117 protein-coding genes, 4 tRNA genes and 1 other RNA gene (2 of these 122 cut by a window edge) are annotated in these 112,487 nt (G+C 68.0%); 78 read left to right on the forward strand and 44 right to left on the reverse strand.

Going from position 1 to position 112,487, the window contains the following annotated elements; genetic code table 11:
• From LTA6_RS11170 to LTA6_RS11195, 6 genes are all read left to right on the forward strand, one after another.
• Positions 1–162: the final stretch of a helix-turn-helix transcriptional regulator gene (locus tag LTA6_RS11170; protein ID WP_407359270.1), read on the forward strand. The gene continues 786 nt to the left of window position 1, outside the view; only the last 162 of its 948 coding nucleotides appear in the window; its start codon lies beyond the left edge, outside the window; the stop codon is at positions 160–162.
• A 121-nt stretch (positions 163–283) separates the two neighbouring features.
• A complete protein-coding gene (rplK, locus tag LTA6_RS11175) occupies positions 284–715 on the forward strand; it encodes a 50S ribosomal protein L11 (protein ID WP_102191716.1) in 432 nt (143 codons plus the stop codon).
• Positions 716–726: 11 nt separating this feature from the next.
• Complete coding sequence (rplA, locus tag LTA6_RS11180) at positions 727–1,416, forward strand: 50S ribosomal protein L1 (RefSeq protein WP_341973817.1); 690 nt, start codon at positions 727–729, stop codon at positions 1,414–1,416.
• A 182-nt stretch (positions 1,417–1,598) separates the two neighbouring features.
• Positions 1,599–2,420: an amino acid ABC transporter substrate-binding protein gene (locus LTA6_RS11185; RefSeq protein WP_407357849.1), complete on the forward strand. Its 822-nt coding sequence runs from the start codon at positions 1,599–1,601 to the stop codon at positions 2,418–2,420.
• Positions 2,421–2,423: 3 nt separating this feature from the next.
• Complete coding sequence (locus LTA6_RS11190) at positions 2,424–3,086, forward strand: amino acid ABC transporter permease (RefSeq protein WP_363548431.1); 663 nt, start codon at positions 2,424–2,426, stop codon at positions 3,084–3,086.
• The gene (locus LTA6_RS11195) at positions 3,073–3,855 is read left to right on the forward strand and encodes an amino acid ABC transporter ATP-binding protein (RefSeq protein ID WP_407357850.1); all 783 of its coding nucleotides are present in this window, start codon (positions 3,073–3,075) and stop codon (positions 3,853–3,855) included. The genes LTA6_RS11190 and LTA6_RS11195 overlap by 14 nt, the downstream gene beginning before the upstream one ends.
• Positions 3,856–3,876: 21 nt before the next feature.
• On the opposite strand, the gene LTA6_RS11200 is transcribed toward LTA6_RS11195, so the two are convergent.
• The gene (locus LTA6_RS11200) at positions 3,877–4,551 is read right to left on the reverse strand and encodes a LysE/ArgO family amino acid transporter (protein ID WP_407357851.1); all 675 of its coding nucleotides are present in this window, start codon (positions 4,549–4,551) and stop codon (positions 3,877–3,879) included.
• 70 nt (positions 4,552–4,621) lie between these two features.
• Here LTA6_RS11200 and LTA6_RS11205 point away from each other — a divergent pair, with 70 nt between their 5' ends.
• Positions 4,622–5,509 carry a LysR family transcriptional regulator ArgP gene (locus LTA6_RS11205; protein ID WP_407357852.1) on the forward strand — a complete coding sequence of 296 codons (888 nt, stop codon included), beginning with the start codon at positions 4,622–4,624 and terminating at the stop codon, positions 5,507–5,509.
• On the opposite strand, the gene LTA6_RS11210 is transcribed toward LTA6_RS11205, so the two are convergent.
• On the reverse strand, positions 5,506–5,994 hold the full coding sequence (locus LTA6_RS11210) for a MarR family transcriptional regulator (RefSeq protein WP_341973823.1): 489 nt from the start codon (positions 5,992–5,994) through the stop codon (positions 5,506–5,508). The genes LTA6_RS11205 and LTA6_RS11210 overlap by 4 nt on opposite strands.
• A complete protein-coding gene (locus LTA6_RS11215) occupies positions 5,981–7,711 on the reverse strand; it encodes an MDR family MFS transporter (protein ID WP_341973824.1) in 1,731 nt (576 codons plus the stop codon). Before LTA6_RS11215 ends, LTA6_RS11210 begins: the two co-directional genes overlap by 14 nt.
• 296 nt (positions 7,712–8,007) lie before the next feature.
• Here LTA6_RS11215 and LTA6_RS11220 point away from each other — a divergent pair, with 296 nt between their 5' ends.
• Genes LTA6_RS11220 through LTA6_RS11240 form a run of 5 tightly spaced genes read left to right on the forward strand, consistent with a single transcriptional unit; the run spans position 8,008 to position 11,074 of the window.
• Complete coding sequence (locus LTA6_RS11220) at positions 8,008–8,646, forward strand: SipW-dependent-type signal peptide-containing protein (RefSeq protein ID WP_407357853.1); 639 nt, start codon at positions 8,008–8,010, stop codon at positions 8,644–8,646.
• 4 nt (positions 8,647–8,650) lie between these two features.
• Positions 8,651–9,277 (forward strand): SipW-dependent-type signal peptide-containing protein, encoded by a 627-nt coding sequence (locus tag LTA6_RS11225; RefSeq protein WP_363548423.1) that lies wholly within the window; start codon positions 8,651–8,653, stop codon positions 9,275–9,277.
• Complete coding sequence (locus LTA6_RS11230; RefSeq protein ID WP_407357854.1) at positions 9,250–9,930, forward strand: signal peptidase I; 681 nt, start codon at positions 9,250–9,252, stop codon at positions 9,928–9,930. The genes LTA6_RS11225 and LTA6_RS11230 overlap by 28 nt, the downstream gene beginning before the upstream one ends.
• Positions 9,927–10,583, forward strand: a complete 657-nt coding sequence (locus LTA6_RS11235; protein ID WP_407357855.1) for an LPXTG cell wall anchor domain-containing protein — start codon at positions 9,927–9,929, stop codon at positions 10,581–10,583. The genes LTA6_RS11230 and LTA6_RS11235 overlap by 4 nt, the downstream gene beginning before the upstream one ends.
• Positions 10,580–11,074 carry a hypothetical protein gene (locus tag LTA6_RS11240; RefSeq protein ID WP_407357856.1) on the forward strand — a complete coding sequence of 165 codons (495 nt, stop codon included), beginning with the start codon at positions 10,580–10,582 and terminating at the stop codon, positions 11,072–11,074. Before LTA6_RS11235 ends, LTA6_RS11240 begins: the two co-directional genes overlap by 4 nt.
• Before the next feature lie 8 nt (positions 11,075–11,082).
• On the opposite strand, the gene LTA6_RS11245 is transcribed toward LTA6_RS11240, so the two are convergent.
• From LTA6_RS11245 to LTA6_RS11260, 4 genes are all read right to left on the reverse strand, one after another.
• Entirely contained in the window at positions 11,083–11,763 is a 681-nt protein-coding gene (locus LTA6_RS11245) for a YqaJ viral recombinase family protein (protein ID WP_341973830.1), read from the reverse strand.
• A 711-nt stretch (positions 11,764–12,474) separates the two neighbouring features.
• The gene (locus tag LTA6_RS11250) at positions 12,475–12,705 is read right to left on the reverse strand and encodes a hypothetical protein (RefSeq protein ID WP_407357857.1); all 231 of its coding nucleotides are present in this window, start codon (positions 12,703–12,705) and stop codon (positions 12,475–12,477) included.
• 65 nt (positions 12,706–12,770) lie between these two features.
• Positions 12,771–13,052 (reverse strand): hypothetical protein, encoded by a 282-nt coding sequence (locus LTA6_RS11255; protein WP_407357858.1) that lies wholly within the window; start codon positions 13,050–13,052, stop codon positions 12,771–12,773.
• Between the two features lie 84 nt (positions 13,053–13,136).
• Entirely contained in the window at positions 13,137–14,552 is a 1,416-nt protein-coding gene (locus LTA6_RS11260; RefSeq protein ID WP_341973832.1) for a glucose-6-phosphate dehydrogenase, read from the reverse strand.
• A gap of 295 nt (positions 14,553–14,847) precedes the next feature.
• Here LTA6_RS11260 and rplJ point away from each other — a divergent pair, with 295 nt between their 5' ends.
• Together rplJ and rplL are read left to right on the forward strand one after the other, a co-directional pair.
• Positions 14,848–15,336, forward strand: coding sequence for a 50S ribosomal protein L10 (rplJ, locus tag LTA6_RS11265; RefSeq protein ID WP_102191731.1), 489 nt, complete (start codon positions 14,848–14,850; stop codon positions 15,334–15,336).
• 47 nt (positions 15,337–15,383) lie between these two features.
• Positions 15,384–15,761 carry a 50S ribosomal protein L7/L12 gene (rplL, locus tag LTA6_RS11270; RefSeq protein WP_341973833.1) on the forward strand — a complete coding sequence of 126 codons (378 nt, stop codon included), beginning with the start codon at positions 15,384–15,386 and terminating at the stop codon, positions 15,759–15,761.
• A 103-nt stretch (positions 15,762–15,864) separates the two neighbouring features.
• Here the strand turns inward: rplL and LTA6_RS11275 are convergent, their stop codons facing one another.
• Complete coding sequence (locus LTA6_RS11275; protein WP_407357859.1) at positions 15,865–16,881, reverse strand: LacI family DNA-binding transcriptional regulator; 1,017 nt, start codon at positions 16,879–16,881, stop codon at positions 15,865–15,867.
• 264 nt (positions 16,882–17,145) lie between these two features.
• On the opposite strand from LTA6_RS11275, the gene LTA6_RS11280 reads away from it, so the two are divergent.
• The 8 genes from LTA6_RS11280 (at position 17,146) to LTA6_RS11315 (ending at position 26,177) form a co-directional block, all read left to right on the forward strand.
• Positions 17,146–18,459 (forward strand): extracellular solute-binding protein, encoded by a 1,314-nt coding sequence (locus tag LTA6_RS11280; protein WP_341973835.1) that lies wholly within the window; start codon positions 17,146–17,148, stop codon positions 18,457–18,459.
• A gap of 112 nt (positions 18,460–18,571) precedes the next feature.
• Positions 18,572–19,705, forward strand: a complete 1,134-nt coding sequence (locus LTA6_RS11285; protein ID WP_363548411.1) for a sugar ABC transporter permease — start codon at positions 18,572–18,574, stop codon at positions 19,703–19,705.
• On the forward strand, positions 19,702–20,664 hold the full coding sequence (locus tag LTA6_RS11290; protein WP_341973837.1) for a carbohydrate ABC transporter permease: 963 nt from the start codon (positions 19,702–19,704) through the stop codon (positions 20,662–20,664). Before LTA6_RS11285 ends, LTA6_RS11290 begins: the two co-directional genes overlap by 4 nt.
• A gap of 83 nt (positions 20,665–20,747) precedes the next feature.
• The gene (locus LTA6_RS11295) at positions 20,748–22,124 is read left to right on the forward strand and encodes a cystathionine beta-synthase (RefSeq protein ID WP_407357860.1); all 1,377 of its coding nucleotides are present in this window, start codon (positions 20,748–20,750) and stop codon (positions 22,122–22,124) included.
• Positions 22,125–22,190: 66 nt separating this feature from the next.
• Entirely contained in the window at positions 22,191–23,345 is a 1,155-nt protein-coding gene (locus LTA6_RS11300; protein ID WP_341973839.1) for a cystathionine gamma-synthase, read from the forward strand.
• A gap of 188 nt (positions 23,346–23,533) precedes the next feature.
• Entirely contained in the window at positions 23,534–24,886 is a 1,353-nt protein-coding gene (locus LTA6_RS11305; RefSeq protein WP_407357861.1) for a multidrug effflux MFS transporter, read from the forward strand.
• Between the two features lie 31 nt (positions 24,887–24,917).
• Complete coding sequence (locus tag LTA6_RS11310; protein WP_341973840.1) at positions 24,918–25,565, forward strand: phosphatase PAP2 family protein; 648 nt, start codon at positions 24,918–24,920, stop codon at positions 25,563–25,565.
• Positions 25,566–25,574: 9 nt separating this feature from the next.
• Positions 25,575–26,177: a GNAT family N-acetyltransferase gene (locus LTA6_RS11315; RefSeq protein WP_407357862.1), complete on the forward strand. Its 603-nt coding sequence runs from the start codon at positions 25,575–25,577 to the stop codon at positions 26,175–26,177.
• 14 nt (positions 26,178–26,191) lie between these two features.
• Here the strand turns inward: LTA6_RS11315 and LTA6_RS11320 are convergent, their stop codons facing one another.
• The 3 genes from LTA6_RS11320 to LTA6_RS11330 all read right to left on the reverse strand — a co-directional run bounded on the left by LTA6_RS11320 (position 26,192) and on the right by LTA6_RS11330 (position 27,233).
• Entirely contained in the window at positions 26,192–26,665 is a 474-nt protein-coding gene (locus tag LTA6_RS11320; protein WP_407357863.1) for a DUF1772 domain-containing protein, read from the reverse strand.
• Between the two features lie 72 nt (positions 26,666–26,737).
• Positions 26,738–26,825 (reverse strand) — tRNA-Ser (locus LTA6_RS11325).
• Positions 26,826–26,876: 51 nt separating this feature from the next.
• Positions 26,877–27,233, reverse strand: a complete 357-nt coding sequence (locus tag LTA6_RS11330) for a DUF4406 domain-containing protein (protein ID WP_407357864.1) — start codon at positions 27,231–27,233, stop codon at positions 26,877–26,879.
• A gap of 56 nt (positions 27,234–27,289) precedes the next feature.
• Between LTA6_RS11330 and LTA6_RS11335 the strand changes: the two genes are divergently transcribed.
• Both LTA6_RS11335 and LTA6_RS11340 read left to right on the forward strand, forming a co-directional pair.
• Positions 27,290–28,018, forward strand: a complete 729-nt coding sequence (locus LTA6_RS11335; RefSeq protein ID WP_341973844.1) for a DeoR/GlpR family DNA-binding transcription regulator — start codon at positions 27,290–27,292, stop codon at positions 28,016–28,018.
• Between the two features lie 9 nt (positions 28,019–28,027).
• The gene (locus LTA6_RS11340; protein ID WP_341973845.1) at positions 28,028–28,921 is read left to right on the forward strand and encodes a rhodanese-related sulfurtransferase; all 894 of its coding nucleotides are present in this window, start codon (positions 28,028–28,030) and stop codon (positions 28,919–28,921) included.
• 3 nt (positions 28,922–28,924) lie between these two features.
• Here LTA6_RS11340 and LTA6_RS11345 read toward each other — a convergent pair whose 3' ends face one another.
• From LTA6_RS11345 to LTA6_RS11355, 3 genes are read right to left on the reverse strand one after another with little or no spacing between them, the layout of a single operon-like run.
• Positions 28,925–31,174, reverse strand: a complete 2,250-nt coding sequence (locus LTA6_RS11345) for a DUF3488 and transglutaminase-like domain-containing protein (RefSeq protein ID WP_341973846.1) — start codon at positions 31,172–31,174, stop codon at positions 28,925–28,927.
• Entirely contained in the window at positions 31,161–32,351 is a 1,191-nt protein-coding gene (locus tag LTA6_RS11350) for a DUF58 domain-containing protein (RefSeq protein ID WP_341973847.1), read from the reverse strand. Before LTA6_RS11350 ends, LTA6_RS11345 begins: the two co-directional genes overlap by 14 nt.
• Positions 32,352–32,362: 11 nt before the next feature.
• Complete coding sequence (locus LTA6_RS11355; protein WP_341973848.1) at positions 32,363–33,352, reverse strand: MoxR family ATPase; 990 nt, start codon at positions 33,350–33,352, stop codon at positions 32,363–32,365.
• Positions 33,353–33,465: 113 nt separating this feature from the next.
• Here LTA6_RS11355 and ffs point away from each other — a divergent pair.
• From ffs to LTA6_RS11440, 17 genes are all read left to right on the forward strand, one after another.
• An RNA gene (ffs, locus tag LTA6_RS11360) (signal recognition particle sRNA small type) lies at positions 33,466–33,562 on the forward strand.
• Between the two features lie 41 nt (positions 33,563–33,603).
• The gene (locus LTA6_RS11365) at positions 33,604–34,200 is read left to right on the forward strand and encodes a rhomboid family intramembrane serine protease (RefSeq protein WP_341973849.1); all 597 of its coding nucleotides are present in this window, start codon (positions 33,604–33,606) and stop codon (positions 34,198–34,200) included.
• On the forward strand, positions 34,197–34,853 hold the full coding sequence (locus tag LTA6_RS11370; protein WP_341973850.1) for a hypothetical protein: 657 nt from the start codon (positions 34,197–34,199) through the stop codon (positions 34,851–34,853). The genes LTA6_RS11365 and LTA6_RS11370 overlap by 4 nt, the downstream gene beginning before the upstream one ends.
• 9 nt (positions 34,854–34,862) lie before the next feature.
• On the forward strand, positions 34,863–36,983 hold the full coding sequence (gene pta / locus LTA6_RS11375; protein ID WP_341973851.1) for a phosphate acetyltransferase: 2,121 nt from the start codon (positions 34,863–34,865) through the stop codon (positions 36,981–36,983).
• Entirely contained in the window at positions 36,980–38,203 is a 1,224-nt protein-coding gene (locus LTA6_RS11380) for an acetate kinase (RefSeq protein WP_341973852.1), read from the forward strand. The genes pta and LTA6_RS11380 overlap by 4 nt, the downstream gene beginning before the upstream one ends.
• Before the next feature lie 98 nt (positions 38,204–38,301).
• Positions 38,302–39,048, forward strand: a complete 747-nt coding sequence (locus LTA6_RS11385) for a beta-phosphoglucomutase family hydrolase (protein WP_341973853.1) — start codon at positions 38,302–38,304, stop codon at positions 39,046–39,048.
• Positions 39,045–41,525: a glycosyl hydrolase family 65 protein gene (locus tag LTA6_RS11390; RefSeq protein ID WP_341973854.1), complete on the forward strand. Its 2,481-nt coding sequence runs from the start codon at positions 39,045–39,047 to the stop codon at positions 41,523–41,525. The genes LTA6_RS11385 and LTA6_RS11390 overlap by 4 nt, the downstream gene beginning before the upstream one ends.
• A gap of 69 nt (positions 41,526–41,594) precedes the next feature.
• Entirely contained in the window at positions 41,595–43,934 is a 2,340-nt protein-coding gene (locus LTA6_RS11395; RefSeq protein WP_341973855.1) for a DNA polymerase III subunit gamma and tau, read from the forward strand.
• Complete coding sequence (gene recR, locus LTA6_RS11400) at positions 43,934–44,527, forward strand: recombination mediator RecR (protein ID WP_102191756.1); 594 nt, start codon at positions 43,934–43,936, stop codon at positions 44,525–44,527. The genes LTA6_RS11395 and recR overlap by 1 nt, the downstream gene beginning before the upstream one ends.
• Positions 44,528–44,573: 46 nt before the next feature.
• Positions 44,574–45,497, forward strand: coding sequence for an EamA family transporter (locus tag LTA6_RS11405; protein WP_341973856.1), 924 nt, complete (start codon positions 44,574–44,576; stop codon positions 45,495–45,497).
• A gap of 266 nt (positions 45,498–45,763) precedes the next feature.
• Entirely contained in the window at positions 45,764–47,053 is a 1,290-nt protein-coding gene (locus LTA6_RS11410) for an aspartate kinase (RefSeq protein WP_341973857.1), read from the forward strand.
• 157 nt (positions 47,054–47,210) lie between these two features.
• Positions 47,211–48,287 carry an aspartate-semialdehyde dehydrogenase gene (locus LTA6_RS11415; RefSeq protein WP_341973858.1) on the forward strand — a complete coding sequence of 359 codons (1,077 nt, stop codon included), beginning with the start codon at positions 47,211–47,213 and terminating at the stop codon, positions 48,285–48,287.
• A 104-nt stretch (positions 48,288–48,391) separates the two neighbouring features.
• The gene (gene mqo, locus LTA6_RS11420; protein ID WP_407359271.1) at positions 48,392–49,822 is read left to right on the forward strand and encodes a malate dehydrogenase (quinone); all 1,431 of its coding nucleotides are present in this window, start codon (positions 48,392–48,394) and stop codon (positions 49,820–49,822) included.
• 7 nt (positions 49,823–49,829) lie between these two features.
• Positions 49,830–50,471: a thymidine kinase gene (locus LTA6_RS11425; RefSeq protein WP_341973860.1), complete on the forward strand. Its 642-nt coding sequence runs from the start codon at positions 49,830–49,832 to the stop codon at positions 50,469–50,471.
• A gap of 186 nt (positions 50,472–50,657) precedes the next feature.
• On the forward strand, positions 50,658–51,410 hold the full coding sequence (locus LTA6_RS11430) for an FCD domain-containing protein (RefSeq protein ID WP_341973861.1): 753 nt from the start codon (positions 50,658–50,660) through the stop codon (positions 51,408–51,410).
• A gap of 10 nt (positions 51,411–51,420) precedes the next feature.
• The gene (locus LTA6_RS11435) at positions 51,421–52,695 is read left to right on the forward strand and encodes an alpha-hydroxy-acid oxidizing protein (protein ID WP_407357865.1); all 1,275 of its coding nucleotides are present in this window, start codon (positions 51,421–51,423) and stop codon (positions 52,693–52,695) included.
• Entirely contained in the window at positions 52,692–53,009 is a 318-nt protein-coding gene (locus tag LTA6_RS11440) for a hypothetical protein (RefSeq protein ID WP_341973863.1), read from the forward strand. The genes LTA6_RS11435 and LTA6_RS11440 overlap by 4 nt, the downstream gene beginning before the upstream one ends.
• Positions 53,010–53,015: 6 nt before the next feature.
• Here the strand turns inward: LTA6_RS11440 and LTA6_RS11445 are convergent, their stop codons facing one another.
• From LTA6_RS11445 to LTA6_RS11465, 5 genes are all read right to left on the reverse strand, one after another.
• On the reverse strand, positions 53,016–53,792 hold the full coding sequence (locus LTA6_RS11445; protein WP_341973864.1) for an HAD-IIB family hydrolase: 777 nt from the start codon (positions 53,790–53,792) through the stop codon (positions 53,016–53,018).
• Complete coding sequence (locus LTA6_RS11450; protein ID WP_341973865.1) at positions 53,789–54,265, reverse strand: VanZ family protein; 477 nt, start codon at positions 54,263–54,265, stop codon at positions 53,789–53,791. The genes LTA6_RS11445 and LTA6_RS11450 overlap by 4 nt, the downstream gene beginning before the upstream one ends.
• A 64-nt stretch (positions 54,266–54,329) precedes the next feature.
• Positions 54,330–54,406, reverse strand: a tRNA-Pro gene (locus LTA6_RS11455).
• Positions 54,407–54,424: 18 nt separating this feature from the next.
• Positions 54,425–55,384 (reverse strand): metallophosphoesterase, encoded by a 960-nt coding sequence (locus tag LTA6_RS11460; RefSeq protein ID WP_341973866.1) that lies wholly within the window; start codon positions 55,382–55,384, stop codon positions 54,425–54,427.
• On the reverse strand, positions 55,375–57,909 hold the full coding sequence (locus tag LTA6_RS11465; RefSeq protein ID WP_341973867.1) for a transglycosylase domain-containing protein: 2,535 nt from the start codon (positions 57,907–57,909) through the stop codon (positions 55,375–55,377). Before LTA6_RS11465 ends, LTA6_RS11460 begins: the two co-directional genes overlap by 10 nt.
• A 111-nt stretch (positions 57,910–58,020) precedes the next feature.
• Here LTA6_RS11465 and LTA6_RS11470 point away from each other — a divergent pair, with 111 nt between their 5' ends.
• Positions 58,021–58,245: a hypothetical protein gene (locus LTA6_RS11470; protein ID WP_341973868.1), complete on the forward strand. Its 225-nt coding sequence runs from the start codon at positions 58,021–58,023 to the stop codon at positions 58,243–58,245.
• Positions 58,242–58,700: a RidA family protein gene (locus tag LTA6_RS11475; RefSeq protein ID WP_341973869.1), complete on the forward strand. Its 459-nt coding sequence runs from the start codon at positions 58,242–58,244 to the stop codon at positions 58,698–58,700. Before LTA6_RS11470 ends, LTA6_RS11475 begins: the two co-directional genes overlap by 4 nt.
• A gap of 87 nt (positions 58,701–58,787) precedes the next feature.
• On the opposite strand, the gene acs is transcribed toward LTA6_RS11475, so the two are convergent.
• Positions 58,788–60,755 carry an acetate--CoA ligase gene (gene acs, locus LTA6_RS11480; protein ID WP_341973870.1) on the reverse strand — a complete coding sequence of 656 codons (1,968 nt, stop codon included), beginning with the start codon at positions 60,753–60,755 and terminating at the stop codon, positions 58,788–58,790.
• A gap of 401 nt (positions 60,756–61,156) precedes the next feature.
• Between acs and LTA6_RS11485 the strand changes: the two genes are divergently transcribed.
• From LTA6_RS11485 to LTA6_RS11540, 12 genes are all read left to right on the forward strand, one after another.
• The gene (locus LTA6_RS11485) at positions 61,157–62,173 is read left to right on the forward strand and encodes a TadA family conjugal transfer-associated ATPase (RefSeq protein ID WP_341973871.1); all 1,017 of its coding nucleotides are present in this window, start codon (positions 61,157–61,159) and stop codon (positions 62,171–62,173) included.
• Positions 62,167–63,066, forward strand: a complete 900-nt coding sequence (locus LTA6_RS11490; protein WP_341973872.1) for a type II secretion system F family protein — start codon at positions 62,167–62,169, stop codon at positions 63,064–63,066. The genes LTA6_RS11485 and LTA6_RS11490 overlap by 7 nt, the downstream gene beginning before the upstream one ends.
• 54 nt (positions 63,067–63,120) lie before the next feature.
• On the forward strand, positions 63,121–63,318 hold the full coding sequence (locus tag LTA6_RS11495) for a DUF4244 domain-containing protein (protein WP_341973873.1): 198 nt from the start codon (positions 63,121–63,123) through the stop codon (positions 63,316–63,318).
• A complete protein-coding gene (locus LTA6_RS11500; protein WP_341973874.1) occupies positions 63,318–63,695 on the forward strand; it encodes a TadE family type IV pilus minor pilin in 378 nt (125 codons plus the stop codon). Before LTA6_RS11495 ends, LTA6_RS11500 begins: the two co-directional genes overlap by 1 nt.
• On the forward strand, positions 63,695–64,024 hold the full coding sequence (locus LTA6_RS11505) for an Rv3654c family TadE-like protein (protein ID WP_341973875.1): 330 nt from the start codon (positions 63,695–63,697) through the stop codon (positions 64,022–64,024). The genes LTA6_RS11500 and LTA6_RS11505 overlap by 1 nt, the downstream gene beginning before the upstream one ends.
• A gap of 78 nt (positions 64,025–64,102) precedes the next feature.
• A complete protein-coding gene (gene topA, locus LTA6_RS11510; protein WP_407357866.1) occupies positions 64,103–66,961 on the forward strand; it encodes a type I DNA topoisomerase in 2,859 nt (952 codons plus the stop codon).
• Positions 66,958–67,587 (forward strand): dTMP kinase, encoded by a 630-nt coding sequence (gene tmk, locus LTA6_RS11515; RefSeq protein ID WP_341973877.1) that lies wholly within the window; start codon positions 66,958–66,960, stop codon positions 67,585–67,587. The genes topA and tmk overlap by 4 nt, the downstream gene beginning before the upstream one ends.
• Positions 67,588–67,641: 54 nt before the next feature.
• Positions 67,642–68,799, forward strand: coding sequence for a DNA polymerase III subunit delta' (locus LTA6_RS11520; RefSeq protein WP_341973878.1), 1,158 nt, complete (start codon positions 67,642–67,644; stop codon positions 68,797–68,799).
• Positions 68,796–70,352 carry an alpha/beta hydrolase gene (locus LTA6_RS11525; protein WP_341973879.1) on the forward strand — a complete coding sequence of 519 codons (1,557 nt, stop codon included), beginning with the start codon at positions 68,796–68,798 and terminating at the stop codon, positions 70,350–70,352. Before LTA6_RS11520 ends, LTA6_RS11525 begins: the two co-directional genes overlap by 4 nt.
• Positions 70,353–70,421: 69 nt before the next feature.
• Positions 70,422–70,494, forward strand: a tRNA-Thr gene (locus LTA6_RS11530).
• Between the two features lie 66 nt (positions 70,495–70,560).
• On the forward strand, positions 70,561–71,142 hold the full coding sequence (locus LTA6_RS11535; protein ID WP_341973880.1) for an isochorismatase family protein: 582 nt from the start codon (positions 70,561–70,563) through the stop codon (positions 71,140–71,142).
• A 56-nt stretch (positions 71,143–71,198) separates the two neighbouring features.
• Positions 71,199–71,672, forward strand: a complete 474-nt coding sequence (locus tag LTA6_RS11540) for a DUF1697 domain-containing protein (RefSeq protein ID WP_407357867.1) — start codon at positions 71,199–71,201, stop codon at positions 71,670–71,672.
• On the opposite strand, the gene LTA6_RS11545 is transcribed toward LTA6_RS11540, so the two are convergent.
• Positions 71,669–71,878, reverse strand: coding sequence for a hypothetical protein (locus tag LTA6_RS11545; protein ID WP_407357868.1), 210 nt, complete (start codon positions 71,876–71,878; stop codon positions 71,669–71,671). The genes LTA6_RS11540 and LTA6_RS11545 overlap by 4 nt on opposite strands.
• Positions 71,879–71,903: 25 nt before the next feature.
• On the opposite strand from LTA6_RS11545, the gene LTA6_RS11550 reads away from it, so the two are divergent.
• Positions 71,904–72,419: a CGNR zinc finger domain-containing protein gene (locus tag LTA6_RS11550; protein ID WP_341973883.1), complete on the forward strand. Its 516-nt coding sequence runs from the start codon at positions 71,904–71,906 to the stop codon at positions 72,417–72,419.
• Positions 72,420–72,482: 63 nt separating this feature from the next.
• On the opposite strand, the gene LTA6_RS11555 is transcribed toward LTA6_RS11550, so the two are convergent.
• Both LTA6_RS11555 and LTA6_RS11560 read right to left on the reverse strand, forming a co-directional pair.
• A complete protein-coding gene (locus LTA6_RS11555) occupies positions 72,483–73,034 on the reverse strand; it encodes a hypothetical protein (protein WP_407357869.1) in 552 nt (183 codons plus the stop codon).
• Between the two features lie 545 nt (positions 73,035–73,579).
• Positions 73,580–74,242: a fasciclin domain-containing protein gene (locus tag LTA6_RS11560; protein ID WP_341973885.1), complete on the reverse strand. Its 663-nt coding sequence runs from the start codon at positions 74,240–74,242 to the stop codon at positions 73,580–73,582.
• Positions 74,243–74,489: 247 nt separating this feature from the next.
• Between LTA6_RS11560 and sigK the strand changes: the two genes are divergently transcribed.
• The 4 genes from sigK to LTA6_RS11580 all read left to right on the forward strand — a co-directional run bounded on the left by sigK (position 74,490) and on the right by LTA6_RS11580 (position 77,555).
• Positions 74,490–75,089: an ECF RNA polymerase sigma factor SigK gene (gene sigK, locus LTA6_RS11565; protein ID WP_341973886.1), complete on the forward strand. Its 600-nt coding sequence runs from the start codon at positions 74,490–74,492 to the stop codon at positions 75,087–75,089.
• Positions 75,086–75,856: an anti-sigma factor domain-containing protein gene (locus tag LTA6_RS11570; RefSeq protein WP_407357870.1), complete on the forward strand. Its 771-nt coding sequence runs from the start codon at positions 75,086–75,088 to the stop codon at positions 75,854–75,856. The genes sigK and LTA6_RS11570 overlap by 4 nt, the downstream gene beginning before the upstream one ends.
• Before the next feature lie 27 nt (positions 75,857–75,883).
• Complete coding sequence (locus LTA6_RS11575; RefSeq protein WP_341973888.1) at positions 75,884–76,513, forward strand: DNA-directed RNA polymerase subunit beta; 630 nt, start codon at positions 75,884–75,886, stop codon at positions 76,511–76,513.
• 157 nt (positions 76,514–76,670) lie between these two features.
• Positions 76,671–77,555, forward strand: a complete 885-nt coding sequence (locus LTA6_RS11580; protein ID WP_407357871.1) for an aminodeoxychorismate lyase — start codon at positions 76,671–76,673, stop codon at positions 77,553–77,555.
• An 81-nt stretch (positions 77,556–77,636) separates the two neighbouring features.
• On the opposite strand, the gene pstB is transcribed toward LTA6_RS11580, so the two are convergent.
• From pstB to LTA6_RS11615, 7 genes are all read right to left on the reverse strand, one after another.
• Complete coding sequence (gene pstB, locus LTA6_RS11585) at positions 77,637–78,416, reverse strand: phosphate ABC transporter ATP-binding protein PstB (protein WP_363548317.1); 780 nt, start codon at positions 78,414–78,416, stop codon at positions 77,637–77,639.
• A 31-nt stretch (positions 78,417–78,447) separates the two neighbouring features.
• Positions 78,448–79,536 carry a phosphate ABC transporter permease PstA gene (pstA, locus tag LTA6_RS11590; RefSeq protein ID WP_363548315.1) on the reverse strand — a complete coding sequence of 363 codons (1,089 nt, stop codon included), beginning with the start codon at positions 79,534–79,536 and terminating at the stop codon, positions 78,448–78,450.
• 1 nt (position 79,537) lies between these two features.
• Entirely contained in the window at positions 79,538–80,515 is a 978-nt protein-coding gene (pstC, locus tag LTA6_RS11595; protein WP_363548314.1) for a phosphate ABC transporter permease subunit PstC, read from the reverse strand.
• Positions 80,516–80,627: 112 nt separating this feature from the next.
• Positions 80,628–81,728, reverse strand: coding sequence for a phosphate ABC transporter substrate-binding protein PstS (locus LTA6_RS11600; RefSeq protein WP_363548312.1), 1,101 nt, complete (start codon positions 81,726–81,728; stop codon positions 80,628–80,630).
• A 155-nt stretch (positions 81,729–81,883) separates the two neighbouring features.
• On the reverse strand, positions 81,884–82,879 hold the full coding sequence (locus LTA6_RS11605; RefSeq protein WP_363548310.1) for an NUDIX hydrolase: 996 nt from the start codon (positions 82,877–82,879) through the stop codon (positions 81,884–81,886).
• Entirely contained in the window at positions 82,876–85,041 is a 2,166-nt protein-coding gene (locus LTA6_RS11610; protein WP_407357872.1) for an RNA degradosome polyphosphate kinase, read from the reverse strand. Before LTA6_RS11610 ends, LTA6_RS11605 begins: the two co-directional genes overlap by 4 nt.
• Before the next feature lie 52 nt (positions 85,042–85,093).
• On the reverse strand, positions 85,094–85,777 hold the full coding sequence (locus LTA6_RS11615) for a response regulator transcription factor (protein WP_341973896.1): 684 nt from the start codon (positions 85,775–85,777) through the stop codon (positions 85,094–85,096).
• A 73-nt stretch (positions 85,778–85,850) separates the two neighbouring features.
• On the opposite strand from LTA6_RS11615, the gene LTA6_RS11620 reads away from it, so the two are divergent.
• The 3 genes from LTA6_RS11620 to LTA6_RS11630 all read left to right on the forward strand — a co-directional run bounded on the left by LTA6_RS11620 (position 85,851) and on the right by LTA6_RS11630 (position 88,009).
• Positions 85,851–86,141 carry a hypothetical protein gene (locus LTA6_RS11620; protein WP_341973897.1) on the forward strand — a complete coding sequence of 97 codons (291 nt, stop codon included), beginning with the start codon at positions 85,851–85,853 and terminating at the stop codon, positions 86,139–86,141.
• A gap of 145 nt (positions 86,142–86,286) precedes the next feature.
• On the forward strand, positions 86,287–86,889 hold the full coding sequence (locus LTA6_RS11625) for an FABP family protein (RefSeq protein ID WP_407357873.1): 603 nt from the start codon (positions 86,287–86,289) through the stop codon (positions 86,887–86,889).
• A 1-nt stretch (position 86,890) separates the two neighbouring features.
• Positions 86,891–88,009 carry a YgfZ/GcvT domain-containing protein gene (locus LTA6_RS11630; RefSeq protein ID WP_407357874.1) on the forward strand — a complete coding sequence of 373 codons (1,119 nt, stop codon included), beginning with the start codon at positions 86,891–86,893 and terminating at the stop codon, positions 88,007–88,009.
• Between the two features lie 5 nt (positions 88,010–88,014).
• Here the strand turns inward: LTA6_RS11630 and LTA6_RS11635 are convergent, their stop codons facing one another.
• Positions 88,015–88,836, reverse strand: coding sequence for a class I SAM-dependent methyltransferase (locus LTA6_RS11635; RefSeq protein WP_407357875.1), 822 nt, complete (start codon positions 88,834–88,836; stop codon positions 88,015–88,017).
• 57 nt (positions 88,837–88,893) lie between these two features.
• Here LTA6_RS11635 and LTA6_RS11640 point away from each other — a divergent pair, with 57 nt between their 5' ends.
• Positions 88,894–89,643: a phosphoglyceromutase gene (locus LTA6_RS11640; protein WP_341973901.1), complete on the forward strand. Its 750-nt coding sequence runs from the start codon at positions 88,894–88,896 to the stop codon at positions 89,641–89,643.
• A 3-nt stretch (positions 89,644–89,646) separates the two neighbouring features.
• Here LTA6_RS11640 and LTA6_RS11645 read toward each other — a convergent pair whose 3' ends face one another.
• Positions 89,647–90,516: an NAD(P)H-binding protein gene (locus tag LTA6_RS11645; RefSeq protein WP_407357876.1), complete on the reverse strand. Its 870-nt coding sequence runs from the start codon at positions 90,514–90,516 to the stop codon at positions 89,647–89,649.
• 83 nt (positions 90,517–90,599) lie between these two features.
• On the opposite strand from LTA6_RS11645, the gene LTA6_RS11650 reads away from it, so the two are divergent.
• Positions 90,600–91,358 carry a helix-turn-helix transcriptional regulator gene (locus tag LTA6_RS11650; RefSeq protein ID WP_407357877.1) on the forward strand — a complete coding sequence of 253 codons (759 nt, stop codon included), beginning with the start codon at positions 90,600–90,602 and terminating at the stop codon, positions 91,356–91,358.
• A gap of 28 nt (positions 91,359–91,386) precedes the next feature.
• Here the strand turns inward: LTA6_RS11650 and phoU are convergent, their stop codons facing one another.
• Entirely contained in the window at positions 91,387–92,082 is a 696-nt protein-coding gene (phoU, locus tag LTA6_RS11655) for a phosphate signaling complex protein PhoU (protein ID WP_341973904.1), read from the reverse strand.
• 198 nt (positions 92,083–92,280) lie between these two features.
• Between phoU and LTA6_RS11660 the strand changes: the two genes are divergently transcribed.
• Together LTA6_RS11660 and LTA6_RS11665 are read left to right on the forward strand one after the other, a co-directional pair.
• A complete protein-coding gene (locus LTA6_RS11660; RefSeq protein ID WP_363548293.1) occupies positions 92,281–93,522 on the forward strand; it encodes an ATP-binding protein in 1,242 nt (413 codons plus the stop codon).
• Entirely contained in the window at positions 93,519–94,202 is a 684-nt protein-coding gene (locus LTA6_RS11665; protein ID WP_341973906.1) for a response regulator transcription factor, read from the forward strand. The genes LTA6_RS11660 and LTA6_RS11665 overlap by 4 nt, the downstream gene beginning before the upstream one ends.
• Before the next feature lie 92 nt (positions 94,203–94,294).
• Here the strand turns inward: LTA6_RS11665 and LTA6_RS11670 are convergent, their stop codons facing one another.
• Positions 94,295–94,840 (reverse strand): DNA modification methylase, encoded by a 546-nt coding sequence (locus LTA6_RS11670; protein WP_341973907.1) that lies wholly within the window; start codon positions 94,838–94,840, stop codon positions 94,295–94,297.
• A 136-nt stretch (positions 94,841–94,976) separates the two neighbouring features.
• Between LTA6_RS11670 and LTA6_RS11675 the strand changes: the two genes are divergently transcribed.
• The 6 genes from LTA6_RS11675 (at position 94,977) to LTA6_RS11700 (ending at position 100,393) form a co-directional block, all read left to right on the forward strand.
• Entirely contained in the window at positions 94,977–95,459 is a 483-nt protein-coding gene (locus LTA6_RS11675) for a CarD family transcriptional regulator (RefSeq protein ID WP_341973908.1), read from the forward strand.
• Positions 95,460–95,543: 84 nt separating this feature from the next.
• Positions 95,544–96,743, forward strand: a complete 1,200-nt coding sequence (gene ispD / locus LTA6_RS11680; protein WP_407357878.1) for a 2-C-methyl-D-erythritol 4-phosphate cytidylyltransferase — start codon at positions 95,544–95,546, stop codon at positions 96,741–96,743.
• Positions 96,740–97,264, forward strand: a complete 525-nt coding sequence (locus LTA6_RS11685; protein ID WP_407357879.1) for a hypothetical protein — start codon at positions 96,740–96,742, stop codon at positions 97,262–97,264. The genes ispD and LTA6_RS11685 overlap by 4 nt, the downstream gene beginning before the upstream one ends.
• Before the next feature lie 53 nt (positions 97,265–97,317).
• Positions 97,318–98,727, forward strand: coding sequence for a cysteine--tRNA ligase (gene cysS, locus LTA6_RS11690; protein ID WP_407357880.1), 1,410 nt, complete (start codon positions 97,318–97,320; stop codon positions 98,725–98,727).
• The gene (gene rlmB / locus LTA6_RS11695; protein WP_407357881.1) at positions 98,720–99,724 is read left to right on the forward strand and encodes a 23S rRNA (guanosine(2251)-2'-O)-methyltransferase RlmB; all 1,005 of its coding nucleotides are present in this window, start codon (positions 98,720–98,722) and stop codon (positions 99,722–99,724) included. Before cysS ends, rlmB begins: the two co-directional genes overlap by 8 nt.
• Positions 99,725–99,751: 27 nt before the next feature.
• Positions 99,752–100,393, forward strand: a complete 642-nt coding sequence (locus LTA6_RS11700) for an NAD(P)H-binding protein (protein ID WP_363548286.1) — start codon at positions 99,752–99,754, stop codon at positions 100,391–100,393.
• Here LTA6_RS11700 and LTA6_RS11705 read toward each other — a convergent pair.
• Together LTA6_RS11705 and LTA6_RS11710 are read right to left on the reverse strand one after the other, a co-directional pair.
• Positions 100,390–101,697 (reverse strand): DUF4032 domain-containing protein, encoded by a 1,308-nt coding sequence (locus LTA6_RS11705; RefSeq protein WP_407357882.1) that lies wholly within the window; start codon positions 101,695–101,697, stop codon positions 100,390–100,392. The genes LTA6_RS11700 and LTA6_RS11705 overlap by 4 nt on opposite strands.
• Positions 101,698–101,767: 70 nt before the next feature.
• Entirely contained in the window at positions 101,768–102,883 is a 1,116-nt protein-coding gene (locus LTA6_RS11710) for a sn-glycerol-3-phosphate ABC transporter ATP-binding protein UgpC (RefSeq protein ID WP_341973915.1), read from the reverse strand.
• 228 nt (positions 102,884–103,111) lie between these two features.
• Between LTA6_RS11710 and LTA6_RS11715 the strand changes: the two genes are divergently transcribed.
• The 3 genes from LTA6_RS11715 (at position 103,112) to LTA6_RS11725 (ending at position 105,096) form a co-directional block, all read left to right on the forward strand.
• Positions 103,112–104,071: a thioredoxin domain-containing protein gene (locus LTA6_RS11715; RefSeq protein WP_341973916.1), complete on the forward strand. Its 960-nt coding sequence runs from the start codon at positions 103,112–103,114 to the stop codon at positions 104,069–104,071.
• A 73-nt stretch (positions 104,072–104,144) separates the two neighbouring features.
• Positions 104,145–104,217 (forward strand) — tRNA-Thr (locus LTA6_RS11720).
• Positions 104,218–104,244: 27 nt separating this feature from the next.
• The gene (locus LTA6_RS11725) at positions 104,245–105,096 is read left to right on the forward strand and encodes a transposase (protein ID WP_407357883.1); all 852 of its coding nucleotides are present in this window, start codon (positions 104,245–104,247) and stop codon (positions 105,094–105,096) included.
• Positions 105,097–105,119: 23 nt separating this feature from the next.
• On the opposite strand, the gene LTA6_RS11730 is transcribed toward LTA6_RS11725, so the two are convergent.
• The 6 genes from LTA6_RS11730 to LTA6_RS11755 form a co-directional block, all read right to left on the reverse strand.
• Positions 105,120–105,815, reverse strand: a complete 696-nt coding sequence (locus tag LTA6_RS11730) for a response regulator (protein ID WP_407357884.1) — start codon at positions 105,813–105,815, stop codon at positions 105,120–105,122.
• Complete coding sequence (locus LTA6_RS11735; protein ID WP_407357885.1) at positions 105,812–107,110, reverse strand: sensor histidine kinase; 1,299 nt, start codon at positions 107,108–107,110, stop codon at positions 105,812–105,814. Before LTA6_RS11735 ends, LTA6_RS11730 begins: the two co-directional genes overlap by 4 nt.
• A gap of 9 nt (positions 107,111–107,119) precedes the next feature.
• On the reverse strand, positions 107,120–107,935 hold the full coding sequence (locus tag LTA6_RS11740) for an ABC transporter permease (RefSeq protein ID WP_407357886.1): 816 nt from the start codon (positions 107,933–107,935) through the stop codon (positions 107,120–107,122).
• Positions 107,932–108,876 (reverse strand): ATP-binding cassette domain-containing protein, encoded by a 945-nt coding sequence (locus LTA6_RS11745; RefSeq protein WP_341973922.1) that lies wholly within the window; start codon positions 108,874–108,876, stop codon positions 107,932–107,934. Before LTA6_RS11745 ends, LTA6_RS11740 begins: the two co-directional genes overlap by 4 nt.
• Before the next feature lie 199 nt (positions 108,877–109,075).
• Positions 109,076–109,348, reverse strand: coding sequence for an MmcQ/YjbR family DNA-binding protein (locus tag LTA6_RS11750; protein WP_407357887.1), 273 nt, complete (start codon positions 109,346–109,348; stop codon positions 109,076–109,078).
• Between the two features lie 5 nt (positions 109,349–109,353).
• Entirely contained in the window at positions 109,354–110,007 is a 654-nt protein-coding gene (locus tag LTA6_RS11755) for an SOS response-associated peptidase family protein (protein WP_407357888.1), read from the reverse strand.
• Between the two features lie 80 nt (positions 110,008–110,087).
• On the opposite strand from LTA6_RS11755, the gene LTA6_RS11760 reads away from it, so the two are divergent.
• Entirely contained in the window at positions 110,088–111,002 is a 915-nt protein-coding gene (locus LTA6_RS11760) for a DMT family transporter (RefSeq protein WP_407359272.1), read from the forward strand.
• 25 nt (positions 111,003–111,027) lie between these two features.
• On the opposite strand, the gene LTA6_RS11765 is transcribed toward LTA6_RS11760, so the two are convergent.
• Together LTA6_RS11765 and msrB are read right to left on the reverse strand one after the other, a co-directional pair.
• On the reverse strand, positions 111,028–111,579 hold the full coding sequence (locus tag LTA6_RS11765; protein ID WP_341973926.1) for a nitroreductase family protein: 552 nt from the start codon (positions 111,577–111,579) through the stop codon (positions 111,028–111,030).
• Entirely contained in the window at positions 111,576–111,980 is a 405-nt protein-coding gene (gene msrB / locus LTA6_RS11770) for a peptide-methionine (R)-S-oxide reductase MsrB (protein WP_341973927.1), read from the reverse strand. Before msrB ends, LTA6_RS11765 begins: the two co-directional genes overlap by 4 nt.
• A 71-nt stretch (positions 111,981–112,051) precedes the next feature.
• Between msrB and LTA6_RS11775 the strand changes: the two genes are divergently transcribed.
• Positions 112,052–112,487, forward strand: partial view of a DUF2332 family protein gene (locus LTA6_RS11775; protein ID WP_407357889.1) — the 5' end (the start) only. The gene runs 557 nt beyond the window's last position; the window shows 436 of its 993 coding nt (coding positions 1–436); it begins with the start codon at positions 112,052–112,054; the stop codon falls past the right edge of the window.

The raw sequence follows: 112,487 nt of genomic DNA on the forward strand, positions 1-112,487 counted from the left end.
CAGGCGCACAGAGTGGATGCTCTGGCGGAGCAGCTCGCGGGGTGGACGAGCGCCGCGGAGGTCGTCGAGCCTGCCGAGGTGAGGACTGCGCTCCGCGAACTCGGCGAACGGATCGCCGCCCTGTACCGCGGGGAGGCCGCCGAATCGCGGGAGCGTCGTTGATCGGGTAGACTTACGTGGTTTGTGTGCCGCTTCGGCGTGCGCGCGGACGACCGCAGTCCGGAACCGCCGGATTCGCGGGAGAAACGGATGCTCCGCATCCGATTCGATGAAAGGAAAGAGAATGGCACCGAAGAAGAAGGTGACCGGCCTGATCAAGCTTCAGATCAACGCCGGTGCAGCCAACCCGGCGCCGCCGATCGGGCCCGCGCTCGGTCAGCATGGCGTCAACATCATGGAGTTCTGCAAGGCGTACAACGCCGCGACCGAGTCGCAGCGCGGCAACGTCATCCCCGTGGAGATCACCGTCTACGAGGACCGCAGCTTCACGTTCGTCCTGAAGACCCCGCCCGCTGCGGAGCTCATCAAGAAGGCCGCCGGCGTCCCCAAGGGATCGGCGACCCCGCACACCGTCAAGGTGGCGAAGATCACCAAGGAGCAGGTCCGTCAGATCGCCGAGACCAAGCAGGCTGACCTGAACGCGAACGACATCGAGGCCGCCTCGAAGATCATCGCCGGCACAGCTCGTTCCATGGGCATCACGGTCGAGGGCTGAGGAGAATAATCATGGCTACCAAGTCCAAGGCTTACAAGGCTGCCGCCGAGAAGATCGAGGCAGACCGTTTCTACACTCCCGCTGAGGCCGTCGCCCTGGCGAAGGAGACCGGCTCCGCGAAGTTCGACTCGACCGTCGAGGTCGCGCTGAAGCTCGCTGTCGACCCCCGCAAGGCAGACCAGATGGTGCGCGGCACCGTCATCCTGCCCCACGGAACCGGCAAGACCGCCCGCGTCATCGTTTTCGCCACCGGCCCCGCGGCCGAGGCGGCGATCGCCGCTGGTGCGGATGAGGTCGGCGGCGCCGAGCTCATCCAGCGCGTCGCCGATGGCTGGACCAACTTCGACGCAGCAGTCTCCACCCCGGAGCTCATGGGCCAGGTCGGTCGTCTCGGAAAGGTGCTGGGTCCGCGTGGCCTGATGCCGAACCCGAAGACCGGCACCGTGACCCCGAACCCGGCCAAGGCCGTCGAGGAGATCAAGGGCGGAAAGATCGAGTTCCGCGTCGACAAGCACGCCAACGTGCACTTCGTCGTGGGCAAGGCGTCCTTCACCACCGAGCAGCTGAACGAGAACATCGACGCAGCGCTCGAGGAGATCGTCCGCCTCAAGCCGTCGAGCTCCAAGGGCCGCTACATCCAGAAGGGTGCGGTGTCGACCACGTTCGGCCCCGGCATCCCGCTGGACGTCAACGCCATCTGAGTCTGACTCACAGAAATGCCCCCGCTTCGGCGGGGGCATTTCCGCGTCCGGGCACGTCTCGGCCGCAATCCGACGTCATCCGATATCGCGTGTCACCCGTGCGCGCGTACGCTGAGTGAGTTCCACCCGATCACCGCGCCCCACAGCATCAGCGCGAACCGCACCCCAGGAGGGTCCCGCCCATGTCCCGTCGTCTCATCGCCGTCACCGCCCTCGTCCTCACCGCCGCCGCGCTCACGGCCTGCAGCGGCGCGACCGCACCCGAGAAGACCGGCGCGTCCGATGACAGCGGCTCGGCGTCCGACTTCGGCCTCGTCGCCGACGGCACCCTCACGGTCGCGACCGAGGGCACCTACCGCCCGTTCAGCTTCCACGCAGACGGAGGCACGGGCGACCTGACCGGCTATGACGTCGAGATCATCGAGGCCGTCGCCGAAAAGCTCGACCTCGAGGTCACGTTCCAGGAGACGCAGTGGGATGCGATCTTCGCCGGCCTCGACGCCGGGCGCTTCGACGTCATCGCGAACCAGGTGACCATCAACGACGAGCGCGAGGCGGAGTACCTCTTCAGCACGCCGTACACCGTTTCGCCGGGCGTGATCGTCGTCGCCGAGGATGACGACTCGATCACGTCATTCGACGACCTCAAGGGCAAGAAGACCGCGCAGTCGCTCACGAGCAACTGGAACGAACTCGCCACCGAGTCCGGCGCCACCGTCGAGCCCGTCGAAGGGTGGGCTCAGGCTGTCACCCTCCTCAAGCAGGGGCGCGTCGACGCCACCATCAACGACAAGCTCACCTTCCTCGACTACGAGACGACCGACGGTCCCACCGGACTGAAGATCGCCGCCGAGACCGAGGAAGCCGGTCAGCAGGCGTTCGTGTTCACGAAGGACAAGCAGGCCCTCGTCGACGCCGTGGATGCCGCGCTCGAGGAGCTGCGCGCCGACGGCACTCTGGCCGAGATCAGCGACAAGTACTTCGGCGCCGACGTCACCGAGTAGCCTGTGGAGCCCTGGGAGCTGTTCCTCACGTCGATCGGGCCGATCGCCCTCGCAGGGCTGGTCGGGACCATCCCGCTGGCGTTGAGCTCGTTCGCGCTGGGCCTGGTGATCGCGCTCGGGATCGCGCTGATGCGCATCTCGACGCGCTCGGTCGTCTCGGGGTTCGCACGCGTCTACATCTCGATCATTCGCGGCACGCCGCTGCTCGTGCAGCTGTTCGTGATCTTCTACGGCTTGCCCTCGATCGGGGTCACCATCGACCCCTGGCCGTGCGCGATCATCGCCTTCTCGTTGAATGTGGGCGGCTACGCGGCCGAGGTGATCAGGGCATCGATCCTCTCGGTTCCCCAGGGGCAGTGGGAGGCGGCATACACGGTCGGGATGGGGCGCACTCGCACGCTGACGCGAGTCATCCTGCCGCAGGCGGCGCGGGTATCGGTGCCGCCGCTGTCGAACACGTTCATCTCTCTGGTGAAGGACACCTCGCTCGCATCGCTGATCCTGGTGACCGAGCTGTTCAAGGTGTCGCAGCAGATCGCGGCGTCGACCTACCAGTTCATGGTGATCTATCTGACGGCCGCGCTCGTGTACTGGGTGTTCTGCCTGGTGCTGTCGACGGGTCAGAGCGCTCTGGAGAAGAGATTGGACAGCCGTGTCGCGAATTGAACCAGCCGAGGCGCTGCTCACGGCCCGCGGCCTGCACAAGAGTTTCGGTGACAACGAGGTGCTGCGCGGCATCGACCTCACGCTGCATCGCGGAGAGGTCGTGGTCCTCATCGGACCCAGCGGCTCGGGAAAGACCACGGTGCTGCGTTCGCTGAACGGGCTCGAACGGCCGGATGCCGGCACCATCGCCGTGCACGACGGCCCCGATATCGACTTCGCCGCGCGCCCGGATGCGAAGCAGCGCTTCGCACTGCGAGACCGCTCCGCGATGGTGTTCCAGCACCACAACTTGTTCCCGCACCTCACCGTGCTGGAGAACGTGATCGAAGGCCCGTGGCGGGTGCACGGTCGCCCGAAGGACGAGGTCGTCGCCGAGGCGCAGGTACTGCTCGCTCGCGTCGGCCTGGCCGACAAGGAGAACGCGCGGCCGCATCAGCTCTCCGGCGGTCAGCAGCAGCGGGTCGGCATCGTCCGTGCGCTCGCGCTCAAGCCTGACCTGCTGCTCTTCGATGAGCCGACCAGTGCCCTCGACCCCGAACTCGTCGGCGAAGTGCTCCTCGTCATCAAGGAGCTCGCCGATGAGGGCTGGACGATGGCGGTCGTCACGCACGAACTGAGCTTCGCCAGGGAGGCGGCCGACCACGTGCTGTTCCTGGATGCCGGAGTCGTCGTCGAGGAGGGCCCGCCGGAGAAGCTCTTCAGTGCTCCGCAGCACGAACGCACCCAGCGGTTCCTCACCCGGATCATGCGTCCACTCGACGGCGCGTGACCTCGCCTCGCGCCGAGCGCGTCAGGGGTGCAGCACGGGCAGGACGAGACTGATCGCCAGGGCGATCATGATCACAGCGATGATCGCGTCGAGGATGCGCCACGAGCGCGGGGTACGCAGCCACCGGCCGAGATAACGGGCGCCGAAGCCCAGCGCGGTGAACCAGAGGATGCTGGCGGCGACGGCGCCGGCGGCGAACAGCCAGCGGTTCTCGCCGTGTGTGGCCGAGATCGAGCCCAGCATGAGTACCGTGTCGAGGTAGACGTGCGGGTTGAGCCAGGTCAGCGCGAGCACCGTGAGGATGACCGGGGCCAGGGCGGTGCGCGTGGCGGTACGTGTGGCGGTGGCCGTGCCGCCGGATGCCGCGGGCGCGGCATCGGAGGAGTCGCCGGCTTCCGCCCGCAGTGCATCGTCTCCACCTTTCCAGGCTCGTCGTGCAGCGAGCAGGCCGTAGCCGAGCAGGAACAGCGCCCCCGCCCAGCGGGCGACGACGACGAGCCAGGGTGCGGTCGCGATGACGAAGCCCAGGCCGGCGACGCCCGCGATGATGAGCACGGCATCCGACACCGCGCAGATCGCGACGACGGCCAGCACGTGCTCGCGGCGGATCCCCTGGCGCAGCACGAAGACGTTCTGCGCGCCGATGGCGACGATCAGGGAGAGGCCGAGGCCGAGGCCGGCGAGGAGGGAGAGCATGCTTCCACGGTAGGAGCTACGAGAGAACAGCACCAGCGAAGATTCCTACTGCAGCATTAGCATGGCTTATGTGAGGATCGATCCGGAGCTCGCTGCCACCGTGGCGGCCGTCGTGGACGAGGGAACGCTCGACGCGGCCGCTCGCCGACTGCAGATCACGCCGTCGGCGGTGAGTCAGCGGCTCAAGACGCTGGAGCAGCAGCTCGGACGCGTCCTCGTCGTGCGCTCGAAGCCGGCTCGGCTGACCGAGACGGGGGAGGCGGTCGTGCGCCTGGCCCGCCAGATCGCCCTGCTGGAGCGTGATGCGCTCGCCGGCATGGATGCCGAGGGCGGAACGCAGCGCATCAGCATTCCGCTCGCCGTCAACGCCGACTCGATGGCGACCTGGTTCCTGCCGCCGCTCGCACGCCTCGCCGACCGCCATGATCTCGACTTCGACCTGCATCGCGATGATCAGAACTTCACGGCCAGGCTGCTGGAATCCGGCACCGTGATGGCCGCCGTGACCAGTGAAGAGACGCCGGTGGCCGGATGCTCGGTGTCGCCGCTCGGCGTGCTCGAGTATCGGGCGATGGCGACGAAGACCTTCGCCGATCGGTGGTTCCGCGGCGGGATGACGCCGGACGCTCTCGCCGCTGCCCCTTTCGTCGATTTCGACCGCCGCGACACCCTGCAGCACGAATGGCTCCAGGCTCAGGGCGTTTCGCACCAGGGCGTTCCACGGCACTACGTGCCGGCATCGCACGATTACGCGCTCGCTGTGGCGCTGGGGCTCGGATGGGGAATGCTGCCGGTGCCCCAGCAGCCAGACGGGCTGATCGCCCTCGGCGGGCCGACACTGCGCGTGAAGTTGTTCTGGCAGCAGTGGAACCTGCGCTCGGAGCTCCTGGACACCGTTGCGGCCGAGGTCGCGGCAGAGGCGCGCCGGGTCCTCCCCGGGCCGCCGGCGGCGGTCTAGGCCGGGCGGTCCGGTGTCGCTCCGGTCGCGAGCGCGTGCAGCAGGCGGGTGAGACTGTCGATGTCGCGCAGACTCCATTCCTCGAGAGTCTTCATGAGCATCCCCTCCTGCGGCAGTCGGGCGGCGGCCAGTCGCTCGGTGCCGAGCGGTGTGGCGCGCAGGAGGAAGGAACGACCGTCACTGGGATCCGTGGAGCGCTCGATCAGCCCGAGTTCCTCGAGCTCGCGGACCATGCGGCTGGCCTGGCTCTTGTCCACCAGCATCCGCTCGGCAAGGGTTGATACCGTCACCTGCTCGCAGCGCGCGATCGTGGTGAGCGTCTTGTAGGCGCCGGGGAGCATGCCGGGGCTCACGCGATTGGCGTTCTCCATGAGGATCCGCCGGATGTGGGTGATCAGTTCGCTGAACTCCGCCTCGAGTGCGCGGACCGCGACGGCCCGCGCCTCGGAGGATTCGCCACCGACGGTGGACTCAGCCGCGGACATCGCCGACCCCGCCATCGCGCTTCTCGCCCGATCCATCGCCACGCCTCGCACCGGATGCTGCGACGACCGTGACGCTGCCGGTCGGCGCGCCGGACATCGCTGTCGCGTCGGCGAGTGCCACTTCGGCGGCATCCTCGACGACGTGCTCTGCGGCATCCGCCTCCGCCCGCTCGCTGGTGGTCATCTTCGTGAGCGGCACGTTCGGCAGGAACAGGATCGCGATGAGGCTCAGCAAGGCGAGTGGCACGCCGATGAGGAAGGCCTGCGAGATGCCCTGGGCGTAGAAGTCCTCGACGATGACGCGCACCGAATCGGGGAGCAGGCGCACCTCGGGAAGGGTGCCGCTGGCGAGTTCCGCAGCGACCGCCGCACCCTGTTCGCCGAGCCCGGCGATCGCCGTCGCGAGCCGTTCCTTGCCGTCGGCGAAGAGCGTGGTGATGGTGTTCGCCACCACAGCCCCCATCACCGAGACCCCGATCGTGCCGCCGAGGCTGCGGAAGAAGGTGACGCCGGAGCTGGCGACTCCCATCTCGGCGGGCTTGGCCGTGTTCTGCACGATGAGCACGAGGTTCTGCATCGTCATCCCGAGGCCGGCGCCGGTGAGGAACATGTACACGGAGACGAGCACGAAGTTCGTATCGTAGTGCAGCGTCGACAGCAGCGCGGTGCCCGCGAGCAGGAGTACGGCGCCGAGGATCAGGTAGCCCTTCCAGCGCCCGTAGCGGGTGACGAGCTGTCCGATCAGCATCGATGCGATGAGGAGTCCCGCCATCATCGGCAGCGTCATCAGGCCGGCCTCGGTGGGAGAGGCGCCGCGGGAGAGCTGCATGTACTGGGCGAGGTACACCGAGGTGCCGAACATCGAGATGCCGATGGAGATCGAGGCGAGCACGGACAGGGTGAACGTGCGGTTGCGGAAAAGGGAGAGCGGGATCAGCGGCTCGCGCACCTTCAACTCGACGATGATGAACGCGACGGTGGCGACGACGACCCCGCCGAGCATCAGGATCGTCTCGGTGCCCCACCAGTCGAAGTTCGATCCGGCGTTGGTGATCCAGATGAGCAGCAGCGACACCGCCGTGGACAGCAGCACGATGCCGGCGTAGTCGATCGAGACCTTGCGGGCCTGCTGCGCGGTGATGTGCAGCGTCTTCTGAAGCAGGATCAGGGCGGCGACCGCGAAAGGCAGCGCGACGAAGAAGTTCCAGCGCCAGCCTGCCGTGTCGGTGATCCAGCCGCCGAGCAGCGGACCGCCGACGGTCGCGACCGCCATCACGGCACCGAAGAGTCCCATGTAGCGACCGCGCTCGCGCGGGCTGATGATGTCGGCCATGATCACCTGGCTGAGCGCGGCCAGGCCACCCGCACCGAGACCCTGCACGGCGCGGAAGGCGATGAGCGTGCCGGTGTCCTGCGCGAAGCCGGCAGCAGCCGTCGCGACGACGAAGAGCACGAGGGCGATCTGGATGAGCAGCTTGCGGTTGAAGAGGTCGGCGAGCTTGCCCCAGATCGGGGTGGAGATCGCCGTGGTCAGCAGCGTCGCGGTGATCACCCAGGTGTAGGCGGCCTGGTCGCCGCCGAGGTCGTGAACGATGACCGGCATCGACGTGGAGACGACGGTGGCCGCGATCATCGATACGAACATGCCGAGCAGGAGGCCGGTGAGGGCCTCGAGCACCTGGCGGTGCGTCATCCGAACGGGGGAGTCGGTGGTCATGGGCGACCTTTCGCAGTGGAGTGTGGATGCTGCGACAGCACTGGCGCGCACGAGAAAGTTGACGAAGATCAACTATACGTCAACTGGTTGAGTCTCGTCAACTATCTCCGAGTGGTCGGGCGGCCGGGCCACGAGGTGTCGGCATCCGGAGCACGCAGTACCCGATCGTGACTTTGCCCCGTTGTGGTTGCGGCGGCGTTCAACGATGATGAGTGAAACGCAAGATGTCGGCCGCTGGGGAAGGTCGCGAAGGCATTCGCGCGCACAACCCAAATCCCTGAGGGGGGAAGACTGACATGGCAACGAAGGCAAATCAGCGCAAGGTTCTGGCGATTCTGGCGGGCGGGCTCGTGCTCGGCGTCGGTGCGGCAGTGACACTCGCGGCCTGGAACGACTCCGAATTCGCGACCGGCACGTTCACCGCCGGCGCATTCGATCTGGAAGGTTCGACGACGTCCGCAGCCGCGGGCTATGCGAGCCACAACACGGGGGCGACCCCGCCCGAAACCGCTGCGACGCTCGTCTTCCAGCTGCCTGCGGTGGCGAGCAACATGGCCCCTGGCCAGACGGTCTACGCGCCGTTCTGGGTGCGACTCGCCGCCGACACGACGACGGATGCCACGCTCGACGCGGCCGGTGTGACCGCGTCGCCGGATGCCTCCTCGAACGCGGAGAATCTGTCGTACACGGTGTACTCGATCGACGCGGCAGCGACCTGCGATGCGGCGGGCATCGCCGGAGCAGACGTCGTCGCATCGGGAGCGACACTGAGCGCCTTCACGGCGGGAGTCACCGAGAACCTCGCGAACGGCGCACCGGTGACCGACGCAGGCGCCCCCGTGCAGCTCTGCTTCGAGGTCACGGCCGGAGCCGGACTGACGCAGGGTGAAGCCGCCACGGCGACGTGGCAGTTCACGGCGACCTCGACGAGCTGATCACGTGTCGACCCGCAAAGGCATGCGGGAGGCGAGGCGGCTGCGCTCCCGCCGGATACGGGCCGTTCTCGCGAGCGGGCTCGTCTTCGGCGTGGGCGCCGCCATGACCCTCGCGGCCTGGAACGACTCAGAGCATACGACTGCGAACTTCACGGCCGGGCGCTTCGGGATCGTCGGTGCGACCGACGGGGTGGCGTTCAGCGAGCATCCGACCGCACCCGGAGCCACGCTGCCGTTCCAGCTGCCGGCGACCGCTGCGGCGATGACCCCGGGTGCGACGGTGTACGCGCTGTTCAGCGTGCGCACGATCAACCCCTCCGTGGCTGGATCGGTGCAGCTCAAAGCTGGGGCCGGCAACGGTGCGGGGCTCGGCGCACACCTCACCTACAGTGTGCGCACCATCACCCAGACCACGTGCAATGCGGCCAACTTCGGCACGGGCACGGCGGTCGCGGGTCTGCCCGTGAACGCCACGCTGGTGACGGGGGCGACGAGTTCCCAGGCTCTCACCGCGAATGCGGGGGCCCAGGTCAACTACTGCTTCGAGGTCACGCTGCCCGCGGCGGCCCCCAATACGGCTCAGGGGCTCACGCTCACCGCCACGTGGGAGTTCGCCGCGACGGCGTCGTGACGAGCGGAGGAGCGATGGAGGAGGAGATGACGACGCCGAGCAGCCGGCGCGAACTGCGTGAGCGCTCGCGCGATGCCGACGGCGGGTCGCCGCCTCTCCAGGTCGGTGGGACGCGCACGGCCGTCGGGCGGACGCTCGCCGACATCCTGCTGTGGGTCGCCGCGGCGGGTGGAGCGGTGTGCATCGTGCTGGTGATCCTCGCCTTCACCTCGAACATCACTCTGATGATGTTCCGTACCGGCTCGATGTCGCCGACCATTCCGGCCGGATCGGTCGCCGTCGTGCAGCGGATACCGGCATCCGAGATCGCCGTCGGCGACATCGTCACGGTCGATCGCGACCCCGAGCTGCCCGTCACCCACCGGGTGACGTCTGTGGCGCCGGGGGAGACGGATGCCGCTCGGATCATCACGATGCGAGGAGATGCCAACGCCCAGGACGACCCGTTCCCCTACGCGGTGGACGAGGTCCGCATCGTCCGCTTCGCCATACCCGGCATCGCTTCCTTCGTCGTCGCCCTGGGGAACCCCTTCGTGCTCGGCGGCATCACCGTCGCTGCCGCGTTGCTCGTGGGCTGGGCGTTCTGGCCCCGCGAATCGCACCGCCCCCGCCGGACCGTGGAGGAACCGCGAAGCGACAGGAGCGGACCGTGAGGAGGCGCTACGCCGCGGCCGTCGCCGCGCTCGCCGGGTGCGTCGCGTTCGCCGTGCTCGGCACGTTCTCGGCGCCGGCGTGGGCCGCATCCGCGACGGAGGTCGTGCAGGGGCAGTACCTGCGTCTCGTCTCGGTCGCCGATTGGGAGGCGGCCTCGCGCATGATGCCCGGTCAGGAGGTGCGGTGGGACGTCGAAGTGAGTGCGGATGCGCCCGATCCGGGAAAGATCGCGATCGGAGTGAGCGCCGCCGGCGCCGCACCGCTCACTGTCGATGTGTCGATCTGCGCGGTGGCGTGGGAAGAGACGGGGTGCCCCGTCGGTGCGACTGCGCTGGAGACGGCATGGGAGATTCCGCGGGACGGCAACACGACGGCGCTCCTCGACATCGCGGCCACCGACATCGCCTACCTCCGTCTGGAGATCTCGTTGGGCGCGGCGGCGGAGGGTGAGGGAGCGACGATGCGTGTGCACGCCGACGGTGCCGGTGAGTCGGTCGCCGTCGGACCCGGTGGTGAGCTGCCAGCCACCGGCATGTCTCCCGTCGTGCCGTGGATCCTGGGCGGGGGAGTGGTTCTGCTGCTGGTCGGCGGCGTCTTGCTGTTCGCACGGCGGCGACGTCGTGGTGACGGTGACGAGGGGGCGACCCGATGAATGCGTCGTCGCGTCACCGCATGCTCGCCGGGGTCATCGGAGCCATCCTGCTCGTCGGAATCAGCCTCGCCCCCTCGGCTCAGGTCACAGACGCGGCCTTCACCGATTCGGAACACACGACGGCGACGCTCACCGCGGCCACGCTGGAGACCCCGGTCGTCACCAGCTGCACGGTGACGAGTTTTCTCGGTACCTTCACCGGGTTCACGATCGTATGGACCTCTCCGTACGTCAAAGCGAACGAGCGACTGTCGATCAACAATGTGACGGTCGCTCCGGCCAACATCACCCAGAGCGGCGCTGGGCCCTACACGTACACGTCGACGATCTCCTCCGGACTGCTCAACACCCTTCTCGGGAGCCTGCTCGGTTCGACGAACACCGTGAGGGTGGAGGCGATCGCCGGAACCTCTTGGGCGTCTCAGGCTGCCACGAAGACACTCTCGGTCGGGGGGCTGCTCGGGCTCGGCGGCAACAACACCTGTACCTGAGGCGTGAGTCAGTCAGCGAGGGCGAGCGCGCGGAACGCGTCGCGCTCGCGGAGTTCGGCACGACGGCTGGCGGCGGCATCCACCGGCCGTGCAGGCGCCTGCTGCCCCGTGGTGCGGCGGTACAGCTCGTCGATGAGGTCGGTGGCGAGCCCGACGAGCTTCGCGATCTCACGGTCGTCGCGGTCGATCCAGACGCACTTCGGCTCTTCGTGGATCGGCGAGAAGTCGACGTGCTCCTCCCACACGAACAGGGTCCGTTCGGCGCCGAGCACGTGCTGCTGCCACCAGATCTGGCGCAGATAGGTGCGGGGGATGCCGCGCCACGCCTTGTTGGTGGTCTTGATCTCGGCGAGCTGCACACGGCCGGCGGCATCCACCGCGACGCCGTCGGGGGTGGCGAGGTGTCGGTGCTCGACCTCGGCGCGGAACAGGGCGGACGAGGGCAGGATGCCGTGGGTCGCGGCGACCCAGCTGGCGATCTCCGGTTCCCGACGACGGCCGTGGTCGGTATAGGCATTGCCGCCGAAGCGCGGACCGCCGCCGAGCTTGGCATCCGCTGCCCGGACGATCGACTTGTCTCCGGTGAGACCGGCCACGTCTGTCGCCGTGATGCCGCGCGATCGCGCGCGCATCCACGCCACCCGATCGCGCGAGTCCGCGACGATACGCGCAGCGAGTTCTGGGGTCACCTCTCGAGACTATCCCGGCCCGCCGACGTCATGTCTCCTCCCACGCCGCCGTCGCGGCCGCTCCGCCCTCATCCGGAACGGAACGGTCACCGAGACCCACACTTCTCGCCGAGACCCACGTCCATATGACGGGGTCTCGACGAGAAGGGTGGGTCTCGACGAGGGAGGCCACCAGGGCTTCAGTAATCCTGCACAGCACAGCGTCGGTGCCGGTCTTCCACACCTCGTGCGTTCGCACCCGGATCGCAAATCCTGAATGCCACAGGATGAGGGATGCCAAGAAACATCACCATCTCGGAGGGCCGCGAGTTGCTGCTCACGCGTGCGCAGCTGCGCGAAAGTGGTCGTTCTGAGCGTGAGATCCGGATGCTGGTCGCGACGAGCGGTCTCGTGCGTGTTCGGCGCGGCTGGTATGTCGACGGTGAAGCATGGCGTGACCTGTGGAACGAGGGGCGCCATCTGCTCCAGGTCATCGCGACCCATCTCAGCTCCGACCTCCCCGGGCCGGTGTTCATGCTTTCTTCAGCCGGCGTTCTCCGTAGGCTGCCGTTGTATCGGCTGGCGCCGAAGCATGTCCACGTCGCGCTCGGCGGAGCGAGCCATTCCAAGACCCGTTTCGGGGTCGTTCATCACGATGTTCAACTGGCTCGGCGAGATGTCGATGAGGTCGAGGGCATCCGCTGCACGTCTTTGGATCGCACCGTCCTCGATCTAGCGTGCACGATGTCCGAGGAGGCAGCCGTGTCCTGCGCGGATGCGGCGTTGCGCCGGCTGGCCGTCGTCGGCCATGTGCAGAACGAAGATCTCGCCGACGAGTGGCGTCTCGCACTCGGGGAACGGGCCGACCGGGTGAGCGTGCGCGGGATTCGACGGGCGCGAAGGGTGATCGAGTTCGCTGATGGGCGTGCACAGCTTCCCGGGGAGAGCGTGAGCCGATTGCAATTGCACAGGCTTGGGTTCAGGAGCGTGCCGTTGCAGACTCGGGTGGTCGGCCCGAACGGCGAGGACTACTGGCTGGACTTCGCCTTCCCAGCGCGCGTCGCTTCGGGGAGTTCGACGGGAAGCGGAAGTATCTCGACGCCGATTTGCGCGGCGGACGATCCGTGGGAGAAGCGGTCCTCGACGAGAAGTACAGGGAGGATGCCGTTCGCGGTGTCGCGGGCTGGGGCTTCGCCCGCTGGGGTTCCGAGCACATCGAGACGGCGGAGCAGCTGGGTCGGCGGCTCCGCGCCTTCGGCATCCGTCCGCCCGGATGACTTGTCGCCCCCTTGGCCGGCGCCGATACCCACGCTTCTCGCCGAAACCCACGTCTACATGACGGGGTCTCGGCGAGAGGTGTGGGTCTCGGCGAGATCCGACCGGAGTCCGGCGAATCAGCGCGGTGAGTCCGGATGCGGAGCATCCAACCCCGCCGGAGCATCCCACCCCGCAGGAGCATCCCACCCCGCAGGGCCCGGGGAGCCCGCGACGTACTTGTCGAGGGGCACGTCGCCGTTCTTCCAGGCCTGCAGGATCGGTTCGACGATCCGCCAGCTCTCCTCGGCGGCGTCTCCGCGCACCGCGAGCATCGGGTCGCCGTCGAGAACACCGGAGAGCACCTCGGCGTACGCCTTCAGCGCTCCTTCGCCGAGGTCGGCGGAGAGCGTGGCGCGCTCCAGCTCGAACGGATCATCGGCGCCGTTGACGTTCAACTCGAGGGAGATCCGATCGGGACCGAGCGAGAAGCGCAGCACCGCGCCCTCGGCCGAGCCGGTGAGACCGATCGGAACGTGCCGAACCGGACGGAAGCGCACGACGATCTCCCGCGCGGGGTCTCCGATCGCCTTGCCGGAACGAAGGGTGAAGGGCACGCCTGCCCAGCGCGCGTTGCGCACTTCGAACGTCACTTCGGCGAGCGTCTCCGTGCGGCGAGCTGGATCGACGCCGGGCTCGTCGACGTAAGACGGCTTGTCCGTGCCCGCGACGGTGCCGGCGGTGTACCTGGCGCGTCGCGATGAGGACGTGGGGTCATCGCCCCAGACCGATGTCGCTCGCAGCACGGCACTGGTCGCCGCACGGAAGTCCACCTCGTCGAGGGTGGCCGGCTCCTCCATGGCGAGCACCGCCAGCACCTGCAGGAGGTGGCTCTGGATCATGTCGACCATGGCGCCGGCCGAGTCGTAGTACCCGGCGCGCCCCTCCAGCCCCAGCTGCTCGTCGTAGACGATGTCGACCGACTCGATGCTCTCCGCAGACCAGAGCGGTTCGAGCACGCGATTGGCGAATCGGGCGCCGAGCAGATTCAGCGTCGTGGATCGGCCGAGGAAGTGGTCCACGCGGAACACCTGGCTCTCGGCGACCAGACCGGCGAGCGTCCGGTTCAGGAGCCGGGCGCTCTCCTCGTCGGTGCCGAACGGCTTCTCCAGAACGAGCACCGCACCCTCGGGGAGCATCTCCGCGGTGAGGGCCTCGAAGGCGGCCGTGGTGACGCTGGGCGGCACGGCGAAGTACAGTGCGACCTGGCCCGAGCACTCGCCCAGCAACGCGTTCAGATCGTCGGCGCGGGTAATGTCGGTGCGACGGTAGGACGCATCCACGCGGGATGCCGCCCCCTCCGCCTCCACGGTTGCGAACGCCGTGCGCACGAGCTCGTCGAGTTCACGATCGGTCCAGTCTTCGCGGTCGGCGCCGATCAGCCGCACCCGGCGCGACGGCTCGTGCACGAGCAGCTGGCCGAGTGCCGGAAGCAGGAGGCGGGAGGTGAGGTCACCGGAGGCCCCGAAGATCACCAGCGTGGTCGCATCGGTCATGCGACCACCGTAGCCCCGACGCCTCCGTCGCGGCAGGACGTGCCGCTCTCTCGATTTGGGGACGGCGGATGCCGTGGGGTACAGTTATCCCAACCGAAGACCGCTGGTCATCGTCGTGCGCGCAAGTGCATGAGGATTGAAGCTCTGTAATGCAGGGGCCCGCGCAGGTGTCACGAACTTTTCAAAGCTCCGTGCGCTTGCGCCGGAGCTTTTTTGTGTGCAGATCCTGTTCCATAGGCGGTCGAGGTCGGTGCCTCACCACCGTGAGGCGCCTCGTAGACACCAAGGAGTGACCATGGCGCAGAAGGATGCATCGGTCGCCGAGCTCACGAAGTCATTCGAGAACTCGAACGCCGTCCTGCTGACCGAGTACCGCGGTCTGACGGTTGCCCAGCTCAAGCAGCTGCGCAACAGCATCCGTCAGGACGCCGAGTACGCCGTGGTGAAGAACACGCTGACCAAGATCGCCGCGAACAACGCGGGGATCAGTGCGCTGGATGACGACCTCAAGGGTCCGTCCGCCGTCGCATTCGTGCACGGTGACTTCGTCGCCACCGCCAAGGCTCTGCGTGACTTCGCCAAGGCGAACCCGCTTCTCGTGATCAAGTCCGGCATCTTCGAGGGCAACGCCCTCACCGCCGACGAGGTCAACAAGTACGCCGCGCTCGAGAGCCGTGAGGTTCTGCTGGCGAAGGCTGCGGGCATGATGAAGGCGACGATGGGCAAGGCTGCGGCTACCATCGACGCGCTTCGCGAAAAGCTGGAGACCGCACAGGCCGCGTAAGCGACCGGCGATCTTTTTCACAAACCCCATCTATTAGGAGATACATCATGGCGAAGCTCACCACCGAGGAGCTGCTCGAGCAGTTCGCTGGCCTGACCCTTGTCGAGCTCAACGACTTCGTGAAGGCGTTCGAGGAGAAGTTCGAGGTCACCGCTGCTGCCCCCGTCGCCGTTGCCGGCGCTGGCGGCGCTGCTGCTGAAGAGGTCGAGGAGAAGGACTCCTTCGACGTCGTCCTCGAGGCTGCTGGCGACAAGAAGATCCAGGTCATCAAGACGGTCCGCGAGCTCACCTCGCTCGGCCTCGGCGAGGCCAAGGCTGTCGTCGACGGTGCACCGAAGGCCGTCCTCGAAGGCGCGACCAAGGAAGCTGCCGAGAAGGCCAAGGCTGCCCTCGAAGAGGCAGGCGCAACGGTTACCCTCAAGTAATCCTGTTCGGGTCGAGGCGTAGAGCGCCCCGTCCTGAATGCGTCTGAACGCTTGCGAAAGCCCCGGGGTTCGCCCCGGGGCTTTCGTGCGTCCCTGGTCCTGGTCAGCGCGCCGGAGCGGTGGAGTTGCGCACCACGAGAGCGGATGCCGCCACCACGTGCTCGACCGGAATGGCGGGGTCCTCGATCCGCTGCTGCAGAAGACGGACGGCCTGAGCGCCCTGCTCGCGCGGCCGCTGCCGGATCGTGGTCAGCGCGAACATCTCGGCGTGCTGATGATCGTCGATGCCGACGACGCTCAGTTCTGCCGGCACCGAGATTCCGAGCCGGCGCGAGGCGATGATCGCGCCGATCGCAGCCTCGTCGCAGATGCCGACGATCGCGGTCGGCCGGTCGCGCCGATCGCCGAGGAGCTCGGCGGCGGCCGCGTACCCGTCCGGCATGGTGCCGGCGCCGGCCTCCACGCCGTCGGCGACCCGCAGGTGCGACCCGAGACCGGCGGACGACATCGCGTCCCGATAGCCGTCGACGCGTCGGGAATCGACGAAACTGCGGGATGCGGCATCCGCTGAGGTGCCGACAAGGGCGATTCTGGTGTGGCCGAGCTCGATCAGATGCTCAGTCGCGATGCGCGCCGCCGCGGAGTCGTCGATCGACACGGAACTCGCCCGGTCGGCAGGCGGGCCGACCGTCACCAGTGGATGATCCGCGCGCTGCACGCGTTCGAGTTCGTGAGGGCCGGGCTGGATGCCCGCAACGATGAGCCCGTCGAACCGTTTGCGCGGCAGCACGCTCTCGAAGAGACGCGCGCGCTGGCCCGCGCCCTCCCTGAAGCTGTACAGCGCGAGGTCGTAGTCCAGCTCCAGGAGTGACTCCTGGATACCGGCCAGCAGTTCGGCGAAGAACCACCGCTCGATCGACGGCAGGACCACGCCGATGGTCTGGGTGCGTCCGGTGGCCAGGCTCGTCGCCGAGGAGTGTGCGACGTAGGAGAGCTCCCGCGCGGCCTCCGTGACGCGGGAACGAGTCGCGTCGGACACATAGCCCCGTCCGGTCAGGGCGCGGCTGGCGGTCGCCTTGGAGACGCCGGCACGTGCCGCGACGTCCGCGATCGTGCTCATCGGTCCTCCTCGACCTCGGCGTACGCGACGGCAGGGCAACTCTGCGCGCCCGTCGGTTCCTCAGGGTACGCGGAGAGGAACCGGTTCCACAATGACCGGCGGCCAGTCGTCCCTGAATACGTCGAATGGTTGTGCGCTTGTGATCGTTGCCTATTGTGCGGCGTCCTCGCGGGGAAGTAGGTTGGCCTGGAATCGGTTCCCTATCGGCGAGACACACAGCATCGCCATCCGCGAGGGGCCGGGTACTCGAAGAGGAGAATTCACATGGGTCTGTCACAGCGTCACCGGCGACTCGCGCCGCTCGCCCTGCTCGGTGCCACGGGCATCGCGCTCGCCGGATGTGGAGCGCCCGGTGCCCCAGACGGTGGTGGCGAGGGCGGTGGCGGCAACACGGTCACCATCTACGGCACGATCGTCGATGCCGAGGCGGAACTGCTGCAGGAGTCCTGGGCCGATTGGGCCAAGGAGAACGACATCGTGATCAAGTACGAGGGCAGCCAGGACTTCGAGACCCAGCTCGGCACGCGCGCGCAGGGTGGCAACCCGCCGGACATCGCGATCTTCCCGCAGCCCGGCCTGTTCGCCGACTTCGCCGAGCGCGACTTCTTGAAGCCCGCGCCGGAAGAGGTCAAGAAGAACGCGAACGAGTACTGGACCGAGGACTGGGTGAACTACGGCACGGTCGACGACACGTTCTACGGCGCGCCGCTGATGGCCAACGTCAAGGGCTGGATCTGGTACTCGCCGACGAAGTTCGCCGAATGGGGCGTCGAAGTCCCCAAGACCCTCGATGAGCTGGGGGCGCTGACCACCGCGATCCAGGCAGCGTCGGGAACTCCCGCCTGGTGCGCCGGCTTCGAATCCGGAACGGCGACGGGCTGGCCCGGCACCGACTGGGTCGAGGACTACGTGCTGCGTCAGGCCGGTCCCGAGGTGTATGACGAGTGGGTCACCGGCGAGGTCCCGTTCAGCGACCCGCAGATCAAGCAGGCGTTCGACTCCGTCGGCGAGGTGCTGCTGAACCCGGCGAACGTCAACGCCGGCTTCGGTGACGTCCGGTCGATCAACTCGACGGCCTTCGGCGACGTGGCTCCCGCGCTCGCTGCAGGAACCTGCGCGCTCACCCACCAGGCGTCGTTCCTCTCCGGCTTCTACCCGGAAGGCACCAACATCGCCGAGGACGGCGATGTCTGGGCCTTCATGCTTCCGGGCGAGAAGGCTGGCGAGAACGCGGTGACCGGTGCCGGCGAGATCGTCGGCGCGTTCAGCGACAGCGAGGCGACGCAGAAGGTGCTCGCATACCTGTCGAGCCCCGAGTGGGCGAACAGCCGCGTGAGCCTCGGCGGCGTCACCTCCGCGAACAACGGGCTCGACCCGGAGAACGCGAAGGACCCCATCCTCCAGGAGACCATCAAGATCCTGCAGGACCCGGAGACGACGTTCCGCTTCGATGCCTCCGACCTGATGCCCGGTGCTGTCGGCACCGGCACGTTCTGGAAGGGCATGGTCGCCTGGGTCAACGGAACTCCGACCGATGAGGTTCTCACGCAGATCGAGTCCGGCTGGCCGGCGAGCTGATCGGAACGGAGCGGGCCGTCCATCCGGGCGGCCCGCTCTCTCGAATCCGAACAGCTGGCCCGAGCGCTGAGGCTCGGGGCGGCTTCGCTCTGCACAAGGTGAAAGGACCGACGTGACCGCGTTCTTCCAGTGGATCGGCACGATGCATCCGATCCTGCAGGCTGTGATCGTCGTCATCGCATTCGCGGTGGTGGTGGCCGTCATCCTGCTTCTCGTCGACATCGCGCCTCGCAAGGGCGCGCTCTACACCGGCATCCGCCTGGCGATGTGCCTGCTCATCCCGCTGGCCGTGATGGTGACGTTCAACGCGTGGTACTGGGCGATGGGAGTCGCCGTCGCCGTCGGGGCGCTCTTCTTCCTGTTGGACTTCCGCTCCCGCGAGGGCACCGGGTATCTCATCCAGCTCGTGGCGTTCATGGCCCCGGCGATGCTGCTGCTGCTCGTCGGACTGATCCTGCCTTCGCTGCAGACGATGGTCACCTCGTTCATGAACTCCTCAGGCAAGGACTTCGTCGGCCTCGCCAACTACGCGTGGATCTTCACACAGCCCGACGGCATCCGCGTGGTGCTCAACACCGTCGTCTGGGTGCTGCTCACACCGACCGTCTCCACGATCGTCGGCCTCGCCTACGCCGTCTTCATCGACAAGACCCGCGGCGAGAAGATCTACAAGGTGCTGGTGTTCATGCCGATGGCGATCTCGTTCGTCGGTGCCGGCATCATCTGGCGCTTCATGTACGAGTACCGCGGCAAGGAGTTCGACCAGATCGGCCTGCTGAATCAGCTCGTCGTCTGGTTCGGGGGAGAGCCGCAGCAGTGGCTGCTGAACCCGCCGCTGAACACGCTGTTCCTGATCGTCGTGCTGATCTGGGTGCAGACCGGCTTCGCGATGGTCGTGCTGTCCGCATCGATCAAGGGAGTGCCGGCCGAGCTGCTGGAAGCGGCTGAACTCGATGGCGCGAACGCCTGGCAGCGGTTCAAATCGGTCACGATTCCGGCGATCCGCCCCGCGCTGATCGTCGTCTTGACGACGATCTCGATCGCCTCGCTGAAGGTCTTCGACATCGTGCGCACGATGACCGGCGGAAACTACGACACGTCGGTGCTCGCCAACGAGATGTACACGCAGTTCACGAAGTTCGAGGGAGGACGCAGCGCCGCGCTCGCGGTGATCCTGTTCATCCTGGTGCTGCCGATCGTCATCTACAACGCGCGCCAGATTCAGAAGCAGCGGGAGATCCGATGACCGACACCGTGAAGACCCAAGAAGCGTCCACTACCCGCGCCATCACCACCGGCGGACGGCTGGATGCCTCGGCTGGCCGTGCCCGCAAGGTGCTCTCTCGACCCTGGGCGTCGGTCGGCTCGATCGTGATCGCCGTGCTGTGGACGATCCCGACGCTCGGCCTGTTCATCTCGTCGTTCCGCCCGCGGGATCAGATCCGCAGCAGCGGTTGGTGGGAGTTCTTCGCGAACCCCCAGGTCACTTTCGAGAACTATGCCGAGGTGCTGCAGTCGGGTACGACGCAGCTCACGATGGTGGAGTCGTTCATCAACTCGATCGCGATCACAATCCCGGCGACCGTGGTGCCGTTGATGGTCGCCGCGATGGCCGCGTACGCGTTCGCGTGGATCGACTTCAAGGGCCGCAACGCGCTGTTCATCTTCGTGTTCGCGCTGCAGATCGTGCCGATCCAGATGGCCCTGGTGCCGCTGCTGAGTTCGTTCTCGCGAGGGATCAACCTGTTCGGCCTCCAGGTCACGCAGCCCCTCGGTGCATCCGGAGGGTTCGCGCAGGTCTGGTTCGCGCACTCGATGTTCGCCCTGCCGCTGGCGATCTACCTGCTGCACAACTTCATGTCCGAGATCCCCGGTGAGATCATCGAGGCCGCGCGCGTCGACGGCGCATCACGTGGGCAGATCTTCTTCCGCATCGTGCTGCCGCTGACGATGCCGGCCATCGCGTCGGTCGCGATCTTCCAGTTCCTCTGGGTGTGGAACGACCTGCTGGTCGCCCTCGTGTTCGCGGACGGCGCGGCCGCACCGATCACGAAACTCCTGGCGGAGATGGTCGGAACGCGCGGCAACGACTGGTTCCTGCTCACGGCCGGCGCCTTCGTGTCGATCATCGTTCCGCTGATCGTGTTCTTCTCGCTGCAGCGGTACTTCGTGCGCGGACTCCTGGCAGGGTCGACCAAGGGCTGACCGATTCCTGAATCGGTGGAACGGGCGGATGCCGCGGCGAAACATACCTGCTGCCGCGGCATCCACCCCCGTACGCTGAAATCATGAAGTACGCCGAGTCCATCGTCGACCTGGTCGGCGACACGCCCCTCGTGAAGCTGCAGCACGTCACTGACGGGCTCGCGTGCACGGTGCTCGTCAAGCTCGAGTACCTCAATCCCGGCGGCTCCGCGAAAGATCGGATCGCGACCCGGATCATCGACGCGGCAGAGGCATCCGGCGAATTGAAGCCGGGCGGAACCATCGTCGAACCCACCAGCGGCAACACCGGCGTCGGGCTGGCATTGGTCGCGCAGCAGCGCGGGTACAAATGCGTCTTCGTCCTGCCGGACAAGGTCGGCGAGGACAAGATCGATGTGCTGCGGGCGTACGGCGCCGAGGTCGTGGTGACCCCCACATCGGTCCCCGCGGACAGCCCGGAGTCGTACTACAGCGTGAGCGATCGCCTCGCCCGAGAGATCCCCGGGGCGTTCAAGCCGAACCAGTACGAGAACCCGAACGGGCCGCGCAGCCATTACGAGACCACGGGCCCCGAGATCTGGCGCGACACCGACGGCGAGGTCACGCATTTCGTCGCGGGCGTCGGGACCGGCGGCACGATCACCGGCACCGGTCGGTACCTGCGCGAGGTCTCCGATGAGCGCGTGCGCATCGTCGGCGTCGACCCGGAGGGCAGCGTCTACAGCGGTGGCACCGGCCGCCCGTATCTCGTCGAGGGTGTCGGTGAGGACATCTGGCCGGGCGCCTACGATCCGAGCGTGCCGCACGAGATCGTCGCGGTGGGCGATGCCGAGGCTTTCGCGATGACCCGCAGGCTGGCGCGGGAAGAGGGCATCCTCGTCGGCGGCTCCAGCGGGATGGCCGTGATCGGCGCCCTGCGCGTGGCCCGGGAGTTGCCGGCCGATGCCGTCGTCGTGGTGCTCCTGCCGGACGGCGGACGCGGCTATCTCGGCAAGATCTTCAACGACGGCTGGATGCGCTCGTACGGTTTCAGCGAGGTCGAGGAGGGCGAGACGGTCGCTCATGTGCTCGCCGAGCGCCCCTCGCGGAAGGGGCACGGCATCCCCGATCTGGTCCACGCGCACCCGAGCGACACTGTGCTGGAGGCGATCGGCATGATGACCGAGTTCGATGTGTCTCAGCTCGTCGTCCTCAGCGCCGAGCCGCCGGTGATGATGGGCGAGGTCGTCGGCACCGTCGACGAGAAAGGGCTGCTGGACCTGCTCTTCCGCGGCGAGGCTTCGCCAGCCGACGCGGTGGGCGAGCATGTGGGGGAGCGGTTGCCGCTGATCGGCATCCATGCTCCCGTCGCCCAGGCGCGGACCGCACTCGCCGATGTCGACGCGCTGCTGGTGACCGAAGACGGCAAGCCGCACACCGTCCTCACCAGGCAGGACCTCCTCGCGTATCTCTCCCGCTGATCGCGCGCCGTCCCCGGCCGTAACAGGATCGGCCCACGGGGCGGGGCCGGACGTAGGCTGATAGGCATGTCCGACCACGCTTTCGCCACCCGAGCCATCCACGCAGGGCAGGAGTTCGACCCGACCACGGGTGCGATCATCCCCCCGATCTATCAGACCTCCACTTTCGTGCAGGACGGCATCGGCGGCCTCCGCGGCGGATACGAATACAACAGAGCCGCGAACCCCACGCGCTCATCGCTCGAGACGCAGCTCGCCGCGCTCGAGGGCGGCTCCGCGGCGCTTTCGTTCGCCTCGGGCCTCGCCGCCGAGGACGCCCTGTTGCGCGGTGTGTTGAAGCCCGGCGACCACGTGCTGCTCGGCAACGACGCCTACGGCGGCACCTACCGCCTGCTCACGAAGGTGCTCGCGCCCTGGGGGATCGAGACGACGACGGTCGAGCTCTCCGACGTCGACGTCATTCGTGCGGCGATCCGGCCGGAGACGAAGATCGTCTGGCTGGAGACGCCGAGCAATCCGCTTCTCAAGATCATCGACATCGGTCGGATCGCCGAGATCGCGCACGCCGCGGGAGCGATCGTCGTGGTCGACAACACCTTCGCCTCGCCGGCGTTGCAGCAGCCCCTCGCGCTCGGCGCCGACCTCGTCGTGCACTCGACCACGAAGTACCTCGGAGGGCACTCCGACGTACTCGGCGGCGCCGTCGTCTTCGGTGATGACCGCTTCTTCGAGCAGGTGAAGTTCCAGCAGTTCGCCGTCGGCGCCGTCTCTGCTCCGCTCGACGCCTGGCTGACGACGCGCGGCATCAAGACGCTCGCCCTGCGGATGCGGCAGCACTCGGAGAACGCGCAAGCCATCGCCGAGTGGGCGCAATCGCGTCCGGAGTTCGAGACCGTATTCTTCCCCGGGCTCGCATCGCACCCCGGCCACGACATCGCAGCCCGCCAGATGAGCGGCTTCGGGGGGATGCTGTCGCTCGGCCTCGCCGGCGGGTCCGCCGCGGCGCGCGCGTTCGCGGAGTCGACCGAGCTGTTCCAACTCGCGGAATCGCTCGGTGGTGTGGAGTCGCTGATCGGCTACCCGTCGGAGATGACGCACGCCTCGGTCCGCGGCACCCCGCTCGCCGTTCCGGAGAACGTCGTGCGGCTGTCCGTCGGAATCGAAGACGTCGGGGACCTCATCGCCGACCTCGAGCAGGGGCTTGCTCGACTCTCCCGCTGACCGGTACGCCCGGCCCTTCGCCGTCGGGGGATGCTTTGGGACGCTCCCGCAGCCCGGGAACCGTCTGAAACCATTCCGGAGGGCGCCCCGGCGGGCATCGCCCGGTGGTCGCGGGCGGTAGCATGGATGCTTCGCCAATCGAATCGATTCGAACGATATCCCGCCACCTGAACTCCGGAAGGACCGTCGTGCCCGACGCTCCGCACACTGATCCCACGCCGACCGAACGCACCGCGACCGGCAGCATCCGCACCTCGACGCCGACCGGCGCGATCCGCACCCTCGGGTCGAACCCGGCCACGGCGCCGGTCATGCTGCACCCCGGGGATTCGATCCCGACGGCGCGCCGGGTCCTCTACATCATCCTGCTCGGCGCCCTCACCGCGCTCGGCCCTTTCACGATCGACCTGTATCTGCCCGCGTTCCCGGTGCTGGAAGAGGACTTCAACACCACGGCAGGTGCGATCCAACTGACCCTCACCGGCACGATGATCGGTTTCGCGATCGGTCAGCTCGTCGTCGGCCCGCTCAGCGACAAGGTCGGTCGCCGTGTCCCGTTGATCGCGGTCACGGCGCTGCACGTGCTCGCCAGCCTCGCGGCGGCGTTCGCCCCGGATCTCGGCCTGCTGAGCGCGACGCGCGTACTGATGGGCATCGGAGCCGCGGCGGGTGGTGTGGTGGCGATGGCCATCGTGCGAGACCTGTTCGGCGGACGCCGGCTCGTCGTGATGCTCTCGCGGCTCGCGCTCGTCTCGGGGGTCGCCCCCGTGGTCGCTCCGCTGATCGGATCGTGGCTGCTCACGCTGATGCCGTGGCGCGGGATCTTCGTCGTGCTCGCCGTCTACGGCATCGTGATGCTGCTCTCCGCGATCATCTTCATCCCAGAGACCCTCCCGGCAGCGCGCCGGCAGGAGCGTGGCGGCGCGACGGTGCTGCAGCGTTACCGTTCGGTGCTGTCCGACCGGGTCTTCATCGGCGTGCTGATCATCGGCGGGATGACGTTCTCGGGTCTGTTCTCCTACCTTTCGGCATCCCCCTTCCTCTTCCAGCAGACGCACCAGCTCGATCCGCAGCAGTACGGGCTCCTGTTCGCCGCGAATTCGCTCGGCCTGGTCATCGGCGTTCAGATCGCCTCCCGGCTTGCGACCCGCTTCGGACCGCAGTGGGTGCTGGCGGTGTCCACCGTCGTGCTTCTCCTCGCCGGATCCGCGATCATCGTGACCGATCAGATCGGCCTGGGGCTCTGGGGCACGGTCGTGCCGCTGTTCGTGTTCATGACGGCATGCGGTTTCACGTTCCCGAACGTGCAGGTGCTGGCGCTGGATCGACACGGCAAGGCGGCAGGCACGGCTGCCTCGATCCTGGGCGCGGCGAACTTCGGCGTCGCCGGACTCATCTCACCGGTCGTCGGCTGGATCTCGCACGATGCCGGCATCACCGCGACCACCATGGCCTCGGTGATGGTCGGGTGCGCAGTGATCGCGATCCTCGCGCTGTGGCTGATCGTGCGTCCGCGCACGGTGGGGATGCTCACGCCCTGACCTTCCAGGTGACGTCGGCCAGAATGGGACGATGAACAGGCGAATGCTGTGGTGGGGGGTCGGTTGTCTCGTAGCGGCGACGGTGCTGGGGGCGATCGTCGTACTGGGATTCGCGGATACTCCGGCGATCGATCGCTGGTGGAACTCGGTGGTCGCCGATCAGAGAGTGCCCTGGCTGCTGGGTTTCGCCCACCTGACGAACCGGATCGGCGGCGGTTGGATCGCGATCCTGCTGGTGCCGCTGCTGGTGATCGCGGTGCTGCTGCTGACGCGTCGCTGGCGATCGGCGGTTTTCGCGGCTCTCGCCTTCCTGCTCAGTGCCGGGGCGGTGCAGGGGCTCAAGCAGTTGTTCGGGCGGGCCCGACCCGATGACATGCTCGTGGCCTCCGATTACGGTTCATTCCCTTCGGGGCACGTCGCGAACGCGGCGACCATCGCTGTCGTGATCTGCGTGATCTTCCCTCGGGTCTGGACGATCGTCCTCGGCGCACTCTGGGTCCTCGGGATGGCGTACTCGCGCACCCTGCTCTCCGTGCACTGGGCGACGGACACGCTCGGCGGGGCGCTGGCCGGGGCCGGGGTCGTGCTGATGCTGGCCGCCCTGCTCGGCGACTGGGTGCAGGGCCGGAGGCCGCAGTCCGATCCGCCGATAGGCTGGAAGGCCGCCCGCTCTTCCTGAGGAGTCCTCTTGTCTCGCATCCGTCCGTATCGACCCGCAGATCGCGCCGCGATGTACGACATCTGCGTGCGGACGGCGGACGCCGGCGCGGATGCGACGGGCATCCTCTCGAACGATGAGCTGTGGGGCGACGTCTACGCTGTTCCCTACGTCGAGCGTCACCCTGATCTCGCCTGGGTCGTCGAGGCCGAAGACGGACGCGCGATCGGTTACATCGTCGCGACGGACGACACGGATGCCTTCTCGCAATGGTTCCGCGATGAGTGGTGGCCGCAGCGGGCGCAGCGGTATCCGCGGCCCGGGGAGGTCATCACCCGCGAGGACCGGATGGTCGAGTCCGCCTACAGTCGTGCTCCGGGCGACGACGTGCATGCCGTGGACTACCCGGCGCATCTGCATATCGACCTGCTCCCCGAGACCCAGGGTCAGGGACTGGGGCGCGTGCTCGTCGAAACACTCTTCGCCGAGCTGCGACGTCGGGGAGTGACGGGCCTGCACCTGGGCATGGATCCGAACAACACCGGCGCAGCCGCGTTCTACGAGCGCCTCGGGATGGAGCGTCTGCCCGAAGGGCCGGGCGCGCAGAGTTACGGCGTGCGTTTCGTCGGCTGAGTCATCCGGAGGGCTCAGCCCCGCCAGAGGAACAGCGCCACTCCCAGGAGAGCGACCACTGCCAGCGACGTCAGGGTCCGGAACGTGTTCCACGCTGTCCAGCGCGGCGCGTAGTCGCCCCACGAGAGCGTGCCCGCCTCGAGCGCGTTGTTCATGGGGACGTTGACCGCCGCGGTGACGAGGAACGAGCCGACGAAGCTGACACCGGCAGCGAGATAGAGCCAGAAGCCGTCCCGGCCCGCGATGGTCGTCATGATCCCGGCCGCAAGTGCGCTCAGAGGAGTGCCGAGAAACGCCAGGAACAGCCAGGGGTTCAGGATGCGGCGGTTGATGCTGCGCATCGCGGCGGATGCGGCATCCGCCCCCAGCTCGTTCAAGCCGCCGATCACCGACATGGAGAACGCGAAGAAGAGGCCGGCGAGCGATGCGGCGAGCGCGAGCGAGACGAACGTCAGGACGAGGGCGATGCTGATCACGGGAATCAGCATAGGGCGAGCATCGGGATGCGGCCATGCATGAGAAAACCCCCGGAAGCTCTCGCTTACCGGGGGTTCAGTCATTGGCGGTGACGGCGGGATTCGAACCCGCGGTTGCTTGCACAACACACGCTTTCCAAGCGTGCTCCTTCGGCCGCTCGGACACGTCACCAGGAACAACCTGTCCATCCTATCCGATCGGCCGGGTGCCGCGTGACAGGTGCTATCCGGCCGGAACCTCGGCGATCGAGAAATAGACGGGCAGGCCGCGCTCGCGGGCGATGGCGACGTCATTGTCGGCACCCGTCGAATCGCCGGGGAGGCGCAGCACCGCGTCGCAGTGCTGCAGCAGGCGCGCAGCCACGTCGTACATGACATCGCTGTTCGCGGCTTCGGCGGAGTCCAGCCCGCGGAGCACTGGGAGGGCGACCCATTCGCCGATCATCGGGACATGTCCCAGCCGGTGGAGGGGGGCTGCGGCGGCCTCGAGGCGCTCGAGGTTGCGTGCGATCGCTTCGGGATCGCCGTCGGTGCCGGAGCGGTAGGGTCCGGCGATGAGAATGAGGAGTGGTTTCGTCATACCGAAGACTGTAACGTTAACCGTGCAGAAACGTAAATAAACGTGAAGGAGTCGGAATGCTGAGTGTGCAGCGCAAGGAACATCTGCTCGGGCTGCTCGCTCGCGACGGTCGGGTCGTCGCGAAGGATGCGGCGACTGAGCTCGGCGTCTCGGAAGACTCCATCCGTCGCGACCTTCGCGAACTCGCGGCGATCGGGGCGTGCGTCCGCGTCTACGGCGGTGCCGTCCCGATTGCGGAGCGCCCGGTGGCGCAGCGCCAGGACATCGCGACGGAGAGCAAGGAGCGGGTGGCGAGGGCAGCGGTCGCTCATATCCGCCCCGCTTCCACGATCATCCTCGACGCCGGCACGACGACCCTCGCCATGGCGCGGATGCTCCCGAACGACGCGGCGCTGACGGTGATCACGCCGAGTCCCGCCGTGGCACTCGCGGTGGCGGAGCATTCGGACGCCAGGATCATCCTGGTCGGTGGGGAGCTCACCCGGCACTCGATGGCGTCGGGCGGAGCCCTTGCGCTCGAGGCGATCGCGCATCTCGGCGCCGACATCTTCTTCATGGGGGTGTCCGGGATCGACCCCCTCCACGGATTGACGACCGGCAGCATCGACGATGCCGCGACGAAGCGAGCTCTCGCCGCACGGAGCACAGAGGTGCTCGTCCTGGCCAGCGAGGAGAAGATCGGTGCGGCATCGCGGTTCCCGGTTCTCGGTTTCGGCGAGATCGCCGGGATCATCGTCGACCCGGAGGATGACGATCCGCTCATCGCGCAGCTGATCCCCGCGTAAAATCTCAGGGTGGCCACCCCGAAGATCGTGCTTTTCTATGCCTTCACGCCGCTCACCGACCCCGAGGCGATCCGTCTCTGGCAGCGCGATCTCGGCGAGGCGCTCGGGCTGCGCGGTCGCCTCATCATCTCGAAGGACGGCGTCAACGGCACCCTCGGCGGTGACCTGCTCGCGCTGAAGAAGTGGGTGCGGTCGTTCCGCGCCTACGCGCCGTTCAAGGACGCCGACATCAAATGGAGCGAGGGCACGGGACTCGACGCGGCCGGTCTCAGCCTCGACTTCCCGAAGCTCAGCGTGAAGGTCCGCGACGAGATCGTCTCCTTCGGGGCGCCCGGTGAGCTGCGGGTGGACGCACACGGCGTCGTCGGCGGCGGAACGCGGCTGACCCCCGACGCACTCCACGACCTCGTGGCGGAGCGCGGCGACGACGTCGTGTTCTTCGACGGCCGCAACGCGCTCGAGGCGCAGATCGGGCGCTTCAAGAACGCGATCGTCCCGGACACCGACACGACCCGCGACTTCGTCAGCCTGCTCGATTCCGGGGCGTACGACGATCTCAAGGGCAAGCCGGTCGTCACGTACTGCACCGGCGGCATCCGCTGCGAGGTGCTGTCCAGCTTGATGGCGTCCCGCGGCTTCGGCGAGATCTACCAGCTGGAGGGCGGCATCGTCCGCTACGGGGAGCGATTCGGAGACGACGGACTGTGGGAGGGCTCGCTCTACGTGTTCGACAAGCGCGGTTCGGTCGATTTCTCGGACCACGCCGCGGTCATCGGAGAGTGCGTCGGCTGCTCGACGCCCACCAAACGCACGGCGAACTGCCCTGACCTCTCGTGCCGCGTGCAGTTCGTCGTGTGCGAGACGTGCGCAGCGGTGCCCTGCCAGGAGCACGCCGCGGCGTGAGGGCTACGCGAGCAGGGGAGCATCCGCACTGCGCCCCGCGAACAATGACCGCGGGATCATCACGGCGGTCAGCCGGGTTCGATGATCCACGCTCCGCTGCAGGTCGCCGAGGATCGTGGTGAGCGGCACCGAGAGGTCACCGACCTCCGCTCCGCCGCGGGCATAGCTCGTCTGCTCGACGGCATCCGTGAGCCGCTTCACGGCGTCGGGGTCCGCGCCTCGCTCGCGCACGAGGGCCGCTCCGCGCACCCGTGGAGTGTCGGCATCCGACACCGCGACCCGCAGGTCCAGCAAGGTGTCTCGCAGTTCGGACCAAGCCGCCATCGCGTCGCCGTCGCGCGCGCGCCGTCGGCGGATGGCGCGACGTGTGCGCCGGATCAGCGCCGGGAGCAGCAGGATCAGCACGATCGTGACGATGCCGAGCATGATCGGCGTCGGGTCGAGCTGTCGCAGAGGCCCGGTCGTCCCCGCGCTGTCGCCGGCATCGTTGCGCTCGAGGTCCGGGCCGTTCGTCGCCGTCGCGCCCGGCGACGTCGTCGGCGCCGGCGAGGCAGGTCCTCCTGCCCCCGGTCCCGTGGTGGTCGCCGGCTCGAACCGGGTCGGCACGCCCAGGGATGCGGTCGGCTCGAACGGCACCCAGCCGATGCCCTCGAAATACACCTCCGGCCAGGAGTGCAGCTGGTCGCTCGTCACGGAGAACACCGACTCCTCGCCGCGCTCCTGATCCGTGAGCAGACCGGGAAGGTAGCCGACGACGATGCGCACCTGCATCCCCAGCTCTTCAGCCATCAGGGCGAAGGCGCCCGCGAAGTGGATGCAGTACCCGGAACGCACCTCCAGGAACCGCGCGACGGCGTCAGCGCCGGTTCCGTCGAACTCCTCCTCGACGGGCGTCTCCAGGGAGTAGCTGAAGGTGCTGCGGAACCACGTCTGCAGGGCGATGAGTCGGTCGTAGTCGGAGCCGGCGCCGGCCGTCACCTCTGCCGCCAGGTCGCCGATCGCCGCGGGCAGCTCCACCGGCGTCTCGTCCGTCTCAAGAGGCGGTGCCGCTGATGCCGCCTGGATCTGCTCGAGGGTCGGGGTGACGGAAACCGAGGTCACGGTGTAGTCGTTGCCGACGGCGTCGCCTCGATCGGAGACGACGGTGCGATTCCCGGGCATCACCATCCACGATGAGGGCGCGCCCTGGATTCTGGTCGCGGCGTACGGAACCGGAAGCCACGCACTCGACATCCGCAGAATCCGGATCGACGTGCGCCGGCTCTCGCTCTCGATCTCCTCGGTCCAGTCGGGGTCCCCGAAGCCGTCCGACTGCTCCTGCAGCTCGGATTCATCAGGGTTCCAGACGCGGCCGTCGAATTGCGAGAGGGTGGCGAGTCGCAGGTAGGGGGCGACCTCGCCTTCGGCTGCGACCGTCAGCACCTCGACCGGCGTCGGACGGCGCAGATCGTCGCCGAGATTCAATGATGCGTTGACGGTGATGCCGACGCCCGAGCCGGCCCAGCTCGCCGATACGGGCAGCCCCGGCGCGATCATGATGGTAGCGGTCAACGCGATGACGCCGATCCCGGCGGTGATCGCGGGTGCGGACCGGGCGGGCGCGTCCGGATCCTGCCGCGCGGTGTAGCCGAAAAGGACGAGCATCAGCACGCCGAGCATCACGAACCAGACGACGTTGGCGCCGCTGACGGTGACGATCATCGGCAGCGCGCCGACGACGGCCGCGAGGAGGCCGGCGAGCAGGGCGTTCCGATGCGCGACGAGCTGGTCGAGCAGGATCGCGAGCACCGCGAAGCCGCCGGCCAGCACCAGCTGCAACCCCGGCGTGGCGTTCAGCGGCGCCGATCCGTAGGCGATCTCCTCCCACGCGCCGGCCGCGAGTGAGCCGAACACCGACCAGGTGCTCGGGGTCGGAACGACGCCGAAGACTGCGGTGTCCCCGGCGACCAGCAGAGTGACGGTGCCGATCGCGGCGACGATCTGGGCGAAGAGCGGCACGAGCTCCCGCACCCATTCGGGTCGGCGCTGCAGCAGTGTCCGCATGCCGATTCCGGTGAGCGCCGTCACGAAGATCACCGCTGTGACGGCGAAAGACCACGCGCCCGGTTCGATCACCGAGGTGAACGGCCACAGCGCGACGAATCCGGCCGCAGCGGCGAGTGCACCGGGCGCCAGTCGCCGGGGCGGGGTCTCCTCGTCCCGACGCCACGTCGCCGCGCCGACGGCCGGGTCCACCCGCTCAGACCGGCGCATCGCCGACTCCGGGTCGCTGGGGCAGTGCGTCCTCCCAGGCGTCGGCGATGTCCTCGCCGAGTTCTGCCGTCGACCAGCCGTGTGCGGTGGCGGCCGCCATCGCACCGGGCTGGGCTTCCGTGGCGAACAGCATGGCCGCCGCCGCCCCTGAGGGCCGCAGCAGCGCGGCGTCCTCTTCATCGATCCGCCCGGTGATGTACACGAGCGGGCCGGGAGGGGTGCCGCCGATGAGCGTCGGGAGGTCGCGGGAATCCCCGCGCGGCGTGACCATCGCGAGCGCCACGAGGAGCCCGTCGCGATCGTCCTCGTGCCCGCGCAGCTCGCCCAGCACGTTCCCCGCGCTGTCGATCACGTCGACGCTGTAGCCCTCCTGAACCAGGTGGATCGCCGCGGAGGCGCAGAGCGAGACCGCGGTCTCGAATCGGGCGTCGGCGCTGTGTCCTGGCCGATCCCAGCGGGCGGCGCTGCGATCGAGCACGACGAGCGCGTCCGGACTGGACTCCTCCTCTTCCTGACGCACCATCAACTGGCCTCGGTGCGCGGTGGCACGCCAGTGGATGCGGCGCATCGAGTCGCCGGAGATGTAATGGCGCGGCGAGAGATTGTCGCTGCCCTGTCCGAGCCTGCTCGACGAGGTGTGCGCAGTGCCGCCGGCGGCGCCGACGCGGACTGTGAGCGGTGCCAATGTGAAGACCTCCGGCACCACGGTGACCGTCCGGGTCTCGCCGAACTCCTGCTCCCGCTGAGCGAGGCCGAAGGGATCGACGGTGCGCAGCATGAGGGGCCCGATCTGCCAGATACCGCGCCGCACTCCGGTGATGACGTAGCTCAGCTGGCCGCTGCGCGGCGGGTACTCGCCGCCGGACTCACCGGCGACGGCATCCGGCAGCACGTCACGCCAGAGGCCGTGCGGAATGCGGATGGCGCGCAGGTTGAAACGCACGGTCACCCGGGAAAGCTCGGAGACGGTGATCAGGTCGGTGGAGATCTGCCGTGCCACGGTGCCGGTACGCCGGGGAATCCGCACCACGAGGAAAGAGAGTGCGGGGAGCAGGAAGAGCAGGAGCCCGACGTAGAGGAGGATCGGAGCCGCGACGGCGTTCGCGAGGACCACGCAGGCGACGCCGGCGAGGAGAGCTCCCGCTCCTCGCCCGGTGAGAGTTCGCCGTCGTCGCATCTCTCCGTTCCTCAGGAGCGGGCCGCGATCGGGACTCGCACCCGATCGACGATCTGCGCGAGCGCCGCCTCGACCGGCTGGGCGCCGGCGCGGTGCGCGCCGCGGGCCGGCAGCAGGCGGTGCGCGAACACCGGGACGAGGAGTGCGGTGAGGTCGTCGGGGATCACGTATTCGCGTCCGTCCAGAGCAGCCCAGACCTTGGCAGCCCGCACGAGCTGCAGCGTCGCACGCGGGCTCGCCCCCAGATGCAGGCTCGGGTCGACCCTGGTGGCCTGGGCGAGAGCGACCGCGTACTCCTCGAGCGCCGGGGCGATGTGCACGGACCGTGCCCACGCGACGAGCAGGCTGATGGATGCCGCATCCGCCACCGGGGTCACGGCGGCGAGCGGGTTCACGACGTCGCGCTGGCGCAGCATCAGCGCCTCGGCAGCGGCATCCGGATACCCCATCGAGATCCGCATCATGAAGCGGTCCCGCTGCGCTTCCGGCAGGGCGTACGTTCCCTCCATCTCGAGCGGGTTCTGCGTGGCGACGACGAGGAACGGCCGCGGCAGCGGATGCGTATCCCCATCGACGGTGACCTGTCCCTCCTCCATCGCCTCGAGCAGGGCCGACTGAGTCTTGGGGGAGGAACGGTTGATCTCGTCGGCGATGACGATGTGCGCGAAGATCGCACCGCGCTTGAACTCGAACTCGCGGTCGACCGGGTTGTAGACGGAGACACCGGTGACATCGCCGGGGAGCAGGTCGGGGGTGAACTGGATGCGGCGCACCGTCGCATCCACGCTGGCGGCCAGCGCCCGCGCGAGCATGGTCTTGCCGACCCCCGGGACGTCCTCGATGAGGAGGTGCCCCTCGGCCAGCAGGCAGATGAGGGCGCTGCGCACGGCATCCGGTTTTCCATCGATCACCGCTCCGACGGAGCCGAGGATCGCGGAGGTCTGCGCGGCGAACTGCTCGGCGCTGATTTCAGCCGGGATCTGGGGGGCGGTGTCTGGCATGCGTTCCCTCTCGCGTGAGCGCTGCGATGCGCGTGAATCGATCGTAACCCGCGCGAGCGGTCGTCGTCCGGTCTCCTGGGCGCTCGCAGCGCAGAGGTTCCGGTAAGATGGTTGACGGCTCTCCGCGTGGCGGCATCCAGGCCAATTCCCCCAGGGCGGAAACGCAGCAAGGGTAACCGGGCTCTGCTGGGTGCGCGGAGGGTCACTTTCTTTTTCAGCGTCCTCCGGGGCGGCACTGCCAGGATCGTGACGTGACCAGCCCCGCCGTCTCCCCGCGCTCGAACCCGATCGGTCGGTTCGCATCGCCGGTCGTGCTCCTCGCCGCCATGTGGCTCATCCAGTTCGCTGATGCCGTGCTGCCCGGTTCGTTCACCGGGTTCGGCGTGCGCTCATGGGATGTCTCCGGTCTCGCCGGTATCGCGCTGGGTCCGCTGCTCCACGTCGATTGGGCGCACCTGATCGCCAACTCCGTGCCGCTGCTCGTGCTCGGCTGTCTGGTCGCGGTGGACGGCGCTGGACGCTTCTGGGCGGTGACCGCGACCGTAGCGATCGTCGGCGGTATCGGCACCTGGCTGCTCAACGCGCCCGGCGCGCTGACGGTCGGTGCGTCCGGACTCGTCTTCGGCTACTTCGGCTATGTCGTGATGAGGGTGTTCGCTCCCGGTCGCATTCCGCACCGGTTGCTGTACGCCGTGATCGCGTTGATCGTGATCGCGCTCTACGGCGGTTCGATGCTGGCCGGCGTCGTCGGCGTGCGCGATGGCGTCTCCTGGCAGGCGCACCTGTTCGGGGCAATCGGTGGCGGGCTGGCTGCGCTCGCTCGCAGACGCGGAGACCGATCCGGATGAGCACACGGCGTCCGAGATCGCGCAGCAGCGCGCGCACGCGCAAGCCCGGCGCCCGGCGGCGGGCCGCTCTTCGGATCCGGCGACGGCGGATGCTGCGGCGCATCCTCATCTCCGCGGCGATCGTCGTGGCGGTCGTCGGGTTCGCGGTGCTCGTGCCGTTCGGCCTCGCGCGGGATCCGGCACCCGTCTGCGCGGCGGACTCGGGGACGTTCCCGGAAGTCGGCATCGAGGGATGGCGGGGGGAGCAGCTCGAGAACGCCGCCACGATCATGCAGACGGCATCGGGTCTCGGATTCGGCCGCGACGGGCAGATCATCGGGGTGATGACCGCCATGGGTGAGAGCGGTCTGCGCAACATCGACTACGGCGACTGGGAGACCATCGGCTTCCGCAACCCGGACGGAACGCGAACCTCGAGCATCGGGCTCTTCCAGCAGCAGGACTGGTGGGGCAGCGTCGAGACCCGGATGGACCCGGCCGCATCCGCCACCCTCTTCTACACGCGCCTCGGCGGGTTGGAAGGGTGGCAGCAGATGGCGCCGTCGCACGCGATCCACCGTGTGCAGATCAACACCGACCCCGACTACTACGCCCAGTACGCGGCGGATGCGACGGCCGTCGTCGTCGCGTTGTCCGGCCCGTGCGCGGCATAAGCTGAAGTCGTGGCTCGGAGCATCTACATCACCTCGGCCGAAGGACACAGCGGCAAGTCGACCGTCGCGCTCGGCGTGCTCGACGCGGTGATGCGCGTGACCCCCAGAGTGGGGGTGTTCCGCCCGATCGCCCGGTCCGCCGAGGAACGCGACTATGTGCTGGAGCTCCTGCTCGCACACGACGGCGTGCAGCTCGACTACGACGAATGCGTCGGCGTCACCTACGACGATGTGCGCGAGGACCCGGATCGCGCCCTGTCCACGATCGTGTCGCGGTTCAAGGCGGTCGAGGCGCAGTGCGACGCCGTCGTCATCGTCGGCAGCGATTACACCGATGTCGCCAGTCCCGCGGAGCTCGGATACAACGCCAGGATCGCTGCGAACCTCGGTGCCCCGGTACTGCTCGTGCTCAGCGGTCGCGATCAGCAGCGCCAGGGAGAACAGCTCGGCACCACCACCGCGCGCACCCCGGAGGCGATCGGTCAGATCGCGGGGCTCGCGATCGCCGAACTCGGCGAGGAGCGTGCGGAACTGTTCGCACTCGTCGTCAACCGCGCCGACCCCGACGCGATGGACCGGACGATCGAGACCCTGCGATCCGCATCGACCGCAGCGACTCCCGTCTGGGCGATCCCGGAGGATCGCAGCCTCATCGCTCCGTCGATGAGCGGCATCCTCACGGCCGTCGGCGGCCGGCTCCTCAAGGGCGACCCCGAACTGCTCGGTCGCGAGGTGCTCAGTGTCGTCGTCGCCGGGATGTCGATGGTCAACGTGCTCCCTCGTCTCACCGAGGATGCCGTCGTGGTGATCCCGGCCGACCGCACCGAGGTGCTCCTCGCGACGCTGCTGGCGCACGCATCCGGCACCTTCCCGCGCGTGTCCGGAATCATCCTGAACGGGCCGTTCCCGCTGCCGGAGCCCATTGATCGGCTCATCGACGGCTTCGCCTCCGCGGTCGCGATCATCGCGACCGATCTCGGCACGTACGAGACGACCCTGCGGGTCATGGGCACGAGAGGGCGCGTCAGCGTCGACTCCCGCCGCCGCTACGACACAGCGCTGGGGCTCTTCCAGACGCACGTCGACATCACCGAGCTCACCACCCAGCTCGGCCTCGCGGAATCCCGCGTCGTCACTCCGCTGATGTTCGAGTACGGCCTCATCGAGCGCGCCCGCGCAGAGCGCAAGCGCATCGTCCTGCCCGAGGGCGACGACGATCGCATCCTCAAGGCGGCAGCCACCCTGCTGGCCAGGGAGGTCGCCGATCTCACGATCCTGGGCGACGAGTCCGAGATCCGCGCACGCGCCACCGCGCTGGGTCTCGACCTCACCGCCGCCCAGATCCTCAGCCCGTTCGACGCCGAACTCGTCGAGCGCTTCGCCACGGAGTATGCGCGGCTGCGGGCCCACAAGGGCATCACGCTCGCGCAGGCGGCGGACACGGTCACCGACGTCTCGTACTTCGGAACGATGATGGTGCATCTCGGCCTCGCCGACGGCATGGTCTCCGGAGCCGCGCACACCACGGCCCACACGATCCGCCCGTCGTTCGAGATCATCAAGACGAAGCCGGGGGTGAACGTCGTCTCCAGCGTGTTCCTGATGGCGCTCGCCGACCGGGTGCTCGTCTACGGCGACTGCGCCGTGATCCCGGACCCGACCAGCGCGCAACTCGCGGACATCGCGATCTCCTCGGCGGCGACCGCCCGCCAGTTCGGCATCGAGCCGCGCGTCGCCATGCTGTCCTACTCGACGGGGGAGTCGGGCTCCGGCGCGGACGTCGACAAGGTTCGCGAAGCGACGGCCCTGGTGCGGGAGCGGGATCCGGAGCTCCCAGTCGAAGGGCCGATCCAGTACGACGCGGCGGCGGATGCGGCGGTGGCCGCGGCCAAGCTGCCGGGGTCGGCCGTGGCCGGGCGAGCGACCGTGTTCGTGTTCCCCGATCTCAACACCGGCAACAACACCTACAAGGCGGTGCAGCGCTCCGCCGGCGCGGTGGCGATCGGTCCGGTCCTGCAGGGGCTGAACAAGCCGATCAACGACCTCTCACGCGGTGCCTTGGTCGACGACATCGTGAACACGGTCGCGATCACTGCGATCCAGGCTCAGGGAGTGGATGCCGGCGCATGAGTGCGATCCTCGTCATCAACAGCGGGTCCTCGTCGCTGAAATACAGTCTCATCGACGTCGCGCGCGAGCGTGAACTGGCCGGCGGTCTCATCGAGCGGATCGGCCAGGACATCAGCGCGGTGATGCACACGGTGCGGCAGTTCGCAGCACCCGGCGAGCCCGCTCCCACGATGCTCGACGCCACGTACAAGAGCGAGCTGCCGATCGCCGACCACGATCGCGCGTTCGCGGTGATGCTGGAGCAGTTCGCCGCACACGGGCCGTCGCTCGTCGAGCATCCGCCCGTCGCCGTCGGCCACCGCGTCGTGCACGGAGGATCGCGCTTCGTCGCGCCGACACTGATCACGCAGGACGTCGAGAACGAGATCGAGGAGCTGTCGGTCCTCGCACCGCTGCACAACCCGGCCAACCTCGCCGGGATCGTCGCCGCGCGCGCCGTGTTCGACACCGTGCCGCACGTGGCCGTGTTCGACACCGCGTTCCATCAGACGCTGGCGCCGGCGGCCTACACCTACGCGATCGATGCCGCGCTCGCCGCAGACCATCAGGTGCGCCGCTACGGCTTCCACGGCACGAGCCATCAGTACGTGAGCGAGGCGGCCGCGGCGTTCCTCGGCCGCGATCTCGGATCGTTGAAGCAGATCGTGTTCCACCTCGGCAACGGCGCCTCGGTCACGGCCGTCGATGGCGGGCGGTCGGTGGAGACATCGATGGGGCTGACGCCGCTGGAGGGTCTGGTCATGGGCACTCGCTCCGGCGATATCGATGCGGCCGCACTGATGCACATCGCCAGGACCGCCGGTTACACGATCGACGATCTCGACACCCTGCTCAACAAGCACAGCGGTCTGCTGGGGCTCGCCGGACACAGCGACATGCGTGACATCCTCGCCGGGGTGGACGCGGGTGAGGCGGCATCGACACTCGCGTTCGATGTCTACATCCACCGACTGCGCGCCTACGCCGGGGCGTACATCGCGCAACTCGGCGGCGTGGATGTCATCTCGTTCACGGCAGGGGTCGGGGAGAACGCCGCGCGTGTGCGCGCGGAATCGATGTCGACGCTGGGCTTCGCTGGTATCGAGATCGATGCCGCCCGGAACGAGGCCCGCGAGCGGGGCATCCGGCGCATCTCCACCGACGCCTCCTCCGTCGTCGTCCTCGTCGTGCCGACGAACGAAGAGCTGCAGATCGCCCGCCAGACCGCTGAACTGCTCTGAGCCCCGGCGCGGGGGTTACCTGGATGCCGAGCCCGCACTACGCTGGCACGGAGGCACGCCGAGGTGCCGTACCCCTCGCCCTTCTCCCGGAGGTTCTCGTGCCCGAAACCCTGCCTGACTTGCTGACCGCGGCCGGCGTGCTCTTCGATCTCGACGGCGTGCTGACGCCCACCGCCGAGGTCCACATGAGCGCGTGGAAGACGGTCTTCGACGAGGTCTTCGCACGCTGGAACATCGAGCCGCCGTACACCGATGCCGACTACTTCGACTTCGTTGACGGCAAGAAGCGCTATGACGGCGTCGCGAGCCTGCTGCACAGTCGCAACATCGAGGTGCCGTGGGGTGAGATCGAGGATCCGCCCGAAGCCGAGACCATCTGCGGCATCGGCAATCGCAAGAACGCCGCCTTCGCGGCATCCCTCCGCAGCACCGGTATCGCACCGTTCCCCGGCTCTCTCGCCCTGATCGAGTCTCTGCGCGCCGCCGGGCTGCCTCTCGGCGTCGTGTCGAGCTCGAAGAACGCCGAAGAGGTGCTCGCCGCCGCCGGCATCCGCGACTTCTTCACCGTCGTGGTGGACGGGGTCGTCGCCGAGCGGGACGGCCTGGCATCCAAGCCCGCCCCTGACATGTTTCGCGAGGGCGCGCGTGCTCTCGGTGTCGACCCGGCAACGAGCGTCGCCGTCGAGGATGCGACCTCGGGGGCGGCATCCGCTGCCGCCGCCGGATTCGCCACTGTCGTCGGCGTCGACAGGGGAGCGGGCGCTGACGCCCTGCGCGCCGCCGGCGCCACCTGTATCGTCGACGACCTCGCCCAGCTCATCACCGAACCCACGGAGACCGCATGATCGACCGCGACCACTTCCCCGTCGACCCGTGGCGTCTCATCGAGACGCGCTATTCCGAGGAGGGCGTCGGCGAGACGCTGTTCTCCGTAGGCAACGGCTATCTCGGCCTGCGCGGCAACCACATCGAGGGCCGTGGAGCGCACGAGCACGGCACGTTCATCAACGGGCTGCACGAGACCTGGCCGATCCGGCACGCCGAGCAGGCCTACGGGTTCGCCGAGGTCGGTCAGACGATCGTCAACGCGCCGGACGCCAAAATCATGCGGGTGTACGTCGATGACGAACCCATCTCGTTCGACGAGGCGGATGTGCGCGAGTACCGGCGCACCCTCGACATGCGCACCGGCGTGCTGGAGCGGCTCGTGGTCTGGGAGACGCCGTCCGGCAAGCGCGTGCGCATCAGGGATGAGCGCCTCGTCAGCTTCGAGGAGCGGCATCTGGCGATCCTGCGGCTCGAGGTCGTCGTGGAGAATTCCGACGCGCCGGTCACGATCAGCTGCCAGCTGCTGAACCGTCAGGACGGCGCCGGTGTCTACTCCGGCACTCCGGCTGCGGCGCAGAAGACCGGATTCGATCCGCGCAAGGCGGAGCGCATCGCCAACCGCGTGCTGGAGCCGGAGGAGTACTGGCAGGACGGACTGCGCTCCGTCCTCTCGTACGAGGTCGCCGACTCGGGGATGACCGTCGCGGTCGTCGCCGACCACGTCATCGAGACGGACAACGAGTACAGCGCCCGCCAGCTCAGTGAGGCGGACACCGCCAAGAACGTGTTCCGGGTGCAGGCCAAGGCAGGCATCCCGATTCGGCTCACGAAGCTCGTCAGCTATCACACATCCCGCGGCGTGCCGGCTCGTGAGCTCGTCGACCGTTGCCGTCGCACGCTCGACCGGGCGGCGGTGGAGGGCGTCGAGGCGCAGTTCCGCAAGCAGGCCGACTGGCTGGCGGCGTTCTGGGAGCGCAGCGATGTGCAGATCGGCGGTCACGACGACCTGCAGCAGGCCACCCGCTGGTGCCTCCTGCAGCTCGCCCAGGCGTCGGCGCGCGCCGACGGCAACGGCGTGCCGGCCAAGGGGCTGTCCGGCTCCGGCTACAGCGGCCACTACTTCTGGGACACCGAGATCTATGTGCTCCCGTTCCTCACCTACACCTCGCCGCAGTGGGCCAGGAACGCCCTGCGTGCCCGTGTCCTGATGCTTCCAGCCGCGCGCCGTCGCGCCGCGCAGCTGAACGAGGCCGGAGCGCTCTTCCCGTGGCGGACCATCAACGGCGAGGAGGCCTCCGCGTACTACGCGGCCGGCACCGCGCAGTACCACATCAACGCCGACGTGAGCTTCGCGCTCGGCAAGTACGTCCGTGCGACCGGTGATGAGGAGTTCCTCCGGCGGGAGGGCGCCGACATCGCGGTGGAGACCGCGCGGCTGTGGGCGACGCTCGGGTTCTGGCGCACCAACGAAGGCATCGAGACCTTCCACATCCACGGCGTCACCGGTCCTGACGAGTACACGACGGTCGTCAACGACAACCTCTTCACGAACGTCATGGCGCGGTACAACCTCCGCTATGCCGCACGGGTGGTGCGGGAGATCGCCGAGAACGACCCGGCCGCGTACGCCGCGCTGGTGGATCGCACCGATGTGGCGCCGGAGGAGCCGGATGCCTGGGACCGCGCCGCCGAGGCCATGTTCATCCCGTTCAGCGAGAGCCTCGGCATCCATCCGCAGGACTCGCTGTTCCTGGAACGCGAGCTCTGGGATCTGGAGCACACTCCGAAGGAGCAGCATCCGCTGCTGCTGCACTTCCACCCGCTGGTGATCTACCGGTTCCAGGTGCTCAAGCAGGCCGACGTGGTGCTCGCGCTGTTCCTACAGGGCAACCACTTCACCCCCGACGAGAAACTCGCCGACTTCGAGTACTACGATCCGCTGACCACCGGCGATTCCACGCTGTCCGCGGTGGTGCAGTCGATCCTGGCGGCGGAGGTCGGCTACCAGGATCTCGCCAAGGAGTACTTCGCGCAGTCGATCTTCGTCGACCTCGGAGATCTGCACCACAACGCGGCCGACGGCGTGCACGTGGCGTCGGCCGGCGGCGTGTGGACGGCGCTGGTGTCCGGCTTCGGCGGGATGCGGGATCACGCGGGCGAGCTCAGCTTCGACCCGCGCCTTCCGGCGGACTGGCCATCGCTGTCGTTCCCGATGCAATGGCAGGGGGCGGTGCTGCAGATCACGGTGACACGCGACGAACTGCGTGTCGAGGTGCGAGCGGGACAACCGGTCGAGTTCACGGTACGCGGTGTTGCGTACACGGCATCGGTCGGAGCCGATGCCCTCGTCGCTCTCGCGGATCAGGGACCGCTGATCCCCGGACGGCCGACGCTGCGCCGTTTCGCCGGCGCGCGACGGGACGACGGGACGCAGCTCTCGGCATCCGTTCCGGTGATCACGACGGCGATCCCGATCATCCAACAGATCGACTGACGGGCCGGACACTGCGGTGCGACGAACGGAGCCCACCGCAGTGTCCCCGGCACGCCGTAGGCTGTTGTGGTGACCACAGCCCTCTACCGCCGCTACCGGCCCGAATCCTTCGGCGAGATGATCGGGCAGTCGCAGGTGACCGAGCCGCTGATGACCGCACTCCGCGGCGACCGGGTCGGGCATGCCTACCTCTTCTCCGGTCCACGCGGATGCGGAAAGACGACGTCTGCGCGTATTCTCGCCCGCTGTCTGAACTGCGCCGAGGGCCCGACCGACGTGCCATGCGGAACCTGCCCGAGCTGTGTGGAGCTTTCCCGTGCCGGTGGGGGATCGCTCGACGTGGTCGAGATCGACGCCGCCAGCCACAATGGCGTCGATGACGCGAGAGACCTCCGCGAGCGTGCGACGTTCGCCCCCAGTCGCGATCGCTACAAGATCTTCATCCTCGACGAGGCGCACATGGTGACCCCGCAGGGGTTCAATGCGCTCCTCAAGCTGGTGGAAGAGCCGCCGGAGCACGTGAAGTTCATCTTCGCGACGACCGAGCCCGAGAAGGTGCTCGGCACCATCCGTTCGCGCACCCACCACTATCCGTTCCGGCTGGTGCCTCCGGCGGCCATGCTCGAGTACGTCGCGAAGCTCTGCGGCGAAGAGGGCGTGATCGTCGAACAGGGCGTGCTGCCGCTCGTCGTCCGCGCCGGTGGCGGATCGCCGCGAGACACGTTGTCGCTGCTCGATCAGCTCATCGCCGGCTCGGACGCGCCGGCCGGGTCGGCGACCGTCACGGTCGGCTACGAGCGCGCGGTGGCGCTGCTCGGCTATACGCACGCGGCACTGCTTGACGAGATCGTCGACGCTCTCGCGGCCGCAGACGCGGCTGCTGCCTTCCCGGCGATCGACCGAGTGGTGCAGACCGGGCAGGACCCGCGGCGCTTCGTCGACGACCTGCTCGAGCGGCTGCGCGACCTCATCGTCATCGCGGCCGTAGGCCCCGGCGCATCGGCGGTGCTCCGCGGCATCACCGAGGACGTGCTGGAGCGGATGCGGGCGCAGGCGTCCGCGTTCGGTGCGGCACGGCTGTCTCGAACCGCCGACCTCGTCAGCGCCGCCCTCGACGACATGTCCGGGGCGACCTCGCCGCGCCTCCACCTCGAACTCATGGTCGCTCGCGTGCTCGCCAGCGCAGGAACAGCGGATGCCGGCGCCACTGCCGATGCGGCGGTTCAGCAGGCTCCGGCTCCGGTGACGCAGCGGGCAGTCCCGGCCCCGGCTGTGTCGGCGGCGCCCGCATCCCCGGTCTCCTCGGCGCCGTCAGCCCCCGCGGTCAGCACGCCGACGACTGCAGCGAGCGAGACAGAACACAGCTATCCGGCGGATGCGCCGACCGAGGCCCCCGCTGCGGCGACCTCCGTCCCGACCGGGCCGGTCACGTACGAGCGGGTCACCGCCGTCTGGCCCGCGGTGCTCACCCGGCTGGAGAGCATCAGTCGCACATCGTGGCTGCTCGCCACCGCCGTGCAGCCGTTGGCGTACGGCACCGACTCCGAAGTGCTTACGCTGGGGTTCACCAGTCAGCATGACGTCGCGAAGTTCAAGGGTTCGGTCCCCGGATCCGGTCCGTCCGATCACCTGCGCACGGCGATCGAGCAGGAACTGGGCGTGCGCGTGAAGTATCTGCCGGCGCCGCTTCCGACCGGGGCCGCGGCTCGTCAGGGCTCTGCCGACACGCCGACGGCACGCCCTCAGGGCGATGCGGGTTCCGCTGATGCTTCGGAGCCTGCGAGAGTCGGTTCCACCGGGGCAGCCGGATCCACCGGTTCAACCGCTGCTGCGAATGCCGAGGCGGGGAATGCTCCCGAAGCGAGGGACTCCGACTCCGCGGGAAGGCCGTCTGCGGCATCCGCTTCGTCATCCCGACCGCAGTCCCGCGGCGCGTCGGCGCCGTCGGTGACGGAATGGGCGGTCGCCCCGATCCCGACCACCGTCGAAGCTCCGGTCACCGTGGCACCCCCGGCGCCGCAGCTGCCCGTCGACGAGGAGCCGGCCGAGGTCGAGGCCGCCGCATCCGCTGTCCCCTCGCCGGTCGACGGCGCGATCGACTCCGATGAGCCGCCGCTTCCGGGCGACGATGACGTGCCGTACTTCGACGACGAGCCGCCATACGACCCCTCCTACGAGCCGCCGGCGTCGACACAGGCCGCGCCTGCCCGACCAGCGGCAGCACAGGCGCCCACTCAGGACGCACCGCCCGCTCGGCAGGTGCAGCCGGCCAGGCCGGCGCCGGTCATCTCCGACCGCAGCCCGGTCGCCGGTGGCGTGCAGCGCTACGGCGAGGCCGTGATCCGCCAGGTGCTCGGCGCCACGTTCGTGCGCGAAGAGCCCTACGAGCCGCCGACGAGGTTCGCCTGATGTACGACGGCATCGTTCAGGAACTCATCGACGAGTTCGGGCGCCTCCCCGGCATCGGCCCGAAGTCCGCGCAGCGCATCGCGTTCCACATCCTGCAGACTCCGACGTTCGACGTCGCCCGGTTGTCCGAACTGCTCACCGAGGTGCGCATCCGGGTGCGCTTCTGCGAGATCTGCGGAAACGTCGCCGAGCAGGAGCGCTGCGCGATCTGCCGCGATCCGCGACGCAACCCGGCTCTGATCTGCGTGGTCGAAGACGCGAAAGACGTCGCGGCGATCGAACGCACCCGTGAGTTCCGGGGGCTGTACCACGTGCTCGGCGGCGTGATCAGTCCGATCGCCGGAATCGGCCCCGATGATCTGCGCATCGCCCAGCTGATGACGCGCCTCGCCGACGGCACGGTGCAGGAAGTCATCCTCGCCACCAACCCGAACCTCGAAGGCGAGGCGACGGCGAGCTATCTCAGCCGTCTGCTCACCACGATGCAGATCACCGTTTCTCGGTTGGCCTCCGGCCTCCCGGTCGGCGGCGATCTCGAGTACGCCGACGAAGTCACTCTCGGGCGAGCCTTCGAAGGGCGGCGCGTGCTGTGAACGTGGGTCTATTGCTGAGCCCGACGGGGCCCGCCGCGGTGGCGCAGTGACCGCGCACTCCGGTTTCACACGCCGCGGCTGGCTCCTCTTCGGGGCGATGGCCCTGCTCTGGGGCGTGCCCTACCTGTTCATCAGCATCGCCGTGGAGTCGATCTCGCCACCGGCGATCGTCGCCGGCCGAACTCTCATCGCCGCGCTGCTGCTGCTGCCGTTCGCGATCCGCAACGGCGCGCTGCGCGCCGCTCTGAAGCACTGGCCATGGGTGCTCGCCTTCGGCTTGATCGAGATGGCCGGTCCCTTCGTGCTGCTCGGCCATGCCGAGATGACGCTGCCGTCCGGCCTGACCGGGCTGCTCGTCGCTACCGTGCCGCTTTTCGCTGCACTCATCGCCCTCGGTGGCGGTGATCGCGGCGTGCTCCGCCCCGCTCGCGCGATCGGACTCGTCATCGGATTCGTCGGCGTCGCGATCGTGGTCGCCGGCCCTGGGCTGTTCGGCGGCGAGATGAGCCTGCTGGCCGCGGGCGAGGTGCTGCTGGTCGCGGTGCTCTACGCGATCGCGCCGTTCATCGTCGCGCGCAAACTCGCCGACGTGCCCTCGCTCGGCACGATCACCCTCTCACTGCTGATGATCGGCATCCTCTATCTGCCGCTCGGTCTCCTCACGCAGCACCGCCTGCCGACCGTGACCTCCGCTCTGGCGCTGCTGGCACTGGCCGTCATCTGCACGGCCGTCGCGTTCCTCGCATTCTTCGCGCTCATCCGTGAGGTCGGCCCGGTGCGCGCGCCGCTGTTCACCTACGTCAACCCGGTGGTCGCGATCATCCTCGGCGCGATCGTCCTCGCCGAGCCCCTGACGCTCGGCCTGGTCATCGGCTTCCCCCTGATCATCATCGGGTGCTGGTTCGCGGGCACCGGCGGGCGTCTCCGCCCCGCAGCGTCACCCGAGCCGGCGCCGATCCCCGCCCCCTGACGGGGTCCGGCTCGCGGGTAGCCTGTGGAACCGGGCCCCGGTCGAGGGGGCGCGGGAGGTCGCCTCTGGCCCGCGAATGCGACCGTCTTTGACCCCTGCCGAGGGGGAGGGGACGCGGGTGGTCGTCCCGGGCCCGTGGACGCGGCTTTCTTCGTCCCCCGCAGACGCCGAGGCTCTGGCATGCAGACGTCACATGCACAGCACGGCATATGCGTCGAACGTAGAATGTGCGTGGGCGGATCCGCCCGACACCCCCGGGAGTGAACGTGGCCCTCATCGTGCAGAAGTACGGCGGCTCCTCTGTCGCCGACGCAGAGAGCATCAAGCGCGTCGCCAAGCGCATCGTCGACACCCGCCGCGCCGGCCATGATGTGGTCGTCGCGGTCAGTGCGATGGGCGACACCACAGACGAGCTGCTCGACCTCGCGAACGAGGTGGCCCCGATTCCGGCGCCGCGCGAGCTCGACATGCTGCTCTCCAGTGGTGAGCGCATCTCGATGGCGCTGCTGGCCATGGCCATCCACTCGATGGGCTTCGAAGCGCGCTCGTTCACCGGCAGTCAGGCCGGCATGATCACGGACTCGAAGCACGGATCGGCCCGGATCGTCGATGTGACCCCGGTCCGTCTCCGCGAGGCGCTCGACGAGGGCGCGATCGTCATCGTCGCCGGGTTCCAGGGATTCAACCGCGACACCCGAGACATCACCACGCTCGGCCGGGGCGGCTCCGACACGACCGCCGTCGCGCTGGCCGCGGCGCTCGACGCCGACGTCTGCGAGATCTACAGCGACGTCGACGGCATCTTCACCGCCGATCCGCGCGTGATCCCGCGAGCGCAGAAGCTCGATCACGTCAGCAGCGAGGAGATGCTCGAGCTCGCCGCCAACGGAGCCAAGGTGCTCTACATCCGCGCCGTCGAGTACGCGCGCCGTCACGGCGTGCTCATCCACGCCCGGTCGACGTTCTCGTCGGCCGAGGGTACTTACGTTCTGGGCGAGGGTATGAAGAACCCTCGCGAAGCCGAGGGAGCAGCAGCCATGGAAGAACCGATCGTCGCCGGAGTCGCCACCGACTTCAGCCACGCGAAGATCACGGTCGCGGGCGTGCCGGATGTTCCGGGCAAGGCCGCAGAGATCTTCAAGATCGTCGCGAAGTCGGGCGCGAACGTCGACATGATCGTGCAGAACGTGTCGGCGGCATCCACGCGACGCACCGACATCTCCTTCACGGTCCCGAAGGCAGACGCCGCAGCCGCGCTCAAGGCGCTGGCCGCCGAGCAGACCGAGGTCGGTTTCCAGAACCTCGTGCACGACGACCAGATCGGCAAGCTCTCCGTCGTCGGTGCCGGCATGCGCACGCATTCCGGCGTCTCGGCGACGCTGTTCGAGGCGCTGTCCGCCGGCGGGATCAACATCGAGATGATCTCGACCTCCGAGATCCGCATCTCGGTGGTGCTCCGTGCCGACGACCTCGCCGAGGCCGCACGCACCGTGCACACCGCCTACGGCCTCGACGGAGACGACGAGGCGAAGGTGCACGCCGGCTCCGGTCGCTGATACAGACCTCGGATCGTGATGTCGGGGACCGACCCGGAGCATCCGGTCGACGCGGTAGACTCACCGCAACCCTGACATCGGCGCCAGGCGCGGCATCCGCATCCCGACGCCGTGCCTTCCGCCTCGTACGCATCACTGCACGACGCCAAGGAACCTCATGACCCGCATCTCCGACTCAGGACTCTCCGTCGCCATCGTGGGCGCCACCGGCCAGGTGGGCACCGTGATGCGCGAGATTCTCGCCGAGCGGTCGTTCCCGATCCGCGAACTGCGGCTCTTCTCCTCCTCGCGTTCTGCGGGCACCGCGATCGACTTCGGTGGCGTCTCGGTGATCGTCGAAGATGTCGAGACGGCGGATGCCGCAGGCATCGACGTGGCCCTGTTCTCGGCCGGCGCGACCGCCAGCCGCGCCTACGCGCCGCGCTTCGCAGAGGCCGGAGCCGTCGTCATCGACAACTCCAGCGCCTGGCGCAACGACCCCGAGGTCCCGCTCGTGGTGAGCGAGGTCAACCCGCACGCCATCGATGAGCGTCCCAAGGGCATCATCGCCAACCCGAACTGCACGACGATGGCCGCGATGCCGGTGCTGAAGGTGCTGCACGCCGAGGCCGGTCTCGAACGGCTCATCGTCTCGACGTACCAGGCGGTCTCCGGCTCCGGTCTCGCCGGCGCGCAGGAGCTGCTCGGCCAGGTCGAGGGCGTCCTCGCCCAGGGTGACACGCTGCGCCTCGTGCACGACGGCTCGGCCATCGACTTCCCCCAGCCGGAGAAGTACGTCGCGCCCATCGCCTTCGACGTCATCCCGCTCGCCGGCTCCATCGTCGACGACGGACAGAACGAAACCGACGAGGAGAAGAAGCTCCGTAACGAGAGCCGCAAGATCCTCGAACTCCCCGGCCTCCGCGTTGCGGGCACGTGCGTGCGCGTGCCGGTCTTCACCGGCCACTCCCTGTCGATCAACGTCGAGTTCGCGCGCGACATCACCCCGGAGCGGGCACGCGAGGTGCTGTCCGCAGCGCCCGGCGTCGTGCTCGAAGAAGTGCCGACGCCGCTGTACGCCGCCGGCAAGGACCCGAGTTTCGTCGGCCGGATCCGCGCCGATCAGTCGGCTGCCGAGAACAAGGGTCTGGTGCTGTTCATCAGCAACGACAACCTGCGCAAGGGTGCAGCACTGAACGCCGTGCAGATCGCCGAGCTCGTCGCCGCGCGCATCGGCGCAGCATCCGCCGTCTGACAACCCATGGTGGGTCCCTGGGCTGGCTCAGGGACCCATTCCCGGGGAACTAGACTGGTCTGGTGACTGAAACCGTCGATGTCGTCCTGATCGGTGGTGGCATCATGAGCGCCACCCTGGGTACTCTGCTGCACGAGCTGCAGCCGGAGTGGAAGATCGTCGCCTTCGAGCGACTCTCCGATCTCGCTCAAGAGAGCTCCAACCCGTGGAACAACGCCGGGACCGGACACGCCGCCCTCTGCGAGCTGAACTACATGCCGCAGAACGCGAACGGTCCGCTCGATCCCGCCAAGGCGGTGAACATCAACGAGCAGTTCCAGCAGAGCCGCCAGTTCTGGTCGTCGTTGGTCGAGAAGGGTGTGCTCGACGAGCCGTCGACGTTCATCAACGCCACCCCGCACATGACCTTCGTGCGCGGTGAGAAGGACGTCGCCTACCTCAAGGAACGCTACGAGGTGCTCAAGGAGCAGCCGCTGTTCGCCGGTATCGAGTACAGCGAGGACTCCCGCGTCATCAACAAGTGGGCGCCGCTGCTGATGCAGCAGCGCCGCAAGGGCGAGCCGTTCGCGGCGACTCGCGTGCCCGCCGGAACCGACGTCGACTTCGGAGCGCTCACGCACCAGCTCTTCGATCACCTCACTGCCGACGGTGTCGACCTGCGGGTCAACCACGAGGTGCGCAGTCTGAAGAAGCAGAAGGACGGCACCTGGCTCGTCAAGTACCGCAACACCATCGGGCATGCCCCGAACGAGGTGAAGGCTCGTTTCGTCTTCGTCGGCGCCGGCGGCTGGGCCCTCAAGCTGCTGCAGAACTCCGGCATCCCGGAGATCAAGGGCTACGGCGTCTTCCCGATCGGCGGGCAGTTCCTGAAGACGACGAACCCGAAGGTCGTCGCCCAGCACAAGGCGAAGGTGTACTCGCAGGCATCCGTCGGCGCACCCCCCATGTCGGTGCCGCACCTCGACACCCGGGTGGTCGACGGAGAGTCCTCGCTGATGTTCGGCCCGTTCGCGACGTTCAGCCCGAAGTTCCTCAAGAAGGGTTCGATGCTCGACATCGTGACCCAGGTGCGTCCGCACAACCTCGTGCCGATGCTCCAGGTCGCCGTCAAGAACCCCGACCTCATCACGTACCTCGTCGGCGAGCTCATGAAGAACCACCGCAAGAAGGTCGACAGCCTGCGCATCTTCATGCCCACGGCGAAAGACGAGGACTGGACCCTCATCGACGCGGGCCAGCGTGCCCAGGTGATGAAGAAGGACCCTGAGAAGGGTGGAATCCTGCAGTTCGGCACCGAGGTGATCTCCTCGGCAGACGGTACCATCGCCGGCCTCCTCGGTGCGTCTCCTGGTGCGTCGACCGCCGTGCCGATCATGCTCGGCCTGCTGAAGTCGTGCTTCCCCGAGCACTACCCGAGCTGGGAGCCGGCACTGCGCGAGTTGATCCCGACGTTCGGCGAACAGCTGAACAAGGACGCGGCTCTGACGGAGCGCTCCACCGCGGCGACCGCCGCGACGCTCGGCATCAACGTCTGAGCTCCCGGTGGGCAAGCTCTACTTCCGCTACGGCGCGATGAATTCGGGCAAGTCCACGTCTCTCCTCCAGGCTGCCTACAACTATGAGGAGCGTGGTCAGCACGTCCTCCTCGCCAAGCCGGCGATCGACACCAAAGGCGCAACGCAGATCGAGAGCCGACTGGGGATGACCCGCGAGGTCGACTTCCTGATCGCGCCGGAGGATGACGCACGGGCACTGTTCTCGGCGCACCGCGAGCGGATGCGGCGTTCCTCCGACGATGAGCTGCTCCCCGGCGGCCCTGTCGACGTCGCCTGCCTCCTGGTCGACGAGGCGCAGTTCCTCACCGCTGCGCAGATCGACGACCTCTTCCGGATCGCGGTCGACGACGGCATCCCGGTGATGGCCTACGGCATTCGCAACGACTTCCGCACGCAGGCCTTTCCGGGCTCGGCGCGACTGCTCGCGATCGCGCACTCGCTGGAGGAACTGAAGACCATCTGCCGCTGCGGTCGCAAGGCGGTGTTCAACGGCCGGGTGATCGACGGGCGTTTCGTCTTCGACGGCGATCAGGTCGCGATCGACGGGGGCGGCGACAAACTCGTCACGACGTACGAATCGCTGTGCGGCGCCTGCTACCTCGACGAGTCCGGCGGTCGTCTGAGCTGAGCGCGCCTGCGTAAACCCGGTCGTTGAGCGAGCGAAGCGAGACGAAACGCCTTGATCCGGCGTACGACGTCGGACGACACGTTTCGTCCCGGTCGCTGGCGCTCCCTTGCTCGACGACCGGAGCAGGCGCGTGCTTGCGTGGTCTGACCACACAGGCTACTCTGTGGTCAGACCACAGGAGGACGGATGTCGGAGCACAACGAGACCGAGTCGGCGCCCCGCGCCTGGCGACTCGTGCTGGAGAGCATCGAACGCGACCTCCTCGACGGGCGTCTCGGTCCTGGCGACCGCATCGCGTCGGAGCGCGACCTCGCCGCCGACCTGGGCGTCGGACGCTCCAGCGTCCGTGAGGCGCTGCGGGTGCTCGAGGTGATGGGGTTGATCCGCACCGCGACCGGCTCAGGCCCGCAGTCCGGCGCGATCGTCATCGCCACGCCCACCGGCGGCCTGTCGACGCTGCTGCGTCTTCAGGTGGCAGCGCACGGCTTTCCGCTCGAGGATGTCGTCCGCACCCGTCTCGTGCTCGAGGATGCCGTCGTCACCGCCCTCGCCGGCGCGCACAACCGAGACCTGTCTGCCGCGCACCAGACCCTGGACGCGATGGATGCGGCGGACCTCAGCCCTTCCGAGTTCCTGGCGCTCGACGCGCAGCTGCATCTCGCGCTGGCGGAGTCCAGCGGCAACACCGTCATCGCCGCGATGATGACGGGCCTGCGCACGTCCATCGAGTCGTACGTGCAGGAGGGGGCCGTCGCCATCGCCGACTGGGATGCGATGTCGGCCCTGCTGCGTTCCGAGCACCGCGCCCTCGTCGCCGCGATCGATGCCAGCGACGTGGATGCCGCCCGCAGCCTCGTCCATGCCCACATCACCGGCTACTACACGGCGACGGGCCTCACGCGCCGCGCCGATGCACGAAACCCCACATCCACCGACTGAGAGGAACACCATGGTCACGCGCCAGGTTCCCAACCCTGTTGAGCTCTTCGAGCTGATGAAGTTCAAGAAGCCCGAACTGAACGGCCGGAAGCGCCGCCTGGACTCGGCGCTCACGATCGACGATCTGCGCCTCATCGCCAAGCGCCGCACGCCGAAGGCGGCCTTCGACTACACCGACGGCGCCGCCGAGGGCGAACTCTCGTTGACCCGCGCGCGCCAGGCGTTCCAGGACATCGAGTTCCACCCCGGCATCCTGCGTCCTGCCCCCGACGTCGACACCTCTGTCGACATCCTCGGCGGTCCGAGCGCTCTCCCGTTCGGCATCGCTCCGACGGGGTTCACGCGTCTCATGCAGACCGAGGGGGAGGAGGCCGGGGCCGGAGCCGCGGCGGCCGCCGGCATCCCGTTCACGCTCTCCACCCTCGGCACCACGTCGATCGAAGGCGTGAAGGCCGTGAATCCGCACGGGCGCAACTGGTTCCAGCTCTACGTCATGCGCGATCGGGAGATCTCCTACGAACTCACCCGCCGCGCCGCCGGCGCCGGGTTCGACACGCTGCACTTCACGGTGGACACCCCAGTCGCCGGAGCGCGCCTGCGGGACAAGCGCAACGGTTTCTCGATCCCGCCGCAGCTGACGCTCGGAACCATCATCAACGCGATCCCTCGGCCGTGGTGGTGGTACGACTTCCTCACCACGCCGAAGCTCGAGTTCGCTTCGCTGAGCACCACCGGCGGCACCGTCGGTGAGCTTCTGGATGCCGCGATGGATCCCACCATCAGCTACGACGATCTCGCGGTGATCCGTGACATCTGGCCGGGGAAGATCGTCATCAAGGGCGTGCAGACGGTCGAGGACGCGCTGACGCTGCGTGACGCAGGTGTCGATGGCATCGTGCTGTCCAACCACGGCGGCCGTCAGCTCGATCGCGCACCGATTCCGTTCCACCTGCTGCCATCGGTGCGATCGGCGGTGGGAGACGACTTCACGGTGATGATCGACACGGGCATCATGAACGGTGCCGACATCGTGGCCTCGGTCGCACTCGGTGCCGACTTCACGCTGATCGGCCGCGCCTATCTTTACGGGCTGATGGCCGGCGGTCGTGCAGGCGTCGACCGCACGATCGACATCCTGCGCAGCGAGATCGTGCGCACGATGCGTCTGCTCGGTGTCTCTTCGCTGGCCGAGCTGGAGCCGGGGCACGTCACGCAGCTGCAGAGGCTGGTTCCGGTATCCCGCCGCGGGGTACCTCGTGTCCGTGCGGCGGACGTCTCGGCATGACGCGGCTGAAGATCGAGATATCCGTTCCCGCGAGTCACGCCGAAGCGGTGATCCACGCCCTGCACGCCGCCGGTGCGGGGCGGATCGGGGCGTACGAGCGGTGCACCAGCTCCTGGAAGGTGACGGGCCGCTGGCAGGCCCTCCCCGGCTCGCAGCCGTATGAGGGCGACGTGGGCGCGGTGCAGCGCAGCGAGGAGATCCGGATCGAGTCCGTCTGCGACGTCGAGCAGGCCGGTGCCGTCCAGGAAGCGATCCGCCAGGCCCACCCCTACGAGGAGGCGGTCATCCACTTCCTGCCGATCTACGAGCCGTAGCGCGGCTCAGCGGACCCGGGCCGCCGGGTTCAGTGTCTTCAGCAGCTCATCGAGCTTGTCTGCGGTGTCCTCCCAGCCGTCCACGGCCACGGAGGGCACGCCGATGGCGAGCACCGGGTAGTCGTTCCCGCCTTCGTCGAGGCGGTCGCCGTAGAAAAGCATGCTGGACAGCGGGATGCCGGTGCGCTCGGTGAGCTGCTGCATCCCGTAGGCCTTGTCGATGCCGGCGCGAGTGATGTCGATCGAAGTCGATCCACCGGAGCGCACCTCGAGACCTGGCAGGCGCGCGGCGACGGCGTCGCGCAGTGCTGCGCGCTTGGCCTCTGTCGGATCCCATGCGTGTTTCGCGTCGCGCGGGGCCTGCTGGCCGAGGGCGGAGAAGGTGATCTGCGAGCCGCGGTCCTCGAGGATGTCGCCCCAGGGCTCCGGCTCCCAGAAGCCGAGCCGCTCGGCTTCCTCGCGCAGTGCGGTGAGAGCCCCGGACTTCTCGTCATCGGAGAGATCGTGCGCGTAGACGAGCTCGAAGCCGGATCCGTCGTGGCGGAGATAGCGCGTGCCGCACGTCGGCAGCAGGTGCAGGCGCGCCAGCGTCGCGGCATCCGCGTCGCCGAGCTGGGCGACCACCTGCGTGCGGAACTGCTCCTCGTTGCCGCCGGAGATGATGGCGACGTCGACCGAGCGCAACAGGGCGCGAAGCAGGTTCGCGATGCGCGAGCTGATCGCTCCCTTGGACGGAGCGAGGGTGTCGTCGAGGTCGAAGGCGACAAGGGTGGGCGCAGTCATGATGCTTCCAGATTAGGGGAGCGCTCCTGCGAGGGGCGTGGGGCGAACAGCAGCGTGCAGGCGATCGCGAGGAGGACACCGGCGGTGGCGCCGACGGAGTTCGCGACGATGTCGTTCACGGTCGCTGCGCGATGGGGAAGCGCCACGCGCTGAACACCCTCGATCAGGACCGAGATCGCAGGTCCGGTGAGGAGCGAGAGCACCCAGATCCGCCGCGGCAGGAGCACGAAGGCCAGAGCGCCGACAGGCACGAAGACGAGGATATTGGCGAAGATCTCGAGCTCCGTGAATCCCCATCGGCTCCAACCCAGCTGGTGGACGATGTCGACGACCCGGTCGAGGAGATTCGGCATCCGCTCCTCGATACGAGGAGGAGTGAGAGTGAGCATGGCGAGAGCTGCCAGGAGGAGGATTCCGATGACGGTGGCCGCACCACGGGTGATCCGGCGCGGCGGCGGAAGCAGGCCTCTCATGCGGTCCCTTCTCACTGGTGCGGATACGAGGAAGGCCGCCTCGAGGGCGGCCTTCCGGTGTTACTGGTCGGGGTGACAGGATTTGAACCTGCGACCTCTTCGTCCCGAACGAAGCGCGCTACCAAGCTGCGCCACACCCCGTTTTGCAACCCTCCGAGTCTACAGTGAAATCCCCGTGGCACCGAATCGGTGGTCCCGCGCGGTCAATGTGAGCAGCGTCGCTTCGGGACGGCACGCGAAGCGCACGGGGGCATAGATCGAGTGCCCGCATCCGGCGCTGACGTTCAGGGGGACGCTCCGTCCCTCGTGCGTCCAGGTGCTGAGCCCCTTCGCCTGCTTCAAGGGGATGTCGCAGTTCGCGACCAGTGCGCCGTACCCGGGCAGGCAGACCTGACCACCATGGGTGTGCCCGCCGAGGATCGCATCGGCGCCCAGGTCGATGAAGCCGTTCAGCACCCGCTGGTACGGAGCGTGCGTGACGCCGACGACCGAGGTGTCCGCATCCCGTGGCCCGAGGTCCTTGATCGCTGAAGGCAGATCCTCGAGGCGGTCCCAGTTGCGGTGCGCATCGCTGACGCCGAAGAAGTCGACGGTGTCGCCCGCGACCGTGAGACGCGCCGCCGCGTTGTTGAGATCGGTCCAGCCGAGGTCCTCGGTGAAGTACGCGTCCATCGCATCGGTGTCGAGCATCTCCGGTGCACGGTGGCGCTGCGATGGCCCGGAGAAGTACCGCAGCGGGTTGCGCGCGGACGGTCCGTTGACGTCGTTCGAGCCGTGCACGAACACTCCGGGGATGCCTGCGAAGGGCGCGAAGGCGCGCCGGATGCCGTTCAACCCGTCCCGATGCCCCAGGTTGTCGCCGGTGTTGACGATGAGGTCGGGGTTCAGCTGGGCGAGCGAGGCCAGCCAGTCCTGCTTGCGGTGCTGCCACGGCGCCATGTGGGCGTCGGAGAGGTGCAGCACCCGGATCGGGGCCGAGCCTGGCGCGAGCGCCGGCGCGGTTACCTCGCGCACGGTGAAGAGGTAGCGCTCGATGCCGATGCCCCACACGGCAGCGGCCGCACCCGCGGCCCCCACCGCGCCGAGCGCGATGAGGGCCGGGCGCGCGCTTACTCGCATGCGACCGAGACCGGCGTGCTCTTCTTCGTCGCTGTCCCCGCCGCCGGACTGGTGGCCTTGACGACCGCTTCCGGCGGGTTGCAGGTCTTGTTGAACGAGATCGTCGTGAACCCGGCGCCGATGAGTGCGGACTGCGCCGCGCCCTTCGACTGGCCGGTCACGTCCGGCATCGTCACGCCCTGGGCGTTGCTCGGCGAGAGCGTCACGGTACCGCCGCTCGGGGCCTGCCCGGCGGGATCCTGCGCGGCGACGATGTTGGTCGGCTTGTCGCTGTCGACCGGAGCGCCGACGGAGACCGAGAATCCCTGGTCTTCGAGGATCGCCGTCGCCTCATCGATCGTCTTTCCCACAACGTTGGGCACATTCGTGAGCACCTGACGGAGCAGATTCTCGTCCGGGCCGGGGAAGTCGTTACCGCTGTAGACGGCGTTCGCCGCACTCTGCATGTCGCGGGCGAGCGCGTATCGCATCGAACTGAGCGCGTAGTCATCGGTCGACTGGTTGTCGATGCGGGCATCGCCCTTGGAGCGGCCGACCCAGATCGCGCTGGTGACGTTCGTGCTCGACTCGATCATCATCGTCGAGTAGGTCTCGTGCGTTCCGGTCTTGCCGAGCACGGGGGTGCCGTCGTAGGGGTTCGCTCCGGTACCGGTGCCGTTCGTCATCACGTTCTGCAACGCGTATGCGGCCGTCGCGGCGACCTCGGGGGAGATCACCTGGGTGCAGGACGAAGCGGGCAGCGGCAGCTCCTTGCCGTTCTGCACGACCCGGTCGATCGCCTTCGGCGTGCAGTAGATGCCGCCGTTCGCCACGGTCGCGTAGGCTCCCGCCATCGCCATGGGGGAGATGTACTTCGAGCCGAGGATGTCGTAGATGAAGTTCTCTTCGGTCACCTTGCCGCCGTTGCCGAGGGTCACGCCCATGCGGTCGGCGACCTTGTTGATCTCGCACAGGTCGAGCTTCTCCGCCATCGCGAGGTAGCCGCTGTTCAACGACTGCGCGGTGAACGACATCGGGGTGCCGTTGCCGCCGTTCCCGCCGCCGTAGTTGCCGATCTTCGACGTCATCGGGATCGGGGAATCACCGCAGTGCATCTTGGTGAACATGCGGTTGCTGCCGTTGATCGACTCCCGCAGGGAGTGACCCTTCTCGAGCCAATCGATGAGGGTGAACAGCTTGTATGTGGAACCCACCGGCACGCCACCGTGTCGCTTGTCGTTCGCGAAGACGAGCGAAGAATAGGCCTGGTCGTCGAGAATCGTCTCGCTGAACGTCGTGTTCTGCGTGATCGCGAGCACGCGGCCTGTGGTGGCTTCGACCGAAACTCCGGCGGCACCGAAGAACTGGTTGTCGAAGTTCGCGGGAGCGATGTTCGCCATCGACTCGGCTGCAGGGTCCTGAATGCGCAGATCCAGCGAGGTGTAGATCTCCAGGCCACCGCGGCGCAGCAGGTCGCTGCGTTCCTGCGGGGTGGCGCCGAAGGCCGGATCATCGAGGACGATCGACTTCACGTACTCGCAGAAATACGCGTTGCGCCCGGCTGCAACACAACCCTGCTGCGGCTCCAGGATCGCGGGCGCGATGTCTGAAGCATCCGCCTCTTCGTACTGCGCCTGGGTGATCTTGCCGTCGGTGAGCATGCGTTCGAGCACATAGTCGCGGCGCTCTTTCGTCTTCGCGTAGCCGTCCTCGGCGCTGTTGACAGCGACATCGTTCTCGGTCGCGGTGCCGCCGGGCAGGTCGATACGGTAGTAGTTGGGGTTCTGCACCATGCCGGCGAGCGTCGCGGCCTGCGCCAGAGTGAGGTTCGCGGCCGTCGTGGAGAAGTAGTAGCTCGCTGCGGCTTCGATGCCGTAGACGGTGCCGCCGAAGTTGGCGATGTTCAGGTAGCCGAGCAGGATGTCGTTCTTCGAGTAGTCCTTCTCGATCTGGATCGCGAAGCGCATCTCCTGCAGCTTGCGTTCGATGCCCTTGCTGCCGGTCGCGTTGGTCGCGTCGGTCCAGCACTGCTGCAGCTTCTCGGAGTAGTTGTCGTCATTGGTGTCGACGTCCTGCTCGCACTCCTGGATCAGCACGTTCTTCACGAACTGCTGGCTGATCGTGGAGGCACCGCGAGAGGAGGTGCCCTTGACGTTGTCGACGATGGCCTTCACCGTGGCACCGAGGTTGACGCCGCCGTGGCTGTAGAAGCTCTTGTCCTCACTGGAGAGCACGGCCTCGAACATCACCGGAGCCACCTGCTCGTACGTGACAGGCACGCGGTTCTGCTCGAAGACCGACGCCAGCTTGAAAGGGGCGCCGTCGAGACCCGTCGCGTAGAACGTCGACTGCTCCATCGGGGCAGACGGGTCCAGGTTCGAGGGGAGCTCGTCGAAGAGCGTCAGGGCCTGGCTGCCGGCGAGGCCGGTCATCGCGAGGACCGGGGTGACAGTGGCGGTGACCAGAAGGCCAGCGACGGCGCTGAGCCCGACGAGCCCGAGAAGGCCGCCGAGCACGCCTTTCACCGTGCGATTCTTTTGAGGCATACGCTTGATCGTAGGGGAGTTCCCTGAAAACAGCCTTTGACGGGCGCGCACCTCTTCGACAGGGTCTCTGGGCCCGCCGAAGGGCGGCACGCCCGAATCGATAGGAGTGCCATGACCACGTGGGAGTACCTCACCACGCCGCTGCTCATCCACAACACCGCCGCGATCCTGAACAACTGGGGCAAGCAGGGCTGGGAGCTCGTGCAGGTCGTCCAGGGGCCCGAGGGTGGGCTCGTCGCCTACCTCAAGCGCCCGGTGACGACGGATGCTGCCGCCAACGCCGGTCTCGCCGCCGCGGCCGAGGCCTCGCGACAGTTCGAGGGCGGTGCCGCATGAGCATCGCCGCTCGTCTGACCGAGCTCGGAATCGAGCTCCCCGCGGTCGCCGCGCCGGTCGCCGCCTACGTACCCGCCGTCGTGCACGGCGACCTCGTCTACACCTCGGGCCAGTTGCCCTTCACAGACGGAGCGCTGCCGGCGATCGGCAAGGTCGGCACGCAGGTCACCGCCGACGATGCGAAGGCCTACGCGCGCACCTGCGCTCTGAACGCGCTCGCTGCCGCCGCGGACGCCGCCGGGGGAGTCGACCGCATCGGTGGCGTGCTGCGTGTCGGCGGGTTCGTGGCATCCGCCGCCGCCTTCACCGGTCAGCCCGGTGTGATCAACGGCGCGAGTGAAGTGCTCGGCGAGATCTTCGGCGACGCAGGAAAGCATGCACGCGCGGCCGTCGGCGTCGCCGAGCTCCCGCTCGGCGCTCCGGTCGAGGTCGAGGTCACCTTCATCCTCGCCTGACGAAATTCGATCCCGGCATCCGGGACGGAAAAGGCTGGTTCCCGACATCCGGAACCAGCCTTTTCCATCTCTGGAGCGTCGAACGACCTACTTGACCTGCGCCGAGATGATGCTCATCACCGCGGTGTCGGCGAGGGTCGTCGTGTCGCCGACCTCGCGTCCTTCCGCGACGTCGCGCAGCAGACGGCGCATGATCTTGCCCGAGCGGGTCTTCGGCAGCTCGCCGACGATGTACACGTCGCGCGGACGGGCGATCGCCCCGATCTGCTCGCCGACCCAGAGCCTCAGCTGCTGGGCGAGACCGGCCGGGTCGTGCTCCGACAGGTAGCTCTCCTTGATGATCACGAAGGCGACGACGGCCTGCCCGGTCGTCTCGTCGGATGCACCGACGACCGCGGCCTCTGCCGTGGCCTCGTGCGCCACGAGCGAGGATTCGATCTCGGCGGTCGACAGGCGGTGGCCGGAGACGTTCATGACGTCGTCGACGCGCCCCAGCAGCCACAGGTCGCCGTCTTCGTCGAGGCGGGCGCCGTCGCCGGCGAAGTAGTAACCCTGATCCTCGAACTTCTCCCAGTACGTCTCCTTGTACCGCTCCGGGTCACCCCAGATGCCGCGCAGCATGCTCGGCCACGGCTCGGTGATGACGAGCAGTCCGCCGTTGCCGTTGCCGACATGCGCTCCCTGCTCATCGACGACGTCGAGGGTGATGCCCGGCAGCGGTACCTGCGCAGAGCCCGGCTTGGTGGCGATGACGCCGGGCAGCGCGGATACCATGATCGCGCCGGTCTCGGTCTGCCACCAGGTGTCGACGATCGGGGTCTTCCCGCCGCCGATCACGTCGCGGTACCACATCCATGCTTCGGGGTTGATCGGCTCACCCACGGAGCCGAGCAGTCGCAGCGACGACAGATCGAACTTCTTCGGGACGCTGCGTCCGATCTTCATGAACGAGCGGATCGCTGTCGGGGCCGTGTAGAAGATCGAGACCTTGTACTTCTCGATGATCTCCCACCAGCGGCCGGGGTGCGGAGCATCCGGTGTGCCCTCGTAGAGCACCTGGGTTGCGCCGTTGGCGAGCGGACCGTACGCGACATAGGAATGCCCGGTGACCCATCCGATGTCGGCGGTGCACCAGAACACGTCGGTTTCGGGATGCAGGTCGAAGACGTACTTGTGGGAGTACGCGGCCTGAGTGAGGTAGCCACCGGACGTGTGCAGGATGCCCTTCGGCTTGCCGGTGGTGCCGGACGTGTAAAGGATGAACAGCGGGTTCTCGGCGGGGAACGCCTGCGCTTCGTGGTCGGCCGATGCCGCGGGCACGGCCTCGTGCCACCAGACATCGCGGCCTTCCACCCAGTCGACGTCGTTGCCGCCGCGTCGGACGACGAGCACGTGCTCGACGGTCTGCTGCTCACCCTCGCCGCGGTCGCTCAGCGCCTGATCGACGGCGGGCTTGAGTGCCGACACCTTGCCCTTGCGGAAGCCGCCGTCGGCGGTGATGACGACCTTGGCGCCGGCATCGTCGATGCGCGAGCGGAGGCTGTCGGCGCTGAAGCCGCCGAACACGACGGAGTGGATCGCGCCGAGTCTGGCCACCGCGAGCATCGAGGCGATGGCCTCGGGGATCATCGGCAGGTAGATGGCGACGCGGTCACCGTGGCCGACGCCGAGCCCCTCGAGCACGTTGGCCGTGCGCTTGACCTCGTCGGTCAGCTCGGCGTACGTGATGCGGCGCTCGTCGCCGGGCTCGCCCTCCCAGTGCAGAGCGACGCGGTCGCCGTTGCCTGCTTCGACGTGCCGGTCGAGACAGTTGTAGGCGACGTTCAGCTCACCGTCGTCGAACCACTTGGCGAATGGCGGGTTCGACCAGTCCAGGACGTGGGTGAACGGCGTGTGCCAGTGCAGCAGCTCAGCGGCCTGCTCTCCCCAGAATCCCTCCCGGTCGGCGGCGGCGCTCTCGTAGAGCGCGGGGGACGAGATGGACTGTGCGACGAATTCCTCCGACGGCGGGAACCGGCGTGTCTCGTCGAGAAGGTGATCGATCTGGCTGCTCATCGGCAGGCGCTCCTTTGCGGCATTGCTGGTCCTGCTGGGCGCGGTCATGTGGGGTCGCGTGACCGGGTCATCGTGAATCTAATCGCGGGGCCCGACATCGCCTACCGCCGAAAGTCGGTATCGGGATGGGTTTTGTCAGGAGTGCCGCCTTGCGTACACTCGACGTCAGCCGAAATCTCATTCCGGCCTTGGCGTGCCCGTTTCCCCCGAACGGGCCCTGCCGTGGGCGGCATCTCATTCCCCCCGTGAGGTGCCGCCCTTCTCCGTTTGGGAGCGGTCCCGGAGTCGGTCGTGCGCTGGCGCGCGGAGTGCTTCTGCACGGATCCAACTGCGCGAGAAGTTCTGCACAGGACGCGCGAATCGCGCACCGCGGTCGGGAAGCGGGTGCCTAGCGTCGGGGGATGACCGATTCTTTCGTCATCCAGCCACGCGGTGTCGGCGTACCGGCACCGTCGACGACGATGCCGGTCGAGGCTGCTCCGTTGCAGGTCGATCCGGCGTTCGGCGCCCTTGCCGCGTGCTGCGCCGATGAAGCGGTGACGGACATCTTCGTCAACGGGGCGGCCGGGCTCTTCGTGGATCGCGGAAACGGCGCCGAGCGCGTGACGGAGTGGAGCGCGTCGGAGCGGGAGGTGCGCGATCTCGCCGTCGCTCTCGTCGGTCTGGGTGGCAGGCATCTCGACGACCAGGCGCCGTGCGTCGACGTACGGCTGGCTTCCGGCATCCGCGTGCATGCCGTGCTCGCCCCGGTCTCGACGTCCGGAACAGCCCTCTCGATCAGGGTGCCGCGGGTGCGCGCCGCCGATCTCGACGCCCTTGCTGGGCTCGGCGCGTTCGATGCGCGTCAGCAGGGCTGGCTGACGGCACTCGTCGCCGAGCGCGCGAACATCCTCATCACCGGCGGCACCGGTACAGGGAAGACGACATTGCTGTCGGCCCTTCTCAGCGCCGTGCCGCCCGGCGAGCGCATCGTCACGATCGAGGACGTGGCAGAACTGCAACCGCAGCACCCCCATCACGTCGCGCTGGAGGCGCGGCAGGCCAACCTCGAGGGAGCCGGCGGGATCAGCCTGGCCCGGCTCGTGCGCGAGTCCCTGCGGATGAGGCCCGACCGGCTGGTGGTCGGGGAGTGCCGTGGCGAGGAGGTGCGCGAGCTGCTGACCGCACTGAACACCGGCCACGACGGTGGCGCTGGCACACTCCATGCCAGCGGTCTGCGGGACGTGCCCGCTCGGCTGGAAGCATTGGGCGCGCTGGCAGGAATGGATGCCATAGCCCTCGCCCGGCAGGCGGTGAGCGCGTTCACGGTCGTGCTGCACCTGGCTCGCGCGCCGGATGGCACCCGGCGCATCGCACAGGCGGGCGTCTTCACGGTGAACGGCGAACGGCTCGGTATCGAGGAGGTGCAGCCATGGTGAGAGTCTCTCGTGCTGGCAGCGCCGCGGCCGCGGCCGAGGACGCGGCGACGGCCGTGCGCACGCTGGCGGTGCTGCTCCAGGCGGGTGCGGTACCGCTGGTCGCCTGGCGGCACCTCGCCGAGAGCGGCGACCCGCACGCAGCCAGGATCGTCGATCGGGTCGACAGAGGCATGCCACTGCTCGGCGCGGTCGAAGCCGAGGGCGGCGCATGGGTCGATCTCGCAGCGGCGTGGGACGTCGCGACGACAGTGGGGGCACCGCTCGCCGAGGTGCTGCGGATGCTCGCCGACACCCTGCAGGACGCGGCGTCTGCCGCCGACGATGTGCGGATCGCGCTCGCCGAACCGGCCGGCACTGCGCGGCTGCTGCTGTGGATGCCGTTGGCTGGACTCCTGCTGGGCTTCGCGCTCGGCTTCGACACGCTCACGGTCGTCGTCTCGAACCCGATCGGCGGCGCCTGCGTCGTCGCCGGGCTCGGCCTCGTGCTGGTGGCGCGGGCGTGGACCCGACGCCTGCTGCGCACGGCGCAGCCCGAACCGGGAACGCCGGGTATGCAGGCCGAGCTGGTCGCGGTGGCCCTTTCTGGAGGCGCCTCGATCGATCGCGCACTGCGACTGGTCAGCGAGAGCTCAGCGAGCGATCAGGGCGGGGAGGAACGCACCCGATCGGTGCTGGACCTCTCCCGGGCGGCCGGAGTCCCCGCCGGCGAGCTCCTGCGCGCCTCCGCCGCGCAGGACCGCCACACCGCCCGCGTGCGGGGCAGGCTCGCGGCAGCGCGGCTCTCGACCCGGCTGCTCATTCCGCTCGGCGTGTGCACCCTCCCGGCCTTCCTCCTCCTCGGTGTCGCACCGCTGCTGCTCAGCGTGCTCGCCTCGACCCCTCTACCGCTGTGACCGAACCCACGACCACGGACGCCGGACGGCGTCCAGAGAGAAAGAAGGAACACCATGAACACCATCCCCACACTTGACCGCCGTCGTGCGGCGGCGCTGTTCCTCGATGACAGCGGTGCCGCCACGGCCGAGTACGCCATCACGACGATGGCCGCTGTCGCCTTCGCCGGCCTGCTGGTCGTCATCATGCGCTCAGAGGAGGTTCGCGGCATCCTCACCGATCTCGTGCGGCGGGCGCTCACGGTGTCGTGATGCGCCTACCGGTTCGTGCCAGACGGAGCAGGCTCGGCCGAGACCCGGCGGGTGAACGCGGCTCGGTCGCCGCCGAGCTCGCGCTCGCGCTGCCCGCGGTCGTCCTGACGCTCCTGCTGGGTGCCGGAGCGCTCGGCGCGGCGTCGCGGCAGGTCGCGCTGCAGGATGCCGTGGCCGATGCGGCCCGCCTCCTCGGCCGCGGCGAGAGTGTTGCAGCCGCCGAGGCAGCCGTCGCGGCATCCGTCGCCGGAGCAGGCATCTCGACCGCATCACCGGGTGATCTCGTGTGCGTGACAGCGCGCCTCGAGGTGGCGGTCGGTGCTGTCATCCGGGTGCCGCTGCAGGCGTCCAGCTGCGCACTCGGCGGTGGTCGCTGATGGCCGGGTCGGCGCTCGGAGCAGGGCTCCTGGCCGTCACGGCCGTGCTGTCCCTGGGGCTTGCGGCCGTCGGCGGGGCCGCGGTCACCGCCCAACGTGCGGCGGGTGCGGCCGATGCTGCCGCGCTCGCCGCGGCCGATGCGGCGAGCGGTGCGATCGCCTCTCCGGAGTCGCCGTGCGACCTCGCCGGAAGGGTCGCGGCGGCTGCCGGAGCGACCCTCACCGCGTGCGCCGTGGAGGGCTTCGTTGCGACCGTACAGGTGGAGGCGGCGTACGCTGGACTCGCTGCCGTCTCCCGAGCCCGTGCCGGGCCACCCGAGGGAAACTGACGGCGGCGCATACTTCCGTCACTGTGAACGACCCCACGCAGTGGTGTGTATGGTGTGCTTCGAAGAAAGGACGCACCCTTGGCTGAAGGCAAGAAGCTCGTCATCGTCGAGTCCCCGACGAAGATGCGGTCTATTCAGGGATACCTCGGCGACGGTTACGAGGTGCTCAGCTCCGTCGGCCATATCCGTGATCTCGCCGACAAGAAGGACATCCCGGCCGAGGACAAGCAGGCCTACGGCAAGTACTCGATCGACATCGAGAACGGCTTCGACCCCTACTACGTCGTGTCCGACCGCAAGACCAAGACGGTCGCCGAACTCAAGCGTGCGCTGAAGACCGCCGACGAGCTCCTGCTCGCAACCGATGAGGACCGCGAGGGCGAGGCGATCGCCTGGCACCTGCTCGAGACCCTCAAGCCGAAGGTCCCCGTCAAGCGCATGGTCTTCCATGAGATCACCAAGGACGCGATCCAGGCGGCCGTCGGCAACACCCGCGAGCTCGACCACGACCTCGTCGACGCGCAGGAGACCCGCCGCATCCTCGACCGCCTCTACGGCTGGGACGTCTCGCCCGTGCTTTGGTACAAGGTGAAGACCGGCATCTCTGCGGGCCGCGTGCAGTCAGCGGCCACCCGCCTGGTCGTCGATCGGGAGCGCGAGCGGATGGCGTTCTCGTCCGCCGAGTACTGGGACGTCGACGCCGCAGCGGCAGCGACCGGCACCAGCTTCAAGATCCGCCTCGTCCGCGTCGACGGCGGTCAACTGGCTCGAGGCACCGACTTCGATGACAACGGCAAGCTCAAGAAGGCCGTCATCATCCTCGATGAGGCCGCGGCCACAGCCCTCGCCCAGGCGGTCGAAACCGTAGGCACCGGAACCGTCACCAAGGTCGAGGCGAAGCCCGGCACCCGCAGCCCGTATGCCCCCTTCACGACCTCGACCATGCAGCAGGAGGCAGGGCGCAAGCTCTCGATGGGTGCGAAGCAGGCGATGAGCGTCGCCCAGCGCCTGTACGAGAAGGGGTACATCACTTATATGCGTACCGACTCCGTCGCGCTGAGCACCCAGGCGGTGCAGGCTGCGCGGAGCCAGGCCGTGGCCCTGTACGGCGACGCCGCCGTGCCGCTGAAGCCGCGGGTCTACAAGTCGAAGAGCAAGAATGCGCAGGAGGCGCACGAGGCGATCCGCCCATCGGGTGAGAACTTCCGCACTCCGGCATCCCTCTCCGGTGAGCTCGACCGCGAGGAACAGCGTCTCTACGACCTCATCTGGAAGCGCACCGTCGCCAGCCAGATGGCCGACGCAAAGTACGAGACCACCACGGTCACCATCGCCGTGGATGCCGCTGGGCAGACCGTCGAGTTCACGGCATCCGGCACCGTCTACACCTTCAAGGGCTTCCTGGAGGCGTACGAGGAGGGCCGCGACGAGAAGCGCGGCGATGCCGATGCGGCCGAGAACCAGTCGCTGCCGGCGGTCGCCGTCGGCGACGCGCTCGCCGTGTCGGATGCCGAGGCGAAGGGCCACCGCACCACGCCCAAGCCCCGTTACACCGAGGCATCCCTCGTGAAGGTGCTCGAGGAGAAGGGCATCGGTCGTCCTTCGACGTTCGCATCGATCCCCGAGACGATCCTCGACCGCGGCTACGCGGTCAAGCGCGGCCAGGCTCTGGTGCCCACATGGCTCGCATTCAGCGTCGTGCGTCTGCTCGAGGAGCACTTCGCCGAGCTCGTCGACTACGACTTCACCGCAGCACTCGAGGATGACCTCGACACGATCGCGCGCGGCGAGCAGAACCGTGTCGAATGGCTCAAGTCGTTCTACTTCGGATCCGATTCGCATGTCGGCCTCCGTCAGGTCGTCGACAACCTCGGCGAGATCGATGCGCGGGCGCTGAACTCCACGCGCATCACCGATACGGCGACACTGCGCTTCGGCAAGTACGGTCCATATCTCGAGGTCGTGGATCCTGCGAACCCCGAGGCCAAGCCGCGTATCGTGAACGTGCCGGAAGACCTGGCACCCGACGAACTCACCGAGGCCAAGGCGCAGGAGCTCATCGACGCACCCGTCGCCGGAGACCGCGTACTCGGTGAGAATCCCGAGAACGGCAAGATCATCGTCGTCAAGGACGGGCGCTTCGGTCCCTACGTGCAGGAGAACGATCCGGTCGATCCGGACGCTGTCGACGAGGCCACCGGCGAGGTCGTCGAAGCACCGAAGCCGAAGCGCGGAGCCAAGAAGGAAACGGCGCCCAAGCCGCGGACCGGCTCGCTGTTCCGGTCGATGTCCGTCGAGACGATCGACCTGGACACCGCTCTGCAGTTGCTCAGCCTGCCGCGTGTCGTCGGCACCGATCCCGAGACAGGCGACGAGATCACCGCGCAGAACGGCCGATTCGGGCCGTATCTGAAGAAGGGCGCCGACTCGCGCTCGCTGGAGAGCGAAGCGCAGATCTTCGACGTGACGCTGGAGCAGGCTCTCGAGATCTATGCTCAGCCGAAGTACGGCGCCGGCTCCCGCCGCGCATCCAGCGCACTCGCCGAGTTCGATGCCGACCCCGTCAGCGGCAAGCCGATCCGCATCCGGGACGGACGGTTCGGCGCGTACGTCACCGACAGCGTGACGAACGTCACGATCCCGCGCGGTGAGAAGCCCGAGGACATCACCTTCGAGCGAGCTGTGGAGATGCTCGCTGACAAGCGTGCGAAGGGACCCGCTCCCAAGCGCGGTGCCAAGACGGCCGCGGCGAAGAAGGCTCCCGCGAAGAAGGCCCCGGCGAAGAAGGCACCTGCCAAGAAGGCTCCGGCCAAGATCGCTGCGAAGAAGGCTCCGGCGAAGACGGATGCGGCGAAGGCCGCTGCCCGCTCGGCGGCGGCCAAGAAGGCCGCGGCGACGCGGGCTGCCAACGCGGCCAAGAAGAAGGCGGACGCGTGACCGAAGGGTCCGGCATCTGGATCACTCTCGAGGGCGGCGACGGCTCCGGCAAGACCACGCAGGCGAATCTCCTCGAGTCGTGGCTGACCGGTGCGGGGCACGCCGTGCTGCGCACTCGCGAGCCGGGCGGTTCCGAGGTGGGGCACCTCATCCGCGACATCGTCCTGCATCATCGCGGTGACATCGCTCCGCGGGCCGAGGCGCTGCTGTACGCGGCCGATCGTGCGCACCATGTCGCGACCGTCGTACGACCAGCGCTGCAGCGCGGAGACGTGGTTCTGCAGGATCGCTACCTCGACTCCTCCGTCGCGTATCAGGGGGCCGGCCGCGTGCTCGATGCCACCGAGATCCGTGAGCTGTCGCTGTGGGCTGCTGAGGGGGCACTGCCCGATCTCACGGTGCTTCTCGACCTGGATCCCGCGACCGCTCGGACGCGGCTGGACTCGGCCGACAAGCCCTTCGATCGCCTGGAGGCGGAGAAGGCCGAGTTCCACGGACGGGTCAGGGACGCATACCTGGCGCTCGCTGCCGCCGAGCCCGATCGTTTCCTCGTGGTCGACGCCGCTGGTGATCCGGATGCCATCGCCGCCGGCATCCGCACCCGCGTCGCCGCGCTCTTCGCCTGAGTCCTGCTGGTCGTCGACCAATGGGCTGTCCCTGCTCCCGGTTAGGCTGAGTCCATGCCCCAGACTGTCGCCGCTCCGTTTCCCTGGGCCGACGTATGGGGGCAGGATGCTGCTGTCGAGACGCTGCGCGCCGCAGCATCCGATCCCGCAGCCCTCTCGCACGCCTGGCTGATCACCGGCCCACCCGGGTCCGGGCGGTCGACACTCGCCTATGCGTTCGCGGCCGCACTGGTCGCCGATGAACCAGGTGACGAGGCGGCGATGCGCCAAGTGCTCGCCGGTACCCATCCCGACGTCACGGCGCTGCGCACCGACAAGGTCATCATCACGATCGCCGAGGCTCGTGCTCTCGTCGAACGCTCGTACTTCGCGCCATCAGCGGGTCGCTATCGCGTGATCGTCGTCGAAGACGCCGATCGCATGGTCGAGCGCACCTCCAACGTGCTGCTGAAGGCGCTCGAAGAGCCGCCGGAGCAGACGGTGTGGATCCTGTGCGCGCCCAGCGAAGCCGATCTGCTGCCGACGATCCGCTCCCGCGTCCGCTCGCTGCGCCTGCGCGAGCCCGACGTCGCCGATGTCGCCCGGCTGATCGTGCTGCGCACCGGCGTCGATGAGGTCGTCGCCGAGCAGGCCGCACGTCATGCGCAGCGTCACATCGGCATGGCTCAGCGGCTGGCCGTCGACGAGAACGCCCGCCGTCGACGGGATGACACCCTTCGCTCCGTGCTCGCGGTGCGCGGCGTCGGTGATGCCGTGGAGGTCGCCGGGCGCATCATCCAGGCCGCGACCGAGGATGCGAAGGCGCTGACGGCCGAGCGCGACGCGACCGAGCGCGCATCACTGCTGCGTACCGTCGGCATCGCCGAGGGGCAGGCGGTGCCACCCGCGCTGCGCGCACAGCTGTCGGCGCTGGAGGACGATCAGAAGAAGCGCGCGACGCGAAGTCTGCGTGACGGCATCGACCGCGTGCTCACCGATATGCAATCGCTGTTCCGCGACGTCGTGATGCTCCAGTTCGGCCGGGACGACGAGCTCATCAACAGCGAATTGCGTGCCGAGCTGAGCGGGCTCGCGGCCGCATGGCCTGAGACACGTACGCTTGTCGTACTTGACCACCTTGCCGAGACGCGTCAGTCGCTGGAGCGCAACGTCGCACCGCTGCTCGCCCTGGAGAGCTTGCTCGTGACTGTCACGAGCGGGAGGACACCGTGACCCACCGTACGACTTCCCGCATCCGGCGCGCTTCCGCGCTCATCGCCGGCCTTGCCGCCGCATCCGTCGCACTCTCCGGATGCCTCTATGCGATGATCCCCGAGCAGGCGGCTCCGCGTCCGTCCCGCACGAATGCGCCGGACACCGAGGGGGTTGCCGAGAACCTGCTCCGGTATTACGGGCAGACGCTGGACTGGAGCGAGTGCGGCAACGGTTTCGACTGCACCGAGGTCACCGCGCCACTGGACTGGGAGAATCCGGGCGACGGCGAGATCCAGCTCTCGGTGGTGCGCCACCAGGCGGAGGGAACGCCGCTCGGCTCGCTGCTGACCAATCCCGGCGGGCCAGGCGCGAGCGGCGTCGACCTCATCCAGGGGAGCCTCGACTTCGCTGTCGGTTCTGCTCTCATCGAAAGCTACGACGTGATCGGCTTCGATCCGCGTGGCGTCGGCCAGTCCACGGCCGTGACCTGCCTCGACGCGGCAGGGATGGACGACTACCTCTACGGCATCCCGGTGGCCCCGCGTGGCACCCCGGAGTGGGAGGCCGAACTGCTCGAGACGCATAAGACGTTCGCCGACGCGTGCGAAGCGAACAGCGGCGGCATCCTCGAGCACATCACCACCATCAACTCGGCGCGCGACATGGATCTGATCCGCGCGGTCCTCGGCGACAAGCAGCTGAACTACCTCGGTTTCTCGTACGGTACGTTCCTCGGCGCGACCTACGCGAAGCTCTACCCGGAGAAGGCCGGTCGCCTTGTCCTCGATGGCGCGATCGATCCTTCCGTGCCTGGGCTCGAGGTGGGCGCCACACAGGCACTCGGTTTCGAGTCCGCACTGCGGGCGTACATGCAGGATTGCCTCGATTCCGGCGAGTGCCCGTTCAACGGCACGGTCGACGACGCCATGGCCGATCTCGGTGCGCTGCTCGCGAGTGCCGATCGTCTGCCGCTCGAGAACGGCGACGGACGCATGATGGGCGCCGACGCGATGATGACTGCGATCATCGCCGCGCTGTACTCGCAGGAGAGCTGGAGCTACCTCACCCAGGCGTTGACCGAGGCGCTGCAGGGTGACCCGGCCACAGCCTTCTATCTCGCCGACTTCTACAACGGTCGTGAGGACGGCACCTATATCGACAACTCGAGCGAAGCCTTCCGTGCCTACAACTGCATGGACTACCCGGTCGAGAACGACCCCGCTGCGGAGGAGGCCACGATGGCCAAGATCCGTGAGGGCGCACCCACGATCGCACCGTACTGGAGTGGTCCGGACTCCTGTGAGGTGTGGCCGTACCCGCCGACCGGCACACGGGGCGAGATCACTGCCGCCGGTGCGGGGCCGATCCTCGTGATCGGCACGACGAACGACCCGGCGACTCCCTACGCGTGGTCGGAGGCGCTCGCGGGCCAGCTCGAAGAGGGCGTTCTGATCACCCGTGTCGGCGAGGGGCACACCGGTTACAACAAGGGCAATCTGTGCGTGGACGACGCGGTCGAGGCGTTCTTCCTCAACGACGTCGTGCCGGAAGACGGTCTGCGCTGCGAGTGAACCCGCGTCGGTTCGCGGCGCGCTCTCGGACAGGGTAATATCGTTGATCGTGCCGCTTATGCGGCACACGCCGCCCTAGCTCAGTCGGCAGAGCATCTCACTCGTAATGAGAAGGTCAAGGGTTCGATTCCCTTGGGCGGCTCCGAAGGCCCCGTGATGTGAAGAACATCACGGGGCCTTTCCCGTCCCGGCGGCGTACCCTCGAAGTATGAGCAGAGCACTTCTCATCGTCGATGTGCAGAACGATTTCACCGAGGGCGGCGCGCTCGCCGTCGCCGGTGGAGATGCCGTGGCATCCGGGATCACCGCGTTCCTCGCTGACCACGCGGGCGACTACGACGCCATCATCGCCTCGCGCGACTGGCACGATGTCGATGGCGATAACGGTGGCCATTTCTCGGACGCTCCGGACTTCGTGGACACCTGGCCGACGCACTGCGTCGCCGGCACCGACGGGGCCGAGTACGACCCGTTGTTCGTGACGGATGCGGTGACTCATCACGTCCGTAAAGGGCAGGGCAAGCCTGCCTACTCGATGTTCGAGGGTGTCACCGAAGACGGTCTGACCGTCGGGACGGTGCTGACGGCCGGTGGTGTGTTGAGCGTCGATGTGGTCGGGATCGCGACGGACCATTGCGTGCGGGCATCCGCTCTGGATGCGATCGAGCACGGGGTGCGCGTGCGCATCCTCACCGATCTCATCGCGGGGGTCGCAGCGGAGCCGAGCGAGGCGGCGCTCGCGGAACTCGCGCACGCCGGTGCGGAGCTGGTCGAGAGCACCGAGGCGTGAGTCGCAGTGTTCTCCTACTGCGGGCGGTGAACGTCAGCGGCAGGAACTCCGTTCCGATGGCGCGCCTGCGCGAGCGGCTGACGGCATCGGGGATCGTCGAGGACGTGTCGACGTACATCGCGAGCGGGAACATCGTCTGCGCGCATCCGCAGGACTCTGCGGCGGCCTGCGCCCAGGTGCGGCGGCTGATCGCCGATGAGTTCGGCGTCGACACCCCGGTGATCCTGCGTACGCATGATGCTCTGGTCGCCTCGCTCGCCGCACAGCCGTTCGCGAATCCGGTGGAGAAGCTGCTGCACGCAATGTTCCTGGAGGGCTCGCCGACACCGGGCGCGGTGGAGGCTCTGCGGGAGCGGTTGGTGCCGGGAGAGGAGCTCGCCCTGGTCGGCGACGACCTCTGGATCAACTACGCCGAAGGTGGCGTTCACGCGACCAAACTGACGAAGGCGGTGCTCGATCGGGCGTTGGGCGTCGCCGGCACTGCGCGCAATCTGCGCACGACCAGGAAGCTGGCCGAGTTGACCGCCTAGGTCGCGTCGATCTCACGGCTGAGCGCGGTCGGCGGATGCTGAAGGCGCGCCTGCACATCGACACGGCGAGTCCCGCATCCCGCACATTTCACATAGAGCAGCACGCCCTCGGACGTCGGATGCCGGGATTCGGTGACCCAAGCGTGTTCGTGCAGTGCTTTCCGGGGGAGTGCGACCGGTACCGGTCGGGTGTCGAGATCAGCCATGGTTCCAGCGTGATGTAATGGCCTTATGCATCTCAACCCTTACGGCGAATATGCGGTCCTGATGGCGGCGTCGCTCGCGAACGAGTGGCCCGCCGACCGCGACGGGATAGAGGAACGCACCCGGGAATTCGGCATGACGATGGCGTTCCCCGAGGCTTCGGATGACCACGCCCGCACGCGAGAGGTGATCGACGAATGGCTGAGCGTTGTCGATGCCGGCTCCGGCTCGATGCGCGCCGACGCGCTCAACGCCGTGATGGCGGCGACGGCGGCGTATCCGCGACTCACCGACCACGATGGCGAGGGTTGGCACCTGCACTATCGCGACGACATCCAGAGGCTACCCGCCGTGCTGCGTGCGGTGATCTCCGTCGGCACGGCGCTGCATTTGTCCACGCGGGGGATGAGCCGGCTCGGTCGCTGTGCGGCCGAGCCGTGCACTCATGTGGTCGTCGATGTGACCCGCAACGGTCGGCAGCGGTACTGCTCGGTGCGCTGCGCCAACCGCGCCGCTGTGCGTAGGCACCGGGCGCGTTACTGACCGTGGACGCCGGCCGGGTTGCCGAGGGATGTGACGGATCTACTCGGGGCCATCGGGACGCTTCTACTCTGCATTTCGTTCGGTCATCGCGAGGGAACGCCAATTGCTTCCCATGCGCTCGTACGTCACGATCGCATGGCAATTGCGGCAGCGGACATCACATTTCGCGATCTCCTCTGCGATGCAAGGGATGCTGAATCCGTTGCGTATGAGTTGCATGACGCCGTCTCGCTTGTCGGTGCCTGGTCTGTGGTCGAAATCCAGAACTCTGAGGTCGGACGCTCCGCAATCAACGCATGGGTGATCGATCAGGTACTGGGCGACGTAGGCGAGACTCATCGCCTTCTGTGCAACGGTTCGCGCGCGGATCACTGTGATGTGATGCTCGCGATTGCGCTGGTAGTAGCGCCGTGAGGATGCCCGATTGCAGTCGCGGCAGACCTCTTGGCGCCCGTCTGCCCGCGACGACTTTCGATTGAAGCCTGTCAGGGCCTTGAACTGCCGGCACGTCGCGCACTGCTTCCGTGCGCCATCCGGAGGCGTTATCGCATCGTCATCGTGCATGTCTCTTCCCGCCGTCGTTGCTGTGACGATATCGCCACGCTCTGACATCAAGAGGGCAGGATCCGACGCGAGTGCACGGTGCGAAAATCGCAGCCGCACTCGATCCGAGTAACAACACGGTGGGCCCCGAGGGGCTCGAACCCTCGACCCGCGGATTAACTTGCCACTTCGGCTTTCGCCGCCGCCCATTGGGCGTTCGTGGTCTGGACTGTCCCTTCACCATAGCTTTCGCCGTAGGTGCCACCCGTCCAGTCTCTACACCTTCCGAACTCGCGTCCGGCTTGGCTCGGGATTGCCAACTGGTTGCCCAGTAAGGGTTCCCCGACTTTGAGTGGTGTCATCCCCGGAGTTTCCCCCGAGGCGCTCCTATTTTGTTGAAGTCCGATGCTCTGCCAACTGAGCTAGAGGCCCGTGTCCTCCCAGTCTAGTGCGCCCGATTGATGGTCTCTGCTCGGCAGCCCGTGCGCACTCGTCCCGGGCGCACAGAAGCGGCCGCCGACGACAAATGTCATCGGCGGCCGCTTCTGATCCTCGTGCGAGTCCCCCGACCCGCACGAGGATCAGATACCGAGAATCCCCACTCGGCGAACCCGCTGCTACTGAGCGGGCGGCATCAGCACCGTGTCGATCAGGTACACGGTGGCGTTCGCGGTCTGCACTCCGCCGCAGATCACCATCGCGTCGTTGACCATCCACTCGTCACCGCTTCCGGTGACTTCGAGGTCTGCGCCCTGCACCGTGGTGTGCGTGCCGGCGATGTCAGCGGGCGCGATCTGCCCGGGAACGACGTGGTAGGTGAGGATCGACGACAGCGTGGCGCTGTCGGTCTTGAGTGCCTCGATGGTCGCCGGGTCGATCTTCGCGAAGGCCTCGTCGACCGGCGCGAAGACGGTGAACTCGTCACCGTTGAGGGTGTCGACCAGGTTCACATCCGGGTTGAGCTGTCCGCTCACTGCGGCAACCAGGGTCTTCAACAGCGGGTTGTTGGATGCCGCGACAGCGACCGGGTCCTGAGACATGCCCTGCACGGAACCGGCGCCGTCCGGGACGGCCTCGGCATATGCCGCGCAGCCAGGACCGACGAGGTTCGCTGCCGGATCCATCGTCTCGGGCGCTTCGGACTCCTCCGAGGTCTCGGGAGCCTTGGGCTCGGTCGATTCCTCAGCCGGGCCACTGCCCATGGCACAACCCGAGAGCACGAGAACGCTGGCGAAGCCGAGCGACAATGCTGCGGTGATCTTCTTCTTGGTGCTGAACATCTCTACCTCCGGAGATCAAGACCACGGCATCTCCGTGGCGTCGACATCTGTTCGGAGCCCGTCGCAGATCGGATGGGAAGAATCTCGGATCTCGCAGAATCCAATCCGACGGGCCCGTCCGGAGCGAACAATCACTGACGGAGGCGAGGACAGGATGCCGAGGGGCCACGGTCGGGTTGACGCCGGGGGTCGAGGCTCCTTCCTCACATTCAGGTGACGCTCCCACGCAATCGAGGGGAGATGCGGCATGCTGGTGGAGATGGTCATCGACGGAATGGACGTGCCCGAGGACGGGACGGCGAGCGACGCCGTCGCCGAGCTCCTCATCCGCACTGCCGACGGCGACCAGCGGGCTTTCGCGGACCTGTACGACACACTCTCCCCGCGCGTCTTCGGACTGATACTCCGAGTGCTCGTGAACCGCGCACAGAGCGAGGAAGTGCTGCAGGAGGTCTTCCTCGAGATCTGGCAATCCGCATCCCGGTTCGCTCCGAACAAGGGGCAGGGAAGAGCATGGGTGATGACGATCGCACATCGTCGGGCCATCGATCGGGTACGCGCATCACAGTCCAGTTCGGACCGCGATGTGCGAGCAGGGTTGCGTGATATCGGGGTCGCCCACGACAGCGTCGCCGAGCAGGTGGAGCTGGGCATCGACGGCGAGAAGGTCGTCGAAGCGCTGGGGGGCCTGCCCGAAGCGCAGCGCGAAGCGCTCGTCCTCGCTTATTACGGTGGCTACAGTCAGAACGAGATATCGGTGCTCATCGGAGCACCACTGGGAACGATCAAGACTCGGATGCGAGACGGACTCACACGTCTCCGTGCGGCGATGGGGGTGACGGCATGAACGAGAAGGAATTCGCGGAGCTCGCGGCCGGCGCCGCCCTGCACGCTCTGTCACCCGAGGATGATGCGCGCTTCCGCGGCGCTCTCGCCGCGCACCCCGAATGGCGGGCGATCGTCGAGGAGGATGCCGAGACGGCCGCGTCGCTTGCCTTCGCGTTGCCGGTGGCTCCGCCGGACGGCATCCGCGCCTCTCTCCTCGCACAGATCGCGCAGACCCCGCAGATCCCGCAGGAAGATTCCCCAACATCGAGTGTTCCACCGGCGCAGTCTCCGCTCGCGGCGCCCGAGATCCTGGAGCGACGGCCGCAGCGCCGCTGGAGCCGGGCGGTTCTGGCGCTCGCCGCATGCCTCGCCGTTCTGGTCGGATTGGGAATCGGTGCGGTCGCGCTCAACCAACAGCTGAATCGTCCGGCGGACGTCATCGCGCTCGACGAGATCCGGTCGGCGGATGACGCCGCGCAGGCCAGCATCGAACTGGAGTCGGGAGGCACGGCCACGGCGTACTGGTCGGATTCTCTCGGGGCAGCCGTGCTCGTCACGGACGGTATCGCGGCGCCGAGCGACGGCGAGACGTACGAACTGTGGTTCGTTCGAGGGGAGACACCCGTCTCCGCCGGTGTCTTCACGGTCGACGGCGGCGATGCGACGGCGGCTCTGCAGGGCGACATGCATGCCGGCGACGTCATCGCGGTGACCGTCGAGCAGGCCGGCGGTTCGCCGAGCGGACAGCCCACCAGCGATCCGGTGATCGTGATTCCGACGGCCTGAGCCACCCAGCACGGGTAGCCTTGTTCGATGCCCGAGCAGCACTCCCGACCCGTGCGTCGTCCGACCAGCGCCTTCGACAACCTGGTCGGCGCCCACGACCCCGCCGAGGAGACGCGAACGGCTCATGCCACCGCATCCGCTCTGCTGACCCGGGTGCGCGCCGACGAAAGCGGCGTGAGTGCCGAGCGCCTGGTGGCGTTCACCGCCGAGCACGGCATCGACGAGATCGCCGAGCTCTGGTCGAAGGCTCCGGCGCGCACGCTCCCCGGTGCTCTCTGGCGGCTGTACCTCCTGCAGCTCGCGATCCACGGCGACCCGCAGACCGCGGCGCTGCTCTACGAGCGCGGGCGCGTCGAGCTGCTGTCGGCGGATGCCGTCGTCGCGGGAGCCCCCGTACCGGCGAACCCCGACGAACTCGTCGAACTCATCGACACGATCCTGCGGGGCGCGTTCCGGGGCGACTTCGCCGTGGCGCTCGAGCGGGCGGCCGCGTTCTGCCGTGTCCAGGCCTCGGGTGCGACGCACACGGCGGATGATTACGAGCCGACCGAGCCGGTCAGAGCGAGCGAGCTCACGACACGGGCGCTGAGACTGAGCAGCTATGCGCAGGATCTGGCGGCATCAGCGGTGCTGTGGCGGGCGAGCGCCCTGGCCTGAAGGAGCGGCCCGGGTATGAAAAGACCGGGCCGCAAGAACGCCTCTCGGCGGAAGGCCGCTCAAAGCGGCAAAAATTGGAGCCCGGGGTTATGCGGCCCGGCCGATCAATAATAACGCGATACGGCGAGTGCTATTCCCGACCTCTAGGCTCATTCTCATGAACTGGCGCTTCGCATTGATGATCGACCCCGTCGCCGCTGGTGAGGAACGCGCCGATTTCGGCGACACGTTCACGGCAGTGGATGCTGCCGCTCCGGCCCTCAGCGTCGGCGAACTCAGCACGCAGCGCGGAGACGGCGTCTTCGAGTCGATCGGTGTGATCGACGCCCACGCGCAGGAGGTGGTGCCGCATCTGGAGCGGCTCGCCCATTCGGCGAAACTGTGCGACCTGCCCGTTCCGAATCTCGTGCAGTGGCGTCAGGCGGTTGATCTGGCGGCGGCGCAGTGTCCGGCGGGGGAGTCCGTCATCAAGCTCATCCTCAGCCGGGGTGTCGAGCACGGGCCGACGCCCACCGCGTGGGTGACGGCGGCGCCGGCATCCGACTTCACCGCGTCGCGCGAACGCGGGATCAGAGTCGTCACGCTCGATCGCGGCTACGACCTGAGCGCGGCGGAGCGGGCCCCGTGGCTGCTGCTCGGGGCGAAGACGCTCTCGTACGCTGTGAACATGGCGGCACTGCGTGAGGCGCATCGTCGCGGCGCCGACGACGCGATCTTCCTCTCCAGCGACGGCTTCGTACTGGAGGCGCCGACGGCCTCGCTCATCCTCCGTTTCGGCGACCGATTCGTGACGCCGGCGCCGAACGGCGGCATCCTGCACGGCACCACGCAGTTGAGCGTCTACGAGCACCTCGCGGCGCGTGGTTTCGACGTCGGGTACGCCCAGGTGCCGGCATCCGACCTCTCCCGAGCGGATGCCGCCTGGCTGGTGTCGAGCGTCCGCCTCGCTGCCCCGATCACCGCCGTCGACGAGATGGCGCTGCCGGTGGACCATGCCCTCACCGCGGAGCTGAACCGGTACCTGCTGTCGCCCCGCGACTAGCGCCTTGAGACGAAGCGCCCAGAAACGCAGAAGTGCCCGGGGACCGAAGTCCCCGGGCACTCAGGCCAGACGAGCCGGGACTTATCCGAATCGGCCGGACACGTAGTCCTCGGTGGCCTGCACGGACGGGGTCGTGAAGATCGACTTGGTGTCGTCGAACTCGATGAGCTTGCCCGGCTTTCCGGTGCCGGCGATGTTGAAGAAGGCGGTCTTGTCGGATACGCGCGACGCCTGCTGCATGTTGTGCGTGACGATCACGATCGTGAACTCGTTCTTCAGCTCGCCGATCAACTCTTCGATCGCGTACGTCGAGATGGGGTCCAGCGCGGAGCACGGCTCGTCCATCAGGAGCACTTCGGGCGAGACGGCGATCGCACGGGCAATGCACAGGCGCTGCTGCTGGCCGCCGGACAGGCCGGAGCCGGGCTTGTCGAGCCGGTCCTTGACCTCGTTCCACAGGTTCGCGCCGATCAGCGACTTCTCCACGAGTGCGTCCTGATCGCTCTTGGACATGCGGACGTTGTTCAGCTTGACCCCCGCGAGCACGTTCTCCTTGATCGACATCGTCGGGAACGGGTTCGGACGCTGGAAGACCATGCCGACCTGACGCCGCACGAGCACCGGGTCGACGCCGGGGCCGTAGAGGTCCTTGCCGTCGAGCAGTACCTCACCCTTGACGCGCGCGCCCGGGATGACCTCGTGCATGCGGTTCAGGGTGCGCAGGAAGGTGGACTTGCCACATCCGGACGGACCGATGAAGGCGGTCACGCTGCGGGGCTGGATCTCGAGGGAGACGCCCTCGACGGCGAGGAAGTCGCTGTAGTAGACGTTGAGGTCGTTGACTTCGATGCTCTTGGACACTTCTGTTTCCTTACGGATGGAGTCGGGAGGCTCAGCGGCCGTTGGTCTTCGGGGAGAACCACTTCGCGATGAGGCGCGCGAGCAGGTTCAGCACCATGACGATGAGGATCAGGGTGAGGGCGGCGGCCCATGCCCGATCGAGGGAGGCCTCGGGATTCGTGCCCTGGTTCATGTACTGGTTGTACGCGAACACCGGCAGGGTCATCATCTGGCCGTTGAAGATGTTCGTGTTCAGGCTCTGCGTGAAGCCGGCCGTCAGCAGCAGAGGTGCGGTCTCGCCGATAACACGCGAGATGGCGAGCATGACCGAGGTGGTGATGCCGGCGATCGACGTAGGCAAGACGACCTTGAGAATCGTCAGCCACTTCGGAACGCCCAGTGCATACGACGCCTCGCGAAGCTCGTTCGGGACGATCTTGAGAAGCTCCTCGCTTCCGCGGACGACGACCGGCGTCATCAGCACGGCAAGGGCGAGCGCTCCCATCATGCCCATCGAGATGCCCGGGCGGACGAGCAGGGCGAACATGGCGTAGATGAACAGGCCCGCGACGATCGACGGAATGCCGGTCATCACGTCGACGAGGAAGGTGATCGCCTTCGCGATCTTGCCGCGACCATATTCGACCAGGTAGATCGACGTCATCAAGCCGACCGGCACCGAGATGACGGTCGCCGTGAGAGTGATCAGGAGGGTACCCCAGATCGCGTGCACGATTCCGCCGCCGTCGCCGACGACGTTCCGCATCGAGAAACTGAAGAACTCGGCGTCGAAGCGCTGGATCCCGTTCGCGACGACCGTCCACAGCAGTGACACCAGCGGCAGCAGCGCGATGAGGAACGCCGTGGCGACGAGTGCCGTCATCAGTCGGTCGACCGCCTTGCGGCGGCTCTCGGCGATCGAGGAGATCACCGTGATCAGGACCATGTAGAGAAGGATGCCGACGACGCTGGCCCCGGTGATGTTGAAGTCAGCGAGATCCGCTCCGATCGCCGCCACACCGAACACGGCGAAGGCGATCACGAATGATGCGGCGAGCAGGGCCCACGGAGCCCACTTCGGCAACTTGCCGGAAGTGAGAGTCGCCGCGGGGGCGGGGGCGGGGGCGGTGAGGACGGTCATATCAGTTCGCTCCCGAGAACTCGGCGCGGCGGGCGACGATCCAGCGCGCCAACGCGTTGACCACGAAGGTCACAACGAAGAGGATGAGGCCGGTCGCGATCAGCGTGTTGACGCCGGTGCCGTGCGCCTCGGGGAAGGCCAAGGCGATATTCGCCGGGATGGGAGTCGGATTCGTGGCGGTCAGCACCAGGAAACTAACGACCGCGGAGGGCGAGAGCACCATGGTCACGGCCATCGTCTCTCCGAGTGCCCGGCCGAGCGCCAGCATTGCGGCCGAGACCATGCCGCCTCGAGCGAACGGGAGAACGGCCATCCGCACCATCTCCCAGCGAGTCGCCCCCAGAGCCAGTGCGGCCTCCTCATGGAGCTTCGGAGTCTGCAGGAACACCTCGCGGCAGATCGCCGTCATGATCGGGATGCACATGACCGCGAGCACGAGGGCCGCGGTGAGGATCGTCTTCCCGGTGGAGGAGACCTGGCCGCCGAAGAACGGGACCCAGGAGGCGTGGGTGCTCAGCCAGGCGTAAATCGGCTGGAGCAAGGGAGCGAGCACGAGACCGCCCCAGAGGCCGAAGACCACGGACGGAACCGCCGCGAGCAGGTCGATGATGTAGCCGAGGATCGCGGCGAGACGGCGGTGGGCGTAGTGCGAGATGAACAGGGCGATGCCGATGGCGATCGGGGCCGCGATCAGCAGAGCGATGAACGAGGCCCAGAGAGTGCCGAAGACGAGCGGCCAGACGTAGACCCAGAACGACTCGCCCTTGAGGATGTGGTTGTCGCTCGTGTCCAGCTGGAACGCCGGGAGGCTCTGGATGAGAAGGAAGGCGGCCACCGCGGCGAGGACGACGAGGATGATGGTCCCCGCTCCGAGCGCGGTGCCGGAGAAGACCCGGTCGCCGAGTCGCTGCTTGGCCTTGATCGGGGCGGGCGGCGCCTGTGTCGGCGCCGGAGTCGGTGCCTGCGCGATCGTGCTCATGGTCTCCCTGTTTCGGGCGGAATCGGGTGGATCGGGTGCTGACTCATCGAGGCCCCCGCGCCCGGTTCGGACGCGGGGGCGACGAGATCAGCGCTCAGCCGTCAAGGCCGGATCAGCTGACCTTGATGAGATCGATCGCGGTCAGGACCTGCTCGCGCAGACCATCGGAGATCGGTGCGCTGCCGGCGTTCTCCGAGGCGGCGTCCTGTCCTTCGGCGCTCGCGATGTACTGGAAGTACGCCTTCACGAGCGCTGCGACGTTGGTGTCCTCGTACTCCTCGCACCCGATCAGGTAGCTGACCAGAGCGATGGGGTAGGCGCCGTCGCTGGCCGAGGCCGGGTCGACATCGAAGACGAGGTCGCCATCGCCGCGGCCTTCCACCAGGGGCGAGTTCTCGACGAGCTTCGATGCGGCCTCAGCGGAGTACGCGACGAACTCCTCGCCGACGCCGACATGGACCTGGCCGAGGTCGCCGACCTGTGAGGCGTCGGCGAAGCCGATTGCGCCGTTGCCGGCGGTGATGGCCTGGACGACACCCGAGGTGCCCTGAGCGGCTTCGCCGCCTTCGATCGGCCATACGTCAGCCGGCTCGTGCGTCCACACGTCGGGGGCCGTTGCCTGGAGGTACTTGGTGAAGGTCTCCTGCGTGCCGGAGGGGTCGGAGCGGTGGACCGGCGAGATCGCCAGGTCGGGGAGCTTCGCGTCCGGGTTCAGTGTTGCGATGGCGCCGTCGTTCCACTTGGTGATGGTGCCGGCGAAGATGCCCGCGATCGTCTTGGCGTCGAGGTTCAGAGTGTCGATGCCTTCGAGGTTGAACGCGACGGCGACCGGCGAGATGTAGAGCGGGACCTCGACGATGGCGTCGCTGGTGCAGGCGCCGAAGCCGCCGGCGGCGACCTCGTCGTCGTTGAACGCGCGGTCGGAGCCGATGAAGTTGCTGCCGCCCTCGAGGAAGTTCTCACGTCCCGTGCCCGATCCGGTGGGCTCGTAGTTGACCGTGACGTCGGGGTTTGCGGTCTGGAACGCGGCGACCCACGCTTCCTGGGCGGAAGCCTGCGAGGAGGCGCCCGTGGCGTCGACGGTGCCGGAGAGTGTGGACTCTGTGGGCTCCTCGGCGGAGCCGGTGCCGCCTTCGTTCGCGGCGCAGCCGGCGAGCGCGAGGGCGGCGACGGCGCCGATGGCGCCGATTCGTGCGATTCGGGAGATCTTCACTGTGGATCCGTTCGATCGTGGATGGGGTAGAGGCCCGGTGCAGGGCACACAGTGACGCTAGACGCGGCGGTTAACGAGACTCTCCCGCGCAGGTGAACGGGAGGTGAACGACCGGCAACCCTCTGGGGCGGCTCTCCCGCACCCGAAAGCGACGTTCAGACCTTCGGAACGTGCGTTTCGATGGCGATGATGCCCGAGCCCGGGTTCGTGGCGGAGAGATGCACGACAGAGAATGCGGCGGGCTCGAGGTCGGCGGCGCTGGAGAGGTAGGAGCCGCGAATGGTCCCGGTGGCCAGCGAGATCTCGGCGAGCAGTCCTGGCAGCACGGGCCCGTGGCTGCACAGGACGGCCGGCTTTCCGGATCGCACGCGTCGGCCGACGATCGATCGGAGGTCGGCGGTGCCGTCCTCCCAGGCGTCCTGACTGATCTGCTCGGTCCGCACGGCCTTGCGCTCCAGGGACTTCGCGAGCGGCTTCACGGTGTCGACGCAGCGAACGGCATCGCTGGTCACGATCTTGCGTATTCCGAAGGCGCGCAGCGGCCCGACGATCGACTTGGCCTGGTGGCGGCCGCGTTCGCTGAGCGGACGCGCGGCATCCGCTCCGTCCCATTCTGAGCGGGAGAGCGCCTTCGCATGCCGCAACGCCACGATCGGGAACGTGTGCAGGACGCCGTCGTCGACGAGATTGTCGAAGAAGTCCAGGATCTCCAGATCGACCGGGTAGCTCAGACGCGCGCGTGCCTTCTTCACGCTGACCCATTCGATCGCGGCGATCTCCCGGTTCGGCACGAACGTCGATGCGCGAATAGCGTCTTCCGTCGCTTCCGCCGCCCAGTAGTGCACGACCTTCTGCTTCGTCGACGCGAGGTGGTAGCGGCTGACACCGACGGGGACGCCCAGCGACACGCGGATGCCCGTCTCCTCGTGCACCTCGCGCACCGCCGTCTCGGCGAGCATCTCGCCCGGATCGACCTTGCCCTTCGGCAGCGTGACGTCGCGATACTTGGTCCGGTGGATGAGCAGAATGCGCAGCTTGCCGTCGACGATGCGCCAGACGACGGCGCCGGCCGCGTACACGGCCTTCTCGACCGTCTTCGGGCGCGCCAGGCTCTGCGCCGACGTGGATCCCTCAGCCTGGCGAACAGTCATCGCACCGACCGTGAGCGACGACGCTTCTGGATCAACCCCATGGTCTGATCCTGCAGGTCGACCAGCGGATTGCCGTTCGCGTCCACGGCGTGGCGCTCCCATGCGCCTTCCGCACCCAGGTGCCAGGAGATCGTGCCGGGATCGAGAGCGAGGTCGAAGAACGTCAGCAGATCCTTGAGGTGCGCAGGATCGGTGACACGCACCAGGGCCTCGACGCGGCGGTCGAGGTTGCGGTGCATCATGTCGGCGCTGCCGATGTACACCTGAGGGTCGCCGTTGTTCTCGAAGGCGAAGATGCGCGAGTGCTCCAGATAGCGGCCCAGGATGCTGCGCACCGTGATGTTGTCGCTGATGCCGTCGAGGTCGACCCGGAGACTGCAGATGCCGCGCACCCACACATCGACTTTCACGCCGGCCGCGCTCGCGCGGTAGAGCGCGTCGATGATCTCCTCGTCGACCATCGAGTTCACCTTGATGCGGATGTGCGCCGGCTTGCCGGCCTCGGCGTTCTTGCGCTCGTTGTCGATCTGCCGGATGAGCCCCTTGCGCAGGTGCAGCGGAGCGACCAGCAGCCTCTTGAACTTCTTCTCGATGGCATAGCCGCTGAGCTCGTTGAACAGGCGGGTGAGATCCTTCCCGACCTGCGCGTCGGCGGTGAACAGGCCGAAATCCTCATAGATGCGGCTCGTCTTCGGGTTGTAGTTGCCGGTTCCGACGTGCGAGTAGTGCCGCAGCATCCCGTCTTCCTCGCGGATGACGAGAGCGAGCTTGCAGTGCGTCTTCAGCCCGACCAGGCCGTAGACGACGTGCACGCCCGCCTTCTCGAGCTTTCGGGCCCAGACGATGTTGTTCGCCTCGTCGAATCGAGCCTTGACCTCGACCAGTGCGAGCACCTGCTTGCCGGATTCTGCCGCGTCGATGAGCGCCTGCACGATCGGGCTGTCACCCGAGGTGCGGTAGAGGGTCTGCTTGATGGCGAGCACGTGCGGGTCGCGGGCCGCCTGCTCGAGGAACGCCACGACGCTGGTGGTGAAGGACTCGTACGGGTGGTGGACCAGCACATCGGATTTGCGGATCGCCTTGAAGATGTCGGCGCGGGTGCTCGAGCCGGTCGGCTGGAAGGCCACTGCCGTCGTCGGCAGGTGCGGCGGGAAGCGCAGGTCGGGGCGCTTGATGCGCCCGAGATCGAAGAGACCGCGCAGATCGAGAAGGCCGGGGAGGCGGTAGACCTCCTGGTCGGTGATGTCGAGCTCTTTCACCAGCAGGCCCATCGTGACGTCGTCCATGTCGTCGGTGATCTCGAGACGGATGGGCGGACCGAACCGACGCCGGAGCAACTCGGCCTCGAGCGCCTGGATGAGGTTCTCGCTCTCGTCCTCCTCGATCTCCATGTCTTCGTTGCGGGTGAGGCGGAAGGCGTGGTGATCGAGCACCTCCATGCCGGGGAACAGGTCGCCGAGGTGGTTGGCGATGAGTTCCTCCAAGCGCAGGAATCGCTGGATCTCGCCGGAGCCCGGCACCTCGACGAAACGGGGGAGCATCGGCGGCACCTTGAGGCGCGCGAACTCCTGACGTCCGGTTCGGGCGTTGCGGATGCGGATCGCGAGGTTCAGTGACAGCCCGGAGATGTACGGGAACGGGTGCGCGGGGTCGACGGCCAGAGGCATGAGGACGGGGAACACCTGCAGCTGGAAGTACTCCGACAGTGCAGCGCGTTCGTCATCGGTGAGCTCGGACCATTCGGTGATCTCGATGCCGGCGTCCGCGAGGGCGGGGCGGACCTGCGAGGTCCACGCGTCCGCGTGGCGGAGCTGCAGCGCGTGCGCCTCGCGGGAGATGTCGGCGAGCGCGTCGGCTGGAGAGCGGCCGATGTTGGTCGGCACCGCGAGGCCGGTCATGATGCGGCGCTTGAGCCCGGCGACGCGCACCATGAAGAACTCGTCGAGGTTGCTTGCGAAGATCGCGAGGAAGTTCGCCCGTTCCAACTCGGGAAGCGAGGCGTCCTCTGCGAGCTCGAGCACGCGCTTATTGAAGGCGAGCCAGCTGATCTCGCGATCCAGGTAGCGGTGGTCGGGAAGCAGGGCATCCGGGGACTCGACGGCGTCGAAGTCGTCGTCTTCTGCGTCGCCGAGGCCGGCATCGGCGAGTGCGGGATCGATCATGGGGTACATCTAAGCACCGTGAGGTGACGCGCGTGTGAACGCGGATGCTTCGTCACCGTGCTGCGGCGATGGACTCGTCGTCGTACACATTGAACCGGTAGCCGACATTGCGGACGGTGCCGATGATCTGCTCCTGGTCGCCGAGTTTCGCGCGCAGGCGCCGCACATGCACATCGACGGTGCGGGTGCCTCCGAAGTAGTCGTATCCCCAGACCTCGCTGAGCAACTGCTCCCTGGTGAACACCCGTGACGGATGGGTGGCCAGGAAGTGCAGCAGCTGGAACTCCTTGTAGGTGAGGTCCAGGGGTTTGCCGTGCAGTTTCGCCGAGTACGACTGCTCGTCGATGGTGATGCCGGACGCCTGCACGCGGGTGGGAGCGGCGGCATCGTCGCGTCGCGCCAGAGCCAGGCGGATGCGGGCATCGGCCTCCGCAGGACCGGCGGTCGAGAGCAGCACGTCGTCGATGCCCCATTCGCCGGAGACGGCGCTCATGCCGCCCTCGGTCACGACGAGCAGCAGCGGCGAGTCCTGCCCGGTGGCGCGCAGCAGACGGCACAGCGACTTCGCCGCGGCGAGGTCCTGCCTGCCGTCGACGATGACGATGTCATATTCGGGCGCATTGATCAGCCGTGCGGGCTCCGCAGGGATCTGGCGCACTCGATGGCTGAGCAGTTCGAGCGCGGGAAGGACCTCCTCCGAAACCGGAGCGTTGGTCAGAACCAGCAGCAGGGCCACGCACTATCCTTCCGAGACGACGGTCGACGCCGTGGGGCCATGATACCGGCACCGGATGCGCAACAATGGAGCCATGTCCGAACCGGCACTCGCCCCCCGTAACCCGTTCATCGCGGTCTTCGGCGTGTGGGCTGCAGCTTTCCTCGCGAGCATCGCCATCGGCATCTTCGTGCCGGAGGAATGGCGGGTGCCGTGGATGCTCGTGGCCTTCGGCGGTGTCGTACTGCTCTCCTTCGCCGTGCAGCTCTGGTACGGCCGCACGCAAGGGTTCATCTTCCGGGTTGCGGGCAGCGCTACAGGGGCACTGCTGATCATGGGGCTGATCTCGGTCGGCTTCGGTCTCGCTGCGCTCATCCCCTCCTGACCAGGTGGGGGTAATGTGGGAGACATGGATCTCCTGGCGCTCGAACTCTTCTTCATCGGCCTGCTGGGCCTGGCGAGCCTCGCGATCGCCTTCGTCTCTGGCGTCGTGCTGCTGAACCTCTTCCGCGGCCAGCGCTGAGCTGATCGTGCTCGAACTGCCCACCGACCTTCCGGCCGACATCGTGCCTCTTTCCTGGCTGATCGGCGTCTGGGAGGGCACTGGCGTCATCGACTACACGATCGGCGAGCGTCGCCTGCAGGGCGAATTCGCGCACCGCGTGAGCTTCAGCCATGACGGCGGCCCGTTTCTGAACTACTCCGGTACGGCCACCTTCACCGCTGACGATGATTCCGATCCGGTCCAGCTGATTGCCGAGGTCGGGTTCTGGCGGCTGTCGCGCGCAGCGACGGATGCCGACGCGGGACCCGCGTTGCTGCCTCCGCTCGATCTTGCCGTCGTCCGCACTGTCGACGACGTGGAAGAGCTGCGTGGCGCCGGGGGCGGCTTCCCGATCGAAGTATCGCTGGCGCATGCCGACGGGACGCTGGAGCTGTACCTCGGCGAGATCAGCGGGCCGCGCATCGATATCGCATCCGACGCGATCGTCCGCGGCGCCGGAGCCAAGGAGTACGGTGCGGCGACGCGCATGTACGGGCTCGTCGACGGGCACCTGCTGTGGGCATGGGACATCGCCGCGCTCGGCACGGCTCTCAGCTCGCATGCGTCCGCCCGACTGGCGAAGGTCTGACGTGGCCGGCTTCGGGGAGATCGAGGGAGCCGTCGCCGGCGACAGAGGGTTCGCGCACTTCGGCGATCCGATCCGGGAGCAGCGCCGACTCATCGCCGGCACGGCGATCGCACCGCTCGATGACCGCATGATCGTCGAGGTCACCGGTCCGGAACGCCTGAGCTGGCTGGATTCGATCACCTCCCAATCGGTCGCGCGCTTGGCGCCGGGCGAGAGCACGGAACTGCTCGTCCTCGACCCGCAGGGCCGAGTGGAGCACGCCGCCGGTGTACTCGACGACGGGACCACGGCCTGGCTGATCGCCGACGCCGCTGATGCGGAACCGCTCGGCGCCTGGCTGTCCCGCATGGTCTTCCGCACGCAGGTCACCGTGGCGGTCCGGTCGGATCTCACGCTTCTCGGTTTCGTCGACGGCGGCACGGCGGCCGCGACGGCGACGGCCGCGGCCTTCGCGCCGAACGGCACCGCCCTGGTGTGGGCCGACCCCTGGCAGCAGGTGCGCGCCGGCGGGCACCAGTACGCCGAGATCGCAGATCACCCCGGAGCCGGCCTGGCCTGGCGAGTGGCGATCCTCGAGGCGGCACCGGCCGAGGCCCTCGCCGTTGCGCTCGCTCATGATGAGGTCGCCGGCCTCCTCGCTGCGGAGGCCTTGCGGGTAGCGGCCTGGCGACCGCGCTGGGCGGCTGAAGTCGATGAGCGCTCCCTGCCGCACGAGTCGGACTGGATCCGCAGTGCGGTGCATCTCAGCAAGGGCTGCTACCGCGGCCAGGAGACGGTCGCCAAGGTGCACAACCTCGGTCACCCGCCGCGCCGGCTGGCTGCTCTGCATCTCGATGGCAGCGACGACGTGCTTCCGGAATCAGGAGCGCCGGTGTTCGCGGGCGATGACGAGGTCGGTCACATCACCTCCGCCGTTCGTCACCATGAGGAAGGACCGATCGCGCTCGCCATCCTCTCTCGGCGCACTCCGATCGGCGACCTCGTCGTCCGCGCGGACGGGGTCGACATCGCGGCGGCGCAGCAGGTGATCGTTCCGGCGGATGCTGGTGCGACGGCCGATATCCCGCGACTCACGCGCCTCTCCCGCCGGCCGACGGCACCGGATCCCCGGGACGGCTGAGCCGCCTACAGCGGAGCCACCGCGTCCCACGGCAGCGTGAGCTCGCCCAGGCGCCAGCGGGTGCGGCCGCCGCGTACCGGCCAGCCCAGATCGCGCAGTGCCGCCACCGTGGCGAGGAAGCGCTGGGTCGCGCCGAATGTCGACAGCGAAGCGGCTCTGGCCCACTCGCGGTCGAGGTCGGTGAGCAGAGCGTGGATGCGTTCACCGGGGACGTTGTGATGGATCAGGGCCTTCGGCAGACGCTCGGCCACGATGCTCGGATGTTCCAGCTCTGCCAGGCGCAGGGAGATCGTGAAGCGCACCGGCTGCCCGTCCGGGGTCACGTCGACCCAGCTGGAGACGCGGCCGATCTCGTCGCACGTGCCCTCCACGAGCAGCCCGTCGGGGGCCAGTCTCGCGGCCATCGCGCGCCAGGCCGCGGCGACATCTGCCTCGTCGTACTGGCGGAGCACGTTCATCGCGCGGATGATGGCGGCGCGTCTGCCGTCGGGGAGCGGCACCTCGAACCCGCCCCTGGCGAAGGAGACGCGGATATCCGGCGGGAACGGCGTGCGGCCGGCGCGCACCTCTTCGAGCTGCTCGCGAGCCGTGGCGACGCGCACAGGATCGATTTCCAGGCCGATCACTTCGGCGTCGGATCGCACCTGCCGCAGTCTCGCGGCGAGTTCGAACGCCGTCACGCCGCTCGCCCCGTAGCCGAGATCGACGATGAGCGGATCGGGAGAGGAGCGGAACGCGCTGCTCACGGCGATCCAGCGATCGCTCCGGCGGAGACGGTTCGTCCCGGTGGTGCCCCGAGTCGGCCGGCCGAGTGGAGATGACGCCATGAGTCAATCCTTCCAGCCCGCGGGCGTGGTCGACGACCTCCCCGATAAACTGGCCGCATGACTGCGACGCGCACCCTGATCCTGCTCCGCCACGGCCGGAGCGAGTGGAACGAACTGAATCTCTTCACCGGTTGGGTGGATGTCCGCCTGAACGAGCAGGGCAAGGCAGAGGCTCAGCGCGGTGGCGAGCTGCTCGCCGAAGCCGGCATCCTCCCCGATGTCCTGCACACCTCACTGCTCAGCCGCGCGATCCAGACCGCGAACATCGCGCTCGATGCCGCCGATCGCCTGTGGATTCCGGTCACCCGCTCCTGGCGTCTCAACGAGCGCCACTACGGCGCACTGCAGGGCAAGGACAAGGCCCAGACGCTCGCGGAATTCGGCCCGGAGCAGTTCCAGCTGTGGCGTCGTTCCTTCGATGTGCCGCCGCCCCTGCTCGACGACGACAGCGAGTTCAGCCAGGTGAACGACCCGCGTTACGACGGCATCGACGGCGAGGTGCCGCGCACCGAGTCGCTCAAGCTGGTCATCGATCGGATGCTGCCTTATTGGGAGAGCGCCATCGTTCCCGACCTCGAGGCGGGCAAGACCGTGCTCGTGACGGCGCACGGCAACTCGCTGCGCGGTCTCGTCAAGCACCTCGAGGGCATCAGTGATGACGACATCGCCGAGCTCAACATCCCCACGGGCATCCCGCTGGTGTACGAGCTCGACGAGAACAACGTCCCCACCGGGCCCGGGCGCTACCTCGATCCCGAGGCCGCCGCAGCCGGTGCCGCAGCGGTCGCCGCGCAGGGCAAGAAGTAGTACTCAGAGATCGTGGGTCAGCTCTTCGCTGACCCACGATCTCAGAGTGGTGGGCGTGGTGGACACGACCGTGCGAGCCTGCTCCGGTGTGAAACCGTCGCGCAGTCCCGTTGACATGCCGAGCAGCGCTTCGGCCGCGGACTGTGAGATGCCCGCAGACAGGTAGATGCGTCGCATCTCATCGTCCGCGATCTGCTCGGCCTTCACGGGAGTTCCCCGCTCGGACGCCAAGATCGCGGCGACATCGTTCCAACTGAGATCCGCAGGTCCGTGGACGGCTTGCACCCGGCGTCCGGACCATGACGTGCTCAGGAGCAGGCCGGCGGCCACGTCCGCGATGTCTCGCGGGGCCACCCAGCTCATCCGAGAGTCGGGCGGCAGCAGCACCGGAATCGTTCCAGACCGGATCGCGTCGAGCTGCATGACCAGGTTCGTGAAGAAGTATCCGCAGCGCAGGTGCGTGACGTCGATGTCGAGCTCATCCAGGGCCATCTCCGTCGCGGCGAGCCCGTCGATCTCGCCGGCGCCGTGGCGCTTCTCGGCTCCGACGCTGCTCTGGAAGACGACCCGGCCTATGCCGTTGGCGGTGACCGCGGCCGTCACAGCCTCGGTCGCCCTTGCGTAGTCCGCGAGCGGGTCGTCGGTCATCGACGGCGGGTCGACCCAGTACAGGGCGTCCACGCCGCGAGTCGCGTCAACGATCTCCCCGGCGTTCAGGGAGTCGGCTTCGGCGACGTCAGCGACCTCCCGCAGTTCGTCGTCCATTCGACTCCTGTCGCGCATGACGAGGAGGGGCCGCACTCCCGCCCTGACGAGGGCGCGTGCGAGGTGGTGTCCGACGTGGCCGTTGGGGGTGGTGACGGCGATGCGCATGATCGCTCCTTTCGTCCGTGGTCCCTCACGATACGAGCAGTTAAGGTCTGATCCTGTCCGTATCTATATGCGAGGCTGGACGGATGGCGACGCCGACAGAACGCGCACTGCAGTTGCTCTCGCTCGTGCAAGGAGGAGGCGAGCTGCCCGTCGACATGCTCGCTCGACGACTCGAGGTGAGCGAGCGCACGGTACGGCGTGATGCCAGGCGATTGCGCGATCTCGGATATGACGTGAGCGCCCGGACAGGTCCTGGCGCGAGTTATCGGCTGCGCCCGAGCGTGAAGATCCCGCCGCTGCTGCTCAGCGAGGATGAGATCGCCGCAGTCGCGGTCGGACTCGGGATGCTCGCCGCGTGGAAGCCCGCCGATGAAGCCGCCGCATCCGCGGCCGCCAAGCTGACGTCGTTGCTGCCGCCGCGGCTGGCGCGGCGGGCGCGCGCCGTGTCCCTGTCGACCCAGGTGCTGCACGCGGATCGTCCGGCGATCGACATGGCCACGATGGGGGTGCTCGCCGATGCTGTCGCGAACGCGACGCGGGTACGGTTCGCCTACAGGGACAGCCGCGAACGTGCGTCGCTGAGGCAGGTGGAGCCGTACCGGCACGTCCTGCGGGGCAATCGCTGGTACCTCGTCGGTTTCGACGTGGATCGGGATGCCTGGCGATTGTTCCGACTCGATCGCATCCGTGACGCCGAGAGCGGGTCTGAGCGTGCGGCGGAGCGGACGTTTCCCGAGGAGTCAGTGGAGCAGTGGTTGGCGACCGACTTCGGTCGTGAGCCGAAATCCCCCGTCGGGGACGACGTGAGGTCGTCCCCGACGGGGGATCGGCGAGGGCGGTGACGAGCGCGTAGGCGCCCGCAACGGGTGGCTAAGCGTGTCCCTGCACCTGCTGCTCGACGGCGAGGGGAATGTCCTGCTCGTCGACCTGCCAGTCGCCGGTCGCGAGGTAGACCACCTTCTTCGCGACGGCGACCGCGTGATCGGCGAAGCGCTCGTGGTAGCGGCTGGCGAGCGTCGCGTCGACCGTCGCCGTCGCCTCGCCCTTCCAGTTGTCGCTGAGGACCTTCTCGAACACGGTGGCGTGCAACTCGTCGACATCGTCGTCCGCGTTGCGGATGATGTCGGCGTAACGGAGGTCCTGCGTGCGCAGCAGTTCGGACAGGGTGCGGGAGATCTCGACGTCCAGCTCGCCCATCTTCACGAAAGTGCCCTTGAGGCCCTTCGGGATGGCGCGCTCGGGGAAGCGCAGTCGGGCGAGCTGCGCGATGTGCTCGGACATGTCGCCCATGCGCTCCAGCGAGGCGCTCACCCGGAGTGCCGTCACCACGATGCGCAGATCGCGCGCGACCGGCTGCTGACGGGCGAGGATCTCGATGGCCTGCTCGTCGAGGGTGATGGCGAGGGCGTCGATGTTGGCGTCGTCGGCGATGACCTCTTCGGCCAACGCCACATCGCTCGTCGCGAACGCACGCGTCGCCTTGTCGATCGACACCGTGACGAGGTCAGCGATCTCTACGAGCTTGGACTGCAGATCCTCGAGGGACTGGTGGAAGACTTCGCGCATGGCGGCGCAACCTTTCATTCATGTCTCGACGGGCGTCATCCGGCCGAGAGGGTGGGCTGAGCTGCCGCACAGGCCCGAAGCGATTCTGTGCCTCGAAGGTTAACGAACGGTGCCCAGCATATGAACAGTACTTCGCTGACCGCGTGGATGGCCAGGAAACCCGCCAGCGGCCCGGTGAACACACTCTACGCTTGAGCCATGAGCACGCCGCAGATCGCCCTGATCGCACTGGCCATCGGCCTGGTCATCGGTGTCGGCCTGTCGATGATCGTGGTGTGGGCGTACCGTGCCAGAGCTCGCGCCGAGGAAGAGACCTCGGTCGTCATCCCCGACGGTGTCGCGGACGTGCTGCGCAGCATGGATGACGCCGCCTGCGTCGTCGACACGTCGGGGCTCGTGCTCGCGCGGTCGCATGCCGCGACCCGCTTCGGAATCGACGTCGGTGCGAATCTGGAGAATCAGGAGCTGCGTCAACTGGTGCGCAGTGTGCGGTCGACGGGGGGAACCGATACCGAGACGATGCGGATCACCCGCGGCGGCCTCAGTCTCGATCCCCGCCTCGTCTCAGCCAGGGCGAGCGTGCTCGGCTCACGATTGATGCTGCTGATCATCCGCGACGTCACGGAGCAGGAGCGCCTCGATCAGATGCGTACCGACTTCGTGGCCAACACCAGTCATGAGCTGAAGACGCCGGTCGGTGCTGTCAGTCTCCTCGCCGAGGCGATCGAGTCGGCGGCAGACGATCCCGCCCAGGTGCGGATCTTCGCTGCGCGGATCCTCGCCGAGGCGACCAGGCTCGGTCAGCTCACCGGCCGCATCATGAGCCTCTCCCGCTTGCAGGCGGCAGACGGCCTCGCAGAGGTGAATCCGGTCGCGATCGACGAGGTGATCACCGCCTCGATCGAAGCGAACGGCGTGCAGGCGGATTCCGCGGGCGTCGAGCTCACCCGTGGCGGCGACCGCGGTGTGTGGGTGCGCGGTGATGCGCAGATCCTCATCGAAGCGGTCGGTAACCTCATCGCGAACGCCATCGTCTACTCGCCTCGCGGCTCGCGCGTCGGCGTCGGCGTCAAGGCCGACGGCGACATCGTGGAGATCGCCGTCGCGGATCAGGGCATCGGCATCTCGGAGACCGATCGCGAGCGGATCTTCGAGCGCTTCTACCGCGCCGACGAGGCCCGCTCCCGCCGCACCGGCGGCACCGGCCTCGGCCTGTCGATCGTCAAGCACGCGACGCAGCGCCACGGCGGCGAGGTGCTCCTGTGGTCGCGGCCGGGACGCGGCTCCACCTTCACCATCCGGCTGCCGCGCATCGATGCGCCGGAGTTCGTCGACCTGGACCAGAAGCGCAAGAAGCGCGAGAAGAAGCAGGCACGCAAAGCGGCGAAGGCCGCCAAAGCTGCCGTATCCGCGCGCACCCGAAACGGAGAACTCATATGACCCGCATCCTTCTCGTCGAGGACGAGCCCGATCTCGCCGACCCGCTCGCCTATCTGCTGCGTCGCGAGGGTTACGAGGTCGAGATCTCGGAGGACGGTCCCGGAGCCCTCACCGCCTTCCGTGAGCGCGGCGCGGACATCGTGCTTCTCGATCTCATGCTCCCAGGGATGCCGGGAACCGAGGTGTGCCGTCAGATTCGCTCGACCTCGGCCGTGCCGATCATCATGCTCACGGCCAAGGACTCCGAGGTCGACATCGTGGTCGGGCTCGAACTCGGCGCCGACGACTACATCACGAAGCCGTACTCCTCGCGCGAGTTGCTCGCGCGAATGCGCGCGGTGCTGCGCCGAGTCGTGCAGGCCGAGAGCGAGCTCGATGAGCGTGTGCTGGACGGCGGGCGTGTGTCTCTCGACATCGACCGCCACACGGTCACGGTTGCGGGCGACCTGATCAACATGCCGCTCAAGGAATTCGAACTGCTCGAGGTCCTGATGCGCAATTCCGGGCGGGTGCTCACGCGCGGTCAGCTCATCGATCGCGTGTGGGGGAGCGACTACTTCGGCGATACGAAGACGCTCGACGTGCACATCAAGCGCATCCGTTCGCGCATCGAGGTCAACCCTGGCGAGCCGGTGATGCTGGTCACGGTTCGCGGGCTCGGATACCGCTTCGAAGGCTGAGAGCCAGCCTCGCGGGCGCGCTTCGCGTCCGATCAGACGAGAAGAGGCCGGTCACCCCGTGGGGTGCCGGCCTCTTCTTTCGTTCTGGAAGGTCAGTTCGAAGGAGCGGACGTCGCGGTGTCGGTCGGCACAGGTACGGGTGTGCTCTCCGGCACGGATACCGGCTTCGCCTCGGAAGGCACCAGGTCTGCGTAGTAGGGGAGGGATCCGTCCAGCACGGGGATCTCGGCCTTCGTGCCGGTGGAATCTCCGGACTGGAAGTGGATCTCGACCGTGGAGCCGGGCATGCTGTCGAGGTCGATGATGCGCAGCGGCTCCGCGTCGGCGCCGAGGCTGATCGTCTCGCCGGCCGAGACGGTGACCACGAACGGGGCGATGCCCGCGAGCGTGATCGTCATCGTGGCGCGCTCTTCGGTGGGGTTCACGATCGCACCGACGAGGTTGCCGATGGAGCCGTCCTCGGTGGCGACGATGAAGGCGTTGCGGACGACGAGAGGGCCGTCGGCGTCGGAGACGTTCACGCCGTCGGACGAGGGATACTCGATCGTCGTCGCCTGAGGCGTGAGGAAGGTGCACCCCGTTGCGCCGAGAAGAACGAGGGCGCTGACAGCAGCAGCGGCGACAAGGCGCGATTTCACGGGTCCTCCTGAGGTCCGGCGGGGTGTCCGTGATCCATTCTATGGGTATGCGCGCGGGGGATCGGAGACGATGAGGCGCGAACCTTAGCGCATATCCCCTGTGGTATCCTTGAGGTTGCCGAAAGGACACGTTTTTATGCTTTTTGAGGTTGGCGAAACAGTCGTCTATCCGCACCATGGGGCCGCGACCATCATCGAGGTCAAAGATCGCATCATCAAGGGCGAGACGAAGAAGTATCTGAAGCTCAACGTCACGCAGGGCGACCTGATCATCGAGGTGCCGGCGGAGAACGTCGACCTCGTCGGCGTTCGCGATGTGATCGGCAAGGAGGGCCTCGACCATGTGTTCGAGGTGCTGCGTGCCCCGTTCACCGAGGAGCCGACGAACTGGTCGCGCCGTTACAAGGCGAATCTTGAGAAACTCGCCTCCGGCGACGTGATCAAGGTCAGCGAGGTCGTGCGCGACCTGTGGCGTCGCGATCAGGACCGTGGCCTGTCCGCGGGTGAGAAGCGGATGCTGGCGAAGGCTCGCCAGATCCTCATCTCCGAGCTCGCACTCGCCGAGAAGGTCGACGAAGACAGGGCCGGTGCCGTGCTTGACGAGGTTCTCGCCTCGTAACGACCGGGACTTTTCTTGAAGAGGGCGGATGCTTCGGCATCCGCCCTCTTCGTCGTTTCCGGTCGCCGCAGGTAACGTGTGCGTGTGACTCTGCTTCCCGTGCCCCACGTGGCCATCATCGTCGTCGCGGCCGGCTCCGGCACCCGCCTCGATGCGGGTGCACCCAAGGCTTTCGTCGGCATCGACAGCCGCCCGATCCTCCGGCATGCGCTCGACGGCGTCTTCGCGGCCGCACCCGCACAGGTGATCGTCGTCGCCCCCGCCGGATTCGAGGGGGATGCCGAGACCGAGCTGCTCGCCGCCGCGGGCGGGAGGAGCGATCTCGGCCGTGTCGTCACGGGCGGTGGCACGCGTCAGCAGTCGGTGGCGGCGGGGCTCGCCGCGCTCTGGGGCGACGTGACGACCGTGCTCGTGCATGATGCGGCGCGGGCATTGACGCCCTCGTCGCTCATCGACGCCGTCGTCGCCGCCGTGACGGACGACACGGGAGTCATTCCCACACTGCCGGTGGTGGACACCCTCAAGAAAGTCGACGGCGGCGCGGTCGTCGGTGCCGTGGACAGGTCGGAGCTCGCCGCGGCGCAGACGCCGCAGGGGTTCCCGCGCGGACATCTCGAATCCGCCTACGCGGCGGCTCTCGCCTCGGGTGCGGAGTACACCGATGATGCCGCGCTGTTCGCCGCAGCGGGCCATGCGGTCCGACACATCGACGGGGCGGCGCGCGCGTTCAAGATCACCACCCCTGCCGATCTGGTGCGCGCTCGGCAGCTGCTGTCCGCGGCTCCGGCCCCCGCCGCCGCGATCCCACGGGTCGGCATCGGCACCGACGTGCACGCATTCGGAGGCGAGGGGAATCTCTGGCTCGCCGGTCTCGAGTGGCCGGGGGAGCAGCCGCTGTCCGGACATTCCGACGGCGATGCGGTCGCCCACGCGATCGTCGATGCTTTGCTGGGGGCGGCGGGACTCGGTGACATCGGAGAGCATTTCGGCACGGCCCACCCGGAGTACGCGGGCGCGCACGCGGAGGTCTTCCTGGCCCGCACCCGGAACCTGCTGGCGGACGCGGGGTTCACGATCGGGAACGTCTCCGCGCAGTTCCAGGGCAACCGCCCGCGATTCAGTGCTCGCCGATCGGAAGCGGAACAGGTGCTCTCTGCCGCGCTCGGCGGAGTGCCGGTATCGGTGACCGCGACGACGACCGACGGGCTGGGATTCCCCGGGCGAGGCGAGGGCATCTCCGTGACAGCCGTCGCGATGGTGTACCCGGTCGAGCAGGCACGATGAACGAGCTCTCCTTCCGGCAGCCGCGTCGTACCCTCATCCTGGTGCTCGGGCTCGCGTACCTGGTCGTGGTGCTCACGCTGATGATCATCAACTTCGATGCGCTCGCCGAGATCGTCAACGACATGGCCGCAGGGGGTGCGAAGGGCACCGGGATGCTCGTCGGAGCGGTCGTCTTCATCCCGCTCATCGCGCTCGCCGCGGTGTCGATGCAGCGCGTGCACCTGCGTCGCGATGCCGACACCCTCACGGTGCGGATCGGGAGCGCGGAGAAGCACCTGCGCAATGGCGACATCGCGCGGTACACGGTGAACACCCCGCGTGTGGGCACCATCCGGCTGCTGGCGCCCGACGGCTCGATGCTCCAGGAGTTCAACCCCCGGATGCAGGATTACCGGCGAGTGCTGGAACTGGTCGATCACGGCGGTCGGTACGCCGAAGTCGAACGACGTACTGCCTTCCGCGGCAGGGTGAACGTCGTCACCTACGAGCGGTCACCGCGGCCGGTATCACCGCCGCGCTGAAGGGCGCGGGACACACTCAGGGGACGAGGGAGCGGGCCGAGTAGGCTTGAGCGGTGACTCTCCGCCTCTACGACACCCGCGCACAGCAGCTGCGCGACTTCGTGCCGCTCGACGCCGGAAACGTCACGATGTACGTCTGCGGTCCGACGGTGCAGTCCGGCCCGCACATCGGGCACGTCCGCGCCGCGCTGAGTTTCGATCTGCTGCGCCGCTGGCTCGAGCGCCGTCATGGCCGTGTGACCTTCGTGCGCAACGTCACCGACATCGACGACAAGGTGCTGGCGAATCACACGGACGCCGAACCGTGGTGGGCGCTCGCCTTCCGGTTCGAGCAGGAATTCACCGCCGCATATGGCGCAGTCGGCATCCTCGCGCCCACCTATGAGCCGAGGGCGACAGCATCCGTCCCGCAGATGCAGGACATCATCGCGGCGCTGATCGAGCGCGGTCACGCGTACCCTGCATCCGATGGTTCGGGGGACGTCTACTTCGACGTGCGTTCCTGGTCCGACTACGGCTCGCTCACCAATCAGTCGGCCGACGCGATGGAAGCCGCGCAGGACGCGGACCCGCGCGGAAAACGCAACCCGCAGGACTTCGCCCTCTGGAAGGGTGCGAAATCGGACGAGCCGGCAGATGCGACCTGGGCATCGCCCTGGGGCGCTGGGCGGCCCGGCTGGCACATCGAGTGCTCGGCCATGGCGAAGCGCTATCTCGGCGCGGAGTTCGACATCCACGGCGGTGGCCTCGATCTGCGCTTCCCGCACCACGAGAACGAGCTGGCCCAGTCGACGGCTGCCGGCGACGGATTCGCGCGGTACTGGGTGCACAACGGCCTGGTCAACGTCAACGGTCAGAAGATGTCGAAGTCGCTCGGAAACTTCACGCTCGCCGCCGACGTGCTGACCGCGCACGACCCGCTCGTCGTGCGTTACGCGCTGGCCGCTGCGCACTACCGGTCGAACATCGACCTGTCGGATTCGTCGTGGGCAGAGGCGGAGGCGGCGATCGGGCGCATCCGCGCGTTCCTCGAGCGGGGAACGCGAATGGCGAAGCCGGGCTGGGGCGAGGCCGAGGAAGGTCTTCCGAACGAGTTCGTCGAGGCGATGGATGACGATCTCTCCGTTCCTCGCGCTCTGGCGGCGATCCACAACAGCATCCGCTCCGGCAATGCTCTCCTCGACGCGGGGGAGCACGCCGCAGCGAGACAGGATGTGATGGACGTCACTCAGATGACGAACATCCTCGGAATCAATCCGCTGTCGCGAGAGTGGCGAACGACGGACGGCGGACCATCCGCCTCCGCGCTCGACACCCTCGTGCAGACGATGATCACCCAGCGTGCACAGGCACGCGCAGACAAGGACTGGGCTGCGGCTGACCGCATCCGCGACGCGATCGCGGCTGCGGGCATCACGCTCGAAGACGGCCCGGACGGAACACATTGGAGTATCGATGGTTAAGCCTCAGCGCCCCGGCGCAAGCAACGGCAAGAAGAAGGGCCCGCTGAAGGGCACCGGTGGCCTCGGCCGCAAGGCGCTCGAAGGGCGCGGACCGACTCCGAAGGCGGAGGACCGCGCCTGGCACCCCGCGGGGAAGCGCAAGGCTGCGGCCGAGCGTTTCGCGGCCTCGGGTGGCAAGGGCAAGCCGGGCGCACGTTCGTCATCCGGCGGCAGCCCGAACCGCTCCGCTCGTGCGAAGGACAACACCTCCGACACCGAGACGGTCACCGGGCGCAATTCCGTGCTCGAGGCGCTCCGTGCGAAGATCCCGGCGACGGCGTTCTACATCGCGCAGCGCGTGGAGATGGACGACCGCGTCAAGGAGATGCTGTCGATCGCCACGAACCGCAACATCCCGGTGCTCGAAGTCACCCGACAGGAACTCGACCGGATGGCCGGCTTCGACGGTGTGCACCAGGGCGTCGCCCTGAAGGTTCCGCCGTATGAGTACGCGCACCCGCAGGACCTGCTCGAGAAGGTCATCAGCCGTGGCCAGGTGCCGCTGTTCGTCGCACTGGACGGGGTCACCGACCCGCGCAACCTGGGCGCGATCATCCGCTCGGCCGCTGCTTTCGGCAGCCAGGGGATCATCCTCCCGCAGCGTCGCTCGGCCGGCGTCAACTCGGCAGCCTGGAAGACGAGCGCCGGAGCGGCAGCACGTATTCCGGTCGCGCTCGCGACGAACCTGACGACCCAGCTCAAGGAGTTCAAGAAGCAGGGCGTCTTCGTGCTCGGCCTCGACGGCGACGGCGACGTCTCGCTCCCGGATCTTGAGCTCGCCGACCGGCCCGTCGTGATCGTCGTCGGTTCCGAGGGCAAGGGCCTCTCGCGCCTGGTCACCGAGACCTGCGACCAGGTCGTCTCGATCCCGATCAACGCGGCGACCGAATCGCTGAACGCCGGTATCGCGACCTCTGTCGCGCTCTACCAGGTCGCCACGATCCGCGCCGCCCGCTAGAAGCACACCCTCCCGAAAGGAAACCGCATGGCTCGCATCGTCGTCCTCGGAGGAACCGGCTACGCCGGCCGCCACATCGTCTCCGAGGCGGTGAGTCGAGGGCATGAGGTGATCTCGGTCTCCCGGTCGACGCCGTCTGACCCGGTCGACGGCGCCCTGAGCGTTCAGGGATCCGTGCTCGATCTCGCCTCGCTCGGCGACGTCTTCGACGGGGCAGATGCGGTCGTCTCGTCTCTCTCGCCGCGCGGTGACATGGAGCACGAGATGCTCGGTGTGGTCTCCAGCCTGATCACGAGGTTCACCGGCACAGCCACCCGGCTCGGTGTGGTCGGCGGCGCCGGTGGCAGCCTTGTCGCGCCTGGTGGCCCTCGGCTCTTCGACCAGGGTTTCCCTGAGGAGTACAAGCACGAGGCTCAGGTGGGCATCGACTCTCTCGCACTGCTGGAAGGGGCGGATGCCGGGCTGGACTGGTTCTTCATCCATCCGGCCGAGGTGTTCGGACCGTGGGCCGAGGGTGAGCGAACCGGGCGCTACCGCGACGGTGGCGACGTGATCGTCCGCGACGCTGAGGGCCAGTCGTTCATCTCGGGAGCGGACTTCGCGATCGCGGTCGTCGATGAGATCGAGCAGCCGAAGCACCGCCGTGGGCGGTTCACCGTCGGCTACTAGACGAGATCGCGCCAGTCGACGTCGTCCTCATCGTCGCCGGACACCGGCGTCGCACCGGTGATGACCGGGAGGCTCATGGTCTCGGTCGGCGGCCCCATGATCGTGGCCTCGTCGCGACGGTGCCGCAGCACATCGTTGATGTAGCTCGTCAGCACTTCGGCCAGGGGCACGGCGCGGCCCTGCGCCTGGGAGAGGTACCACCGGTGCTCCAGCACCTGGTGAAACACCTCGGCCGGCTCCAGCTTCGCCCGTAGCTCGTACGGGATCGCGCGCACGACCGGCTCGAACACGCGCGTCAGCCACTCGTGCGCGTACATCTCCTCGTCCACCCACTGCTTGGTCGAGCGGGCGCGGAACTCGTCCAGATCGTTCAGCAGTCGACGGGCCTGGTTCTCCTCGACGTCGAGTCCGGTGAGCCGGATCAAGCGGCGCTGGTGGTGCCCGGCATCCACCACCTTCGGCTGGATCTCGACGAGAGTGCCATCCGCAGTCGTCGACATCGACATCTCGTCGATGTCGAAACCGAGAGCGTTGAGACGCTCCACCCGCTCGGTGATCCGCCATGTCTCGGCGGCGGCGAACGACTCTCCGGCGGTGAGTGCCGCCCAGAGCGAGCGGTACGACGACACGAGACCGTCGGCGATCGCGACGGCATCCACGCCGTGCTCGAGGCGGCCGCCGGCAGCCAGGTCCATGATCTCGCCGGCGATGTTCGTCCTGGCGATGTCCAGATCGTACGCGCGCTGCCCGTCGGTGAGACCTTCCTCGTGCAGCTCTCCGGTCTCGGCATCGACCAGGTAGGCGGCGAATGCGCCCGCGTCGCGTCGGAACAGGGTGTTCGACAGCGAGACGTCTCCCCAGTAGAAGCCGACGTTGTGCAGCCGGACCAGGAGCAGCGCGAGGGCATCGACGAGGCGGGTGGCGGTGTCTGGGCGGAGCACGCGGGTGAACAGCGCACGATACGGCATCGAGAAACGGAGATGCGAGGTGACCAGGGCCGCGGGGAGAGGTGCGCCCGCCGTATCCGTCCGCCCGGCGATCACCGCGACGCGACTCACGCACGGCACGTCGAGGCGTCCGAGATTGCCGAGCATGTCGTACTCGCGCTGCGCCATCTCCGTCGTCGTCTCCTTGACGGCGATGACCCGCCCGGACAGATCCGCGAAGCGCACCAGATGACGCGAGAGACCCTTCGGGAGAGAAACGATGTGCTCCGAGGGCCATTTCGCCAAGGTGATCGACCAGGGCAGCGATAGCAGTCCGGGGTCGACGGTGCTGGCGGTGATCCTCAGTGCATCCTGCATGTGCTCTCCGGGGTGAAACGACGCGGCGCGGACGACCCGAGGGTCGCCCGCGCCGCGAGGGGTGTGGAACTCAGGAAGCCGAAGACGACGAGATGACCGGCTTGTCGTTCAGGCGCTCGCCCGACTCGATGTCGAACGCGTGCACGTGACCAGCGGACGCCGCGAGCGTGACCGTCTCGCCGGCGTTCGGGTGGCTGCGGCCGTCGACGCGTGCGACGAGGTCGGCGCGCTTGCCGTTGATCTCGGTGTGTCCGTAGAGGTAGCCGTCTGCGCCGAGCTCCTCGACGAGATCGACGACGACGGACAGGCCCTTGCCGTCTGCCGGTCCGACGACGATGTCCTCGGGACGCACGCCGACGGTGACCTGGCTGCCGTGTGCACGGCCGACGGTGTCGCGCTCGAGCGGAACGACCTCGGTTCCGAACCGGACGCCGCCTTCGGCGAGGTCGGCGCTGAACAGGTTCATCGCGGGCGAGCCGATGAAGCCGGCGACGAAGACGTTGTTCGGCTTCTCGTACAGGTCACGGGGCGTGCCGACCTGCTGGAGGAGACCGTCCTTGAGGACCGCGATGCGGTCACCCATCGTGAGCGCCTCGGTCTGGTCGTGCGTGACGTAGACGGTGGTGACGCCGAGGCGGCGCTGCAGCGACGCGATCTGCGTGCGGGTCTGCACGCGGAGCTTGGCGTCGAGGTTCGACAGCGGCTCATCCATGAGGAAGACCTGCGGCTGGCGGACGATGGCACGGCCCATGGCGACGCGCTGACGCTGACCACCGGAGAGCGCCTTCGGCTTGCGCGTGAGGTAGTCCTCGAGGTCGAGGAGCTTCGCCGCCTCGAGAACGCGGGTGGCGCGCTCGTCCTTGTTGACGCCGGCGATCTTGAGCGCGAAGCCCATGTTCTCGGCGACCGTCATGTGCGGGTACAGCGCGTAGTTCTGGAAGACCATCGCGATGTCGCGGTCCTTCGGCGGCACGTCGGTGACGTCGCGGTCGCCGATGAGGATGCGACCCGCGTTGACCTCTTCAAGGCCCGCGAGCATGCGGAGCGACGTGGACTTACCGCAACCGGAGGGGCCGACCAGGACGAGGAACTCGCCGTCTCCGACCTCGAGGTTCAGCTTGTCGACTGCGGGACGGGTGCCGCCGGGGTACAGGCGGGTCGCGTCGTCGAAAGTTACAGATGCCATTAGTGTTTCTCCTCACCGGCAGGTACGTGCCGGACGATCCGTTGTGATGGAAGCGGTGGAGTGACCCACCGGGACCCTTCTTTGGGTCGCGATCAGTATGGCATGAAACGGCGCACCTGGGTATTTCCCAGCCAGCCTGGTTAACATCGAAACCGGCCGCCTACGCGCGGCGATCGCCGCCCCGTACGGCGATCGGGGTCCCGCCCCCACGAGACTTCAAGAGGAACGATGTCGAGCGACGAAACGCCGAACGTCCCCACGCCGCGCAACTCGCGCGAGGCCGTGCGGGAGAAGGCACAGCAAGTGCACGCGCAGCAGAGCAGGGCGCGCATGATGCGACGGATCATCATCGGTGCCGTCGCGCTCGTCGCCGTCGGTGCGATCGGAACCGCCGTCGCGATGGCCGTGAACTCCACGGTGAGCAAGCCACAGCTGACGCCGACCGGCATGGACGGCGACGGCGTCGCCGTCACCGAGATCAACGCCGCCGGAGCATCCGACGCGGCAGCCTCGCCGACACCCGCGCCGGACGAGGCAGGGCAGACCGCGACCCCGACGCCGGAGCCGTCCACCTCCGGCCAGGTCGACATCCACATCTACGTCGACTACCTGTCGCCCGGTGCGGGCGAGTTCGAGCGCGCCAACGCCCGCCAGCTGGCGAGCTGGATCTCGGAGGGCGCCGTGACGGTGACCTATCACCCGGTGTCGCTGCTCACCGCGAGCTCGAACGGCACGAAGTACTCCCTGCGTGCTGCGGCGGCCGCGGCGTGCGTGGCCACGCATTCCCCGGAGCAGTTCTATGCGTTCAATCACGACCTGCTCAACGACCAGCCCGAAGTGGACAGCGACGGGCTCTCCGACGTCGAGCTCGCCGACCTCGCGGGCGCTGTCGGAGTCGACAACGCCAAGGCTGTGCGCTCCTGCATCGAACAGCAGGACTTCCTGACCTGGGCGAAGGACGCGACGGCTCGGGCGCTCGAAGGCCCCCTCGCCGGGTCGGACGATCTCGTGCTCACCTCGGCGCCGATGGTCGTCGCGAACGGTGAGGCCTATGTCGGCGCCCTCAAGGATCCGGCCGAGTTCTCACAGTTCATCCTCACCGTCGCCAGCGATGCCTACTACGCGACGCCGACACCGGCGCCGAACGCCACGGGAAGCCCGGCCCCGACGGAGACCCCCGCGCCGTAGCGCGTGGACCCTGGCGGCTCGGTCCGCGTCGCTTGTCGTAGACTCGGTGACGCAACGGCCCAGCGCGCCGCTCGCCGACTTAGCTCAGCTGGTAGAGCACCTGTCTTGTAAACAGGATGTCACGGGTTCGAATCCCGTAGTCGGCTCTGACTTCTCGTGGCAGGAGCGGAGCGATGGAGATCGAGACCGGAGCAGCACTCGCGGAGATCGCGGCCGAGCTCTACTCCGCTCCGCCCGCCGACTTCACCACGGCGCGGAACTCTCGTGCCGCAGAGATCGGTGATCACGATCTCGCCACCCAGGTGCGCGCACTCCGGAAGCCGTCGATCGCCGCCTGGGCGGTCAACGTCTTCGCACGGGAGCGTGCGAGTGAGCTCGGCGAAGCCCTCCAGCTCGCCGAGGAACTGCGAGAGGCGCAGGCGGACCTCGATGCGCCGACCCTGGCGGCGCTGGGACGTCAACGGCGCGCACTCACCGGGCGGCTCGCAGAGCGGGCGGCGGAACTGGCCACGGCGCGCGGAGCGCAGATCTCCGCCAGCACTCTGGACGCCATCCGCCAAACGATCACCGCCGCCTTCTTCGACCCGGATGCGGCGCGTGCCGCCGCCTCCGGTCGGCTCATCCGCGAGCTGGAGCCGTCCAGTCCCATCGATCTGGACGCTTCGGTCGCCGGGGGGCTCTCGGACTCGCCTCCCGCTCCGCCGGTGCCGGTCGACGAGGTCCGAGCACGACGAGAACGTCGGCAGGCCGAGCAGGCGGTTCGTACGGCCGAGCGGGAATTGGCCAGCGCCGAACGCGACCAGGGGAAGGCCGACCGCGACGTCCGCGACACCGCGCGGCGCGCCGCGCAACTGTCTGCCCAGGCGGCCGAGCTCGAGGCCGAACTCGCACGCGTGCGCGCCCAGATCGAGATCGCGGGAGCAGAGATGGTCCGCGCCGAAGAGCATCAGGGCATCGTGCAGGAGCGCCTCGCATCAGCCGAGCGCGCGATCGAGGACGCCCGCAAGGCCCTCGATCACCTGTAGGGCGCGGCGAACACCGTCGAGGTCTACTCGGCCGGCGGCATCGCCTCGTCGCCGACATAGCCCAGACGGTGGGCGAGGATGACGGCGTGGATGCGATCGCGCGCGCCGAGCTTGGTCAGCACCCGCCCGACATGCGTCTTCACGGTGGATTCGCTGACGTAGAGGGTCTCGCCGATCTCAGCATTGGTCATCCCGCGGGCGATCGCCAGGAACACCTCCCGCTCCCTTTCGGTGAGCGATTCAGTGACGGGATCGTCTCCGACGTCTGCTGTCGCCGTTGCCGTCCCCAGCCTCGGCGACACGTGTTCCAGCAGCATGCGCGTGATCCGCGGCGACAGGGCTGCGTCGCCGCGGTGCACCGCGCGCACAGCGGAGGTCAGTTCGTGACGCTGGGCATCCTTCAGAAGGAATCCGCTGGCTCCGGCGTGGATCGCCCCGAAGGCGTACTCGTCGAGGTCGAATGTGGTCAGCACCAGCACGCGGCTGGCCGGATGCTCTCGCACGATCGCTTCGGTCGCAGCGATTCCGTCCAGCCCTGGCATCCGGATGTCCATCAGCACGACATCCGGCTGCAGCAGCGCGGCCTCCGCGATGGCCGCGTTGCCGTCACCGGCCTCCCCGACCACGACGATGTCGGACTCGGCTTCCAGCACCATTCGGAATCCCACTCGGATGAGTTCCTGGTCGTCGACGAGCAGAACTCGGATCGGTCCCGTCATTTCGTCTCCTTCACCGGTTGCCCGGCATCATCGGGATGGGCACCGCTGGGAAGGTCGGCCCGCAAAGACCACCGTCCGCCCGCGGCCGGTCCGGAGTGCAGACGTCCCCGGACGTGGGCGGCGCGCTCGGCGAGACCGCGCAGGCCGAAGCCGCCGGTGCCGACAGTCCCGGCGACACCGTCGTTGAGGATCTCGATGATCACGGTGTCCGGTGTGTGGTCGACTCCCACAGAGATCGCTGTCGCGGCGGGCGCATGGCGCATGGCGTTCGTCACGCCCTCCTGCACGATCCTCGCGATCGCGTGGGCGACGGCAGGGGAAACGTCTGCCTTCCCGCTCACCGCCAGCGTCACCGGATAGCCGGCTCGCTGCGCGCTCGCGACGGTGTCGTGCGGCTGCACCGGCTCCAAAGGTGCCAGGGGGAGAGGGGAATCATCACTGCGGAGCACGCCGAGCATGGCGCGCATCTCGGTGAGTGCGCTTCTGGCCGTCGTCGCCGAAGCCGTCGCAGCTCTGCGCGCGCGCTCATGGTCGGGGGTGGCGGCCGCGCCCTCGGAGAGTGCGACGATAACGGTGAGGGAATGCGAGACGATGTCGTGCATCTCCCGGGCGATACGGGCGCGTTCGCCGGCGGCGGCCAGCTGCGCCTGTTGATCCCGCTCCACCAGAAGCTGGCGCGAGCGGTCGATGACGGCTTCGATGTAACGCCGGCGGCCGCCGACGTTCACTCCGATGAGCGCTCCGATGAGTCCGAGCATGAGTTCGCCGATGACCGCGTTCGCCGCGGTCTGGAACGTGATCACGCCCCCGCGCTCCAGCGCGAATGCGATGATCGCCAGCGCGGCGATGGCGATGGCGAGGCCGCGCCAGCAGGCGCGCGAGGAGCGGTACACGGCGAGCGAGTAGCTGGTGACGAGCAGCAGAGGCCCGCCTGTCGGCACCGACACGAACAGATACGACACCGAGACGGCGACGGCGGCCACGAATGCCGCGACCGGCCACTGCCGCCGTCGAACGAGCAGGGCGCACGCGCCGATCACGACGATGGAGATCGACACCGATTGGAACACCAGAGCAGGAGCCGCGTCGGTTGTCGGGGCGGAGGTGTCGCCGGGCGCGAACGGTGCGATCATGCCGGCCGGCACCAGCGAGAGCGCCAGGCAGAGAAGGGCGATCAGCACGTCGGCGACGATCGGATGCCGCGCCCAGAAGCGACGGATCATCCCGGGCGTACGCGGCAGCCGCAGCTCCTCGTCCTCACGGATCGAGTCGCTGCGGCTGCGCGGGGAGGTCACGACGAGACTCTACGCGTCGCGGGTGCGCAGCGACGCCCAGGCGCCGATCATGCTGGCGGCGACCCAGCCGGCGAGAGTCAGGTAGGCCACCGGGGTTTCGAGCGCCGCACCCTCACCGGGGAGGATCGCGCTCTGCGCGGCGACCATCGGGAGGTAGTTCGCGAGGTCGAGGATCCACGCCCAGCTCTCCCCGCCGAAGGAGAACATGCTGGCGACGATGGGGAGCACGAACAGCACGCCGACGGTCGCGGCGATCGCACCGGCTCCGGAGCGCAGCATGTACCCGAACCCGACGCCGATGAGCGCGAACACGGCCATCGCCAGCGAAGCGACGATGATCGGAAGGATCGTCGCCTCGGGGGAGGACCAGTCGAGCACGACGTCGTTCGGGGCGCCGACAGCGGTCACGACGAACGCGGCGATCGTGAAGATGACGAGCGACGCGATGAACAGGAACGCGGCGATCACGACGGCCTTGGCCGCGAGGGCGGCTCCGCGCACCGGATTGGCGGTGAGCGTGGAGCGGATCATGCCGGTCGAGTACTCGCCGGTGACGGAGATCGCGCCGAGGATCCCGGCGAGCAGCATCGTGAACTGGATGGGGCTGACGACGGCTTGGATCGCGTCGAACCCGGGCACATCGGCTGAAGCCGCGATGAGGGCGGCGATGCCGACCGTGAGGACGCCGGTGATCGCGATCGACCACCAGGTGGAGCGGAGCGTGGCGATCTTGATCCACTCGGACCGCACCAGGCGGGGGAAGGTCACGCTGTGACGGTCGGCCGCGACGTGGCTGGAACGGGTGAGCTGTGCTGCGGCGGTCATGCCACGACCTCCTCGAGCGGGGCGCCGGCCTCCGACGCGGTGCGGGTGCGGTATTCGACGGCATCCCCGGTGAGCGCGAGATACGCGTCCTCCAGGGAGCCGCTGGTCGGTGTCAGCTCATGCAGCGGGATGCCGCGATCCGCGGCGAGATCGCCGATGCGCGCGGCGGTGAGGCCGACGATCTCGAGCAGATCGGGCTCGACGCTGACGACCTCGACGTCGGCGCCGTTCACCGCGGCGGCGAGGTCGCCGGTACGGGGGGTGCGCACGCGCACGGTGCTGCGGGTCCAATCGCGCACCAGTTGGTCAAGCGGTGCGTCCGCGAGCACTCGGCCGCGACCCATCACGATCACGTGATCGGCTGTCTGCGCCATCTCGCTCATCAGGTGGCTGGAGAGCAGGACAGTGCGTCCCTCGGAGGCGGCGTGCCGCACGAAATGGCGCACCCACAGCACGCCTTCGGGATCGAGGCCGTTCACCGGCTCGTCGAGGATCAGCGTGTGCGGATCGCCGAGGAGGGCAGCGGCGATGCCGAGGCGCTGACCCATGCCGAGCGAGAACTTGCCCGCGCGCTTGTTACCCACCGATGTGATGCCTGCGAGGTCGATGACCTCGTCGACGCGGGATGCGGAGATGCCGTGGGTCGCCGCCATCGCACGAAGGTGGTTCCGCGCGGTGCGGCCGGTGTGCACGGCTTTCGCGTCGAGGAGCACACCGACCTCGGTGAGGGGGGCGCGCAGCTTGCGGTACTCCCGGCCGCCGATCGTGGCGCGTCCGGCGGTCGGCCGGTCGAGGCCGACGATCAGGCGCATGGTGGTGGACTTCCCCGCACCGTTCGGGCCGAGGAAGCCGGTGACGCTCCCCGGTCGGACGGTGAACGACACGTCCTGGACGGCGGTCTTGTCTCCGAACCGCTTCGTGAGGCCTTCTGCTGTGATCATGCTTCCACGCTAGGAGGCCTCATCCGTCCACCGCATCCTCCGCAGGTACCGTCTCTCTGCGCCGTGGGGGTCCTCGTGGCGGGGACGGTCAAGCCGGCGGGCGCCCGAAGAGGGCAGGATCCACCGGACGCAGCCTGCGCGGGAGATTCTCCACCACGAGAAGGTACGACTCGGTCACGAGTTCGGCGATCAGGTCGGCCTAGAGTGTGGTCCCCGGCGTCAGCGTGATCCAGTGCTTCTTGTTCATGTGGTACCCGGGGATGATGTCGGCGAACGTCTCACGCAGTGCCACGGCGTCGTCGGGGTGGGATTTGAGAGTCACTCGGCCGGTGCCGTCCAGCGGTGCCAGCAGGAAGACCCGGCCTCGCACCTTGAAGACGTCCCATTCGGGCCCGAAGGGGTTCTCCCGCTCGGACCCGGGGAGTTCTTCGGCGCGCGCCGAGGCGAGGGCGATCAGCTCTGCGGCATCCAAGGCGCTCAGAAGAGCCGCTCCGTTCCCTTGTCGTCGGTGCGCGGCACGGCGGTCACGCGCTCATCGAGGGATGCCGCGGCCAGCAGCGCCTCGTCGATGAGCTCGCGATCGCCTTGCGCCGACAGCCAGTCGCGCGCGAACGGCGTCGGGATCAGCACGGGCATCCGGTCGTGGACGCCCGCCAGGTGTTCGGGCGCCGGGCGCATGACGACCGAATAGCAGGTGAACCATTCGCCGTCGGCGGTGCGTCCGCGCTGCGTGACGGCGGCCATGCCGAAGAGGGCACCGCCCCCGAGGCCGAACTCGTGCCACACCCGCTCGGGCTTCTTCATCTCGTACCAGCCGGTCGCCGGAACGATCGCACGCGACCGCAGACTCCCCGGGCGTTCCTGAAGTCGTTCGGAGCGGGTGTTGATCGAGGGGAACCGCGAGGGGGCTCCGTCGATCAGGAAGCCCCACCACGCGGGCGCCACTGTGATCTCGCCGTCGGCATCGACGAGGATCGGGTTGAGGTTCCGGAGGTTCTTGCCCGTCGGTCTCAATGTCTCGCCGGCATTCTCCGCGGCCCAGGTGCGAAGCCCTTCGAGGATGTCCTCGTCAGCTTCAGCAATGAGTTCCGCATCGGTGAACCGGGGATCCAGGCCGTAGCTCGCGCACATGCACATAGGGTAGCGCCGACCTCCGACACGCGCTCGGGTAGGGTCGATGCGTGACCGAGAAGCGCGTGCTGGCCGCCCCGGTGGCTCTCGGCGGAGCCGTCGCGATCGGTGCGATGACGGCCATTCAGGCGCGCATCAACGGCGTTCTCGGCGTCCGGGTCGATGACGGAATCGTCGCGGGGCTCATCTCCTTCACCGTCGGTCTCATCGTGTTGATCGCCGTCATTCCGTTCATCCCTTCGGCGAGGGCCGGTGTGGCACGGCTGTGGAGTGGCGTTCGCGAGCGGAGGATCCCGTTCTGGATGCTGCTCGGCGGCGCCTGCGGCGCTCTCACCGTCTCCACCCAGGGCCTCACCGCAGGAGTTCTCGGGGTGTCGCTGTTCACGGTCGGCGTGGTCGCCGGGCAGACCCTGCACGGATTGATCCTCGATCGGATCGGCTTCGGGCCGGCCGGCGTCGTCGCCGTCACTCCCGGACGGGTTCTCGGCGGGGCGCTTGCGCTCGCCGCGGTCGGAATCTCGCTCAGCGGCGACGTGCTCGCGACCGCTCCGCTGTGGATGCTGCTGCTGCCCTTCGCCGCGGGCGTCGGGATCGCCTGGCAGGCAGCGACCAACGGGCGCCTCGCCCAGCGCGTGCAGTCTCCGATGGCCGCGACCCTGACGAGTTTCATCGCGGGAACAGTCGCGCTCGCCCTGGCGGCGTCGGTCAGCGTGTCCATCCGCGGACTGCCGGATGCTCTTCCGGCGGAGCCCTGGCTGTATCTCGGTGGCTTCCTCGGATTCGCCTACATCCTGCTCGGCGCGTTCATCGTCGGTCAGACCGGCGTGCTCTTGATGGGGCTCGGCTCGGTGCTCGGGCAGCTCACGACGTCGGTGGTGATCGACCTGCTCTGGCCCGCCGTCTCCGGGCCAGCGCCGTGGCAGCTCATCGCCATGGTGGTCGTCGCCGTGGCATCCGTGGTCGTCGCCGTTCCGTGGCGCCGTCGCCGCCGTTGATCGAGGTTCCGCGAGGAGCCCGAACCTACTTCTTCTTGGACTTCTTCGGCATCCGGGAGACGAGTCGCCGCGCGTCGACGGGCTTGCGTCGTCCTGCCTTCTTGCCCGCAGGCTTGCCGCCGACGTAGAGCCAGCCGAGAAGTTCCTCATCCTTCGACAGGCCGTGCGCCTTCGCGACCGCCTTCGATCGTGTGGAGTGACCGGTGCGCCAGAAGACGCCCCAACCTGCGTCGTCCAGCAGCAGGCTCAGCATGTGCGCGACACCGGAGGCGACGGCCTCCTGCTCCCAGCGGGGCACCTTGCTGCTCTTGCGGTAGCTGGCGACGACGGCGATCAGCAGCGGCGCACGCAGCGGCTTCGACGACGGCGACTTGTCGCCTTCGGCCTTCGCGATCGCTGCGGCCAGCACCTCGCGATCGGCGCCACGCAGTTCGATCAGGCGCCACGGGCGCAGCGAGGAGTGGTCGGCGACGCGTCCGGCAGCGGCGACGAACGTCAGCAGCTCCTCGCGCGAGGGCGCATCGTCGGTGACCTTCGACCAGGACTGTCTTGTCCGGACGGCATCGAGAACACTCACGACTCGTCCGGAGTGAAGTTCATCGCGATCGAGTTCATGCAGTAGCGGTCGCCGGTCGGTGTGCCGAACCCATCGGGGAACACGTGCCCGAGGTGTGACCCGCAGTTCGCGCAGCGCACCTCGGTGCGCACCATGCCGAGCGTCGCGTCCTCGATGAGCTCGACCGCCTCCGGCCTGATCGACTCGTAGAAACTCGGCCAGCCGCATCCGGAGTCGAACTTGGTGCCGCTCTTGAACAGCTCCGCACCGCACGCGCCGCAGGTGTAGAGGCCTGAGCGCTTCTCGTCGAGCAGCTCGCCCGTCCAGGCGCGCTCCGTCGCGGCCTGACGCAGCACCGCGTACTGCTGGTCGCCGAGCTCTCGGCGCCACTCGTCTTCGGTCTTGTCCACGCTGTACGGCATGAGTCCTCCTGTGTCCCCTCTATTCTCTCGCGTCTGCGATCATGGCGGGCCATGCACGGGAGAATGGAACCATGACGGACGCAGTGCGACTTCGCTACCTGCGGTTCGCGCAGGAGGAGGCGCCGGGCCGGAGCGAGCTGTACGCGGAGTGGGCGTCCGGCGTCGTCGATGACACGGAGGTACAGACCCTCCTCGCGCGGATCCCGGAGACCCGACGCCAGCCTCCCCTGGTCTTCGCGGTCACGCGGATGCTCGGCGCCGCACTCACCGGCTACCCGGCCTGGCGCGCCTTCTTCCTCGACCACGCCGACGAGATCGTCGCGGAGTGCGGGCGGAGGCAGCTCCAGACGAATGAGCCGCTGCGCCTCGCGGCGTTGCTGCCGGTGCTGTCAGAGATCCCCGGCCCCATCGCGCTGCTGGAGTTGGGCGCGGCGGCCGGGCTCTGCCTGTATCCGGACCGGTATTCCTACCGCTTCACCGCCGAGGACGGATCGCTCCGCGCGGCGC

The sequence above is a fragment of the Microbacterium sp. LTA6 genome (genome assembly GCF_045690355.1).
Lineage (GTDB): Bacteria > Actinomycetota > Actinomycetes > Actinomycetales > Microbacteriaceae > Microbacterium.

Coding starts and splice junctions, on each gene's coding strand:
- rplK (WP_102191716.1), top strand. CDS start 284: ATGGCACCGAAGAAGAAGGTGACCGGCCTGATCAAGCTTCAGATCAAC.
- rplA (WP_341973817.1), top strand. CDS start 727: ATGGCTACCAAGTCCAAGGCTTACAAGGCTGCCGCCGAGAAGATCGAG.
- LTA6_RS11185 (WP_407357849.1), top strand. CDS start 1,599: ATGTCCCGTCGTCTCATCGCCGTCACCGCCCTCGTCCTCACCGCCGCC.
- LTA6_RS11200 (WP_407357851.1), bottom strand. CDS start 4,551: ATGCTCTCCCTCCTCGCCGGCCTCGGCCTCGGCCTCTCCCTGATCGTC.
- LTA6_RS11210 (WP_341973823.1), bottom strand. CDS start 5,994: ATGTCCGCGGCTGAGTCCACCGTCGGTGGCGAATCCTCCGAGGCGCGG.
- LTA6_RS11215 (WP_341973824.1), bottom strand. CDS start 7,711: ATGACCACCGACTCCCCCGTTCGGATGACGCACCGCCAGGTGCTCGAG.
- LTA6_RS11220 (WP_407357853.1), top strand. CDS start 8,008: ATGGCAACGAAGGCAAATCAGCGCAAGGTTCTGGCGATTCTGGCGGGC.
- LTA6_RS11240 (WP_407357856.1), top strand. CDS start 10,580: ATGAATGCGTCGTCGCGTCACCGCATGCTCGCCGGGGTCATCGGAGCC.
- LTA6_RS11260 (WP_341973832.1), bottom strand. CDS start 14,552: ATGACCGATGCGACCACGCTGGTGATCTTCGGGGCCTCCGGTGACCTC.
- rplJ (WP_102191731.1), top strand. CDS start 14,848: ATGGCGCAGAAGGATGCATCGGTCGCCGAGCTCACGAAGTCATTCGAG.
- rplL (WP_341973833.1), top strand. CDS start 15,384: ATGGCGAAGCTCACCACCGAGGAGCTGCTCGAGCAGTTCGCTGGCCTG.
- LTA6_RS11275 (WP_407357859.1), bottom strand. CDS start 16,881: ATGAGCACGATCGCGGACGTCGCGGCACGTGCCGGCGTCTCCAAGGCG.
- LTA6_RS11280 (WP_341973835.1), top strand. CDS start 17,146: ATGGGTCTGTCACAGCGTCACCGGCGACTCGCGCCGCTCGCCCTGCTC.
- LTA6_RS11290 (WP_341973837.1), top strand. CDS start 19,702: ATGACCGACACCGTGAAGACCCAAGAAGCGTCCACTACCCGCGCCATC.
- LTA6_RS11295 (WP_407357860.1), top strand. CDS start 20,748: ATGAAGTACGCCGAGTCCATCGTCGACCTGGTCGGCGACACGCCCCTC.
- LTA6_RS11300 (WP_341973839.1), top strand. CDS start 22,191: ATGTCCGACCACGCTTTCGCCACCCGAGCCATCCACGCAGGGCAGGAG.
- LTA6_RS11310 (WP_341973840.1), top strand. CDS start 24,918: ATGAACAGGCGAATGCTGTGGTGGGGGGTCGGTTGTCTCGTAGCGGCG.
- LTA6_RS11320 (WP_407357863.1), bottom strand. CDS start 26,665: ATGCTGATTCCCGTGATCAGCATCGCCCTCGTCCTGACGTTCGTCTCG.
- LTA6_RS11330 (WP_407357864.1), bottom strand. CDS start 27,233: ATGACGAAACCACTCCTCATTCTCATCGCCGGACCCTACCGCTCCGGC.
- LTA6_RS11335 (WP_341973844.1), top strand. CDS start 27,290: ATGCTGAGTGTGCAGCGCAAGGAACATCTGCTCGGGCTGCTCGCTCGC.
- LTA6_RS11345 (WP_341973846.1), bottom strand. CDS start 31,174: ATGCGCCGGTCTGAGCGGGTGGACCCGGCCGTCGGCGCGGCGACGTGG.
- LTA6_RS11350 (WP_341973847.1), bottom strand. CDS start 32,351: ATGCGACGACGGCGAACTCTCACCGGGCGAGGAGCGGGAGCTCTCCTC.
- LTA6_RS11355 (WP_341973848.1), bottom strand. CDS start 33,352: ATGCCAGACACCGCCCCCCAGATCCCGGCTGAAATCAGCGCCGAGCAG.
- LTA6_RS11370 (WP_341973850.1), top strand. CDS start 34,197: ATGAGCACACGGCGTCCGAGATCGCGCAGCAGCGCGCGCACGCGCAAG.
- LTA6_RS11380 (WP_341973852.1), top strand. CDS start 36,980: ATGAGTGCGATCCTCGTCATCAACAGCGGGTCCTCGTCGCTGAAATAC.
- LTA6_RS11390 (WP_341973854.1), top strand. CDS start 39,045: ATGATCGACCGCGACCACTTCCCCGTCGACCCGTGGCGTCTCATCGAG.
- recR (WP_102191756.1), top strand. CDS start 43,934: ATGTACGACGGCATCGTTCAGGAACTCATCGACGAGTTCGGGCGCCTC.
- LTA6_RS11415 (WP_341973858.1), top strand. CDS start 47,211: ATGACCCGCATCTCCGACTCAGGACTCTCCGTCGCCATCGTGGGCGCC.
- mqo (WP_407359271.1), top strand. CDS start 48,392: ATGAGCGCCACCCTGGGTACTCTGCTGCACGAGCTGCAGCCGGAGTGG.
- LTA6_RS11430 (WP_341973861.1), top strand. CDS start 50,658: ATGTCGGAGCACAACGAGACCGAGTCGGCGCCCCGCGCCTGGCGACTC.
- LTA6_RS11435 (WP_407357865.1), top strand. CDS start 51,421: ATGGTCACGCGCCAGGTTCCCAACCCTGTTGAGCTCTTCGAGCTGATG.
- LTA6_RS11440 (WP_341973863.1), top strand. CDS start 52,692: ATGACGCGGCTGAAGATCGAGATATCCGTTCCCGCGAGTCACGCCGAA.
- LTA6_RS11445 (WP_341973864.1), bottom strand. CDS start 53,792: ATGACTGCGCCCACCCTTGTCGCCTTCGACCTCGACGACACCCTCGCT.
- LTA6_RS11450 (WP_341973865.1), bottom strand. CDS start 54,265: ATGAGAGGCCTGCTTCCGCCGCCGCGCCGGATCACCCGTGGTGCGGCC.
- LTA6_RS11460 (WP_341973866.1), bottom strand. CDS start 55,384: ATGCGAGTAAGCGCGCGCCCGGCCCTCATCGCGCTCGGCGCGGTGGGG.
- LTA6_RS11465 (WP_341973867.1), bottom strand. CDS start 57,909: ATGCCTCAAAAGAATCGCACGGTGAAAGGCGTGCTCGGCGGCCTTCTC.
- LTA6_RS11470 (WP_341973868.1), top strand. CDS start 58,021: ATGACCACGTGGGAGTACCTCACCACGCCGCTGCTCATCCACAACACC.
- LTA6_RS11475 (WP_341973869.1), top strand. CDS start 58,242: ATGAGCATCGCCGCTCGTCTGACCGAGCTCGGAATCGAGCTCCCCGCG.
- acs (WP_341973870.1), bottom strand. CDS start 60,755: ATGAGCAGCCAGATCGATCACCTTCTCGACGAGACACGCCGGTTCCCG.
- LTA6_RS11485 (WP_341973871.1), top strand. CDS start 61,157: ATGACCGATTCTTTCGTCATCCAGCCACGCGGTGTCGGCGTACCGGCA.
- LTA6_RS11490 (WP_341973872.1), top strand. CDS start 62,167: ATGGTGAGAGTCTCTCGTGCTGGCAGCGCCGCGGCCGCGGCCGAGGAC.
- LTA6_RS11495 (WP_341973873.1), top strand. CDS start 63,121: ATGAACACCATCCCCACACTTGACCGCCGTCGTGCGGCGGCGCTGTTC.
- LTA6_RS11500 (WP_341973874.1), top strand. CDS start 63,318: ATGCGCCTACCGGTTCGTGCCAGACGGAGCAGGCTCGGCCGAGACCCG.
- LTA6_RS11505 (WP_341973875.1), top strand. CDS start 63,695: ATGGCCGGGTCGGCGCTCGGAGCAGGGCTCCTGGCCGTCACGGCCGTG.
- LTA6_RS11520 (WP_341973878.1), top strand. CDS start 67,642: ATGCCCCAGACTGTCGCCGCTCCGTTTCCCTGGGCCGACGTATGGGGG.
- LTA6_RS11535 (WP_341973880.1), top strand. CDS start 70,561: ATGAGCAGAGCACTTCTCATCGTCGATGTGCAGAACGATTTCACCGAG.
- LTA6_RS11540 (WP_407357867.1), top strand. CDS start 71,199: ATGGCGCGCCTGCGCGAGCGGCTGACGGCATCGGGGATCGTCGAGGAC.
- LTA6_RS11545 (WP_407357868.1), bottom strand. CDS start 71,878: ATGGCTGATCTCGACACCCGACCGGTACCGGTCGCACTCCCCCGGAAA.
- LTA6_RS11550 (WP_341973883.1), top strand. CDS start 71,904: ATGCATCTCAACCCTTACGGCGAATATGCGGTCCTGATGGCGGCGTCG.
- LTA6_RS11560 (WP_341973885.1), bottom strand. CDS start 74,242: ATGTTCAGCACCAAGAAGAAGATCACCGCAGCATTGTCGCTCGGCTTC.
- sigK (WP_341973886.1), top strand. CDS start 74,490: ATGCTGGTGGAGATGGTCATCGACGGAATGGACGTGCCCGAGGACGGG.
- LTA6_RS11570 (WP_407357870.1), top strand. CDS start 75,086: ATGAACGAGAAGGAATTCGCGGAGCTCGCGGCCGGCGCCGCCCTGCAC.
- LTA6_RS11575 (WP_341973888.1), top strand. CDS start 75,884: ATGCCCGAGCAGCACTCCCGACCCGTGCGTCGTCCGACCAGCGCCTTC.
- LTA6_RS11580 (WP_407357871.1), top strand. CDS start 76,671: ATGAACTGGCGCTTCGCATTGATGATCGACCCCGTCGCCGCTGGTGAG.
- pstA (WP_363548315.1), bottom strand. CDS start 79,536: ATGACCGTCCTCACCGCCCCCGCCCCCGCCCCCGCGGCGACTCTCACT.
- pstC (WP_363548314.1), bottom strand. CDS start 80,515: ATGAGCACGATCGCGCAGGCACCGACTCCGGCGCCGACACAGGCGCCG.
- LTA6_RS11605 (WP_363548310.1), bottom strand. CDS start 82,879: ATGACTGTTCGCCAGGCTGAGGGATCCACGTCGGCGCAGAGCCTGGCG.
- LTA6_RS11610 (WP_407357872.1), bottom strand. CDS start 85,041: ATGATCGATCCCGCACTCGCCGATGCCGGCCTCGGCGACGCAGAAGAC.
- LTA6_RS11620 (WP_341973897.1), top strand. CDS start 85,851: ATGTCCGAACCGGCACTCGCCCCCCGTAACCCGTTCATCGCGGTCTTC.
- LTA6_RS11635 (WP_407357875.1), bottom strand. CDS start 88,836: ATGGCGTCATCTCCACTCGGCCGGCCGACTCGGGGCACCACCGGGACG.
- LTA6_RS11640 (WP_341973901.1), top strand. CDS start 88,894: ATGACTGCGACGCGCACCCTGATCCTGCTCCGCCACGGCCGGAGCGAG.
- LTA6_RS11645 (WP_407357876.1), bottom strand. CDS start 90,516: ATGCGCATCGCCGTCACCACCCCCAACGGCCACGTCGGACACCACCTC.
- LTA6_RS11650 (WP_407357877.1), top strand. CDS start 90,600: ATGGCGACGCCGACAGAACGCGCACTGCAGTTGCTCTCGCTCGTGCAA.
- phoU (WP_341973904.1), bottom strand. CDS start 92,082: ATGCGCGAAGTCTTCCACCAGTCCCTCGAGGATCTGCAGTCCAAGCTC.
- LTA6_RS11660 (WP_363548293.1), top strand. CDS start 92,281: ATGAGCACGCCGCAGATCGCCCTGATCGCACTGGCCATCGGCCTGGTC.
- LTA6_RS11665 (WP_341973906.1), top strand. CDS start 93,519: ATGACCCGCATCCTTCTCGTCGAGGACGAGCCCGATCTCGCCGACCCG.
- LTA6_RS11675 (WP_341973908.1), top strand. CDS start 94,977: ATGCTTTTTGAGGTTGGCGAAACAGTCGTCTATCCGCACCATGGGGCC.
- LTA6_RS11685 (WP_407357879.1), top strand. CDS start 96,740: ATGAACGAGCTCTCCTTCCGGCAGCCGCGTCGTACCCTCATCCTGGTG.
- rlmB (WP_407357881.1), top strand. CDS start 98,720: ATGGTTAAGCCTCAGCGCCCCGGCGCAAGCAACGGCAAGAAGAAGGGC.
- LTA6_RS11700 (WP_363548286.1), top strand. CDS start 99,752: ATGGCTCGCATCGTCGTCCTCGGAGGAACCGGCTACGCCGGCCGCCAC.
- LTA6_RS11705 (WP_407357882.1), bottom strand. CDS start 101,697: ATGCAGGATGCACTGAGGATCACCGCCAGCACCGTCGACCCCGGACTG.
- LTA6_RS11710 (WP_341973915.1), bottom strand. CDS start 102,883: ATGGCATCTGTAACTTTCGACGACGCGACCCGCCTGTACCCCGGCGGC.
- LTA6_RS11715 (WP_341973916.1), top strand. CDS start 103,112: ATGTCGAGCGACGAAACGCCGAACGTCCCCACGCCGCGCAACTCGCGC.
- LTA6_RS11725 (WP_407357883.1), top strand. CDS start 104,245: ATGGAGATCGAGACCGGAGCAGCACTCGCGGAGATCGCGGCCGAGCTC.
- LTA6_RS11730 (WP_407357884.1), bottom strand. CDS start 105,815: ATGACGGGACCGATCCGAGTTCTGCTCGTCGACGACCAGGAACTCATC.
- LTA6_RS11740 (WP_407357886.1), bottom strand. CDS start 107,935: ATGACCGCCGCAGCACAGCTCACCCGTTCCAGCCACGTCGCGGCCGAC.
- LTA6_RS11745 (WP_341973922.1), bottom strand. CDS start 108,876: ATGATCACAGCAGAAGGCCTCACGAAGCGGTTCGGAGACAAGACCGCC.
- LTA6_RS11755 (WP_407357888.1), bottom strand. CDS start 110,007: ATGTGCGCGAGCTACGGCCTGGATCCCCGGTTCACCGATGCGGAACTC.
- msrB (WP_341973927.1), bottom strand. CDS start 111,980: ATGCCGTACAGCGTGGACAAGACCGAAGACGAGTGGCGCCGAGAGCTC.